The 115343-nt window shown below is 72.6% G+C and carries 89 protein-coding genes and 1 pseudogene (1 of these 90 running past the window's edge); 54 read left to right on the forward strand and 36 right to left on the reverse strand.

All coding sequences use genetic code 11. The annotated features are described in order from the left end of the window. The first annotated feature begins 221 nt into the window (after positions 1 to 221). The 5 genes and pseudogenes from ACIGFK_RS24010 (at position 222) to ACIGFK_RS24030 (ending at position 6007) form a co-directional block, all read left to right on the forward strand. Positions 222 to 978, forward strand: a pseudogene (locus ACIGFK_RS24010) (ABC transporter ATP-binding protein). A gap of 24 nt (positions 979 to 1002) precedes the next feature. Beyond that, entirely contained in the window at positions 1003 to 3744 is a 2742-nt protein-coding gene (locus tag ACIGFK_RS24015; RefSeq protein ID WP_400053517.1) for a fumarate reductase/succinate dehydrogenase flavoprotein subunit, read from the forward strand. Positions 3745 to 3882: 138 nt separating this feature from the next. Then, complete coding sequence (locus ACIGFK_RS24020; RefSeq protein WP_376658268.1) at positions 3883 to 4644, forward strand: hypothetical protein; 762 nt, start codon at positions 3883 to 3885, stop codon at positions 4642 to 4644. A 101-nt stretch (positions 4645 to 4745) separates the two neighbouring features. Beyond that, positions 4746 to 5177 carry a tyrosinase family oxidase copper chaperone gene (locus ACIGFK_RS24025; RefSeq protein ID WP_376658269.1) on the forward strand — a complete coding sequence of 144 codons (432 nt, stop codon included), beginning with the start codon at positions 4746 to 4748 and terminating at the stop codon, positions 5175 to 5177. Continuing rightward, the gene (locus ACIGFK_RS24030; RefSeq protein ID WP_376658270.1) at positions 5174 to 6007 is read left to right on the forward strand and encodes a tyrosinase family protein; all 834 of its coding nucleotides are present in this window, start codon (positions 5174 to 5176) and stop codon (positions 6005 to 6007) included. The genes ACIGFK_RS24025 and ACIGFK_RS24030 overlap by 4 nt, the downstream gene beginning before the upstream one ends. A gap of 71 nt (positions 6008 to 6078) precedes the next feature. Here ACIGFK_RS24030 and ACIGFK_RS24035 read toward each other — a convergent pair whose 3' ends face one another. Continuing rightward, positions 6079 to 7245, reverse strand: coding sequence for an agmatine deiminase family protein (locus ACIGFK_RS24035; protein ID WP_400053519.1), 1167 nt, complete (start codon positions 7243 to 7245; stop codon positions 6079 to 6081). A 194-nt stretch (positions 7246 to 7439) separates the two neighbouring features. Beyond that, positions 7440 to 8603 (reverse strand): agmatine/peptidylarginine deiminase, encoded by a 1164-nt coding sequence (locus ACIGFK_RS24040; RefSeq protein WP_400053521.1) that lies wholly within the window; start codon positions 8601 to 8603, stop codon positions 7440 to 7442. Between the two features lie 184 nt (positions 8604 to 8787). Between ACIGFK_RS24040 and ACIGFK_RS24045 the strand changes: the two genes are divergently transcribed. Continuing rightward, positions 8788 to 9420, forward strand: a complete 633-nt coding sequence (locus ACIGFK_RS24045; RefSeq protein ID WP_400053523.1) for a TetR/AcrR family transcriptional regulator — start codon at positions 8788 to 8790, stop codon at positions 9418 to 9420. Positions 9421 to 9440: 20 nt separating this feature from the next. Here the strand turns inward: ACIGFK_RS24045 and ACIGFK_RS24050 are convergent, their stop codons facing one another. The 10 genes from ACIGFK_RS24050 to ACIGFK_RS24095 all read right to left on the reverse strand — a co-directional run bounded on the left by ACIGFK_RS24050 (position 9441) and on the right by ACIGFK_RS24095 (position 21024). Next, a complete protein-coding gene (locus tag ACIGFK_RS24050) occupies positions 9441 to 10241 on the reverse strand; it encodes an ABC transporter ATP-binding protein (RefSeq protein WP_386470405.1) in 801 nt (266 codons plus the stop codon). Continuing rightward, on the reverse strand, positions 10234 to 11247 hold the full coding sequence (locus ACIGFK_RS24055; RefSeq protein WP_386470402.1) for an ABC transporter ATP-binding protein: 1014 nt from the start codon (positions 11245 to 11247) through the stop codon (positions 10234 to 10236). Before ACIGFK_RS24055 ends, ACIGFK_RS24050 begins: the two co-directional genes overlap by 8 nt. After that, entirely contained in the window at positions 11244 to 12098 is an 855-nt protein-coding gene (locus ACIGFK_RS24060) for an ABC transporter permease (RefSeq protein ID WP_376658276.1), read from the reverse strand. The genes ACIGFK_RS24055 and ACIGFK_RS24060 overlap by 4 nt, the downstream gene beginning before the upstream one ends. Further along, positions 12095 to 13054 carry an ABC transporter permease gene (locus ACIGFK_RS24065; RefSeq protein ID WP_386470398.1) on the reverse strand — a complete coding sequence of 320 codons (960 nt, stop codon included), beginning with the start codon at positions 13052 to 13054 and terminating at the stop codon, positions 12095 to 12097. The genes ACIGFK_RS24060 and ACIGFK_RS24065 overlap by 4 nt, the downstream gene beginning before the upstream one ends. Then, positions 13051 to 14712, reverse strand: coding sequence for an ABC transporter substrate-binding protein (locus ACIGFK_RS24070; protein WP_386470395.1), 1662 nt, complete (start codon positions 14710 to 14712; stop codon positions 13051 to 13053). Before ACIGFK_RS24070 ends, ACIGFK_RS24065 begins: the two co-directional genes overlap by 4 nt. An 82-nt stretch (positions 14713 to 14794) precedes the next feature. Further along, positions 14795 to 15808 (reverse strand): agmatine/peptidylarginine deiminase, encoded by a 1014-nt coding sequence (locus ACIGFK_RS24075; RefSeq protein ID WP_400053526.1) that lies wholly within the window; start codon positions 15806 to 15808, stop codon positions 14795 to 14797. A gap of 198 nt (positions 15809 to 16006) precedes the next feature. Next, the gene (locus tag ACIGFK_RS24080; RefSeq protein ID WP_400053528.1) at positions 16007 to 17755 is read right to left on the reverse strand and encodes an urease subunit alpha; all 1749 of its coding nucleotides are present in this window, start codon (positions 17753 to 17755) and stop codon (positions 16007 to 16009) included. After that, positions 17752 to 18525, reverse strand: coding sequence for an urease subunit gamma (ureA, locus tag ACIGFK_RS24085; RefSeq protein WP_400053530.1), 774 nt, complete (start codon positions 18523 to 18525; stop codon positions 17752 to 17754). The genes ACIGFK_RS24080 and ureA overlap by 4 nt, the downstream gene beginning before the upstream one ends. A 255-nt stretch (positions 18526 to 18780) precedes the next feature. Continuing rightward, positions 18781 to 19359 carry a TetR/AcrR family transcriptional regulator gene (locus tag ACIGFK_RS24090; protein WP_386470385.1) on the reverse strand — a complete coding sequence of 193 codons (579 nt, stop codon included), beginning with the start codon at positions 19357 to 19359 and terminating at the stop codon, positions 18781 to 18783. 57 nt (positions 19360 to 19416) lie between these two features. Next, positions 19417 to 21024, reverse strand: coding sequence for a serine/threonine-protein kinase (locus tag ACIGFK_RS24095; protein WP_400053532.1), 1608 nt, complete (start codon positions 21022 to 21024; stop codon positions 19417 to 19419). 176 nt (positions 21025 to 21200) lie between these two features. Between ACIGFK_RS24095 and ACIGFK_RS24100 the strand changes: the two genes are divergently transcribed. The 6 genes from ACIGFK_RS24100 to katG (ACIGFK_RS24125) all read left to right on the forward strand — a co-directional run bounded on the left by ACIGFK_RS24100 (position 21201) and on the right by katG (ACIGFK_RS24125) (position 30246). Then, on the forward strand, positions 21201 to 21794 hold the full coding sequence (locus tag ACIGFK_RS24100; RefSeq protein WP_376658284.1) for a TetR/AcrR family transcriptional regulator: 594 nt from the start codon (positions 21201 to 21203) through the stop codon (positions 21792 to 21794). A gap of 245 nt (positions 21795 to 22039) precedes the next feature. After that, positions 22040 to 23203: an agmatine deiminase family protein gene (locus ACIGFK_RS24105; protein ID WP_386470380.1), complete on the forward strand. Its 1164-nt coding sequence runs from the start codon at positions 22040 to 22042 to the stop codon at positions 23201 to 23203. A 116-nt stretch (positions 23204 to 23319) separates the two neighbouring features. Continuing rightward, complete coding sequence (locus ACIGFK_RS24110; RefSeq protein ID WP_400053535.1) at positions 23320 to 24120, forward strand: VOC family protein; 801 nt, start codon at positions 23320 to 23322, stop codon at positions 24118 to 24120. 70 nt (positions 24121 to 24190) lie between these two features. Further along, positions 24191 to 26296: a DUF4139 domain-containing protein gene (locus ACIGFK_RS24115; protein WP_400053640.1), complete on the forward strand. Its 2106-nt coding sequence runs from the start codon at positions 24191 to 24193 to the stop codon at positions 26294 to 26296. An 8-nt stretch (positions 26297 to 26304) separates the two neighbouring features. Further along, complete coding sequence (locus tag ACIGFK_RS24120) at positions 26305 to 27867, forward strand: DUF4139 domain-containing protein (RefSeq protein ID WP_386470377.1); 1563 nt, start codon at positions 26305 to 26307, stop codon at positions 27865 to 27867. Positions 27868 to 28062: 195 nt separating this feature from the next. Further along, positions 28063 to 30246 carry a catalase/peroxidase HPI gene (gene katG, locus ACIGFK_RS24125; protein WP_376658288.1) on the forward strand — a complete coding sequence of 728 codons (2184 nt, stop codon included), beginning with the start codon at positions 28063 to 28065 and terminating at the stop codon, positions 30244 to 30246. Positions 30247 to 30306: 60 nt separating this feature from the next. Here the strand turns inward: katG (ACIGFK_RS24125) and ACIGFK_RS24130 are convergent, their stop codons facing one another. Both ACIGFK_RS24130 and ACIGFK_RS24135 read right to left on the reverse strand, forming a co-directional pair. Next, on the reverse strand, positions 30307 to 31110 hold the full coding sequence (locus ACIGFK_RS24130; RefSeq protein ID WP_400053537.1) for an N-formylglutamate amidohydrolase: 804 nt from the start codon (positions 31108 to 31110) through the stop codon (positions 30307 to 30309). 192 nt (positions 31111 to 31302) lie between these two features. Then, positions 31303 to 32208, reverse strand: a complete 906-nt coding sequence (locus ACIGFK_RS24135; RefSeq protein WP_376658290.1) for a helix-turn-helix domain-containing protein — start codon at positions 32206 to 32208, stop codon at positions 31303 to 31305. Positions 32209 to 32309: 101 nt separating this feature from the next. On the opposite strand from ACIGFK_RS24135, the gene ACIGFK_RS24140 reads away from it, so the two are divergent. Then, positions 32310 to 33230, forward strand: coding sequence for an MBL fold metallo-hydrolase (locus tag ACIGFK_RS24140; protein WP_400053538.1), 921 nt, complete (start codon positions 32310 to 32312; stop codon positions 33228 to 33230). 89 nt (positions 33231 to 33319) lie between these two features. On the opposite strand, the gene ACIGFK_RS24145 is transcribed toward ACIGFK_RS24140, so the two are convergent. Together ACIGFK_RS24145 and ACIGFK_RS24150 are read right to left on the reverse strand one after the other, a co-directional pair. Then, complete coding sequence (locus ACIGFK_RS24145) at positions 33320 to 34141, reverse strand: ABC transporter permease subunit (protein WP_376658292.1); 822 nt, start codon at positions 34139 to 34141, stop codon at positions 33320 to 33322. Then, the gene (locus ACIGFK_RS24150) at positions 34138 to 35058 is read right to left on the reverse strand and encodes an ABC transporter ATP-binding protein (RefSeq protein WP_376658293.1); all 921 of its coding nucleotides are present in this window, start codon (positions 35056 to 35058) and stop codon (positions 34138 to 34140) included. Before ACIGFK_RS24150 ends, ACIGFK_RS24145 begins: the two co-directional genes overlap by 4 nt. A gap of 132 nt (positions 35059 to 35190) precedes the next feature. Here ACIGFK_RS24150 and ACIGFK_RS24155 point away from each other — a divergent pair, with 132 nt between their 5' ends. Further along, on the forward strand, positions 35191 to 36012 hold the full coding sequence (locus tag ACIGFK_RS24155) for a dienelactone hydrolase family protein (protein ID WP_376658294.1): 822 nt from the start codon (positions 35191 to 35193) through the stop codon (positions 36010 to 36012). A 19-nt stretch (positions 36013 to 36031) separates the two neighbouring features. Here ACIGFK_RS24155 and recQ read toward each other — a convergent pair whose 3' ends face one another. Continuing rightward, a complete protein-coding gene (recQ, locus tag ACIGFK_RS24160) occupies positions 36032 to 38026 on the reverse strand; it encodes a DNA helicase RecQ (RefSeq protein ID WP_400053540.1) in 1995 nt (664 codons plus the stop codon). A 219-nt stretch (positions 38027 to 38245) separates the two neighbouring features. Between recQ and ACIGFK_RS24165 the strand changes: the two genes are divergently transcribed. From ACIGFK_RS24165 to ACIGFK_RS24185, 5 genes are all read left to right on the forward strand, one after another. Continuing rightward, positions 38246 to 40450: an MMPL family transporter gene (locus ACIGFK_RS24165; protein ID WP_400053542.1), complete on the forward strand. Its 2205-nt coding sequence runs from the start codon at positions 38246 to 38248 to the stop codon at positions 40448 to 40450. A 76-nt stretch (positions 40451 to 40526) separates the two neighbouring features. Then, complete coding sequence (locus ACIGFK_RS24170; RefSeq protein WP_400053544.1) at positions 40527 to 45437, forward strand: aminotransferase class I/II-fold pyridoxal phosphate-dependent enzyme; 4911 nt, start codon at positions 40527 to 40529, stop codon at positions 45435 to 45437. After that, entirely contained in the window at positions 45434 to 46105 is a 672-nt protein-coding gene (locus ACIGFK_RS24175) for a 4'-phosphopantetheinyl transferase family protein (RefSeq protein WP_376659647.1), read from the forward strand. The genes ACIGFK_RS24170 and ACIGFK_RS24175 overlap by 4 nt, the downstream gene beginning before the upstream one ends. A 116-nt stretch (positions 46106 to 46221) precedes the next feature. Then, positions 46222 to 48324: a SpoIIE family protein phosphatase gene (locus ACIGFK_RS24180; RefSeq protein ID WP_376659648.1), complete on the forward strand. Its 2103-nt coding sequence runs from the start codon at positions 46222 to 46224 to the stop codon at positions 48322 to 48324. Positions 48325 to 48468: 144 nt separating this feature from the next. After that, on the forward strand, positions 48469 to 48699 hold the full coding sequence (locus ACIGFK_RS24185; RefSeq protein ID WP_386470352.1) for a response regulator transcription factor: 231 nt from the start codon (positions 48469 to 48471) through the stop codon (positions 48697 to 48699). Positions 48700 to 48726: 27 nt separating this feature from the next. Here ACIGFK_RS24185 and ACIGFK_RS24190 read toward each other — a convergent pair whose 3' ends face one another. The 4 genes from ACIGFK_RS24190 to ACIGFK_RS24205 all read right to left on the reverse strand — a co-directional run bounded on the left by ACIGFK_RS24190 (position 48727) and on the right by ACIGFK_RS24205 (position 51727). Continuing rightward, positions 48727 to 49716, reverse strand: a complete 990-nt coding sequence (locus tag ACIGFK_RS24190; protein WP_376659650.1) for a serine/threonine-protein kinase — start codon at positions 49714 to 49716, stop codon at positions 48727 to 48729. A 197-nt stretch (positions 49717 to 49913) separates the two neighbouring features. Continuing rightward, entirely contained in the window at positions 49914 to 50483 is a 570-nt protein-coding gene (locus tag ACIGFK_RS24195) for a hypothetical protein (protein ID WP_376659651.1), read from the reverse strand. A gap of 83 nt (positions 50484 to 50566) precedes the next feature. Continuing rightward, the gene (locus ACIGFK_RS24200; protein ID WP_376659652.1) at positions 50567 to 51028 is read right to left on the reverse strand and encodes a hypothetical protein; all 462 of its coding nucleotides are present in this window, start codon (positions 51026 to 51028) and stop codon (positions 50567 to 50569) included. A gap of 102 nt (positions 51029 to 51130) precedes the next feature. Beyond that, positions 51131 to 51727 (reverse strand): hypothetical protein, encoded by a 597-nt coding sequence (locus tag ACIGFK_RS24205; RefSeq protein ID WP_376659653.1) that lies wholly within the window; start codon positions 51725 to 51727, stop codon positions 51131 to 51133. Between the two features lie 335 nt (positions 51728 to 52062). Here ACIGFK_RS24205 and ACIGFK_RS24210 point away from each other — a divergent pair, with 335 nt between their 5' ends. Together ACIGFK_RS24210 and ACIGFK_RS24215 are read left to right on the forward strand one after the other, a co-directional pair. Further along, complete coding sequence (locus ACIGFK_RS24210; RefSeq protein ID WP_376659654.1) at positions 52063 to 52797, forward strand: WHG domain-containing protein; 735 nt, start codon at positions 52063 to 52065, stop codon at positions 52795 to 52797. 242 nt (positions 52798 to 53039) lie between these two features. Continuing rightward, the gene (locus ACIGFK_RS24215; RefSeq protein ID WP_400053548.1) at positions 53040 to 55553 is read left to right on the forward strand and encodes a discoidin domain-containing protein; all 2514 of its coding nucleotides are present in this window, start codon (positions 53040 to 53042) and stop codon (positions 55551 to 55553) included. Here ACIGFK_RS24215 and ACIGFK_RS24220 read toward each other — a convergent pair. Both ACIGFK_RS24220 and ACIGFK_RS24225 read right to left on the reverse strand, forming a co-directional pair. Continuing rightward, positions 55519 to 57717 (reverse strand): FUSC family protein, encoded by a 2199-nt coding sequence (locus tag ACIGFK_RS24220; RefSeq protein ID WP_400053550.1) that lies wholly within the window; start codon positions 57715 to 57717, stop codon positions 55519 to 55521. The genes ACIGFK_RS24215 and ACIGFK_RS24220 overlap by 35 nt on opposite strands. A 95-nt stretch (positions 57718 to 57812) precedes the next feature. Beyond that, positions 57813 to 58235: a Fur family transcriptional regulator gene (locus ACIGFK_RS24225; RefSeq protein ID WP_376659657.1), complete on the reverse strand. Its 423-nt coding sequence runs from the start codon at positions 58233 to 58235 to the stop codon at positions 57813 to 57815. Positions 58236 to 58486: 251 nt separating this feature from the next. On the opposite strand from ACIGFK_RS24225, the gene katG (ACIGFK_RS24230) reads away from it, so the two are divergent. Together katG (ACIGFK_RS24230) and ACIGFK_RS24235 are read left to right on the forward strand one after the other, a co-directional pair. Then, positions 58487 to 60694: a catalase/peroxidase HPI gene (gene katG / locus ACIGFK_RS24230; protein WP_386470337.1), complete on the forward strand. Its 2208-nt coding sequence runs from the start codon at positions 58487 to 58489 to the stop codon at positions 60692 to 60694. 213 nt (positions 60695 to 60907) lie between these two features. Next, on the forward strand, positions 60908 to 62824 hold the full coding sequence (locus tag ACIGFK_RS24235) for an NAD-binding lipoprotein (RefSeq protein ID WP_386466995.1): 1917 nt from the start codon (positions 60908 to 60910) through the stop codon (positions 62822 to 62824). Positions 62825 to 62877: 53 nt separating this feature from the next. Here ACIGFK_RS24235 and ACIGFK_RS24240 read toward each other — a convergent pair whose 3' ends face one another. Then, positions 62878 to 64836: an FAD-dependent oxidoreductase gene (locus ACIGFK_RS24240; protein WP_386466993.1), complete on the reverse strand. Its 1959-nt coding sequence runs from the start codon at positions 64834 to 64836 to the stop codon at positions 62878 to 62880. Between the two features lie 302 nt (positions 64837 to 65138). Further along, on the reverse strand, positions 65139 to 67766 hold the full coding sequence (locus ACIGFK_RS24245; RefSeq protein WP_400053554.1) for a SpoIIE family protein phosphatase: 2628 nt from the start codon (positions 67764 to 67766) through the stop codon (positions 65139 to 65141). Positions 67767 to 68058: 292 nt separating this feature from the next. Between ACIGFK_RS24245 and ACIGFK_RS24250 the strand changes: the two genes are divergently transcribed. Further along, positions 68059 to 68868, forward strand: coding sequence for a tRNA-dependent cyclodipeptide synthase (locus ACIGFK_RS24250; RefSeq protein WP_376656999.1), 810 nt, complete (start codon positions 68059 to 68061; stop codon positions 68866 to 68868). Continuing rightward, positions 68858 to 70042, forward strand: a complete 1185-nt coding sequence (locus ACIGFK_RS24255) for a cytochrome P450 (protein WP_400053556.1) — start codon at positions 68858 to 68860, stop codon at positions 70040 to 70042. The genes ACIGFK_RS24250 and ACIGFK_RS24255 overlap by 11 nt, the downstream gene beginning before the upstream one ends. Positions 70043 to 70152: 110 nt before the next feature. Here ACIGFK_RS24255 and ACIGFK_RS24260 read toward each other — a convergent pair whose 3' ends face one another. Further along, positions 70153 to 71607, reverse strand: a complete 1455-nt coding sequence (locus ACIGFK_RS24260; protein WP_386466989.1) for a glyceraldehyde-3-phosphate dehydrogenase — start codon at positions 71605 to 71607, stop codon at positions 70153 to 70155. A 120-nt stretch (positions 71608 to 71727) separates the two neighbouring features. Between ACIGFK_RS24260 and ACIGFK_RS24265 the strand changes: the two genes are divergently transcribed. Further along, positions 71728 to 73062, forward strand: coding sequence for a radical SAM protein (locus ACIGFK_RS24265; RefSeq protein WP_400053642.1), 1335 nt, complete (start codon positions 71728 to 71730; stop codon positions 73060 to 73062). Between the two features lie 10 nt (positions 73063 to 73072). Here the strand turns inward: ACIGFK_RS24265 and ACIGFK_RS24270 are convergent, their stop codons facing one another. After that, positions 73073 to 73693: a sigma-70 family RNA polymerase sigma factor gene (locus ACIGFK_RS24270; RefSeq protein ID WP_376656996.1), complete on the reverse strand. Its 621-nt coding sequence runs from the start codon at positions 73691 to 73693 to the stop codon at positions 73073 to 73075. Between the two features lie 77 nt (positions 73694 to 73770). Here ACIGFK_RS24270 and ACIGFK_RS24275 point away from each other — a divergent pair, with 77 nt between their 5' ends. The 4 genes from ACIGFK_RS24275 (at position 73771) to ACIGFK_RS24290 (ending at position 78746) form a co-directional block, all read left to right on the forward strand. Then, the gene (locus tag ACIGFK_RS24275) at positions 73771 to 74661 is read left to right on the forward strand and encodes an alpha/beta fold hydrolase (RefSeq protein ID WP_376656995.1); all 891 of its coding nucleotides are present in this window, start codon (positions 73771 to 73773) and stop codon (positions 74659 to 74661) included. Positions 74662 to 74700: 39 nt separating this feature from the next. Next, positions 74701 to 75645, forward strand: coding sequence for a hypothetical protein (locus tag ACIGFK_RS24280; RefSeq protein WP_376656994.1), 945 nt, complete (start codon positions 74701 to 74703; stop codon positions 75643 to 75645). 352 nt (positions 75646 to 75997) lie between these two features. Further along, positions 75998 to 78055: a discoidin domain-containing protein gene (locus ACIGFK_RS24285; RefSeq protein ID WP_376656993.1), complete on the forward strand. Its 2058-nt coding sequence runs from the start codon at positions 75998 to 76000 to the stop codon at positions 78053 to 78055. Between the two features lie 91 nt (positions 78056 to 78146). After that, the gene (locus ACIGFK_RS24290) at positions 78147 to 78746 is read left to right on the forward strand and encodes a TetR/AcrR family transcriptional regulator (RefSeq protein WP_376656992.1); all 600 of its coding nucleotides are present in this window, start codon (positions 78147 to 78149) and stop codon (positions 78744 to 78746) included. A 22-nt stretch (positions 78747 to 78768) separates the two neighbouring features. Here ACIGFK_RS24290 and ACIGFK_RS24295 read toward each other — a convergent pair whose 3' ends face one another. Continuing rightward, positions 78769 to 80424: an FAD-dependent oxidoreductase gene (locus tag ACIGFK_RS24295; RefSeq protein WP_400053560.1), complete on the reverse strand. Its 1656-nt coding sequence runs from the start codon at positions 80422 to 80424 to the stop codon at positions 78769 to 78771. 150 nt (positions 80425 to 80574) lie between these two features. Here ACIGFK_RS24295 and ACIGFK_RS24300 point away from each other — a divergent pair, with 150 nt between their 5' ends. Both ACIGFK_RS24300 and ACIGFK_RS24305 read left to right on the forward strand, forming a co-directional pair. Then, complete coding sequence (locus ACIGFK_RS24300; RefSeq protein ID WP_376656990.1) at positions 80575 to 81678, forward strand: SchA/CurD-like domain-containing protein; 1104 nt, start codon at positions 80575 to 80577, stop codon at positions 81676 to 81678. 13 nt (positions 81679 to 81691) lie between these two features. Continuing rightward, positions 81692 to 81949, forward strand: a complete 258-nt coding sequence (locus ACIGFK_RS24305) for an acyl carrier protein (protein ID WP_376656989.1) — start codon at positions 81692 to 81694, stop codon at positions 81947 to 81949. Positions 81950 to 82062: 113 nt separating this feature from the next. Here the strand turns inward: ACIGFK_RS24305 and ACIGFK_RS24310 are convergent, their stop codons facing one another. Together ACIGFK_RS24310 and ACIGFK_RS24315 are read right to left on the reverse strand one after the other, a co-directional pair. After that, the gene (locus ACIGFK_RS24310; RefSeq protein ID WP_376656988.1) at positions 82063 to 83127 is read right to left on the reverse strand and encodes a methyltransferase; all 1065 of its coding nucleotides are present in this window, start codon (positions 83125 to 83127) and stop codon (positions 82063 to 82065) included. 34 nt (positions 83128 to 83161) lie between these two features. Further along, positions 83162 to 84196: a nitrous oxide reductase family maturation protein NosD gene (locus ACIGFK_RS24315; RefSeq protein ID WP_376656987.1), complete on the reverse strand. Its 1035-nt coding sequence runs from the start codon at positions 84194 to 84196 to the stop codon at positions 83162 to 83164. A gap of 384 nt (positions 84197 to 84580) precedes the next feature. On the opposite strand from ACIGFK_RS24315, the gene ACIGFK_RS24320 reads away from it, so the two are divergent. Both ACIGFK_RS24320 and ACIGFK_RS24325 read left to right on the forward strand, forming a co-directional pair. Further along, positions 84581 to 84943, forward strand: coding sequence for a hypothetical protein (locus tag ACIGFK_RS24320; RefSeq protein ID WP_376656986.1), 363 nt, complete (start codon positions 84581 to 84583; stop codon positions 84941 to 84943). 150 nt (positions 84944 to 85093) lie between these two features. After that, positions 85094 to 88939: an NACHT and WD repeat domain-containing protein gene (locus ACIGFK_RS24325; RefSeq protein ID WP_400053563.1), complete on the forward strand. Its 3846-nt coding sequence runs from the start codon at positions 85094 to 85096 to the stop codon at positions 88937 to 88939. Between the two features lie 27 nt (positions 88940 to 88966). Here the strand turns inward: ACIGFK_RS24325 and ACIGFK_RS24330 are convergent, their stop codons facing one another. Next, on the reverse strand, positions 88967 to 89536 hold the full coding sequence (locus ACIGFK_RS24330) for a helix-turn-helix domain-containing protein (RefSeq protein WP_376656984.1): 570 nt from the start codon (positions 89534 to 89536) through the stop codon (positions 88967 to 88969). A gap of 161 nt (positions 89537 to 89697) precedes the next feature. On the opposite strand from ACIGFK_RS24330, the gene ACIGFK_RS24335 reads away from it, so the two are divergent. From ACIGFK_RS24335 to ACIGFK_RS24390, 12 genes are all read left to right on the forward strand, one after another. Beyond that, the gene (locus tag ACIGFK_RS24335) at positions 89698 to 90486 is read left to right on the forward strand and encodes an ABC transporter permease (RefSeq protein WP_400053565.1); all 789 of its coding nucleotides are present in this window, start codon (positions 89698 to 89700) and stop codon (positions 90484 to 90486) included. Continuing rightward, positions 90483 to 91199, forward strand: coding sequence for an ABC transporter ATP-binding protein (locus ACIGFK_RS24340; protein ID WP_376656982.1), 717 nt, complete (start codon positions 90483 to 90485; stop codon positions 91197 to 91199). The genes ACIGFK_RS24335 and ACIGFK_RS24340 overlap by 4 nt, the downstream gene beginning before the upstream one ends. 47 nt (positions 91200 to 91246) lie before the next feature. Next, entirely contained in the window at positions 91247 to 92248 is a 1002-nt protein-coding gene (locus ACIGFK_RS24345; protein ID WP_376656981.1) for an ABC transporter substrate-binding protein, read from the forward strand. 80 nt (positions 92249 to 92328) lie between these two features. Beyond that, a complete protein-coding gene (locus tag ACIGFK_RS24350) occupies positions 92329 to 93438 on the forward strand; it encodes an aryl-sulfate sulfotransferase (RefSeq protein ID WP_400053568.1) in 1110 nt (369 codons plus the stop codon). Positions 93439 to 93655: 217 nt separating this feature from the next. Then, positions 93656 to 94621 carry an amino acid ABC transporter permease gene (locus ACIGFK_RS24355; protein ID WP_400053570.1) on the forward strand — a complete coding sequence of 322 codons (966 nt, stop codon included), beginning with the start codon at positions 93656 to 93658 and terminating at the stop codon, positions 94619 to 94621. Next, positions 94618 to 95412, forward strand: coding sequence for an amino acid ABC transporter ATP-binding protein (locus ACIGFK_RS24360; protein ID WP_400053572.1), 795 nt, complete (start codon positions 94618 to 94620; stop codon positions 95410 to 95412). Before ACIGFK_RS24355 ends, ACIGFK_RS24360 begins: the two co-directional genes overlap by 4 nt. Positions 95413 to 95459: 47 nt before the next feature. Continuing rightward, positions 95460 to 96476 (forward strand): transporter substrate-binding domain-containing protein, encoded by a 1017-nt coding sequence (locus ACIGFK_RS24365; protein WP_400053573.1) that lies wholly within the window; start codon positions 95460 to 95462, stop codon positions 96474 to 96476. Next, positions 96473 to 97204, forward strand: a complete 732-nt coding sequence (locus tag ACIGFK_RS24370) for a GNAT family N-acetyltransferase (RefSeq protein WP_376656976.1) — start codon at positions 96473 to 96475, stop codon at positions 97202 to 97204. Before ACIGFK_RS24365 ends, ACIGFK_RS24370 begins: the two co-directional genes overlap by 4 nt. 117 nt (positions 97205 to 97321) lie before the next feature. After that, on the forward strand, positions 97322 to 98467 hold the full coding sequence (locus ACIGFK_RS24375; RefSeq protein WP_400053574.1) for an LLM class flavin-dependent oxidoreductase: 1146 nt from the start codon (positions 97322 to 97324) through the stop codon (positions 98465 to 98467). Positions 98468 to 98504: 37 nt separating this feature from the next. Beyond that, positions 98505 to 99893: an NtaA/DmoA family FMN-dependent monooxygenase gene (locus ACIGFK_RS24380; RefSeq protein ID WP_400053575.1), complete on the forward strand. Its 1389-nt coding sequence runs from the start codon at positions 98505 to 98507 to the stop codon at positions 99891 to 99893. Next, a complete protein-coding gene (locus ACIGFK_RS24385; RefSeq protein WP_376656973.1) occupies positions 99890 to 100936 on the forward strand; it encodes an LLM class flavin-dependent oxidoreductase in 1047 nt (348 codons plus the stop codon). Before ACIGFK_RS24380 ends, ACIGFK_RS24385 begins: the two co-directional genes overlap by 4 nt. Positions 100937 to 100945: 9 nt before the next feature. Then, positions 100946 to 102073, forward strand: coding sequence for an LLM class flavin-dependent oxidoreductase (locus tag ACIGFK_RS24390; protein WP_376656972.1), 1128 nt, complete (start codon positions 100946 to 100948; stop codon positions 102071 to 102073). Positions 102074 to 102168: 95 nt separating this feature from the next. Here ACIGFK_RS24390 and ACIGFK_RS24395 read toward each other — a convergent pair whose 3' ends face one another. Both ACIGFK_RS24395 and ACIGFK_RS24400 read right to left on the reverse strand, forming a co-directional pair. Beyond that, positions 102169 to 103737 (reverse strand): hypothetical protein, encoded by a 1569-nt coding sequence (locus ACIGFK_RS24395; RefSeq protein ID WP_376656971.1) that lies wholly within the window; start codon positions 103735 to 103737, stop codon positions 102169 to 102171. Between the two features lie 145 nt (positions 103738 to 103882). Next, positions 103883 to 104077 carry a hypothetical protein gene (locus ACIGFK_RS24400; protein ID WP_376656970.1) on the reverse strand — a complete coding sequence of 65 codons (195 nt, stop codon included), beginning with the start codon at positions 104075 to 104077 and terminating at the stop codon, positions 103883 to 103885. Between the two features lie 222 nt (positions 104078 to 104299). Here ACIGFK_RS24400 and ACIGFK_RS24405 point away from each other — a divergent pair, with 222 nt between their 5' ends. Together ACIGFK_RS24405 and ACIGFK_RS24410 are read left to right on the forward strand one after the other, a co-directional pair. Beyond that, positions 104300 to 105250: a fibronectin type III domain-containing protein gene (locus tag ACIGFK_RS24405; protein WP_400053578.1), complete on the forward strand. Its 951-nt coding sequence runs from the start codon at positions 104300 to 104302 to the stop codon at positions 105248 to 105250. Positions 105251 to 105313: 63 nt separating this feature from the next. Continuing rightward, a complete protein-coding gene (locus ACIGFK_RS24410; RefSeq protein ID WP_376656968.1) occupies positions 105314 to 107425 on the forward strand; it encodes an NB-ARC domain-containing protein in 2112 nt (703 codons plus the stop codon). A 143-nt stretch (positions 107426 to 107568) separates the two neighbouring features. Here ACIGFK_RS24410 and ACIGFK_RS24415 read toward each other — a convergent pair whose 3' ends face one another. Beyond that, a complete protein-coding gene (locus ACIGFK_RS24415; protein ID WP_365170754.1) occupies positions 107569 to 107754 on the reverse strand; it encodes a DUF5999 family protein in 186 nt (61 codons plus the stop codon). Between the two features lie 321 nt (positions 107755 to 108075). Between ACIGFK_RS24415 and ACIGFK_RS24420 the strand changes: the two genes are divergently transcribed. Then, positions 108076 to 108357 carry a hypothetical protein gene (locus ACIGFK_RS24420; RefSeq protein WP_376656967.1) on the forward strand — a complete coding sequence of 94 codons (282 nt, stop codon included), beginning with the start codon at positions 108076 to 108078 and terminating at the stop codon, positions 108355 to 108357. 47 nt (positions 108358 to 108404) lie between these two features. Here ACIGFK_RS24420 and ACIGFK_RS24425 read toward each other — a convergent pair whose 3' ends face one another. Further along, positions 108405 to 109634, reverse strand: coding sequence for an acyl-CoA dehydrogenase family protein (locus ACIGFK_RS24425; RefSeq protein ID WP_376656966.1), 1230 nt, complete (start codon positions 109632 to 109634; stop codon positions 108405 to 108407). 197 nt (positions 109635 to 109831) lie between these two features. On the opposite strand from ACIGFK_RS24425, the gene ACIGFK_RS24430 reads away from it, so the two are divergent. Continuing rightward, positions 109832 to 110476 (forward strand): TetR family transcriptional regulator, encoded by a 645-nt coding sequence (locus ACIGFK_RS24430; RefSeq protein WP_376656965.1) that lies wholly within the window; start codon positions 109832 to 109834, stop codon positions 110474 to 110476. Between the two features lie 308 nt (positions 110477 to 110784). Here ACIGFK_RS24430 and def read toward each other — a convergent pair whose 3' ends face one another. Then, positions 110785 to 111339, reverse strand: coding sequence for a peptide deformylase (gene def / locus ACIGFK_RS24435; RefSeq protein WP_400053582.1), 555 nt, complete (start codon positions 111337 to 111339; stop codon positions 110785 to 110787). Between the two features lie 122 nt (positions 111340 to 111461). Here def and ACIGFK_RS24440 point away from each other — a divergent pair, with 122 nt between their 5' ends. The 4 genes from ACIGFK_RS24440 to ACIGFK_RS24455 form a co-directional block, all read left to right on the forward strand. After that, positions 111462 to 112700: a MurT ligase domain-containing protein gene (locus ACIGFK_RS24440; RefSeq protein ID WP_376662412.1), complete on the forward strand. Its 1239-nt coding sequence runs from the start codon at positions 111462 to 111464 to the stop codon at positions 112698 to 112700. Positions 112701 to 112720: 20 nt separating this feature from the next. Continuing rightward, a complete protein-coding gene (locus ACIGFK_RS24445) occupies positions 112721 to 113449 on the forward strand; it encodes a type 1 glutamine amidotransferase (RefSeq protein ID WP_386466959.1) in 729 nt (242 codons plus the stop codon). Positions 113450 to 113639: 190 nt separating this feature from the next. Then, positions 113640 to 114665, forward strand: a complete 1026-nt coding sequence (locus tag ACIGFK_RS24450; protein WP_376657133.1) for a 6-phosphofructokinase — start codon at positions 113640 to 113642, stop codon at positions 114663 to 114665. Between the two features lie 103 nt (positions 114666 to 114768). Next, positions 114769 to 115343: the 5' portion of a cytochrome c oxidase assembly protein gene (locus ACIGFK_RS24455; protein ID WP_376657132.1), read on the forward strand. It continues 382 nt past the right edge of the window; only the first 575 of its 957 coding nucleotides appear in the window; its start codon is at positions 114769 to 114771; its stop codon lies beyond the right edge, outside the window.

Here is a 115343-nt window from a genome sequence, read left to right on the forward strand (position 1 = left end):
ACAGCGTCGCACCGATCAGCCGGACGGGGGGCGGAATCGTCTCGGAGACGTAGGCGACGGAGCGGCTGCCCGCGCCGTCGAACATCCACGGCTGGTAGGGGAACCGCCGGGGCGAGGCGTGCCGCGTTCCCCGGGGCCGGCCGCGCCCCCGTGAGCCGGGGCTCCGACCCCGCCGCCCCGCACACGGCTGTCACCGCCGTCCCCCGGAAGGAACCGGTCTCATGAGCACCGCCACCCTGCCCGCCGCACCCGCGCAGACCGGGGCCGCGCTCGCGCTGGAGGACGTACGGCTCGGCCACCCGGACGGCGTCGCCCTGCCGGGCACCGTCACACTGCGGATCGCCCCCCGGGGAGCTGCTGGCCGTGGTCGGGCCCTCCGGCTGCGGGAAGTCCACGCTGCTGCGCACCCTCGCCGGCCTGCTGCCCCCGCTGGACGGGGAGGTCACCCAGGACGGCGAACCGCTCGCCGGGCCCGCCGCCGACCGGGCGCTGGTCTTCCAGCACGACGCGCTGCTGCCCTGGCGCACCGTCCGCGCGAACGTGGAACTGCCGCTCGCGATCCGCCGGGTCCCCCGGGCCGAGCGGCGGCGGTCCGCGGACGACTGGCTGGAGCGGGTCGGTCTGGCCGGGCACGCCGGAAAGCTGCCGCACCAGCTGTCGGGCGGGCAGCGGCAGCGCGTCCAGCTGGCCCGCGCGCTGGCCGGCCGGCCCCGCGCCCTCCTCATGGACGAACCCTTCGGCGCGCTCGACGCGCACACCCGCGCCGGGATGCAGGACCTGCTGGTGGACATCCTGCGGGGCACGGGCGCGACCGTCGTCTTCGTCACCCACGACGTGGACGAGGCCCTCCACCTCGGCGACCGGATCGCCCTGCTCGGCTCCGGCCAGGTGCTGGACGCACCGCATCCGCGCGAACGCGCCGCGCAGCACGCCCCGGACTCGGCCGAACTGCGCCGCCGCATCCTCGACACCCTCTGAAAGGCACCTCCCGTGGAGACCCTGGTGGACACTCCCCTTCGCGTTCCCGCACTCGCCGATGCGACCGAACTCTCCTGCGACGTCCTCGTCATCGGCGGCGGGACCGCCGGCACCATGGCCGCACTGACCGCGGCCGGACGCGGTGCGCGGGTGCTGCTGCTGGAGAAGGCGCACGTACGGCACTCCGGCGCGCTCGCCATGGGCATGGACGGGGTCAACAACGCGGTGATCCCGGGCCGGGCCGAACCCGACGACTACGTCGCCGAGATCACCCGTGCCAACGACGGCGTCGTCGACCAGTCCACGGTCCGGCAGACGGCGACCCGCGGTTTCGCGATGGTGCGGCGCCTGGAGTCGTACGGCGTGAAGTTCGAGAAGGACGAGCACGGCGACTACGCGGTCCGCCAGGTGCACCGGTCCGGTTCGTACGTGCTGCCGATGCCGGAGGGCAAGGACGTCAAGAAGGTGCTCTACCGGCAGCTGAGGCGGCGCGAGATGCGGGAGCGGATCCGCATCGAGAACCGGGTCATGCCGGTGCGGGTGCTCACCCACCCGGAGGACGGCCGGGCCATCGGCGCCGCCGGGTTCAACACCCGCACCGGGGAGTTCGTGATCGTCCGGGCGGGCGCGGTGATCCTGGCCACCGGGCCGTGCGGGCGGCTGGGACTCCCGGCCTCCGGCTATCTGTACGGGACGTACGAGAACCCGACGAACGCGGGTGACGGCTACTCCATGGCCTACCACGCGGGGGCCGCGCTCACCGGGATCGAGTGCTTCCAGATCAACCCGCTGATCAAGGACTACAACGGGCCGGCGTGCGCGTACGTCGCCAACCCGTTCGGCGGCTACCAGGTGAACCGGCACGGCGAGCGGTTCGTGGAGTCGGACTACTGGTCGGGGCAGATGATGGCCGAGTTCGCCGCCGAACTCGCCTCCGACCGGGCCCCTGTGTACCTCAAGCTCAGCCACCTGCCCGAGGAGACCGTCGCCGCCGTCGAATCGATCCTGCACACCACGGAGCGGCCGACCCGCGGCACGTTCCACGCGGGCCGCGGCCACGACTACCGCACCCACGACATCGAGATGCACATCTCGGAGATCGGACTGTGCGGCGGCCACTCCGCCTCGGGCGTACGGGTGGACGCGCACGCCCGCACGACCGTGCCGCGGCTGTACGCCGCCGGGGACCTGGCCTGCGTACCGCACAACTACATGATCGGCGCGTTCGTCTACGGAGACCTGGCCGGGGAGGACGCGGCGCGCTACCGGGCGTACGAGGGCGAGCTGCCCGGCGACCAGCTGGCCGCGGCCCACGAGCTCGTCTACCGGCCGCTGCGCAATCCGGACGGGCCGCCGCAGCCGCAGGTGGAGTACAAGCTGCGGCGGTTCGTCAACGACTACGTGGCGCCGCCCAAGTCGGGTGCGAAGCTGTCCCTCGCCGTGGAGGCGTTCACGCGGATGTCGCAGGAGATCGCCGGGATGGGGGCCCGTACGGCGCACGAACTGATGCGGTGCGCCGAGGTCGGCTTCATCCGGGACTGCGCGGAGATGGCCGCCCGGGCCTCGCTGGCCCGCACCGAGTCCCGGTGGGGCCTGTACCACGAACGCCTCGACCATCCGGAACGCGACGACACGGGCTGGCTGCACCACCTCGACCTGCGCAAGTCGACCACCGGCGCCATGGAGTTCACGGCGCGGCCGGTGGAGCCGTACGTGGTTCCGGTGCCCGGGTTCGAGCCGACGGCGGGTCCGGAGCGGCTGCTGGGCGAGGTCGCGCTGGTGCCGGTGGCCACGGCCGGCCCGAGGGATGCCGCCCCTGCGGCGCGGCCCGCCGGGGACGGCCCCGCCGCACTCCGGGAAGAGGAGTCCCCGGCCGCGGACTCCGCCGCCCCGAGCCCCGCCCTGCTGCGCCTGCTCTCCCTCGCCGAGGAGTCACCCGACCTGGACGCCTTCCGTCCCTACCTGGAGGACGCCGACCCCGGGGTGCGGGCGGCGGCCGTGGCCGCCCTCGGCGAGACCGTTCCGGCCGGCGCCGGGCCCGCGCTGGCCGACCGCCTGCGGGACGACGCGCCCCGGGTCCGCGCCGCCTCGGCGGCGGCGCTGCGCGAGCTCGTCGAGGTCCTCCCGGCCGAGCCGGGGCTGGGGGCCGGGCTGCGGGCGGCACTGGCCGTCGCCGACCCGGTGGTCCGGGCGGCCGCGCTCGATGTGCTGCGCACCCTGCGGCTGGGCGGTGCCGGGGTGTACGCCTCCGCGCTCTCGGACACCGACATCGAGGTCCGTACCACCGCTGTCCGCGCCCTGGTCTCGGTGGACGCGGTGGCGGAGCTGGCGGTGGCGGCCGGCGACCCGGCCCGTGAGGTCCGGGTCGCGGTGGCACGCGGGCTCTCGGCCGTGCACGCCCCCGCCCCGGAGCCGCTCGACGCGCTGCTGGACGACGCGGACCCACTGGTGCGGGGCGCCGCGCTGCGGGCGCTGGCCGCGACCGGGTGCCCGCCCCCGTACGCCGTACGGGCCTCGGCGGCGCTGCAGCACCCCGCGTGGCAGGTCCGGGCCGGTGCGGCGGCCGCCCTCCGGTCGGCGGCGCCCTCCGGGGCGGTTCCCGCTCTCGCCGGGGCCCTGGCCGACCCGAACGCGGACGTCCGCAAGGCCGCGGTGCTCTCGCTCCTCGCCCACGGCGCCGTTCCCGAGGCCCGTACCGCCCTCGCCACGGCCACCGCCGACCCCGACGCCGATGTCCGCGCCTACGCGTCCCGCGCGCCCTCCTGACCAGGGCTCTCGTCGGCGGCAGCCGCCTGGACTGCGGCTACCGCCGCACGGAACTACGCTGATCGGGTGACCGGCTGCACCGGAGGCCATGGCGGTGACCGATGCCATCCGGAGGCGGCCAGAGGGAGGTGATGCCCGATGTCCGCACCTCGGGCACCCCGGGCAGCCGCGGCCCGCCGGAAGGCCGCCACCACTGTCTGCTTGCTGATCTTCGCCGGTACGGCCGCGGGCGCGGGCGCCGCCCGGGCCGATGACAACGGCATCGCCGACCAGAGCGCCCAGGCCATCGCGGACGCCGCGCGCAAGGCCATGTCCGGGGCCACCTCGATGCGCATGGCGGCGAAGGTGACCGAGACGTCGGGCACGACCTCCCTGGACCTCCAGTTCGACGAGAGCGGCAACTGCGTCGGCACGGTCACCCCGCCCGGCAAGGTGGGATCGGCCGAGATCATCAAAAGCGGCAAGGACGTGTGGCTGAAGCTCGACGACGCCCTTCTGCGGTCCCAGGTGCCCGCCGCTGCGGCCGATGACGCGATCGCGCTCATCAACGGCCGCTATCTGCACGGGACCACGAACAGCCTCCTGCTGCGCGACTTCGCCGACTTCTGCGACCTGGACTTCTTCAGGAGGGAACTCTCCTCGAAGCCGGTGGACGAACAGCTGACCAAGGGTCCGCGGACCACCGTCGACGGGCAGCCGGCCATCACGGTCACGAGCAGGCAGGGCGGCCGGACGGGCGTCTACCAGGTCTCCACCGAGGACGAGCCGTACCTCCTGCACATCCGGGGCACCGACGCCTCCGGCGAGAAGCTCGACGCCTCCTTCTCCGATTTCAACGAGACGGTTCCGGCCAAGGCTCCCGCACCGTCCGACTCGGTCGACCTGTCTCAGCTCCAGTAGCCCGCAACCCGGTCCGGGATGCGGGATGTTGCGCTCCGCATGCCGTCGAATGCAAGGGGCACTGATCGGCCACGCGCGGCCTTCTGATAATTCTTCAAGACATGAACATGATCACCCGTCGGCACGCCCTGGCCATCGCTGCCGGCACAGTCACCGCTGCCGGTCTGACCAGCGCCTGCGACTCCTCGGCCAAGGGGGGCACATCGGCCAACGGCGCGTCCGGCGCCCCGGGCCCCTCCGGCAAGCCCCTCGCCATGCCCACCGGCACCATCGACGAGACCTTCGAAGGCCGCCGCATCCAGATCAGCTTCGACGGGGGCGGGGGCGGCCACCACTCCCCCGGCCTGCCCACGATCAAGATCGACGGCAAAGAGCTGCACCTGATGCGCAACGCCGACAACACGTGGGTCACCCTCGTCAACCACTACGAGACGTTCCCCGACCCCATCTCGGCCGCGCGAGCGGCCGTCCGCGAACTCCAAGGTGCCGGTCTGGTCGCCTTCGCTCCGAAGAAGGCAGGACCGATCAAGTGACCGTCCGCAAGAGCGCGTCCACCCTGACCGCAGAAGAGAAGCGCGCCTTCACCAACGCGGTGCTGGAACTGAAGCGCAACGGCATCTACGACCAGTTCGTCGAGGTCCACAACTGGTTCCTCTCGGAGGACAACGACTTCGGCGACCGGGTCGCCCACCGGGGCCCTTCCTTCCTGCCCTGGCACCGCCGCTTCCTGCTCGACTTCGAACTGCACCTGCAGCGGGTGGACCCGAAGGTCACCCTCCCCTACTGGGACTGGACCGTGGACCGCTCCCCCACGTCCTCGCTGTGGGCCGCGGACTTCATGGGCGGCCTCACCCGGGCCCGTGACGGGCAGGTCCTCGACGGTCCCTTCGCCGCCTCGGGGGGCAAGTGGCCCATCACCGTGGGGGTGGACAACCGCCAGTACCTGCGGCGCAACCTCGGCGCGGGCACGCCCCAGCTGCCGACCAAGGCCGAGGTCAACTCCGTGCTCTCCATGCCCGAGTACGACGTGGCGCCCTTCAACAGCGCCTCGAACGGCTTCCGCAACAACCTCGAGGGCTGGCGCGGGATCAACATCCACAACCGGGTCCACATGTGGGTGGGCGGCCAGATGACCAGCGCGGCCTCCCCCAACGACCCGGTGTTCTGGCTGCACCACGCCTTCATCGACATGCTGTGGGCGGAGTGGCAGGTCCGGAACCCGAAGTCGGCGTACGTGCCGGCCACTCCGACGGCCAACGTCGTCGACCTGCACGGCGTCATGAGCCCGTGGACCGACGTGACGCCGGCCGACATGCTCGACCACCGCAAGTTCTACACCTTCGACACCGAGGGCAAGCGGTAGGAAACGGCTTCACCGGACAGGGCGCCCGCACGCGCCCGGTCCGGTGAACCGTTCCCCCTACCGGCGGCTGATCAGACCGCCGGTGGTACCACCGGCTGCGACTGGGTGCCGCAGTGGATGCCGCCGCCGCCGCGCGCGATCTCGTCGATGTTCAGCTGGACGACGTTCCGGCCGGGGTAGGCGGCCTGCAGGATGGCGTAGGCCACGCCGTCGGCGTAGGTGTCGCCGAACTGGGGGGCGATGACCGCGCCGTTGACGGTGTAGTAGTTGGTGTAGCTGGACAGGAACTCCGGCTCGTCCTTCACACGGATGTTCTTGCGGTCCGGGCCGGGGAGTTCGGTGATGGCCAGCGGGCGCCCCTTGGCATCGGTGGCGCTCTGCAGGGCCCGCTTGGTCTCCTCGTAGACCGCGACCCACTTGGCGTCGGTCCGGGGGCCGGGCTTGTCCAGCATGACCTGGCCGGGCGCGATGAAGCGGGCGAGGCAGTCGATGTGGCAGTCGGTGATGTCCTGGCCGGCGATGCCCGGTACCCAGATCACCTTCTCGATGCCGAGCGAGGACTTCAGGTCCTGCTCGACCTGGTCCTGGCTCTTGCCGGGGTTGCGGTTGGGGTTGACCAGCGAACTGACCGTGGCCAGCAGCGTCCCCTCGCCGTCGGTCTCCAGCGAACCGCCCTCGCCCACGAAGGACGCCTGGATGCGGCTGACGCCGTAGTCGTACAGCAGCGTCGCGGCGGCCGCGGCGTCGTTGGCGAAGGGCTGGGCGTACTTCGTACCGGCCTTGCCCCAGCCGTTGAAGTTGGTGTCCACGCCCGCGACCGCACCGGGCGCGACGACGAAGGTGGGGCCGAAGTCGCGGATCCACAGGTCGTCGTTGGGGATCTCGACGACCGTGATGCCGTAGTAGGCACCGGCCCCGCACTCGTACCGGGCGTCGGCGGCCTGTCCGGGCCGGGCCAGCATCACGACCGGCTCGTACCGCGAGATCGCGTCCGCGACGGTCGCAATGTGCCTGCGCACCCCTCCGAGCCGCGTCGACCAGACCGAGGAGAGCGCCGGCCAGGCCATGAACGTACGGACGTGGCGACCGGCCTCGTCGGGCATCCGCAGCGTGGCGGAGCCGCCGGGGGCCGTGGCGGCCCGGGCGACCGAGGGAAGAGCGGAACCGAGGGCCGCGAGCGGCAGCGCGGCCGCGCCGAACTGGAGCAACCTGCGTCGGGACGTGCCTTGCGTGTCCATGGGACTCCTCAAAAAGAAATGAGAGAGAGGCAGGGGATGCACTTCGCATCCTGACGTGAACTGAAAATTCAGTCAATACAACTGGAACAATGGACTCCGGATTTTGCGGCCGGAGTGACGGTGGGCAGAGGTGGGACCGACCGCGGTTCGGCCGCCCCTGCCCACCCGGAGATGCCCGGAGCGTGCGGCAGCCGTTACGGGACCGGCTGCTGCTGGGTGACGCAGTGGATGCCGCCGCCGCCGGCGCCCAGGTAGTCGGTGTTCAGCTGGACGACGGTCCGGCCCGGGAAGAGCCGGACGAGTGCGGACTTCGCCGCGGTGTCGGCGGAGGTGTCGCCGAACTGGGAGGAGATCACCGCCCCGTTGCAGACGTAGTAGTTGGCGTAGGCCGCGACGAAGTTCGGGTCGGCCGAGCGGATCTTGTAGTAGTCCGGTCCCTGGAGCGTGGTGACGGCCATGGGCGTACCGGTCGCCGTCGTGGACGCGGACAGGATCTGGTACTGCTGGCGCGCGTCCTTGGCGTAGGCGTCGGTGTCCGTCGCCAGCGGCATCTGGACCACCGCACGGCCCGGCGCGAGGAACCGGGACGTGGCGTCGACGTGGTCGTCGGTGATGTCCTGGCCGACCACCCCGTCGAACCAGATGACCTTGGACGCGCCGTACGCCGAGCACATCGCGGACTCGATCTGCGCCTGCGACATCCCGGGGTTCCGGTTGCGGTTGATGATGCTGCTCCGCGTCGCCATGAGGGTGCCGGCGCCGTCCTGCTCGATGGCCCCGCCCTCACCCACCAGGTCGGCGTAGGTGATCGGGACGCCCGCATAGGCGGCGATCTTCCCTGCCACCAGGGAGTCCTTGGCGTGCGTCTGCCGGTTGCCCCAGCCGTTGAAGTTCAGGCCAACGGCGTCCAGGCCTCCCGCGCCGTTCGTCCGGAAGACGGGTCCGGTGTCGCGCATCCAGCAGTCGTCGACCGGGATGGACGTGATCACCGTGACCGTCGACCCGCACATCGAGCGCGCCGTGGCGGCGCTCGCGGGGTTGGCACACATGATCACCGGCTCGTACTTCGCGATCGTCTTGGCGATCAGTGCGATGTTGCCCTGGACGCCACTGAGCTTGCTCCGCCAGATCGAGGTGCTGTCCGGCCAGGCCATCCAGGTGCGGGTGTGGCGTACGTCCTCGGCGGGGACCGCGAAGGCGCCCGCCGATGCGGCCGGGCCGATGCGGGACGCCGCCCGCGCCGCCCCTTCGGACGCCCCCAGTGCGGCGCCGGCCGCGGCGAGTGCCGCCGCCGTCAGGAACCCGCGTCGACCGAGGGCTCCGCCGCCCGGCGGCCTCCCTGCTACGTGCTCGTTCATTCACGCCTCCTGCGTCAACTCCCCACGGGATCCCCGCGGTTGGCCGGAAAGCTATTCCTGACCGAGCGCTCGGTCAATATTCTTGGCAGTATTTCTCGCAGCCGCCCGGCCCCTTGGCGAGGGCGATCTTGCGGGGTGCGGGGAAACGCCCAGGTGGCGCTCCGTCACTCGTTAGAGTTGCGCCATGGCAGCGCCTCCGAAGCAGTCCCAGACCCCCGTGTCCGTACCCGTCAGGGCGGGACGGCCCCGCGTCTCGGCCAAGGGGGAACAGACGCGTACACGGCTGATCGCAGCCGCGCGGACGCTGCTGGCCGGCGAGATGAGCGCGCGTTTCACGACGCGCAACGTGGCTGCCCTGTGCGGGGTTTCGCACGGCATGTGCCACTACCACTTCGAGGACCGGACGGACCTCATCCTGGCGGTGATCGACGACATCCGGCCGGAGTGGATCTCCCCGATGGAGGAGGCCGTGGACGCCCCGGGCACCTTCGCGGAGCGCGCGGAACGGGTCGTCCAGATGCTGACCCGGGGCGAGAGCCCGGACCTGTCCCACCTCCATTCCGCGCTGCACTGGCACGCACTGAACGACGAGCGGGTACGGCTGAGCCTGGAGGCGGAGTACCGGAGCTGGCGGGCCTGTTTCGTCCGCCTCTTCCAGGTGCTGGCGGACGAACGCGGCGGCATCGACCCGCGCCCCCTCGGCGAGGCGGTGGCCGCCGCCGTGGACGGACTGGCCGCCATCCAGTCCCTCGACGCCGAGGTCGACGCCGAGTCCGTCTTCCGTACGCTGATCCTCACGCTCGCCGCGGGGGCCTGAGGCGGCCGCTCCGCCCCCGGTCACCTCAGGGCGCGCCGCGCCGCCGCGATCCGGTCCGGGTCCCAGCCCGGCCGGGGAACCGACTCCAGGAGCAGCCGCGTGTAGGGGTGCGCCGGGGCCGCGAGCACCTCGGCGGTGGATCCCGATTCGACGATCGCGCCCTTGCGCATGACGATCACGTCGTCCGTGACGCAGCGGACCACGCCCAGGTCGTGCGTGATGAACAGGTAGCCGATCGCCGTCTGTTCCCGGATGTCGGCCAGCAGGTTGAGGATCTGCGCCTGTACGGACACGTCGAGGGCCGCGACGGCCTCGTCGAGGACGAGGACCGCCGGTTCCACGGCCAGTGCGCGGGCGATGGCGACGCGCTGGCGCTGCCCGCCGGAGAGCTGGCGGGGCAGGGCGTCGGCGGCGCGGGTTCCCAGCCCGACCTGGTCCAGCAGTTCACGGATGCGCGCCGCGTGGTCCCGGCCGGGGAAGTGCAGGCGCAGGGTTTCGCGCAGCACCGCCTCGACGCTGGTGCGCGGGTCCAGGGAGAGGTACGGGTCCTGGAAGACCATCTGCACCTCGCGGGCGCGGGCCAGGCGCTGTGCCCGGCCGCGTCCGGCAGCGGTGCGGTCGCGGCCGTGTACCAGGACCTCGCCGGCGTCGGCCCGCTCCAGGCCCACGACGATCCGGGCCGTGGTGGTCTTGCCGGATCCGGATTCACCCACGATGCCGAGGGAGCCGCCGGCCGGGAGGGTGAACGACACGTCGTCCACGGCCCGTACGTCTCCGTAGGTGCGGTGCAGGCCCACGACTTCCAGCACGTTGTCAGGCATCGACGGCGCTCCCTTCGAGCCGGTCGCTGTGGTGGCACGCCGCCTGGTGTCCGGGGGTTCCGGGTGCGGGCAGCGGCTGGGGGGCCTGGGTGTCGCAGACCTCCGTCGCGAGGGGGCACCGGGCGGCGAAGGGGCAGCCGTGCAGTGCCTGGCGCAGGTCCGGGGGCTGGCCGTCGATGGCGGTGAGCCTGCCGCGCGGTGCCTCCAGACGGGGCGTGGAGGCGAGCAGGGCCGCCGTGTAGGGGTGGCGGGGCCGCGCGAAGAGGACCTCCGCGGGGCCGGTCTCGACGATGCGCCCCGCGTACATGACGCAGACGCGGTCGCTGATGGCCGCGGCGAGGTCCAGGTCGTGGGTGACGAAGAGCAGGCCGGTGCCGAAGCGTTCGCGCAGTGCGGCCAGCAGGGAGATGACCTCGGCCTGGGTGGTGACGTCGAGGGCGGTGGTGGGCTCGTCGGCGAGCAGGAGGGCGGGGTCGCCCATCAGGGCCGCTGCGATCATGACGCGTTGCAGCATGCCGCCGGAGACCTGGCTCGGGTACTTCTTCAGGGCCGAGCGGTCCAGGCCGACCGCCTCGATGAGCTCGGCGGCGCGGGCGTCCGCGTCCGCCTGGCTCATGGCCTTGGTCAGCCGCACGCTCTCGGTGAGGAAGTCCCCGATGCGGCGCAGCGGGTTGATGGCGGCGCGGGGGTCCTGGAAGATCATGGCCACCGTGCCGGTGCGCAGGTCCCGCAGCCGGCCGTCGTCCATGGTGAGCACGTCCTGGCCGCCGACGCGGACGGTGCCCTCGACCGTGGCGCCCGGCGGCAGCAGCCGCAGGGCGCTGCGGGAGGTGAGGCTCTTCCCGGAGCCGGATTCGCCGACGAGGGCGACGGTCTCCCCGGCGCCGACGGTGAGGTCGACGCCGTCGAGGACGGGGCGGGCGGTGCCGGGCAGGCTGAGCCGGAGCCCCCGGATCTCGAGGGTGTACTGCGGCTTGATCGGGTCCGTCGGGTTGATTGGGGTCATCGGTCTCTCCTGGCGACGCGGTCGGCCCAGCGTTCTCCGACCACGTTGAAGGCGACCACGGTCAGCACGATGACGGCGCAGGGCAGGACCGCCGAGAGCGGGTAGCCGAGCTGGATCGCGGTCTGGCCGTCGAAGACCATGCGGCCCCAGTCGGGGGTGAGGGCGGGCACGCCGAGTCCGAGGAAGGACAGTGCCGCGAGGTCCATGAGGGCGTATCCGAAGTTGATCGTGGACTGGGCGAGCACGACGGGGGCGATGTTCGGCAGGACGTGGCGCAGGCAGATCTGCAGTGCGGAGTGCCCCTGCACCTGGTAGGCGCTGACGTAGGGGCGCTCGCGTTCGGCCAGCACCAGGGAGCGGGTGAGGCGGCTGACGTAGGGCAGGTAGGCGACGGCGAGCGCGATGACCGGTGCGGTCAGCCCTTCGCCGTAGACCGAGATGATCAGGATGGCCAGCAGCATGCCGGGGAAGGCGAAGACCAGCTCCGTGCTGCGGGAGAGGAGCGAGTCGAGCCAGCCGCCCTTCCAGGCCGCGGCCATGCCGACGGCGACGCCGGCGACGGTGGAGAAGGCGACCACGCCGAGGGGGCCCAGCAGGGAGGTGCGGGCGCCGAGGAGCAGGCGGGAGAGGGTGTCGCGGCCGGCCGCGTCCACCCCGAGCGGATGCGCGGCGGAGGGGGCGGCGAGCGCGTTGCCCAGGTCGATGACGTTGGGGTCGTACGGCACCACCCAGGAGGCGACCAGTGCCGCCACCACGACGAGGGCGACGAAGCCCAGGCAGACCAGGTACAGCGGTGACCCGGTCACCCGGATCCGGGACAGGCCGGGCCTGCGGGTCAGGACGGCGGTCATGCGGAGGACCTCCTCGATCCGAGGGTGATCCGCGGGTCGACCAGCGGCAGTATCAGGTCGACGATGAGGTTCACGATCATGAACAGGGCGACGATGATCAGGGAGATGGCCTGGACGGTGGGGAAGTCCTTGGTCGTGGTGGACAGTTCGAGGAGCTGGCCGATCCCGCCGATGCTGAAGGCGGTCTCCACGAGGATCGTGCAGACCAGCAGGGTGGAGACGATGAGTCCGCCGGTGGTGAGCACGGTGCCCAGCGCGTTGCGGAACACGTGGCGGCGGATGACCTGGTGTTCGGGGACGCCCCGGCTGCGGGCCACGGTGACGTGTTCGCTGTCGAGGGCTTCGAGCATGGCGGAGCGGGTGACCCGGGCGAGCATGCCGATCAGGTACAGCGCGAGCGCGAGGGCCGGGAGGGTCAGGTGCCAGATCATGTCGCCGAAGCCGTCGCCCGCTCCGCTGCTGGGGAACCAGCCGAGCTTGACGGCGAACAGGCCCTGGAGCATCACGGCCGCGACGAACGAGGGGGTGCCCACGGCGAACGTGGTGGTCACGAGGATGGCGGAGTCGGTGGCGCCGCCCTTGACCGAGCCGATCCAGCCGAGCAGCAGTCCGGCGACCACGACGGCCACCAGGGCCATCGCGACCAGCATCAGGGTGCTGGGCAGCCGGTCGGACAGGAGCCGGGAGACATCGGTGCGGTAGGTGATGGACCGCCCGAAGTCCCCCTGTACGACGTCACCGAGCCAGCGGCCGTACCGGACGAGGAACGGGTCGTTCAGGTGGTACTGGGCGTTGATCGCCTCGAGGGCCTCCGGGGAGGCCGAGCGGCCCGCGAGCAGGAAGCTCGCCGGGCTGCCCGGGGCCAGGTACATGGCGCCGAAGACCACGAACGAGGCGGCGAGCAGGGTGGCCGCCATCTCCCCCAGCCGTCGCGCCGCGAATCTCAGGAAGTTCACTGGGCGGCACCCACATCGGCGGCCCACGGGTAGTACATGTAGGAGATCGTCGTCGGGGCGCCGGTGATCCGCTTGTTCTGGAAGAGGGCGGTGGGCCACTCGGCGACGGGGATCCACAGGAGCTGCTCGGAGGCCTGCTTCTGGAGCTTGGCCTCGATCTCCAGGCGCTGTCCCGGCTCGTAGGTGCCGACGGCCTGGTCGACGAGCGCGTCGTACTGCTTGTCGCTGTAGCCGGCGAAGTTCATGTAGGCGCCGGTCTTGAAGTTCGTCAGCAGGTCGAGCGGGTCGGTGATCGAGTCGTAGTAGGTGAGCGGGAACATGTCTATGCCCTCGCGCGCCGCGGGATCGGTGAACAGCGCGGTGAACGCGTTCGGTGCGATCGTCTTGAGCTGGATGTCCAGGCCGATCTGGGTGCCGGCCGCCTGGACGGCGGTGGCCAGGAGGGAGACGTCCTGGCCGATGGAGCTGGTGGCCACGGTCAGGGTCTTGCCCGTGGCTCCGGCTTCCTTGATCAGCGCCTTGGCCTGCTCGATGTCGCGGTCGGGGCGCGGCAGGCTGTCGAGGGCGGTCTTCAGGGTGCTCTCGGGGGCCGCGGCCCAGGCGGCGCGGGTGGTGAGGGAGTGGGTGACGGTTCCGGCGCCGCCGAGACCGGCCTTGACGAACCCGGCCCGGTCCAGGGCGAGGGACAGGGCGCGGCGTACGCGGACGTCGCCCAGCGGGCCCTGCATGTTGGTGATGTTGACGTTGACCGTGCTCAGGCCCTCGCCGAAGTACAGCTTGCCGACGCCGCTGTCGCGCAGCCGGGCATAGCTCTCGGTGGGGATCAGGTATCCGCCGTCGGCCTCGCCGCTGAGCATGGCGTTGGTGCGGGCGGAGGGGTCGGTCAGGACCCGGAAGACGGCCTTCTTGGACTTGGCCTTGGTGCCCCAGTAGCCGTCGAACCGGTCCAGCTCGATCGACTGGCCCTTGTTCCACGTGCCGAGCTTGAAGGGTCCGGTGCAGGCGAGGCTGCCGGTGGTGCCGTAGTCCTTGCCCGCCGCCTCGATCCCGGCCTTGGACGCGACGACGCCGGCGGCGGTCGCCATGTACTGGGGGAACTGGGAGTCGGGCTTCTTCAGCTTGACGGTGACCTGGAGCGGGCCGGTCTTGGTCACGGAGTCGACGTTCTGGAAGTTCTGGGCCCAGGCCGCCGCGTTGTCCGGATCCATCTGCCGGCCCAGGCTGTAGACCACGTCGTCCGCGCTCATCACACCGCCGTCGTGGAAGCGCACGTTCGGGCGGAGGTCGTAGACCCAGGTGGTGGGGTCGGTGTTCGTCGCCTTCTGGGCCAGCCCGGGCTCGAGGGTGAGTCCCGGCGTCCACCGCATGAGGCTCTCGCAGACGTTCGAGAGGATCGTGTTCTGCGGGTAGTCGAACGCCACCGTGTAGTCGAGCGTGGGCGGCTCGGCGTACACGGCCCAGGTGAAGGAGTCGATCTCGCCCTTCGCCGTGGGCGTGGTCTTCGAGAGGGTGACCTCGCTGATGGGGGCCCCTCCGCTCTTGGGCGGGCCGGAGCAGGCCGCGACCAGGGCGAAGGACGCCAGGACCGCCGTCGTGGCGGCGAGCCGGCCGAGCGGGCCGTCGGTGCGTCTGGCGCTGCGGGGCTGGGGTGTGGTCATCGTCGCGCTCTCTTTCCGTACGTGAGGCGGGTGGCTGACGGGCCGCGGGGCCGGCCCGTCAGGAGCGGTCGGTCTGCGGTGGTCAGCCGTCGGCGCGCACCGAGGGGATCTGCTGCGTGATGCAGTGGACCCCGCCGCCGCCGAAGGCGATCGCGAGCGCCCGTACCCCGACGACCTTGCGGCCGGGGTGGGCCGACGCGATCACGGCGAGGGCCTCCTCGTCCTGGGGCAGGCCCGCCACCGGGACGACGACGCCGTCGTTGGCCACGTAGTAGTTCAGGTAGGACACCTCGATCTCGCCGCCGGCCAGGTCGGCGAAGGCCGACTGGGTGACCTCGACGATCTCCAGGCTGCGGCCGTGGGCGTCGGTGCTGGCCTCCAGCACCGCGCGGTTCGCGCGCATCCGGGCGTAGTCGGGGTGCGCGGGATCGGCGGGCAGGGAGATGACGACCTTGCCGGGGGCCGCGAAGGCGCAGACGCCGTCGACGTGGCCGTTGGTCTCCGTGTCGAGGAGACCGCCGTACGGAAGCCAGACGACCTTGACGACGCCGAGGCGGGATTTCAGTTCGGCTTCGATCTCGTCCCGGTTCATGCCGGGGTTGCGGTTGGGGTGGAGCAGGCACTGCTCCGTGGTGATCAGGGTGCCCTCGCCGTCGACCGTGATCGCGCCGCCCTCGAGGATCATGTCGGAGTGGATGCGCTCGACCCCGAGGTGCTCCAGCAGCAGTCCGCTGATCCGGTCGTCGGAGTCCCACGGGTGGTGCTTCTCGCCCCAGGCGTTGAAGCGGAAGTCCACGCCGGCGCGGCGGCCGTCCCCGTCGAGCACGAACAGCGGTGCGGAGTCGCGGAACCAGGAGTCGTCCAGCGGCATCTCCACGACGGTGACGTCCGGCCCGCAGCAGGCGCGGGCGTCGTCGCCGTAGCCGGGCGGGGCGACCATCGTCACCGGCTCGAACTCGGAGATGGCACGGGCGACGTTCGCGTACTCCTCCTTGACGTCGTCCAGAACGCTGCCCCAGAGGTCCGTGCGGGTGGGCCATGCCATCAGGCACCCGTCGTGGGCGGACCACTCGGCAGGCATACGGAAGGCAGTCATCACGTGTCTCTCTTCTATCTCGCCAGAAGTACCGGTCAGCGGCAGTCGGTGTGGCGCCGGGCCAATTCGAGCCAGAGGCTGGTACGCGGTGGTTGGAATCTTCCTCTCGACTGAAAATTCAGTCAAGAGCCTGGACGGCACATCCAACAGGATTCTGAAATTCCTGTCAGGTCTTTGTCCAGGACAGCAGTCGTTCGGTCAGAGGAAGTAGAGGCGGCTCAGGGGGACCTCCTGGGCCGGTTCCGAGCGCAGGGGCGTCCCGTCGAGGGTGACCAGCCCGCTGCGGGGGTCCACCTGGACCTCTCCCAGGCGGGCGTTGTCGACCATGTCCGCGGGGCCGATGCCCCGCGTGCCCCGTACGGCGACCCGCCGGCGGCGGGTCTTCATCGCGTCGTACGGACTGCGCGGGGACCCCGCCTCGGCCGCGGCACGGCTGACGAAGGCCACCGACAGGTCCGCCGGCGCCGCTCCGTGGCCTCCGAACAGCGGGCCGAGCACGAGGGGCTCGCAGCAGTCCGTGGCCGCGTTGGGGTCGCCGGTGACCCCGTACGCCGGGAAGCCCGCCTTGAGCACCATCTGCGGCTTGGCCCCGAAGAAGGGCGGGCGCCACAGCACGATGTCGGCGAGCTTGCCGACCTCGATGGAGCCGACCTCGTGGGCCAGACCGTGGGCGATGGCCGGGTTGATCGTGAGTTTCGCGATGTACCGGAGCACGCGGGCGTTGTCGTCGCCCTCGCCGTCGCCCTCCAGGGGACCCAGTTCGCCCTTCATCTTCGCCGCCATGGCGAAGGTGCGCCGGACGGTCTCTCCGGCCCGTCCCATGCCCTGGGCGTCGGAGGAGGTGATGGCGATCGCGCCCAGGTCGTGCAGCACGCCTTCGGCGCCCATGGTGCCCGCGCGGATCCGGTCGCGGGCCATGGCCGCGTCGCCGGGCAGGTCCGGCTTCAGGGCGTGGACCGAGACGATCATGCCGTAGTGCTCGTCGATGGCGTCCCGGCCGAAGGGCAGGGTGGGATTGGTGGAGGAGCCGATGACGTTCGGCACGCCCGCCATCTTGAGCACGTTCGGGACGTGCCCGCCGCCGCAGCCCTCGATGTGGAAGGCGTGGATCGTCCGGCCCTCCAGCACCCGCAGGGTGTCCTCCACCGCGAGGCATTCGTTCAGGCCGTCGCTGTGCAGGGCGACCTGTACGTCGTGCTCCTCGGCCACCCGCAGCGCGGTGTCCAGGGCCCGGGTGTGGGCGCCCATGTCCTCGTGGACCTTGAAGCCGCAGGCACCGCCCTCGGCCAGCGCCTCGACCATCGGCGCCTCGTCGGAGGAGGAGCCGCGCGCCAGGAAGCCGATGTTGACGGGCCAGGCGTCGAAGGCGCCGAACCCGCGCTTCAGCGCCCACGGGGAGTTGACCCCGACCCCCCAGGTCGGCCCGATCTCCTGGCCGATGATCGTCGTGACGCCCGAGGCGAGCGAGGCCTCCATGATCCGCGGCGAGAGGAGGTGGACGTGGGTGTCCACCGCTCCGGCCGTCGCGATCAGGCCCTCGCCGGAGACCATCGTGGTCCCCGTGCCGACCACGACGTCGACGCCGTCGAGGGTGTCGGGGTTGCCGGCCCGGCCGATCGCGTGGATCCGGCCCTCGCGGATGCCGATCGAGACCTTGCGGATGCCGAGGACCGCGTCGATCACCAGCACGTTGGTGATGACCATGTCGCAGGTCCCGCGGACCGTGGCGGCCTTCAGGTGCATGCCGTCACGGGCGGTCTTGCCGAAGCCGGCCAGGAACTCGTCCCCGGGCTTCTGCGCGTCCGACTCCACGCGCACCACGAGTCCCGAGTCGCCGAGTCGTACCCGGTCGCCGGCACGGGGGCCGTGCACGGTGGCGTATTCCTGCGGGTCGATGTGCCTGCTGCCGGGGGCGCAGTGGTCGCTGTGGCGGGTCTGGCGGCTCATGCCCGGGTTCCTTCCTGAACGGTGGCGTCGCCGCCCGGGGCCTGGTCGGCACCCCGCACGGCAGCCGGTGCGCCGTCGGCGGGCTCCCGAGCCGCGCCCAGGTACCCGCATGCCGCGGCCCTGCTCAGTGCCAGCTCCTTGGCTCCGGGCGCGTCCAGGGGGCCGTCCACCAGCCCCGCGAAGCCGATCGCGATGCGGTCGCCGCCGATCGGCAGCAGTTCGACCTCCGCGGACCCGCCGGGATCGAAGCGGGTGGAGGATCCCGCCGGGACGGCCAGCCGCATGCCGTAGGCGGCGGCGCGGTCGAAGTCGAGGCGGGGGTTGGCCTCGAAGAAGTGGAAGTGGGAGGTGACGCTCACCGGCACCGCGGCGGTGTTGCGCACCGTGAGGACCGTCGTGGGCCTGGGCCCTTCCACGGTGTCCGAGGCCGGTATGACGGCGCCGGGGGCGGCGGCGTCCCAGGGCACGTCCCCGAACGGGGAGCCGATCACGGCCAGGCGCGTGCCGTCGTCGAAGACGGCCTCGACCATGATCTCGGTGACCACGTCGACGACGCCGGGCAGGACGTCGTCCGGGCCCAGCACGCTGCGGCCGCGGGCGATCGCGTCGGCGAGGCGCAGCCCGTCGCGGGCGGCCTCGCAGACCGTGTCCGCGATGAGTGCGGTCGCTTCGGGGACGTTCAGACGAAGCCCCCGGGCACGACGGGACCGGGCGAGCTCGGCAGCGGTGAACAGCAGGAGCCGGTCACGCTCGGTGGGGGTCAGCGCCATGGGTTCATTCCTTCCTCCGGAAGGTGGGCAGGGGGGCCGCGGCCGCGGGATCGTCACGGGGCCGGGGCGACGGGGAGCGCACTGCGGCCCGGCGGCTCCACGGCCGCGGCTCGCATCGGGTGCGATGCTGTCACTGACTGAAAAATCAGTCAATACAGGAGGCGTGCGGAAGGCAACGCGTTCGGATCACGACGCGTCAGGGCGTACGGGCGCACGTGGCGGCGGCCCCGGCCCCTTCGGGGGCGGGGCGGGGGGCTACTTCTGGCGCAGCCGGGCCAGCTCGACGTCGATGGCGCCTTCCATCAGCGCACGCGCGTGCCCGATCTGGAGTCCGCCGCTGAGCCAGCGCATGCTCAGGCCCTCCAGGAGGGCGGTGAGCCGCTCACCGGCCGCGGCCAGTGCCGCCGCCGGGGCCATCGGCTCCACCTGGCCCAGCAGGGCGGCCACCTCCTGGACCCACACCAGGGTCGCCCTGGCCAGGTCCTCGCGCAGCACCTCGTCGAAGACGGCGCTCGCCCGCAGCTCGCCCCAGGCGGTGCTGTTCTCCCGGACCTCCGCGGTGTCCTGGAGTTCCAGGAGGAGGGTCTCCGTGAGTTCCTCGCGGGGCCCGAGCGGTTCGGCGTCCTCGCCGCGTTCGGTGGTGTAGCGCTCGGCCCGGTCGTTGATGAACTCCAGCGTCGAGCGCAGGAGACCGGTGCGGTCCTTGAAGTGGTAGTAGAGCAGCGAGGTGGACACGCCCGCTTCCGCGGCGACTTCCTCCACGCGCAGGCCTCGGACGCCGCTCCTGGCAATCACCCGGGCGGCCGCTTCGAGAATGGATGTGCGTCGGGCCATGCGCCGAACCTTACCCGGATGATCGTGACCGCGGGGAGCGGGTCCGCCCGTCGGCCGTCACCCCGTTCTGCGGTGGTGGCTCACCGCCACCGTGACGGGTCCGCCGCCCGGTGCGGCCGAGACCAGGCGCACGACGGCGATCTCCTTCTGGTCGGCGCTGCGGATGCAGAACGGGCGCCCGCCGCTCAGGGCGGTGAACGCGATCGTGGTCACCGGCCCCGTCTCGACCCCTCGTACGCAGTCGGCGGGGCTCAGCTCGTTCCCGGCCGCGATGAAGGCGTCGCTGTCCTCGGGGGCGACGAACTCGGTCTGGGTGCGGGCCAGGTACCAGGCGGCGCTCTCCGCCGGGACCACCTTCCCCGTCCTGAGGTCGAATTCGTAGCCGGCGTCCGGCGACGTCAGCTCGGCATCGGCGTAGCCGGCCTTGAAGCCGGCCGACGACGACGCCGAGGGGGACGGGCCGGCCGGCCGGGAGACGGGCGGCGAGGTGCGGCTCGCGGAGGCGGAGGGCGATTCGGCCTCCGCCTCCTCCGGGGCGTCGAGGTAGTAGGCCGCGGCGCCGACGAGCACCAGTGCGGTGGCCGCCGCGAGGGCGGTGGCCGGCAGTCGGCGCCCGCGCCGGCGGGCACGGCGGGCGGCGGGCGGATCGGGCCGGACGCCGGTCGCGGGGTGCGCGGACGGGGCCGCGGGGGCGGCGAGCGTCTGCTGGTGGTGGGTGGGGGTGGGGACCGGGGCGGGGCCGGGCGCGGGCTGCTGGACGCGCCCCGATATCTCGCTGCTGACCTGGTGCGGGAGCCAGCCGTCGGTGAACTCCAGGCGGTGGCCGACCGCGGGGTGGGCCTGCACGGCCGAGATCAGCTCGTCCGGTGCGGGCCGGTCGCCGGGCTGCTTGGCCAGACACCACGACAGGAGGTCGCGCAGGTCGTAGGGCACCCGGTCGAGGTCCGGCTGCTCGTGGACCACCTTGTACAGGGCGGCCGACTCCGCGCCGGCTCCGAACGGGGGCACTCCCCCGGCCACGAACGCCGCCAGCGACCCGAGCGCGAAGACGTCGCTCGCCGGGGTGACCGGCAGGCCCATCGCCTGCTCCGGCGCCATGAACGCGGCAGTGCCGATCCGCAGTCCGACACCGGTCAGCGCGGTGGCGTCGGCCGCGCGCGCGATCCCGAAGTCGATCACGCGCGGACCGTCCTCGGCGATCAGCACGTTGGCGGGCTTGAGGTCCCGGTGGACCACCCCGGCCCGGTGGATCGCCTGGAGCGCCTCGGCGATCCCCGCCACGAGCAGCAGCACCGTGCGGACCGGCAGCGGACCGTGCCGCTGCACCACCTCGTGCAGCGACGGGCCGGGCACGTAGGCGGTGGCCAGCCACGGGGTGGGGGCGTCCACCCCCGAATCGACCACCTGGGCGGTGAACAGCCCGTGGATGCGCCGGGCGCTGGCGACCTCCTGGGCGAACCGCTGGCGGAATTCGGGGTCGCCGGCGAAGTCCGCACGCACCGCCTTCAGCGCGATCGGGCGGCCCCCCGGGGTGTAGGCCAGGTACACCACCCCCATGCCGCCGGAACCGAGCCGGGCGTGGAGGCGGTAGCCGCCGATCTCGTGGGGGTCGTCGGCGGACAGGGCCTTGTGGGCGTGTTGCACACCGGGAAGCTGAGCGGACATGCGGTGGCTCTTTCGGCGATATGTACGAAGCGCAGGACGCGGCCCGCCCCGGCGCCTCCACGGTCACGAGCGGCACCGTGCAGGGCAGAGCCGACTGCCCCCGCATCGTGCCGCTAACTAAAGATTCAGTCAATGTGAGACGATGGCGGCCGAGACGGTGAGGAGGGGATCAGGCAGTGACGGACCGCAGAACGGCAATCTTGGAAGCGGCCGCCCGGCTCATAGCCCGGCGGGGGGTCCGCGGGCTGCGGGTGGAGGAACTGGCGGCCGAAGCCGGGGTGTCCACGGCGCTCGTCTACTACCACTTCAAGGACCGGGCCGGCATACTCCGCCGCACCCTGGAGTTCATCAACGACCGCGCGGAACGATACACGGGCAGCCTCGACGACACGGACCCGTTCCCGGAGGATCCGCGCGAGGCCCTGGAGCAGTCCCTCCTGCTCGAGTTCCAGGACGAGGCCGCGGTACGCGAGAACAGCACGGCCTGGGGCGAACTGCGCGCCAGCGCGATCTTCGAGCCCGATCTGCGGGAGGACCTGGCCAAGGCCGGCCTGAGCTGGGTCCAGGAGGTCGCCTATCTGCTTGCGTGCGCGCTGCCGCTGACACCGGCCCCCGCGCTCACGTCCTCGGCGGAACGGCTGACGGCACTGCTGGAAGGGCTCAGCATGCGCTGGCTCAGCGGCGTGCTGCAGGTGTCGCACGCCCGCGAGCTGATGCTCGACGCCGTCGAAGTGGAACTGGGCCACCTGCGCCGGCTGGGCGGGGACTGACCGCACCGTCCGCCCCGCACTCCCCCATCCGCGCACCGCGCACCCAAGGATTTGACTGAAATTTCAGTCAGTGTCAGAGTGTCGTTCCGGCGGCTCGCCCGCCCTGGCGGACCGACCCCACGTACGGTGAAGCTGACGCGCCGTGCTCCAAGCAGGCCCCGATCGTCGCCCCTGCGCCACGCGTCCCCGCGATGCCCGGCATCCACGGCTAGCTTCATCCCGCCAGTTCACGATCGGAGTCAACCGTGTCCGCGTTCTCAGCATCCCGCCGTGCGGTCCTCCGCACGTTCGCCGGCCTCGGCGCGTTCGCCCTCGGCGCCGCGGCGTGCGGCCCCGGCGAAACCGGACGGCCCGGCACCCAGGCCACCCCTTCCGGCCAGGCCCCCGCGCCGACCGGCCCCCGGCACCTGGGCGCCGAGTGGGAGAGCCACACGCGCACCTTCATGTCCTGGCCCGCCCTGGCCTCCGTATGGGAGCAGGACCTGCCGTACGTACGGGAGGACATCGCCCGGGTGGCGCGCGCGATCGCGCAGTACGAGTACGTGGTGATGATGGCCAGGCCCGACCAGCAGGCCGCGGCCCAGAAGGCGTGCGGCTCCGGCGTCGAGGTCATCCCCGTGGAGGTCGACGACCTGTGGGCCCGTGACACCGTCCCCGTCTTCATCGAGGACGGCGGCAAGCCGGCCGGCGTCGACTTCAACTTCAACGGCTGGGGCAACAAGCAGGAGCACACGAACGACGCCCAGGTCGGCCGCAAGCTGCTCGAGAAGTACAAGATCCCGCGCATCCAGGCGCCGCTGGTCGCCGAAGGGGGCTCCTTCGAGACGGACGGCGAGGGCACCCTCCTGATCACGGAGAGCTCGATCGTCAACGACAACCGCAACCCCGGCAAGAGCCGGGACCGGATCGAGGCGGAACTCAAGCAGACCCTCGGCGTCCAGAAGGTGATCTGGCTGGCCGGCGTGCGCGGCGAGGACATCACCGACGCGCACGTCGACAGCCTCGTGCGCTTCGCGGCCCCGGGCGTCGTCCTCCTGGACAAGGCCTTCCCGGGCACGCCCCCCGATTCCTGGTCCCGCTCCTCCGACCAGGCGAGGTCCGTCCTCTCCAAGGCGACCGACGCCCGCGGGCGACGCCTGCAGATCGTCGACCTGCCGCAGCCCGACCTGGACAGGATCACGGGCCACGGCGACGACTTCGTGTCGACGTACGCCAACTTCTACGTCGCCAACGGCTCGGTGTTCATGCCCCGCTTCGGCGACGCGAAGGCCGACGACCGGGCGCGGGGGATCCTCCAGGAGCACTTCCCCAAGCGGGACATCGTGCCGGTCAGGATCGACACCATCGCCTCGGGCGGCGGCGGCATCCACTGCTCCACCCACGAACAGCCGGGCAAGCCCGCCGACTAGGGCGTCCCTTCGAGGACACGGCTCCCGACACCGCCGCCCGCCCCGGTCCGCCGACGCGCGGGCGGCGGTGTCCGGTGCCAGGCTGGGGTCGTACTCGATCCCGAAAGGCACGCGCCATGATCACCACCGACTTCGTCCCCGGCTCCCCCTGCTGGCTCGACCTGGGTGCTCCCGACGTCCGTGCCACCGCCGCGTTCTACGGCGCCGTACTCGGCTGGGAGTACGAGCCCATGGGCGGGGGCGAGGGAGAGGGCGGGGACATGGAAGGCGGGATGTTCCGGAAGGACGGCAAGCTGGTCGCAGGCCTCGGCAAGCTCACCGAGGAGGGTGCGCGCTCGGCCTGGATGATCTACTTCAGCGTCTCCGACGCGGACGCCACGACCCGGCTCGTCGAGCGCGCGGGCGGGAAGGTGCGGGTGGCGCCGCGGGACCTCGGCGAGTGGGGCCGGATGGCGCAGTACGACGACCCGTCGGGGGGTCAGTTCGCCGTGTGGCAGCCGGGGAAGGACAGCGGCGTCCAACTGGTCGACGAACCGGGCTCGCTGTCCTGGACGGAGCTGTACACGAGCGACGCCGCGGCCGCGCGGGAGTTCTACGGCGGTGTCTTCGGCTGGCGGTTCAGCGACATGGAGCTGCCGGGCGGCGGAGGCACGTACACCCTCATCACCCCCGCCGGACTCCCCGAGGAGCGCATGCAGGGCGGCCTGATGCAGCTTCCCGCGGAACACCTCTCCCTGGCGGGCGGACGGCCGTACTGGCACCCGGTCTTCAACGTCACCGACTGCGACGCCGCGGTCACCGGGAACGGCGGCAGCGTGCAGATGGGTCCGGACGACGCCGAGGGCGTCGGCCGGCTGGCCGTCTGCCTCGACCCGTCGAACGCCGACTTCGTGGTGCTCACCCCCAGCCCGAGCTAGTGCTGTTGACGTGCTCCCACCCGTTCGGGCGTAGGCTTCGCTCAGCATGGACGCGGTGGGGGCGGAGCACATGGCGGCAGAGGCAGAACAGAGGTGGGGGGCGACCCTCGATTCGGTCGTGGTGTACGCGCAGGGCGCGCTCTGCCGCCGCCTGGCCCGGGGCACCGTGCCCTCCGACGGCCGGGTGCGGGTGACGGGACTGCCCCGCTCGCTGGACCCGGGCTCGCTGCGGGCCCGTGTCCTCGGCACCCCGGGGGTCCGCGTCACCGAGGCCCGGCTGGAAGTGGAGGCGGAGCCGCTCGGTACGGGCACGCCCGACGCGCTGCGGCGTGACGTCGAGCGGCTGCGCGACGCATTCGCGGCGGCGCAGGGGCGCCGGGACCGGCAGCTGAGCCGGATCGAAGAGGTCAGGTCCCTCCACCCGGTCCCGCCCGCCCGCGAGCCCGAGGACCCGCACCGGCGCACCCCGGTGGACGCGTGGCTGGAGCTCGCCGAGTTCGTCGACGAGCGGCTGGACGGACTCCACACCCGCCTCGTCGAGCTGGAGGAGGCGCTGCGCGGCCTCGGGCACGAGCTCGCCGTCGCCACCGACCGGCTCTCCCGCGCCTCCACCGACGTTCCGTCCGCGCACGTGGAGACCACCGTGTGCGCGGTCCTGACCTTCGACGGCACCTGTGACGACGAGGTGGAGGTCGAGGTCGAGTACGGGGTGCCGGGCGCGGTCTGGGTGCCGGGCTACCGGCTCACCCACCGTCAGGGCGAGGGCGCCGGCCGCCTGGTGCTGCGCGCGTCGGTCGCCCAGCGGACCGGCGAGGACTGGACCGGCGTCCGCATCGCCCTGGCCACCGCGGACCTGCGGCGCCGCACGGATCTGCCGAAACTCCGCTCGGTCCGGATCGGACGCCGTCAGCCCGCCCCCGCGCCGTCCGGCTGGCGCGAGCCGCCTGCGGGCCTCGCCGGCCTGTTCACCGGCTACCAGGCCGCCGGCCCCCGCCCCGGCACGGCGACGGCTCCCGTTCCGCCGCCGCCTCCCCCGCCGCCGCCTACTCCGCTACCGGCAGCGGCACCCGTGCCGCAGGCCTACGGCGGCCCGCCGGCCCCTGCCCCGGTGCCCGGGGCCGTGGGCGGGGCGATGCCCGACTTCGCCGCCCAGCCCGTCCCCCGGCCGGCCGCCTCCAGGCAGCGTGCCGGAGGCAGGCCGCATGGTGGTGCCGGGTCGTTCGCCGGTGCCCCCGCCCGGACGGCTGCGCCTGCTCCCGCGGCGCCCGCTGCTCCGGCGGCGCCCGGCATGGCCGCGCCGCCGCCCACTCCCGCTCCCGCCCCGGACCCGGTCTCCGGTCCGCCGCGGCCGAGCGGTGCCGAGCTCGACTACGCGGCCCTCGTCCTGTGCGGTCCGGAGGAGCCGGGCGCCCGCCGGGGCCGGCTGTTCCCCGGCCCGGCCGCCGACCCGGGGGCGGACGAGTGCCGCCGCCGTGCCGAAGCCGTGGCCTCGCTGCCGCTGCCCGGGCAGGCGGTACGGCCCCGCGAGTCGGCCGGTTCCTTCGACCACCGCTTCGACGCCGCCGCCCGCGCCGACATCCCGTCGGACGGCACCTGGCACACCGTCACCGTGGGCGAGATCCCGGTCGGCCTGCGCACCGAGTACCTCTGCGTGCCGTCCGTCGAGGAGACGGTGTACGCGACGCTGGTGCTCTCCAACGCCACGGAACAGGCGCTGCTGGCCGGTCCGGTGGAGGTCGTCGTCGACGGGGACTTCCTGCTGACCGCCGCCCTGCCCACGCTCGCGCCCGGCGGTGTCCGCCGGGTGGGGCTCGGGCCGGCCGAGGGCATCCGGGTCACCCGCCGTACGAACCTCAACGAGTCGACCTCGGGCCTGCGGGGCAACACCACCGTGCTCGACCACCGCGTCCACGTGGAGCTGGCCAACCGGCTCGCGGGGCCCGTCACCGTCGAAGTCCGCGAGCGGGTGCCGGTCACCTCCGAACCGGACGTCCGGATCGAGGAACGGGCCGACTGGACGAAGCCCGGGGAAGGCGAGGGGCCCGAGCACCACGCCCGGGGCACCCGCATCTGGCGCCTCGACCTCCCCGCAGGCGCCACTGCCGCCCTCGACGGCGGCTACGAGATCCGCATCCCGACCGGCAAGGCCCTGGTCGGCGGCAACCGCAGGAGCTGACCACCGCCATGTCCACGGTCCCGGAGCCGATCCCCCTTCCCGTCACCGCCGTCACGTGCCTCGAGGACCGAGCCCATGTGGAGCGCACCGCCGTCCTCGATCTGGAGGCGGGCGTCCAGCGCCTGCGTCTGGGGCCGGTCAGCGCGCTGGCCGTCGACCGGACCCTCCACGCGGAGCTGACCGCCGAGCATGCGGCGACCGTGCTCGACGTACGGATCGTGCGCAGCTGGACGCCCCGCGGGCCGGTGCCGTCCGCCGAGGACGACTCGGCCCTGCGCCACCGCGTCCACGCCCTCGAGGAGGAGCAGCGGGATCTGGAGCGGCAGCGCGAGCGGCTGCTGGCCCGCCTCGGGCTGCTCGCCCGCCTCGCCGCCGACCTGCTGCGCGAGATCGGCGAAGGCGCGGGCTCCGGGGAGACCGAGCGCGCCCGCTGGGACCGCGAACTGGACCGGGTCGACGAGGAGCGCGACACGTACGGGGAGCGGCTGCGCGCCGTGGAGGCCCGGCTGGCAGCTCTCGCCGCCGAGCTCGGGGAGACCCGGCGGGCGCTGCTGCTCTCCGAGGAGGAGCCCGCCGAGCTGGTCGGCCATGTGGAGCTGACCGTGGAGACCGCGGCCGCCGGGCCGGTCGGGCTGCGCCTGGGCCACCTCACCCCGTGTGCGCTGTGGCGGCCCTCCTACCGGGCCGTGCTCGACGGGGACGCCCTGACGCTGGAGACCGACGCGGTGGTCTGGCAGCGCACCGGCGAGGACTGGTCGGACGTACGGCTGACGCTGTCGACCGCCCGCTCGGCGCTGGCCGGCGATCCGCCGCGGCTGGGCGAGGACGTGCTGACGCTCAAGGACCGCTCCGCGGCGGAGCGACGCACGGTCGACGTCGAGCTGCGCGAGGAGGAGATCGGTGCCCTCGGCCCGGCCCCGGTGCTCGGTCTGCCGGGGGTGGACGACGGCGGCGAGGCGCGCGTGCTGAACTCCCCCGTGCCGGTCTCCGTACCCGGGGACGGCCGGGCCCACCGGGTGCCGGTCTCCGTCTTCACCGCGGCCGCGAGCAGCGAGTACGCCTGTTCGCCCGAGCTGTCGCCGCTGGTCACGCAGGTGGTGCGGTGCGACAACCGGTCCGGCCACGCGCTGCTCGCGGGGCCCGTGGACCTGGTGCGCGGGAGCGGTTTCAGCGGCCGGGGAACGCTGGACTTCACCGCGCCCGGCGCGGCCGTGGAGCTCGCCTTCGGCAGCTGCGACGACCACGGCGTGGTCCGGGAGACCGAGGAGGCCCGGGACACCGCCGGAATCATGCAGCGGACCGTGGTCACCCGCACGGTCCGGCTGCACCTGTCGCGGTTCTCGGCCCCCGGTGAGCGCGGGGACCGGGTGGTCGTCCTCCGGGAGCGGATTCCGGTCTCCGAGGTGTCGGCGGTGGAGGTGCGTCTGCGGAAGGACGCGTGTTCCCCGGCTCCCGGAGCGGTCGACGCCGAAGGCATCGCCCGCTGGGACGTCCCGCTCCCCCCGGGCGGGCGCCGCACGGTCACGCTCGTGTACGAGGTGTCGGCGAGTTCGAAGGTCGCCGGTCTCTGATCCCGGCCGGAGCAATGAGCCCGGCGGCATTTCCACGAAAAGACCATCCTATTTTCCACGCTTACCCCGGACGGACTGCGGCTGAATGCCGTAGCCGACGCCCTGCGTGTTCTCGTGGCTGTGCGGTCTGCGGTGCGCGACCATACGGACGCCGAACCAGCAGATGGAAACAGCGCGACAGGAAGAAGGACGGACGTGTCCGGCAGCGAAAGCGAGAACCCCGCAATCTCCTCCCCGACCCCCACCCCGACTCCCCCGAGGACGAACCGGGACTGGTGGCCGAACCAGCTGGACCTCCAGGTCCTCCACCGGCAGTCGCCCCAGTCCAATCCGATGGGCGAGGAATTCGACTACGCCAAGGAATTCGCGACCCTGGACGTCGACGCCCTGAAGCGGGACGTCATCGCGGTGATGACGGACTCGCAGGATTGGTGGCCCGCCGATTACGGCCACTACGGGCCGCTCTTCATCCGCATGAGCTGGCACGCGGCGGGAACGTACCGGATCGCCGACGGCCGGGGCGGCGGCGGTTCCGGCGCGCAGCGTTTCGCACCCCTGAACAGCTGGCCGGACAATGCGAGCCTCGACAAGGCACGCCGTCTGCTCTGGCCCGTGAAGCAGAAGTACGGGCAGAAGATCTCGTGGGCCGATCTTCTGGTGTTCGCCGGAAACTGCGCCATGGAATCCATGGGGTTCAAGACCTTCGGGTTCGGTTTCGGGCGGGAGGACATCTGGGAGGCCGAGGAGATCTTCTGGGGGCCCGAGGACACCTGGCTCGGAGACGAGCGCTACACCGGCGACAGGGAACTCACCGGTCCGTTCGGCGCCGTGCAGATGGGGCTGATCTACGTCAATCCGGAAGGCCCCAACGGGAACCCGGATCCGATCGCCGCGGCCCGGGACATCCGCGAGACGTTCGGGCGCATGGCGATGAACGACGAGGAGACGGTCGCGCTCATCGTCGGGGGCCACACGTTCGGCAAGTGCCACGGCGCCGTCGGTCCCGAGTACGTCGGCCCGGAACCCGAGGCCTGCCCCATCGAGCAGCAGGCCCTCGGCTGGAAGAACAGCCACGGCAGCGGCGTGGGCGTCGACACGATCACCAGCGGCCTCGAGGGCGCCTGGACCACCGAGCCGACGAAGTGGGACAACGGCTACCTGGACAACCTGTTCAAGTACGACTGGGAGCTGACGACGAGTCCCGCCGGTGCGCACCAGTGGACCCCCACCGACGCCTCCGCCCAGGGCACGGTGCCCGATGCGCACGATCCGTCGAAGCGGCACGCTCCGATGATGCTGACGACGGACCTCTCGCTGAAGCTGGATCCGGTCTACGGGCCGATCTCGAAGGGCTTCCACGAGAACCCGGACCGGCTCGCGGATGCGTTCGCCAGGGCCTGGTACAAGCTGCTGCACCGCGACATGGGCCCCCTCTCGCGCTACCTCGGCCCCTGGGTCCCCGAGCCGCAGCTGTGGCAGGACCCGGTCCCCGCGGTCGATCACGCTCTGGTCGGGGACCAGGACGTCGCCGACCTCAAGGCCCGCGTGCTGGCCTCGGGGCTGTCCGTCTCCCAGCTGGCCGCCACCGCGTGGGCGTCGGCGGCGAGCTTCCGCGGCACCGACAACCGGGGCGGCGCCAACGGGGCCCGGATCCGGCTCGCGCCGCAGAAGGACTGGGAGGTCAACGCCCGGCCCGAGGTGGCCGAGACGGTGCGGACCCTCGACGGGATCCGGCAGGACTTCAACGCGCAGAACGGCGCGAAGATCTCGCTCGCCGACCTGATCGTCCTGGGCGGCTGCGCGGCGGTCGAGCAGGCGGCGAAGAACGCCGGGCACGACCTCACGGTCCCGTTCGCCCCCGGACGCACGGACGCCTCGCAGGAGCAGACCGACGTGGAGTCGTTCGCCGTACTGGAGCCCAGGGCGGACGGGTTCCGCAACTACCTCCGGGCCGGGGAGAAGCTCTCGCCGGAGACGCTCCTGCTGGACCGCGCCAGCCTGCTGACGCTGACGGCACCGGAGATGACGGTCCTGATCGGCGGCATGCGGGCCCTGAACGCCGGCTTCGGGCAGTCCTCGCACGGCGTGTTCACCGACCGGCCCGAGACACTGACCAACGACTTCTTCGTCAACCTGCTGGACATGGCTACGGAGTGGAAGGCGTCGGCCGCGGACGAGAACGTCTTCGAGGGCCGGGACCGCGCGACCGGCAAGGCCAAGTGGACCGCCACGGCGGTCGACCTCGTCCTCGGTTCGCACTCCGAGCTCCGGGCGCTGTCGGAGGTGTACGCGTCCGCGGACGCCGGAGCGAAGTTCGTGCGCGATTTCGTGGCGGCGTGGGTCAAGGTGATGAACCTGGACCGTTTCGACCTCGTCTGAGCCCCGGTGTCCCGGTCGGCCGGCTCCGCGCCGGACGGCCGGGACGTCCCGGCGGCGCCGTCAGCCCTCCTGCCCGGCGGCGTCGGCGAGTTCCGCCAGGGCTGCGGCCAGTGCGACGAGGCCGGGGCCTGCCGGTCCGCCCGGTTCGGACATGTAGACGTCGCGGCGGATCTCGACCATCAGCGCGCTGACCCGGTCGTCCTTGCCGTAGTGCTCCAGCGGCACGTACGTACCGGCGAAGGGGCTGTCGAGCCCGGTGCCGCCGAAGCCCGCGAACGCCTTCTCGGCCGCGGCGAGGAGCCGGGCCGGAGTGTGGAAGGGGTCCGTGCCCAGGCAGATCGGCGGGCGGCTGCCGTCGCCGTGCAGCTCGTACGGGAGGGGCTCCGTGGGATAGGAGTGCACGTCGATGATCACGGCCCGCCCGGCAGCCTCCAGCCGGTCCTCCACGGCCCGCGTCATCGCCTCCGCGTACGGACGGAACCAGCGCTCGACCAGCGGCCGGCCGTCGAAGCCGTCCGGGCGCAGGCGCTCCCGGTGGGTGGTGCGCGTGTAGACCGCTCCCATGCCCACCGCCAGCATCTCCTCGCGCTCGTCGGGGAACCGCTCGGGGTCGATGACGAGCCGGGACAGCCCGTTGACGAACTGCCACGGCGTGACCGCGCATCCGGCCGCGGCGGCTGCGGCGATGTCGGCGGTGTGGGAGTCCGTGATGTGGTCCAGCTCCCGTTCGAGCGCCCCGTCGTCCAGCACGATGCCGGCGCGGACGGACTCCGGAACGGTGCGTGAGGAGTGCGGCACGTGCAGGATGACCGGCGACGTTCCGGCGCCGGGGAGGAGGCGGAAGGGCTCGGGCGAGTGGTTCATGGGCGTTTCCTCGGTGGGGCGGGACCGTGCCCGCCGACGGGCGCCCGGCAGGGCCTGACGTGCCACATCCTCCCCCGCGGGCGTGCGGAGTACGGCCGAACGGGCGAACGACCCCGCAGAAGGGCCGGATGACGCCGGGTCGTCGCCGCCCGGCCGGCGTCACGTGCGGGCGATGCGGGCCGAGGCGTCCCGTCAGGGCTGCCGGATCGTTTCAGCGCCCTCCTCCCGGAGCGCCGGGGCCGCTGCCGGGCCGGGCCGCGTGGCCTGGGCCAGCAGGCGGAGGGCCGTGTGGCCCGGTGAGCCGGCCGGGGCGGTCGCCACCACCAGGAGCTGGTCCTCGGAGATCGTCAGCGCCTGCTGCGTGACCGTGAACTCCCCGACCAGCGGGTGCCGCAGCCTGTGTTCGGCGATGGTGCAGGGCCGTACCCGGTGGTCGGCCCACATCGTCGCGAACTCGGGGCTCCGCATGCTGAGTTCCCCGACGAGGGCGGCGAGGGCCGAGTCGTCGGGGTGGCGGCCGGCCGCGTAGCGCAGGGAGGCCACGACGGCCCGGGCCTTCTCCTCCCAGGTGGCGTACAGGTCCCGGGTGTGGGCGTCGAGGAACATGAGCGCGGCGTTGTTGGGGCGGTCCGCGGGCCGCTCCGGTGCGCCGGGGTCCAGATGGCCGCCGAACAGGGCGTGGCCCAGCGGGTTCCAGGCCAGGACGTCGGTCCGCCGCCCCGTGACCACGGCCGGCACGTCGGGCATGGAGTCCAGCAGGGCACGCGTCGCCGGTGCGATCCGCTCCGCCGGCGGGCGGCGGGCCGGACGCCGCCGGACCGCGGCGCCCGCCAGGTCGTGCAGGTGGCGGCGCTCGATCTCCTCCAGCCTCAGGGCGCGGGCGATCGCGTCGAGCACCTCCGGTGACGCGTTGTGCGCGTGCCCCTGCTCCAGGCGGGCGTAGTACGAGGCGCTGACCCCGGCGAGCAGGGCCAGTTCCTCACGGCGCAGCCCCCGGACGCGGCGCCGTTCCCCGTACGTGTCGAGGCCGATGTCCTGGGGCCGCAGCCGGGAGCGGCGGGCCTGCAGGAACGCGCCGAGAGAGCTCTGTCCGTCCATGCGCCCAGTATCCGCGGGAACCCGGCCGCCAGCCGCTCCCTGCCGGGGATAGGCAGCGAAGGGTGTGGCTGCCCGCGGCGGCGGCGCCGAGTGTGGGGGCCATGGACACCATCGAATTGGGCGAGGTCGGCGTCAGCCGGGTCCGCGAGTACTACGGACCCCTCGGCCTCGCCCCCCACGGCTTCATCCCCGACAGCAGCACGGACGTCTGGAAGGAGGAATCGGCCTGGCTGCAGCCGGAGTTCGTCGACGGCGAGCCGCCCGTCGCCAACGCGGCCCTGCAGACCTGGGTGCTGCGCAGCGAGGGCCGCACCATCCTGGTCGACACGGGCGGCGGCAACCACAAGGCGCGCCCCGGCATGCCCTGGGACCGGCAGGAGACCGGCTTCCTGGACGACCTCGCCCGGGCCGGGGTACGGCCCGAGGACGTCGACCTCGTCGTCAACACCCATCTGCACGCGGACCACGTGGGCTGGAACACCCGGCTGGACGGCGACGACTGGGTTCCCGCCTTCCCGAACGCCACCTACCTGATCCACCGCAACGACTTCGACTTCTGGAACCCGGCGAACGGTCACGCCTCCGTGCTCGGCGACGGCAACGTCCAGGCCTTCGAGGACAGCGTCGCCCCCGTCCACGAGGCGGGCCGCACCCTGCTGTGGGAGGGCGACAGCCACCGGATCGACGCGAACCTGCGGCTGGAGCTGGCCGCGGGCCACACGCCCGGATCCTCCGTGCTCGCCCTCGCCTCGGGCGGCGACCGGGCCCTGTTCGTCGGGGACCTGCTGCACAGCCCGGTGCAGATCCTGGAGCCGGACGCGAACAGCTGCTTCTGCGAGGACGCGGGGCAGGCGCGGGCCACCCGCCGCAGGCTGCTCGGCCGGGCCGCCGACCAGGGAGCGCTGCTGGTCCCCGCGCACTTCGGCGGCCACGGCGCCGCCGAGGTCGTCCGGGACGGCGGCGGCTTCGCCATCAAGGGCTGGGCGCCGTTCGCCTCGTACACGCCGGGCGGCGAGGGCTGACGGCAGGGCCGCCGGGCCCGTGCCCGGGCGGGCGCCCGTACACCGCGGCGCCTCCCGGGCCGGGCCCTGCCCTGGCTCCGGCCGCAGCGCTACGGCGCGAGGTCCCGCCGGTTCAGCAGTGCGTACGCGCACACCAGGCCCAGTACGCCGACTCCGACGAGGACGCCCAGCTGCGGCCACAGCACCTGGCCCCGGGCCAGCGCATCGCCCGGCGTGTAGTAGTGGAACGGGCTGACGAACCGCAGCGGGGCCGCCTTCGACCAGGCCAGGGCGATGAAGTTCAGGGCGAAGCCGACGGCCCCGATCGCGATCGTCACGCCGACCACCTGGGCGCGCCGCCGGCCCCCGGCCGATACCGCCAGCGCCGGGCCGGCCACGCACAGCGCGAAGCCGCACCCCATCACCCCGGCGGCGAGGACCCCGCTCAGGGGCACATCCCGGTGGATGCCGGGCGACAGCCGGACCCCCACCGCGACCGCGGCCGTGGCCGCCGCGTTCAGCGCGAGGACGGCCAGGCCCAGCGCCGCCGCACGTTCGGTCAGCAGCCGGTTGCGGCTGACCGGGCGCACCATGACGAGTTCGATCGTCCCGGACTCCACGTCCGCTGCGACCGCGGCGGCGGCCAGCGAACCGATCGCGGTCAGCTGCATGGCGATCCAGAACGGGTGGATCAGACCCGCCCCGAGCAGCCCGGGGTAGCTCGCGATCGACACGTCGCCACCGGACCCGCTGAACGCCCTGTACACCGACGGCGGTTGCCTGCCGCCCGCCGCGAACAGCTGCCCCGGCGCGATCGCGTTGGCCACGACCACGATGAGCGTCTCGAAGACGGCCATCCCCACCACCAGGGCGATCAGCATCCGGCGGCGCCGGTGCAGCGCCAGCCAGAACAACGGCCACCGGGTCCTCACGGCCCCTCCTGCGCGGCGCCGTTGCGGTAGAGGTCGAGGAAGGCCTCGTCCAGCCCGGCTTCTTCGACGGTCACGTCGGCGACGCCCATGGCGAGCAGGCTCCGCAGGGCGCTCACCACTTCGGCCGGGGGCACGAGCAGTTCCACCCGGTCCCCTTCCCACCGCGGCGCCCACCGGTCCGCGCGCCCCAGGGGGCGCGCCCCCTTCCCGTCGCCGAAGTGCAGGCGGATCCGGCGCGCCCGCGCCTCCCGGAGGGCCGCGACGCTCTCCACCGTCACCAGCCGCCCCTCACGGACGATGGCCACCCGCCCGCAGGCCCGCTGCACCTCGGGCAGCACGTGGCTCGACAGCAGCACCGTCCGCCCGGCGCCCGCCGTCTCCGCCATCAGCTCGAAGAACGTCTCCTGGACCAGCGGGTCCAGCCCTTCCGTCGGCTCGTCGAGGACGACGAGCCGGGGATCGTGCTGCAGCGCCTGTACGAGCCCCAGCTTCTGCTTCATGCCGCGCGAGTACCCGCCCACCGTGCGGCGCAGGACCGGGGCGGTCAGCCCCAGCCGTTCGCACAGCTCGCCGCGGCGCGGGGCGGGCACCCCCTGCAGGGAGCGGAGCAGGTCCAGGGTCTGTGCGCCCGTGAGCTCCGGGTAGAGCCGCAGCTCGCCCGGGAGGTAGCCGAGCGCCCCGGCGAGCCGGCGGTGTTCGCGGACGGGGTCCAGGCCGAGCACCCTGACCTGCCCGGCCGTGGGCCGCAGCAGACCGGTCAGGCAGCGCAGGGTGGTCGTCTTGCCCGCTCCGTTGGGGCCGAGGAACCCGAACACCTCCCCCTCGTCCACGGTCAGGCTCAGGGCCTCGATCCCGACGACCGGCCCGTACGCCTTGGTCAGGCCGCCGAGCTCGATGGCACGCGAATCCATCCGCATACCCCCAGTCTCCGCCCGCGCCCCCGGGCACGCCCCCGCGCGTGCCAGACTCCCCCGGGGCCGGCGAAGTCCTCCCGGCACGATCAGCCACGATCCGGCACGACCCGGTGCGCGCAGGGGACGAGGAGAGTCATGACGGACCACGACCTGTCCGGCTACGAGAAGAGCACGTTCACCCACGGGGGCACCGAACGCCGGATCCTGCGGCGCGGCACCGGCCCCGCCGTGATCGTGATGGCCGAGATACCGGGCATCACGCCGAAGGTGCTGGAGTTCGCGGACCGGGTCGCCGCGATCGGCTGCACGGCGGTGCTCCCGGTGCTGTTCGGCGAGCCCGGCCGCGACCCCCACCCCGATGCGCACGGCCGGCTCGGCGCCGCCCGGTACGGCGCCTCGTCGATCCTCAAGGTGTGCGTCAGCCGGGAGTTCACCCTGCTGGCCACGGGCCGCAGCTCCCGGGTGGTGGCCTGGCTGCGGGCCCTGGCCGCCCACGAGCACGAGCGGTGCGGCGGCCCGGGCGTCGGCGCCGTGGGCATGTGCCTGACCGGCGGGTTCGCCCTGGCCATGGCCACCGACCCCCGGCTGGTCGCCCCGGTGCTGTCGCAGCCCTCGCTGCCGGTGGCCGTCTCGGCGGGCCGGTCGGGGGTGATCGACATCAGCCCGGCGGAGCTGGCCGTCGTACGGGGGCGGTGCGAGCGGGAGGGGCTGCAGGTCCTGGGGCTGCGGTTCAAGGGCGACAAGTTCGTCCCCGGGGACCGGTTCGCGTTCCTGCGGCGCGAGCTGGGGGATGCCTTCGTCGCCGTGGAGCTGGACGACGGCAGCGCCAACCCCGAGGCCGTGCTGCCGCCGCACTCCGTCCTGACCGAGCATCTGATCGACGCCCCCGGGGAACCCACCCGGGCGGCGCTGGACCAGGTGCTCGGCCTGTTCCGCACCCGCCTGCTCGGCGATTAGCCAAGCCCCCGGCGGCGGGTCACTCCCAGTCGTCCCACGGCGGGTCCGTCTCGTCGAAGTCGAACGGCGGAGGCTCCTCCTCCTCGTGCGGGGCCGCAGGACGAGAGGCGGCCGCCGCCGGGACGGACTCGGCCGCCGGCGGGGCGGCCGGGGCCGGGACCGCGGCGTGGGCCTCGGCCAGGGTGTCGAGCACGCCTTCGGCGTACTTCGCGAGCTTGGCCTCGCCGACGCCGCCGATCGTGCCCAGCTCCTCCGCCGTACCGGGGACCCGCGTCGCGATCTCCCGCAGCGTCGCGTCGTGGAAGACGACGTAGGCCGGTACGCCCTGTTCCTTCGCCGTCGCGGCCCGCCAGGCGCGCAGCGCCTCGAAGACCGGTACCGCCGCCGACGGCAGGTCGACCGGTACGCGAGAGCCTTTCTCCTTGCGCGACCCGGACTCCTTGCGGGCGGGAGCCGCCGCCGTCTCCTTGCGCATCGTGACCTTGCGGCGCCCGCCCAGTACCTCGCCGCTGTCGTCCGTGAGGACGAGCGTGCCGTAGTCGCCTTCCACCGCCAGCAGCCGCAGCGCCAGCAGCTGGCGCACGACCCCGCGCCATTCCGCGGTGCCCAGGTCGGCCCCGACTCCGAACACGGACAGCGCGTCGTGGTCGAACTGGATGACCTTGGCCGTCTTCTTGCCCTGCAGGATGTCGATGATCTGGCCCGCGCCGAACTTCTGGCGCCGTTCCTTCGCCAGCCGCCACACGGTGGAGAGCAGCTTCTGCGCGGCGACCGTCCCGTCCCAGGACTCGGCCGGCGTCAGGCAGGTGTCGCAGTTGCCGCAGGGCCCGCCCAGCTGCCCGAAGTACTCCAGCAGCCGCTCCCGGCGGCAGTCGACCGTCTCGCACAGCGCGAGCATCGCGTCCAGGTGCATGGCCAGCGACCGGCGGTGCGCCTCGTTGCCCTCGGAGCCGTCGATCATCTTGCGCTGCTGGACCACGTCCTGGAGGCCGTACGCCAGCCATGCCGTGGCCGGTTCGCCGTCGCGGCCGGCGCGGCCGGTCTCCTGGTAGTAGCCCTCGACGGATTTCGGCAGGTCGAGGTGGGCCACGAAGCGCACGTCCGGCTTGTCGATGCCCATGCCGAAGGCGATCGTGGCCACCACCACGACCCCGTCCTCCCTCAGGAAGCGCGACTGGTTCGCCGAGCGGGCGCGGGCGTCCATTCCCGCGTGGTACGGCACGGCGTCGATGCCCTGCTCGACCAGGAAGGCCGCCGTCTTCTCCACAGAGGCCCGCGAGAGGCAGTAGACGACCCCGGCGTCCCCCTCGTGCTCGGTCCGGATCAGCTCCAGCAGCTGTTTGAGCGGATTGTTCTTCGCGACGATGCGGTACTGGATGTTCGGCCGGTCGAAGCTGGCGACGAAGTGCTTGGCGTCCTCCAGTCCGAGCCGCTTCGCGATCTCGGCGTGCGTGGCCTCGGTGGCCGTCGCCGTCAGTGCGATCCTCGGCACCTTCGGCCAGCGCTCGTGCAGCATGGACAGCGCGAGGTAGTCCGGCCGGAAGTCGTGGCCCCACTGGGCCACGCAGTGCGCCTCGTCGATCGCGAAGAGCGACACCTTGCCGCGGTCCAGCAGCCGCTGCGTGCCTTCCATCCGCAGCCGCTCGGGCGCCAGGTAGAGCAGGTCCAGCTCGTCGGCGAGGAAGGCCTGCTCGACGGCCTGCCGCTCGTACGGGTCCTGCGTCGAGTTGAGGAATCCGGCCCGCACGCCGAGGGCGGTGAGCGCGTCCACCTGGTCCTGCATCAGCGCGATCAGCGGCGACACCACGATGCCCGTGCCCTCTCTGACGAGCGCCGGGATCTGGTAGCACAGCGACTTGCCGCCGCCGGTCGGCATGAGCACGAGGGCGTCGCCGCCGCCGGTCACCTGCTCGATGATCTGCTGCTGCTCACCGCGGAAGGAGTCGTAACCGAAGACGCGGTGGAGCACACGCAGAGCATCGGAGATCTCGGGGGACGCGTCCGGAAGGGCCATTCGAGAAGCCTAGCGGCACCCGCCGACACACCCGTCCCTTCCGTCCGGGCCTGTGGACGGAGCCGTCCACAGGCCCGGACACCGCCCGTCGGCTCCTGTCAAGTGACGAATTGCCGGGGCTACGGCTCCGCCCCTTCCCCCGGGCACGGTGGAAACCGGCTCTCCCGCGCACCGCGGGAGGAGCGCAGCCAGCGAGATCGGGATGGGATCGGAGGCATCATGTACCCCCGTGCAGGGGTCTTCGTGACCCGCCGCCCCCGGCTCGTCCTCCTCGCCGCGCTCGTCTTCCTGGTGCTGTCCGCCGTGTTCGGCGCCTCGTCGGCCGGCCGGCTGAAGACGCAGGGCTACGACGATCCGCGCTCCGAGTCCAGCCGGGCCGCCCGGGTGGCCGCCGAGCACCTGGGGGCCTCCCCCAACCTGGTCGTCGTCGCGCAGACGCGCGGCGGCTACGTGGACGACCCGGCGGAGCGGCGCGCGGGCGAGGCGCTGGTGAAGCGCCTGGCCGCCCGGCCGCACGTGAGCGCGGTGAGCTCGTACTGGACGACCGGCGATGCGGCCGAGCTGCGCAGCCGGGACGGCCACTCGGCCATGATCGTCGCGCACGTGGACGGCGACGGGGAACGGCTGGCGGAGCGGGTCGAGGGCCTGCGCGACGAACTGGCCACCCCGGCTGCGCCCGCGACGGGCCTGGCCGTGCACGTGGGCGGGCCCGCGCTGGTCGACGCCGAGCTCCAGGACGTCGCGGAGTCCGATCTGAAGCGGGCCGAGTCCGTCGTCCTGCCGGGCACCCTCGTCCTGCTCGTCCTGGTGTTCGGCAGCGTGGTGGCCGCGGCGCTGCCCCTGCTGATCGGGGTCCTGGCCATCGCGGGGACGCTGCTGGTCCTGAGCGTCCTCGCCGCCGTCACCGACGTGTCCGTGTTCGCGCTGAACCTCACCACCGCGCTCGGCCTGGGGCTGGGCATCGACTACGGGCTGCTGATCGTCTCGCGGTTCCGTGAGGAGCTCGCAGCCGGATACCGGCCCCGCAACGCCGCCGTGCGCACCGTGCGCACCGCGGGCCACACGATCCTCTTCAGCGCGGCGACGGTCTCCGCCGCGCTCGCGACGCTGCTGGTGTTCCCTCCGTACTTCCTGCGTTCCTTCGCCTACGCGGGCATCGCCGTGGTGGCGATCGCGGCCGTCAGCGCCGTGACCGTCCTGCCGGCCCTGCTCACCCTGCTCGGGAAGCGGGTGAACGCCTGGCCCGTGCCGTGGCGCCGCCGGGTGCACGCGGGCTCGCGCTCGCGCTTCTGGGAGGGGCTGGCGCGGATCGTCGTACGCCGCCCGATGGCCGCGGCGCTGCCGGTGATCGGTCTGCTCGTGCTGCTGGCCGCCCCGTTCGCACACGCCGGATTCGCCACCCCGGACGACCGGGCGCTGCCGACGAGCGCGGACGTCCGCCGGACCGGGGACCTGGTGCGCGAGGCGTTCGACATGAAGGGCCCCGACGCGCTGACCGTCGTCATGACGGGCGGGTCGTCCCCGCAGGCCCGTGCGGAGTACGCCCGCCGGCTGGCCGCCCTCCCGCAGGTCGCGCAGGTCAAGGGACCCTTCGGCGAGGGCCCGGCCCGCCTCTCGGTGGTGCCGCTGGCCGACCCGCGGTCGCAGGCCGCCCAGCAGCTCGTGCACGCGGTCCGCAGGGCTCCGGCCCCGGCGGGCACCGAGGTGCTGGTCGGCGGACCGAGCGCCGTGCTCGTCGACGCCAAGGCCACCGTGGGAGACCGGCTGCCGCCGGCGCTCTGCGTGATCACCCTCACCACGTTCGCGCTGCTGCTCGGATTCACCCGCAGCGTGCTCCTGCCCCTGAAGGCCATCGCGTTGAACGCCCTCAGCCTCACGGCCGTCCTCGGGGCCATGGTGTGGATCTTCCAGACGGGCCATCTGCAGGGGCTGCTCGGCTTCACGCCCGGACCCCTCAGCACGACCATGCCGGTGCTGCTGTTCTGCATCGTCTTCGGACTGTCGGTGGACTACGAGGTGTTCGTCCTCGCGCGCATCAAGGAGGCGCACGACGCAGGGCAGGACGACGCCCACGCGATCGTCTCGGGCATCGCCCGCACGGGCGGCATCGTCACGACCGCCGGCGCGCTGCTCGCCTTCACCCTGCTGGGCTTCGGCGCCTCCCGGGTCTCCCTCCTCCAGTTCTTCGGGATCGGCGCGGCCCTGGGCGTCCTGCTCGACGCGACGCTCGTACGGGGCGTCCTCGTACCGGCGCTCATGCGCCTGGCGGGCGGCCTGAACTGGTGGGCGCCGCGGCCGCTGCGCAGGGGGCCGCCGCGGCCGGCGCCCCGGCCTCCCCCGGGAGCCTCCGGGAGGTGCCCCCCGGCCCGCAAGCGGGCCCCGGTCCGCACCCCCCTCTGCACCCGGACCCCCGCGCGCCGGTGACCGGCCGGCCGCCCCCTCCGACTCCCCCCTCGTCACGCATCCCGCAGGCATCCCACACAGCGAAGGAAGAACCGTCATGAGCGACATCGCCATCACCGGACTCGGCTGCCGCTTCCCCGGAGCCGCCGACGTCAACGGCTACTGGAAGCTCCTGATGAGCGGGGAGCGGCAGTTCTCCGCCGTCCCGTCGGACCGCTGGAACCACGAGACCTTCCACCAGCCGGGCGACCGGTCGGCCCCCAACGCGGCGTACACCGACCAGGTGGCCTTCCTGACCGGCGTGGACCGCTTCGACGCCGTACACTACGGGGTGCCTCCCGCTCGCGCCCGGGCCATGGACCCGCAGCACCGGCTGATGCTCGACGTCACCCGCGAGGCCCTCGACGACGCGGGGCTGGGCCGCGGGGACTTCGACCGGGAGAACACCGGGGTCTTCTTCGCGGTGTCGGTGTCCGACTACAAGGACCTGATGACGGCCCCGATCCGGGCCATCACCCTGGCCGAGGAAGCCCTCTGCGCGGACGACCCCGACGGCATCGACGCCGTGAAGGAGCAGGCGGGCCTGCTCGGCTCCATCCAGAGCTTCACCCTGCCGGGGAGCCTCCTCAACATGGCGGCCGGCACCGTCAGCCGCCACTTCGACCTGGGCGGCCCCAGCTTCGCGGTCGACGCCGCCTGCTCCGGCTCGCTCGTCGCCCTCGACCAGGCCGTCGCCCAGCTGCGGCAGGGCGCCTGCCGGATCGCCGTGGTCGGCGGGGTGTACCTCAACCTCACCCCCGACAGCCTGGTCGGCTTCTCCAGGCTCCGCGCACTGTCCGCGACCGGGGTGTGCCGCCCGTTCGACGAGGGTGCCGACGGGTTCGTCCTCGGCGAGGGGGCCGGGGTCGTCGTCCTACGGCCGCTGGCCGACGCGCTCGCCGACGGCGACCGCGTGTACGCGGTGGTCAAGGGCATCGGCTCGGCCAACGACGGCGCCTCCCCCGGACCGCTGGTCCCCACCGCCGAGGGCCAGCTGCGCGCCATGCACCGCGCCTACGACGACGCCGGTGCCGCCCCCTCCTCCGTGGGCTTCCTGGAGGCCCACGGCACCGGCACCGCCGCGGGCGACCGCGCCGAGACGGAGGCGCTGCGCCGGCTGCGCACGGAGTGGCCCGACGACGACCCCTCGCTGTGCTACCTCGGGGCGGGCAAGGCCCTCATCGGGCACTCCCTGTCCGCGGCGGGCGTCGCGGGGCTGATCAAGGCGGCCCTGGTCGTCCACCGCCGCACGATCGTGCCGCAGCCGGACACCACCCCCCACCCGGACCTGGCCATCTCCGCCGCGGGCCTGCGCATCGCCGGCACCGCGCGGCCCTGGCCGGACCAGGGCGCCCCGCGGCGGGCCGCGGTCAGCTCGTTCGGCTTCGGCGGCACGAACGTCCACGTGGTGCTGGAGGAGGCGCCGCCCGCCCCGGCCGTGGCCGGTCCCCCGGTACGGGACGAGAGCCCCGCGCCCCTGCTCGTACTGCTCTCGGCCGGCAGCCCCCGGCTGCTGGACCGGCACATCGGCGAGGTGCTCGACGACCTGGACGCCCTCGACCCGGCGGACCGCCCGCCGCTCGCGGCACTGGCCCACACCCTGGGCTCGCGCCTGCCGATGAAGTCCCGGCTCGCGATCGTGGCCACCGGCACGGAGGAGTTCACCGAGCGGCTCCGCGAAGCCCGCGAGCAGCTCCTCGACGGCGCCAGGGGCGACCTCGGGGACGGCGCCTTCGCGGCCGACGCCCCGCTGCCGGCCGACCGGCGCAAGATCGCGTTCCTGTTCCCCGGCCAGGGCAGCCAGGCGCCGGGCATGATGGCGGACCTCCACGAGCGGTTCACCGGCTTCCGGGCGACCGTCGGCGTCCTCAGCGCGGTGGCGCGCCGGGACACCGGCCTCGACCTCGCCGATCTGCTGTACGGCGAGGGCGCGGCGGGCGCCGACGCCGACACCGGGGAGCTCCGGCAGCGGATCACCGCCACCGAGGTGTGCCAGCCGCTGCTCGGCACCGTCCAGATCGCCACCACCCGTCTGCTCGCCGACTGCGGGGTCGCTCCCGACGTCACCCTCGGCCACAGCGTCGGCGAGTTCGCCGCGGCCGCGGCCGCCGGAGCGCTCACCGACGAGGACACGGTCCGGCTGCTGGTCCACCGCGGGGCCGCCCTGCGCCTGGCCGAGACGGGCCTGCGGGGCGGGATGCTCGCCGTGCAGAGCGACAAGGAGACCTGCCGCCGGCTGATCGACGGCATCGACGACGTGTGGCTCGCCTGCTTCAACCAGCCCCGGCAGGTCGTGGTCAGCGGCACGCCCGAAGGGCTCGCCGCCGTGCGGAAGGCCTGCGCGGGTGCCGGGATCGTCACGGCGATGCTCGCCGTGACCAACGCCTTCCACTCGCCGCGGCTGGCGTCCGCCGAAGAGAGCATGCGCGCGGACCTCGCCCGCCGCCCCGTCAGCAGCCCCGTGCTGCCGTTCGTCTCGTCGGTGAACGCCGCGGTCTGCACGGACACCGGGCAGCTGCGCGAGCTGTGGGCCCGGCACGCGTCCACGCCGGTGCACTTCTGCGACGCGGTCGCCGCGGCGTACGAGGCGGGGGCCCGGGTCTTCGTCCAGGTGACGGGCGGCAGCTCGCTGCTCACCTCGGTCCACCGCAACCTCGCCGGCCACGGGGACCTCCACCTCGTCCCCGCCGCGGCGGCGGAGCCGGACGGCGGCCGCGCCTTCGTCCTGGCCCTGGCCCGGCTCGCGGTCCTGGGCGCCCCGGTCGACCCCCGCGCCCTGGTCCCCCAGGAGGACCGCCGGCTGCTGGACCTGCCGGTGGCGAAGCTGGACACGCAGTCGTACTGGGTGACGGACCGGCGCCCCGCCGAATCGACCGCCCCGGAGGCCCCGGCCCGGCCGGAGCCGACGGCTCCGCCGCAGGCCCAACCGCAGCCGAAGCCCGAGCCGATGACTCCGTCCCAGGCCAAAGCCCACGCCCACACTCCGGCTCCGGCCCGGGCACAGGCCCAGGCGCAGGCACACGCCCAGGTGCGGGTGCAGGCCCAGGCTCCGGCCCAGGCCCAGGCGCAGGCCCAGGCACCGGCCCAGGCCCCGGCTCCAGCTCCGGCACCGGCCCCGGGCCGGACTCAGGCTCCGGCGCAGACCCAGGCCCCGGCCCGGCTCCAGGCGAGGGCCGAGGCCCAGGCGCAGCCCCAGGCGCAGACCCAGGCCCCGGCCCGGCTCCAGGCGAGGGCCGAGGCCCAGGCGCAGCCCCAGGCGCAGGCCCAGGCAATGGCCCCGGCCCCGGCTCCAGCTCCGGCACCGGCACAGGCGCGGCCGCAGGCCGGATCGGCACCGGCCGCGCCGGCCGCGGAGGTCTCCGTACCGGCCGCCGAGCAGCCTTCGCTGATCGGGGACATTGACGAGGTCACCGGGACCGTGCTCGGCCACGTGGCCCGGATCAGCGCGTACCCGGTGGGCCACCTGCGGCCCGACCAGCTGCTGATCGACGACCTCGGCTTCGACTCGCTGATGCTGACCGACCTGTTCACCTCCCTCAAGCGGCAGTGGCCCCGGTGGAGGTTCGACGAGCGGGTGGCCGACCGGCCGACCGCCGGCCGGATCGCCGCGCTGCTCGCGACCGGCTCCCCCGGCACGGCCGATGCCGCACCGGCCCCCGCATTGGCCCCCGCACCGGCCCCCGCACCGGTCCCCGGTCAGCGTGCCGAGCACGAGGAGGAGGCTCCTCCCGCGCAGCCCGAGGAGCACACCCGGATCGAGTGCTTCCCGGAGGTCACCGAGCACAGCCGGCGCGTCGCCGCCCTCGGCGGGCTCGGGCTCGCCAATCCGTACTTCCTCGTGCACGAGGGCGGCCTGACGGACACCACCGTCGTCGACGGCCGGGAACTCCTCTCCTACTCCGGCTACAACTACCTGGGCCTGGCCACGCACCCCCGGGTGAACGCGGCGGCCAAGGAGGCGATCGGGCGGTACGGCACCTCGGTGTCCGCGAGCCGGCTGCTGTCCGGCAGCCGTCCGCTCCACCTGGAGCTCGACTCGGAACTCGCCGACCTGCTCGGGTGCGAGGACGCCCTCTCGCTCGCCAACGGGCACGCCACCAACGTCACCGTGATCGGGCACCTGGTCGGACCGGGCGACCTGGTCGTCCACGACTCCCTCGCCCACGACAGCATCCTGCAGGGCTGCAAGCTCTCCGGTGCGACCCGGCGGCCGTTCCCGCACAACGACGCGGCCGCCCTCGACGCCATCCTCACGCAGGTCCGCGACCAGTACCGACGGGTCCTCGTCGTCGTGGAGGGCGTGTACAGCATGGACGGGGACATCGCCGACCTGCCCGCGATCGTGAGGGTCAAGCAGCGGCACGGTGCGCTGCTGATGATCGACGAGGCGCACAGCATCGGGACGACCGGTGCCACGGGGCGCGGCATCGGCGAGCACTTCGGCATCGACCGCCGGGCCGTGGAGCTGTGGTCGGGCACCCTGTCGAAGGCCCTCGCCGGGTGCGGCGGCTACGTCGCCGGGAGCCGGGCGGTCGTCGAGTACCTGCGCTACACCGCTCCGGGCTTCGTCTACAGCGCCGGCATGACCCCGGCCGACACCGCCGCCTCGCTGACGGCCCTGCGGGTGCTGCGCGCCGAACCGGAGCGGGTGGCCCGGCTCGCGGAGAACGCCGCGCTGTTCGCGGGCCTCGCGCGCGACGAGGGAATCGACATCGGGGAGAGCCGCGGCACGGCGATCGTCCCGTGCATCGTCGGTGACTCGCCGAAGACCCTGCGGCTCGCGGAGGCCCTGTTCGGGCAGGGCGTCAGCGTGAACCCGATCCTGTACCCGGCCGTCCCCGAGTCGATGGCCCGGCTGCGCTTCTTCGTCACCAGCGAGCACACGCCCGGCCAGATCCGTCGTACGGTCGCCGCGCTGGCGCAGGAGCTGCGGCACCTGGATCCGGCCCCGGCCGCGGCCGCCGCATGAGCCCCGCAGCCGTGGCCGCCGCCTTCCCGCCGATCGCGCCGGGCAGCGTCCACCGATGGGGCGGCGCCGCCCTCGTCCTGGCCCGGCGCACCGGCCCCGGCGGGGAGCCGCTCCCCTGCCCCGTCCTCTCGCCGGCCGAACGGCGGCTGGCCGGCGCACTCCCGGCCCGGCGGCGGGCCGAGTGGCTGGCGGGCCGGCTGCTCGCCAAGCGCCTGGTGGGCGAGGCCGTCGCCGCACCGGAGCGCGAGGTGGAGATCCTCCCGCGGGAGGACGGCAGCCCGTACGCGGCCGTCGGCGGCAGCCCGGTCGTCGGCCTCCACGTCTCCATCAGCCACACCGCGGGCCACGTGGCCGCCGCCCTCGCCCCGGAACCGGTCGGAGTGGATCTCTGCGAGACCGGCTCGGCCGCGGCGGTACGCCGTGTCGCGGACCACGTCTTCTCGCCCGGGGAGCTCTCCCTCGTCGGTACGGACCGGGCCGAGGCCATGGCCGGCGCGTGGGCGCTGAAGGAGGCCGCGGTGAAGGCCGACCGGAGCGGCGTCTTCGGCTCCGCTCCGCGCGGCGTCGCGATCCTCGGCCTGGCGCCGCCCGTGCTCGGGGGCAGGCGCCGCGCGAGGGTGTGGCGGGCGGGCGGCGTACTGCTCGCCCTCGTCCTCGTACGGCCGTGAGCGCACTGCGTTGGTGCTCCCTGCCCGGCTGGATCATGCTTGTCAGTGGAGCCCCTCGCCGTGCGGGGTGCCGTCGGACATCGGCCAGGGAACTAGCGAGGGCGAGATGAGCGGCGATGGAGCAACTTCCCACCTCCCCCGGTGAGCGGCCGCAGGTGGCGCTGGACGCGTGGGCCTTCGACCAGTCGCCCTGCTTCCTCGCGATCTTCGATGCCGATCTGAGGCTGCTGCGCGCGAACCGCGGAATGGAACGCACGCTGTCCCTCACGGAGGCCGAGATGCGCGGGCGGAGGCTGCCGGAGATCGCGCCGGATCCCGTGAGCGACGAGACCGAGCGGAAGATGCGACTGGTGCTGGAGACCGGTGAGCCGCAGCACCTCGATGCCTTCGTCCGCCCGCCGGGGACGAGCCCGGAGCCCGGCTGGGCGACCTCGCTGTCCCCGGTGCGGGATCCGGGCGGCCGGGTGCGCGCGGTGGGGCTGTCCGCGCACGACAAGACCGCGATGGAGGGCGAGCACCGGCAGCACCTGCTGATGCCCGACGTGGCCGGCGCCCCCATCGGCACCACCCTGGACAGCACCCGTACCGCTCAGGAGCTGGTCGACGTGGCCGTCCCCCGGCTCGCCGACCTCGCCGTCGTCGATCTGCTGGAGCCGCCCCCGCGCGGTGACGAGGCCTCCCGCGGGCGCCCGGCGGGGCCGGTCACCGTGTCGCGCACCGCTGTCCGGTCGGTCCTGGCGGGGAGCCCGGAGGCGCGCATCGCGGTCGGGGCGGCGACCGTGTACCCGCCGCTGTCACCGCCCGCCGAGTGTCTGGCCACGGGCCGCGGCGCCGTGTACGCGGGCACCGACCCGGCGGTGGCCCGGTGGCTGGCCCAGGACACGTCGGCCGCCTGGATCGGCGAGTACGGGGCCCGTGCGCTGATGCTGGTGCCGCTGCGCACCGACGGCGTGACGATCGGCCTGGCCGTCTTCAGCCGTCACGAGCGGCAGGAGCCCTTCCAGCAGGCGGACCTGCTGCTGGCCGAGGAGCTCACGGCGAAGGCCGCCGTCAGCATCCACAAGGCGCGCCGGTACACCCGCGAGCACACCAGCACCATGACCCTGCAGCGCAGCCTGCTGCCCCACACGCTGCCCGACCAGGCGGCGCTGGAGATCGCCTCCCGCTACCTGCCTGCAGGCGCCGAGGCGGGTGTGGGCGGCGACTGGTTCGACGTGATCCCGCTGTCCGGCGCCCGGGTGGCGCTGGTCGTGGGCGACGTCGTCGGCCACGGCATCCGCGCCTCCGCCACGATGGGCCGGGTGCGCACGGCGGTGCGCACCCTGGCCGACGTCGACCTGCCGCCCGACGAGCTGCTCACGCACCTCGACGACCTGATCATCCACCTGTCCGCAGACGAGGCCGATCAGGAGGGCAACGGGGAGGCCGCGGGGGGCATCGGCACCACCTGCCTGTACGTGGTCTACGACCCTGTCACCCGGGGCTGCACCGTCGCGCGGGCCGGTCACCCGCCGCCGGCCGTGGTCGCCCCGGACGGCTCCGCGTACCTGCTGGACGTGCCGGCCGGGCCGCCGCTGGGCCTGGGCGGCCTGCCCTTCGAGACCGTCGAGGTCGAGCTTCCCGAGGGCAGCATCCTCGCCCTGTACACCGACGGCCTGCTCCAGGCCCGCGACCACGACATCGACGAGGCCCTGAACACCATGCTGGCGGCGCTCGTCCGCCCGGCCTCCACCCTGGACACGGTCTGCGACCGGGTGCTGACGGCCCTGCTGACCCACCGCCCCGATGACGACGTCGCCCTGCTCGTCGCCCGGACCCGGGCCCTGCACGCCGACCAGGTGGTCGTCTGGGACCTGTCCTCCGACCCGTCCGTCGTGTCCGAGGCCCGGCGCAAGACCACCGAGCAGCTGACGGCCTGGGGGCTGGAGGAGGCCTCCTTCGTCACCGAGCTCGTCGTCAGCGAACTGGTCACCAATGCCATCCGCTACGGCGCGCCGCCGGTCCAGCTCCGGCTGATCCACGACAAGTCCACCCTGATCTGCGAGGTCTCCGACACGAGCAGTACCGCCCCGCACATGCGGCGGGCGCGGATCTTCGACGAGGGAGGGCGGGGTCTGCTGCTGGTGGCCCAGCTCGCCCAGCGCTGGGGCACGCGGCACACGCCGGTCGGCAAGACCATCTGGGCGGAGCAGTCCCTCGTCGACTTCGGGTCCCTGTGACACCGCTGTGACAGTCGGCGGACACCGCCATGAACTCCGACGAACAAGCTCTTTAACAGGGACATACAGCGACATTCGGGATATGTCCCCTGCTGACAAGGGTGTGAGCAGTGATGACCGAACCGATTCGTCGGAGGAAATCCCATGAGCCTCACACTCGTCGCGCCGCACGTCGAAGCCACCGCCACCGCGCTGGCCCCGCGTGAGCAGGAGGCCCTGCGCCACATCGCCTCCGGGTGCACCTACCTGCAGACGGCCCGCCTGATGGGCCTCTCCAAGCACACGGTCGACGCCTACCTGCGCCGCATCCGGGCCAAGCTGGGCATCAACACCACGGCGGAGATGACCCGCCTGGCCATCGCCCTGGGGCTCTGAGCCCCGGACAGCATCGGCGGGAACCGCCTACCAGCGCCGGGCGTACGGGTCGGGGAAGACCGGCCGGGCCCAGGCGGGAGGCTCCGGGGGCGGCGCCGGGTTCCCCACGACGGTGCGCTTGACGACCATGTTCGAGGCCCCGGTGGCAGCACGCAGGGCCGCCACGAATTCCAGGCAGGAGCCGTACCGGTCCTCGGGGATCTTCGCGAGGGCCTTCGCCAGTACTTCATCGGCAGCGGGCGCGATGTCCGGCCGCCTCTCGGTCACGGGAGGCGGCTGGTCGTATTGGTGTGCCCACAGCAGGGCCACGTCCTCGTCGCGCACGAACGGGGGCCCGCCGGCGAGGGATTCGTACACCACGCAGGCAAGACTGTAGAGATCGCACCGGCCGTCCACGGGACGGCCGGTGATCTGTTCCGGGGCCATGTAGTCGAGCGTGCCGACGAACTCGCCCGCGGTGGTGAACCCGGTGAGCGAGAGCGCCTTCTTCGTCAGCCCGAAGTCCGTGAGGTAGATGTGCTCGGGGTGCTCGGCGTCGGTACCCGCGGCGACCAGGATGTTGGCGGGCTTGACGTCCCGGTGGACCAGATCGTGCTCGTGGGCCGCGTCCAGTGCGGATGCCACCTGGGCGGCGATGCGCAGGGCGGTCGCGACGGGCAGCGGGCCCTCGCGGTCCAGCAGGCCCCGCAGGTCCAGGCCGGAGACGTACCGCATGGCGATGTACAGGACGCCTTCGGTCTCACCGGCTTCGAAGATCGGCACGATGTGCGGGTGGTCGATCTTCGCGGCCACCCTCGATTCGTGGGTGAAGCGGCGCCGGAAGGTCTCGTCGCGGGCGCGCTCCGGGGCGATCAGCTTGAGCGCGACCATCCGGTCGAGGCGCAGGTCCTTGGCGCAGTAGACGACGGCCATGCCGCCCCGGCCGATCATGCGCTCGACCCGGTAGCCCGCGATCTGCCGGCCGATCAGGCCCGAGGCCCGGCCGGTGTACTCGCTCAGGTTCGCTGCCGTGCCCATCGGGGTCCGCCCCCTTCACCGGGCCGGCCCGGCGACGGATGCCGCGGGCCACCTTTCCCTACCGTGAATTCTATCGAGCGATGCATGCGAGTGCCCCTGTGAGACGGCTCCAGGGGTCCCGGTGTGGAGGAGGTCGGGACCCCTGGAGCAGTGGATGTGGCTATGGAATGTGAATGCGGGTGCGGGTTGCGGGTGGGTCAGCCTTCGCCGCCGTTGCCGCCGCGGCCGCCGAAGCCGCTGGTCTCGCAGCCGACGCCGACGCACAGTCCGCCGTCGCCGCCCCAGCCGCCCTTGCCGCCGTCGCCGCCGGCCGGCGCGGCCCCGCCGTTGCCGCCGTTGCCCCCGTTGACGCTGCTGCTGCACAGACCGACGCAGACGCCGCCCTTGCCGCCGTTGGTGCCGTCGGCCCCGATGCCTCCGGTGGTGCCGTTGCCGCCGTTGGCGCTGCCGTTGCAGAGCCCGGCGCAGACCCCGCCGTTGCTGCCGCTGGTGCCGTTGACCGTGCCGTTGCAACTGCCTGCGCACACCTTGTCACCGACGCGGACGCTGCCGTTGCCCAGCTTGACTCCGCCGAGCGCCGCGGCGCCGCTGCCGAGCCGGCTCCCGCTCGTCCGGCCGTCTCCGCTGCCGGATGCGGGGGTGTGGTGCTCGACGACGACGGCCGTGGACGTCGGTGCCGCCGTGGCGGCCGGCACCATCGCCCCTGCGCCCATGAGAGTCGCCGAGACGACGAGACCGAGGCGGAGCTTCCAAGTGCGCACACGCATGACCTTCTCCTTTTCGAGAGACTGAATTCCGTGGCGCGGTTCCGCTCGTCCGCTTTCCGCGCCGATTGCCGAATGGGGATCGATCAGAGGCAGAAGGGGAGTCCGCCGGCCATCAGGGAGCACCAGTCACCGGCGAGGTAGTCCTTCTTCCAGTCGTCGAGCTCGTCGGTCGAGATCTTGTACTTCTTGGCGACCTTCTCCTTCATCTCGTCCGAGTCGTCGGCCACCAGCAGCATCACGATGCGTACCTTGTCGACCGCGTTCAGCTCCGACTTCGACTTGTCGGGCAGGTCCTCGAACCGGAAGCAGCCCACGCTGCCGGGCTTGCCGGGCTCACCCGGCTGACCGGGCTGACCGCCCCTGCCGCCTTCTCCACCCTTGCCGCCCTCTCCGCCCTGGCCGCCCAGAACGCAGTGGGAGGGCGAGGAGCTGATGTCTGCGGTGGTGTGGGTCTGCGACGCTTGCGCGGCGCACGCCGTACCGGTGACGAGAGCCAGAGAGGCCGCCGCCAGGATGAGCGGGCGCTGCCAGGGACTCGTGAACATGGGGGTTCTCCTCTTGCGGATGTCGTGCTGTGTGGGGGGTGAGGGGGGTGGAGGCCCGAAGGCCCCCACCCCGTGGATCAGCTGCTCAGGTCAGGCGCGGGGTCAGAAGATGCTGCCGCCGCCGGCCCCACCGGCTCCGCCGAGGCCGCCGAAGATGCCGCCGAAGCCGCCTGCTCCGCCCTTGCCGCCGTTGCCGCCCTGCAGGATGCCGAAGCCGCCCTTGCCGCCGTTGCCGCCGTCGCCGCCCTTGAGGAGGCCGCTGCCGCCGCCGCCACCGTTGCCGGCGTTGCCGCCGAAGATGCCGGAGCCGCCGTTGCCGCCGTTGCCGCCCTTGCCGCCGATCACGCCGTCGCCGCCGCCACCGCCGCCACCGCCGCCGCCACCGGCGAGGACCCCGTCGCCGCCCTTGCCGCCGTTACCGCCGGCGCCGCCGACACCGAGAACGCTGCCGCCGCCGGAGCCACCGGAGCCACCACCGCCGCCGACCAGGCCGCCGCCGCCGGCGCCGCCGTCCCCTCCGGCGCCTCCGCCGTTCGGGAGGGCTGTGACCGTATGGGTCGGCAGGGGAGCCGCGCTCGCCATGGAGGCCGGGAGCAGGACCGCTCCGGAGGCCATTGCGGCCGAGGCGATCAGCGTCGCGAACCGGAAGCCCTTGCGGTGGGGGCGGACGACGTTGTTGGTCTGAATCTTGCGGTTCATGACTTTCTCCTACTTGTTCGGTGCGGTGACTCATTTCGTTTCCGGGTTTCTGTTCCGGTGAGGCCCGCACCACAAGTAAGCCGTGATCGGCACATCCGGGTCATGTTCCGGAAAGTCGGGACTTGACACACCCGGAGACACCCGGTAAAAACGCGGCCCGCGCTGACGCCGGACGCGGCCACGGGCGGGAGGCTCGACTCCCTGGCGGGGTTCGGCCTCTACGGCGCGCTCCTGTTCGGCGCCCTGGCCGACGCCACGGCCCTGTGGGCACTGGTGCGCGTCATCGTGCGCCGCAGGCGGGCCGTATGACCGCGGCCGGCCGGTACGGTGCCGTTATGGATCTTTCCTCAGCAATTTCGACCGACGGACATCCGGCGCCGGCGGCTGCGATCAAGGCCGCCGCGCGCCGACAGCTGGTGAAGACGGGGGCCGCCGCGCTGACCCTGGACGGCGTCGCCCAGGAGGCGGGTCTCGCCGTCACCGAGGTGGAGGCCGCCTTCCCGCACCGGGACGACCTGCTGACCGCGCTCGTCATCGACGCGTACGACGCCTCCGGCGCCGCGATGGAGCAGGCCGACCTCGCCGCCGCGAAGGCGGGCGCAACGGCGGGTGCGCGGCTCCTCGCGGTCATGCGCGCCCTGCGGCAGTGGTCCTTCGACAACACCGGCGAGTTCAGCCTGATATACGGCTCGCCGGTGCCGGACTACCACGCCCCGCAGGACACGGTCCCGTCCGCCTCGCGCACCCCCGCGGTACTGGCCGGGATCGTGCGGTCGGCGCTCGAAGGCGGTGAACTGGCCCCGCCCCGGCGGGCGGTGCCCGGCCCGCCGCTGCTCCTGCCCGCGGCCGTCGAGCTGTTCGGGGGTACGCCCGGGGCTCCGTTCCCGGACATCATCGAGCGCGGCATCGTCCTGTGGAGCAACCTCATCGGGCTCCTGGTCTTCCAGGTGTTCAGCCGTACCCACGACAGTGTCCGCGACGAGGCCGCCTTCTTCGACTACGCCGTGGCCGTGGCGGCCGAGAGCGTCGGCCTCGTGGTGTCCCCGGGCGAGGACTCCGCCGCCCGCTGATCCGGCAGCCCCGGCGGGACGGTGCGGTTCCGGAACGGACCCGCACCGCCCCGCACCGGCCCGCCTCAGCCAACTCCCCTGATTCCCGGGCAAGTTCGCATCTGTCTGACCTATGTTCGAGGGCGCCGATTTGTTCGCCCCTGGAGGTCAGATTGCAGTTCCGACGACGCCCGGCCCGTCCTCCTCTCATACGCCGCTCCCACTTGCTGGTGGGAGCGGGCCTCGGGTCGCTCCTGATCGGGATGACGCCCTGGCTCGGGGTCGCGAGCCAGACCCCGGCGCCCCGCCCGCCGTCCCCGGGGGCCACGGCCTTCGACCAGCAGGGGGCGAAGCAGTCGCCGCACCACGGCATCGCGCCCGCGAACGCGATGGAGCCCTCGGCCCCCGTCCTCGACCGGACCGGCTGGACGGCCACCGCGAGCGACGAGGAGACCACCGGCGAGAACGGCCGCGCGGCCAACGTCCTCGACGGGGACTCCGCCACCCTCTGGCACAGCAAGTGGACCGGCACCCCCGCCCCGCTCCCGCACACCCTCACCATCGACATGCACCGCACGGCGGTGGTGTCCGCACTCGTCTACCGCCCCCGCGCCGACGGGGCCAACGGGCGGGTCGGCGAGTACGGCATCAGCCTCAGTACGGACGGCCAGAACTGGGGGAACCCCGTCGCCACCGGCACGCTCGCCGACGACGCGACCGCCAAGACCCTCGGGTTCGCACCGCAAGGAGCCCGTTTCGTACGGCTCACCGCGCTCACCGAGGCCGGCGGCCGCGGCCCCTGGACCTCCGCCGCGGAACTCAACCTGCTGGGCGACCCGGGCACCCCCGCCGCCACCGTCGACCTGGCCCGCACCGGCTGGACGGCCACCGCGAGCGACGAGGAGACCACCGGCGAGAACGGCCGCGCGGCCAACGTCCTCGACGGGGACTCCGCCACCCTCTGGCACAGCAAGTGGACCGGCACCCCCGCCCCGCTCCCGCACACCCTCACCATCGACATGCACCGCACGCAGACCGTCGCGGCCCTCACCTACCAGCCGCGCCGGGACGGGCCCAACGGCAGGGCGGGCGCGTACTCCATCACCACCAGCACCGACGGCAGCTCCTTCGGCGCACCGGTGGCCGCGGGCACCTGGCGGGACGACGACACCGTCAAGACCGCCACCTTCACCCGCGCCGCGAACGCCCGCTTCGTACGTCTGACGGTGACCTCCGAGGCCGGCGGCCGCGGCCCGTGGTCCTCGGCCGCCGAGATCCGCCTCAGCGGACCGGCGAGCGCCGCCGTCCACGGCTCCTGGGACCGGATCACCGGCTTCCCCCTGGTGCCGGTCGCCACCGCCGTGCTGCCGGGCGACAAGCTGCTGGCCTGGTCGGCGTACGCGACGGACCGCTTCGGCGGCAGCAACGGCTACACCCAGACGGCGATCCTCGACCTGAAGACCGGCAAGGTCACCCAGCGCCGGATCGACAACACCGGGCACGACATGTTCTGCCCGGGCATAGCGATACTCGCCGACGGCCGGGTCCTCGTCACCGGGGGCAGCAACGCCGAGAGGGCGAGCATCTACGACCCGGCCACCGACGCCTGGTCCGCCACCACCGACATGAACATCGCCCGCGGCTACCAGGCCATGACGCTGATTTCCACCGGTGAGGCCTTCGTCCTCGGCGGTTCCTGGAGCGGGACCGCCGACACCGACAAGGCCGGCGAGGTCTGGTCGCCCGCCACCGGCACCTGGCGCAAGCTCTCCGGCGTCCCCGCCGCCCCGGCGCTGACGGCCGACCCGGCCGGCCGCTACCGCGCCGACAACCACATGTGGCTGTACGCCACGTCGGGCGGGAAGGTGCTGCAGCTCGGGCCGAGCAGGCAGATGAACTGGATCTCGACGACCGGCACGGGAAGCATCACGGCCGCCGGCCCCCGCGCCGACAGCCAGGACGCGATGACCGGCAACGCCGTCTCCTACGACATCGGCAAGCTGCTCACGCTGGGCGGCTCGCCCGCCTACCAGGACTCCCCCGCCACCCGGCGCGCCTACACCGTGAACGTGTCGGGCAACCAGGTCCAGGCCGCCCGTACGGGCGACATGGAGCACGCCCGCGCCTTCAGCAACAGCGTCGTCCTCCCGGACGGCAAGGTGGCCGTCTTCGGCGGGCAGGCCTACCCGGTCCCGTTCAGCGACGCGACCTCCGTCCTGGCCCCCGAGCTGTGGGACCCGGCGACGGGCGCCTTCACCCCGCTGGCCACGATGGCCATCCCGCGCAACTACCACAGCGTGGCGAACCTGCTGCCGGACGGGCGGATCTTCTCGGGCGGCGGCGGCCTGTGCGGTGACTGCGCGACCAACCACGCCGACGGAGCCGTGTTCACGCCGCCGTACCTGCTGAACGCGGACGGCTCGCCGAAGCCGCGACCCGTCATCACCAGCGCCGTGCCCTCGCGGATCGCGCCCGGCGCGACGCTCACGGTGAGCACCCAGAGCCCGGTGGCGTCCTTCGTGCTGATGCGGGCCGCGGCGGCGACCCACTCCACCGACAACGACCAGCGCCGGGTCCCGCTGGAGTCCACCGCCACGGGATCCGGCACGTACACGGTGTCCGTCCCCTCCGACACCGGGGCGGTCCTGCCGGGCACCTACATGCTCTTCGCCCTCGACGCGCAGGGGGTGCCGAGCACCGCCAAGTTCCTGACCGTCTCCGCGCCCGAGCCGGGCGGTGTCGTCAGCGGCCGCCCCGCCCCGGGTTCCCGCCCGTGACGCCGGCGGCCTCCGTGGCGTCCGCACCTGCGGGGCCGGCCGTGCTGTCCGCGATCCGGTCCAGGTCCGCCAGCAGCGACGCCAGCCAGGCGTCCGCCGCGTAGTAGCCGCTGGGCTCCCCTGCCGGTACGGTCCCCGCCGCGCCGCCGTCTGCGTACGGTGCGGCGGGGGCCTGCCGGGCGTCCTCGATCGGGTCAAGGACCGCGGACAGCATCAGCATCCGCCCCGCCACCCGGTCCCCGAGCCTGGTCAGCTCGGCGGCCGCCGTCTGCTCCAGCGGCAGTGCGTGCAGGTCGGCCGGGCCCCGCCCCGGCGCGGGCGGCGCCAGCACCCGGCCCGCGCCCCACAGGGTGTGGTGCCCGGCCAGGAGCACCGCCTGCCAGTCGACCGGGTGCGGCCCCGGCCTGGGGCCCGGCTCGCTCTGGAGCTGCGCGAACGCCGATTCCGCCAGGACGAGCGAATGCCGCAGCGACTTGTGCTCCGGCGGCACGTCCGCGTCCCGTACCCCTTCGGCCGTGAGCGCCGCGGCCGTGGTGACCACGGCCTCGGCCGCGGACCGCAGCAGCGCCGCGCCGGCGCGCCGCACCTCCTGCCGCGCGCCGCGCGGCCAGGCCAGCAGCCCGAAGACGGCGCCGATCGCGCTGCCGATCAGCACGTCCAGCAGCCGCACCTCGGCGAGCCGCCAGGTGGCCGGCGCCAGCTGGGCGAAGACCAGGGCGACCGTCATGGTGAACAGCGCCTGGGACCAGCCGATGCCCTTCACCGGCCCCACCGTGAAGGTGAACAGCATCAGCGGAAGCAGTACGACGGCGTACACGGCGGTATGGGTCCCGACCAGGGCGAGCACCCCGGCCGTGCACAGGGCCCCGATCAGGGTTCCGGCCAGCGCCTGGCGGATGCTGCTGCGCGTGGCCTCCATGGTGGTGCGGGTCAGCGTCAGCGTCGCCAGCATCGCCCAGAAGCCGTGCGGCAGCGTGTCCAGGCCCGCCACGGCCCGGGCGGCCGCCAGCGCCAGGCTGGTCCGTACGGCGTTCTGGAAGAAGACCGACCGGCTGCCCGCATTGCCCATCAGCCGCACCCACCACAGCCGCGGCGCCGGCATCCCGGCGTACCAGAACCGGCCGGACGGCACGTCGGGCGCGGCCTCCCGCCCCCTGACGGCCAGTGCCGCGGCCGCCGCGAGCACCAGTGCGGCGTCGGCCACCTCCAGCAGGTCCGCCCTGCGGCGCAGCGCCGCCGGGCCGGCCCCGTCCGTCGGGGCGGCTGCGAGCGCCGCGCGCTCCGGGCCCGGGCCCGGGCCCGGCGGCTTCCCGGCTCCCGGGGCCCCGCGCAGCAGTGCGGCGGTGTCCGCCGCGGACCGTCCGACGGCCCCCAGCAGGGCGAGCGCGGCCTCGCGGTCCGGGTCGGGCTGCGCGCCGGACGGCGGGGCGGGCAGCCGTCCCAGCCGGTTCAGCAGGGTGCGGGCCGCCAGCCCGGTGTGGCCCAGGCCGCGCGAGCGGACCCCGGCCCCGGCCGGGCGTTCCGCCTCCGGGACGTTCGAGGGCCGCAGCGCCTCGCCCGCGGTCCTGGCCTCGGCCGCGGTCGCCGGGGACAGGGCGTACGGCGCCCGGGCCAGCTCCCCGGCGCAGCGCTCGGCGGTGACCGCGGCCCGGGCGGCGAGCTCCCGGTAGGGCACGGTCGGCGGCTCGGGCAGTACGAAGGCCTCGGCGAGGACCAGCAGCACGAGCCCGGTGGTGGTGCCGATGAGCCGCTCCCTCAGGGTGTCCGGGGCGTACGGCGGGAAGGACGGCAGGATGTACAGCAGCTGGAGCCCCGGCGCCGCACCGGCCGGGCGCGGTCCGCCCACGGCGACGAAGGCCAGCGCGAAGCCGATGACCAGCATCCCGGCCACCGCGGTCCAGGTCCGTACGGCCAGGAAGGTGCCGACGACCACCAGCAGCCAGGCCGCCGGGATCAGCCGGAGCACCATGCCGGCCCGCTGCCGCCCGGTGCCCGGGATGCGCGACAGTCCGGCCAGCGACACCGCGGAGAACAGTGCGTAGGTGGCGGCGACGGTCTGCCCGAAGCCGTACAGGAACAGGAAGAACCCGGCCCCCGCCGCGAGGGTGACCCGCAGCGATCTCCGGGCCGCGCCCGCGTAGGCGGCGGCACCGTTCGTACCCATGGCACCAGCATCGGGCACCCGCCCCGCCCCGGCACTTCCGCCCGCGCGCAAACGCGCCGAAGGGGTGGAAGCGGGCCCCGCGCGGTCGGGACCGGCTAGACGACCTGGGAGGAGCAGGCGGGGCAGAGCCCTCGGTAGGTGACGTCGGCCCCGGAGACCTCGAACCCGAAGCGCCCCTCGGCCGGGAGGACGGCCAGCGGGTCGCCGGTGGGGTGGACGTCGCGGATGAGGCCGCAGCCGGAGCAGACCAGGTGCTGGTGGGGGCGGTGCGCGTTGGGGTCGTACCGCTTGGCGCGGCCGTCGGTGGAGACCTCCACCACTTCGCCCAGCGAGACCAGCTCGCCCAGCGCGTTGTAGACGGTCGCCCGGGAGATCTCGGGCAGCAGCTGCGCCGCACGGGCGTGCACCTCGTCCGCCGTGAGGTGGACGTGGTCCCCGTCGAGGACCTCCGCCACGACACGCCGCTGGGAGGTCAGCCGCCAGCCACGCTCGCGCAGCCGCTCCAGCAGGTCACTCATACCGCTCCACCTTTCAGGCCCGGCGTCATCCCCGAAGGTTCACCCGACGGCTATCCGGGATCCGATTGGATATGGCTTTGGCGCGCTTCTTGACTTGGACTCTGTCCATCGTAGGATCGGTTCCGTTGATAACCAAGTGACTAGAAGGCTCCAGTACGGCTCGAGACCAAGCCGTGACGGACATGCACGGACCGCTCCACCGCATGTAGCTCCTCGCAGCACCATGACCCCCCGGGTCCGGAAGGATTCCCATGTCTGAGAACAACGCGCCCGCCGTAGACGCGAACGCCGAGGCCGGCGGCTGCCCCGTCGCGCACGGGCGGGCCTCGCACCCCACCCAGGGCGGCGGCAACCGCCAGTGGTGGCCGGAGCGGCTCAACCTCAAGATCCTCGCGAAGAACCCCGCCGTGGCCAACCCGCTCGGCGAGGAGTTCGACTACGCCGAGGCGTTCGCCGCCCTGGACCTCGCCGCGATAAAGCAGGACATCGCCGAGGTCCTCACGAACTCGCAGGAGTGGTGGCCGGCCGACTTCGGCAACTACGGCCCGCTCATGATCCGTATGGCCTGGCACAGCGCCGGCACCTACCGCATCAGCGACGGCCGCGGCGGCGCGGGCGCGGGCCAGCAGCGCTTCGCCCCCCTGAACTCCTGGCCGGACAACGGCAACCTGGACAAGGCCCGCCGCCTGCTGTGGCCCGTCAAGAAGAAGTACGGCCAGTCCATCTCCTGGGCCGACCTCATGATCCTGACCGGCAACGTCGCCCTGGAGACGATGGGCTTCAAGACCTTCGGCTTCGCCGGCGGCCGCGCCGACGTCTGGGAAGCCGACGAGGACGTCTACTGGGGCCCCGAGACCACCTGGCTCGGCGACGAGCGCTACACGGGCGACCGTGAGCTGGAGAGCCCGCTCGGTGCGGTCCAGATGGGCCTCATCTACGTGAACCCCGAGGGCCCCAACGGCAACCCGGACCCGATCGCCGCCGCGCGCGACATCCGCGAGACCTTCCGCCGGATGGCGATGAACGACGAGGAGACCGTCGCCCTCATCGCCGGCGGCCACACCTTCGGCAAGGCCCACGGTGCGGGCCCGGCGGACAACGTCGGCGCCGACCCCGAGGCCGCCCCGCTGGAGGCCCAGGGCTTCGGCTGGTCGAGCACGTACGGCTCCGGCAAGGGCGCCGACTCGATCACCAGTGGGCTCGAGGTCACCTGGACCACCACGCCCGCCAAGTGGGGCCACGACTTCTTCAAGCACCTCTTCGAGTACGAGTACGAGCTCACCCAGAGCCCGGCCGGCGCGAACCAGTGGGTGGCGAAGAACGCCGAGGCGATCATCCCCGACGCCTTCGACCCGTCGAAGAAGCACCTCCCGACGATGCTCACCACCGACCTGTCGCTGCGCTTCGACCCGGTCTACGAGCAGATCTCGCGCCGCTTCTACGAGAACCCCGACCAGTTCGCGGACGCCTTCGCCCGTGCCTGGTACAAGCTGACCCACCGCGACCTCGGTCCGGTCGTCCGCTACCTCGGCCCGGAGGTCCCCGCCGAGACCCTGCTGTGGCAGGACCCGCTGCCGGCCCGCGACGGCGAGCTGATCGACGACGCGGACATCGCCTCCCTCAAGGAGCAGATCCTCGGCTCGGACCTCACGGTCTCCCAGCTGGTCTCCGCGGCCTGGGCCGCGGCCTCCTCCTTCCGCGGCAGCGACAAGCGCGGCGGCGCCAACGGCGGTCGCATCCGCCTGGAGCCGCAGCGCAACTGGGAGGTCAACAACCCGGACGACCTCGCGCAGGTGCTCCGCACCCTCGAGGGCATCCAGGCCTCCTTCAACTCCGGCGCCAAGAAGGTCTCGCTGGCCGACCTGGTCGTGCTCGCGGGCTCCGCGGCCGTCGAGAAGGCCGCGCAGGACGGTGGCGTCGCGGTCGAGGTCCCGTTCACGCCGGGCCGTGTCGACGCGACGCAGGAGCAGACGGACGTCGAGTCCTTCGCCGCCCTGGAGCCCTCCTCCGACGGCTTCCGCAACTACGTGGGCAAGGGCAACCGCCTGCCGGCCGAGTTCCTGCTGGTCGACAAGGCGAACCTGCTGACCGTCTCCGCTCCCGAGATGACGGTCCTCGTCGGCGGTCTGCGCGTCCTGGGCGCCAACCACGCCGGTTCGAAGCACGGCGTCTTCACGGACCGTCCGGGCACCCTGACCAACGACTACTTCGCGAACCTGCTCGACATGGGCACGACGTGGAAGTCGACGTCCGCGGCGCAGGACGAGTTCGAGGGCCGTGACGCCTCGGGCGCGGTCAAGTGGACCGGTACCCGTGCCGACCTCGTCTTCGGCTCGAACTCCGAGCTGCGCGCGCTCGCGGAGGTCTACGCGAGCGACGACGCCAAGGAGAAGTTCGTGAAGGACTTCGTCTCGGCGTGGGTCAAGGTCATGAACCTCGACCGGTTCGACCTGGTCTGATCGCCCGCGTCGGGGCCGGCCCGCACGGGCCGGCCCCGACGCGCGTCCGCCGCACGGGACCGCCGTCGATGACGGCGGTCCCGTGCGGCGGATCCTTCACACCTCTGAGTGAGCCGCGGGCCGTACGGCGCAATGCCCTGCGGCGATTCCCTAAGGTGAGGCCGAGGGCGGCGGGCAGCCGCCGACCGGCACGTCTCATGCTCGGGAGCCCGCGTGGCGCAGCACCGCACGACGTCACTGCGCTCGCGCCTCCGGTACCGGTTCGACAACCTGGTGGCCGGGGGAACGGCCGGGCTCGTCGGCTGGCTCGCCCTCGGCTGCCTGGCCGTCGTGGTCCCGGCGAGCGCGGTGCTCGTCTGGTCCGGCCGGACGCCCCCGACGACCCTCGCCGGACGGCTCACGGCGGTGTGGGTCAGCGTCGGCCAGACCCTCAAGATCGGGGGTGCGGTCGGCTCCCCGCTCCACGTGCTGGCCTCCGTCACGCTCGCGCTCGTGGCCCTGCTCTTCGTGTCGACCCTGGTCAGCCTGATCACCACGGGCATCGACCAGCGCCTCATGTCCCTGCGCCGCGGCCACTCCACCGTGCTGGAGGCCGGGCACACCGTGGTCCTCGGCTGGTCCGACCAGGTCTTCCCCGTGGTCGGCGAACTGGTGGCCGCCAACGCCAACCGGCGCCGCGCCGCCGTGGCCGTCCTCGCCCCGAAGGACAAGGTGGAGATGGAGGACGAGATCTCCGCCCGCCTCGCCGACAGCGGTACGACGCGGATCATCTGCCGCAACGGCAGCACCACCGACCCCGCCGAGCTCTGCCGGGTGAGTCCGCGGACGGCGAAGGCCGTCCTGGTCCTGCCGCCCGTCGGGGACGGGGGTGACACCCACGTGGTGAAGACCCTGCTCGCCCTCGACGCGGCCGTGCCGGGGGACGGCGGGCCGGTGGTGGTCGCAGCGGTCCGTGAGACCCGCAACCGCGTGACCGCGGGGCTCGCCGCCGGCCGGGGCGGACACGTCCTGTGCGTGGACGACATCGTCGCCCGGCTCCTCGTCCAGACCGCCCGCCAGCCCGGCCTCTCCCTCGTGTACCAGGAGCTGCTGGACTTCGAGGGCGACGAGTTCTACGCCACCCCCGCCGGGACGCTCGCGGGCCGCACCTTCGGCGAGGCCCTGCTGTCCTTCGCCACCTCCTCGGTGGTCGGCCTGCTGCATCCCGACGGCCGGGTGGCGCTCAACCCGGATCCGGACACGCCGATCGGCGCGGCGGACTCGGTCCTCGTCGTCTCGGAGGACGACGACACGGCCGTCCCCTCGGACGTGGCCTCCTGGGTCGACGAGGAGGCCATCGTCGCGCCCCTCCCCCGGCCCGCCCTGCCCGAACGCCTGCTCCTGCTCGGCTGGAACCGGCGCGCCCCGATCGTCGTCGACCAGCTGGACCAGTACGTGGCCCCCGGGAGCACCCTGGACGTCGTGGCCCTCGACGCCGCCGGCTCCGCCGCGCCCCGGGAGCGGCTCGAAGTGGCCTTCCATCGCGGGGACACCACCGATCCCCTGGCCCTGGCCAAGCTGGACGTGCCGTCGTACGACGGCGTGATCGTCCTCGGCGAGGAGACGGGGACGGCGACGGCGAGCGGGACGGGGACCGAGTGGGTCACGGCCCCGGGCGCGGAGTCCCGGACCGACGACAGGACGCTGGTCACGCTGCTGCACCTGCGGGCCATCGGGGAGGCCGCGCACCGCCGGCTGACGCTCACCACCGAGATGTCCGACGACGGCAACCGGCTCCTCGCGCCCGCCCGGGAGGGCGCCGACTTCATCGTGAGCGGCCGGCTGATCAGCCTCCTGATGACCCAGATCTCGGAGGGCCCCCACCTGGCCCAGGTGTTCGCCGAGCTGTTCCGGGCTGAGGGGAACGAGCTCTACCTGAAGCCGGCCGCGGACTACGTCCGGACCGGCTCCGAGGTCTCCTTCGCCACCGTCGTCGAGGCCGCGCGCCGCCGCCGTGAATGCGCGGTCGGCTACCGCCTGCGGGCGCAGGCGGCGACCGGCCCCGGCTTCGGTGTGCGGATCAACCCGGACAAGCGGCAGCGGGTCCGCTTCGCCGAGGGCGACTGGCTGATCGTCCTCGCCGAGGAGTGACGGGCCGCGGAGCGACCGGCCGGAAGCGGCCGGCCGGGGAGCCGCGGAGCGGCCTACGGGGCCAGGTGGACCTCCAGGGCGGTCCGCACCCCCGACTCCAGGGCGCCTTCGATCCACGCGGGCTTGACGGAGGTGTGGCAGCCGGCGAAGTGGAGGGGGCCCTCCGCCGTGCGGACGTGCGGGAAGAGCTCGGTGTGCTGGCCGGGCAGCAGGACGGACGCCTCGCCGTACGCGTACGGGTCGCGCATCCAGGACTGGGTGCGGCCGACACCGGTGTAGAACACCTCGATCCGCTGCCCGAACACCTCCTGGACCCCGGCGAGCGCGCGCGGGTAGCGCTCCTCGTCGTCCAGGGAGTCCCACTTCAGCGCGTCGTCGGACCAGCTGTACGAGGCGAGGACGACCCCGCCGGGGCTGCCTTCGACGGGGTACGAGGGCTGGAACATGAAACGGTTCGGGTTGTCGGTGGCCGAACCGCCGCCGATGACCCCGGCCGCCTCGGGCTGGTCGCGGGTGACCACCCGGCAGGCGGCGTAGTGGGCGCGCTGGGCCTCGGAGATGTGTCCCCTGGGCACGGAGGGGTGGGCACCCAGGAGACCGCCGTCCGCCGGGGTCTTCGCGACCTGGTAGCTGCGGTACAGGCCCGGCTTCACGGCCTCCAGTTCGCGCTTCCAGTCGGCTTCGTCGAACTCCCACCAGCGGCGGCTGAACTCCAGCAGCACCTTGGTGGCGGCGTCGTAGTGCAGTTCCGTGACCGCGCGCCGCTTGCCGTACGAGAGCGGGGGCGCGACCGGGATGTGGCGCAGCCCGGAGAAGGGGACGGTGATGATCGCGGTGTCGGCCGTGAAGGTCTCGCGCCGCACGGTGCCGTCGCGGCCCTCGGAGACGGTGTCGATGCTCACCCTGCCGTCGCCGTGCGTGATCCGGGTGGCACGGCGGTCGAGCCGTACGAGGTCCTTGACGCGGGCGTAGAGCGCGTCGGCCAGCGTGGCGGTGCCGCCGGGCAGTTCGAAGAAGGCGGTGTCGGGGCTGATCAGCGAGGCCCCGATGAAGCTGTGGATGAAGGCGAGGTGCAGGCGGGAGGTGAGGTTCTCGACGGTGCCGATCAGGTCGATGGTCCGTTCGTCGAGCTTCGCCTCCTCGGTGAGGTAGCGGTACATCGACATGTGGCCGTAGCGCTGCACGACGCGCGCCCAGCCCTCGACGAGTGCCTTGTCCTTCTTGCCCTCGATCTCCTTGCGTACGGGGGCGAAGGCGTTCCGGACGATCTGCGCGGCGGGCACGGACTCGTAGGCCGCCGGAACCCCGAAGGAGCGGTTGAGGACCTTCGGATCGCGGGCGTAATCGGCCCGGCGGACCCGGATTCCGTTGACGTGGATCCACGTCCGGTGGGCGGGGCGGCCGGCTCCGTCGACGTCGACCAGGTGGAAGCGCCGGCGCTTCAGGCCCAGGCCGTCGATCAGCCCGGTGACCAGCGGGTGGCTGTCGGGGATGCGCATGGCCCCGGCCTCCGCGTACTGCTTCGGGTCCGCGAAGGGTGCTTGGGCCTTCTCGTGGCCGCCCGCGCGGAAGGTCTTGATCCGGCCGCCCACCCGGTTCGCGTTGGCTTCGATGACCGTGACCTCGTGTCCGGCCTCGTGCAGCAGGTGGGCCGCGGTGAGCCCGGCGGGCCCGGCGCCGACGATCAGCACCTTCCTGCCGGGGCGCCCGGTGCCGCGCTGCCTGGGCAGGCCGCTCTTCAGCAGGACGTCCGCGTAGTGCGGTACCAGCGGCTGGTCGTTCTCGTCCCGTACGAGGATGGCCCGCGCGATGGTGAGGCAGGTGTCCCAGTCGGGCCGGGCCGAACCCGTGGGGACCTGCGGGGTCTCGGCCGAGGCGGCGGCGACCGTCAGCGTGGCGGCGCCCGCGACGGCGGCCGCGCCAGCGATGACGGTACGGCGGGAGGGCCGGCGTGCGGGCTCCGGGGCGGGCTCTGCGGAGGGTCCGGGAGTGGGGAGCGGGTCCGTGATCATGGAGCAACTCTTGCGGCCGCCCGGATGCCCGGATGCCCAAAAGCCCCTCCGAGGGTGCACAACCACCCGGACGTGCGGCGCGGTCAACCAGGGGCTGACGCACAGGATTTCGTACGGCCGACCCCCGTCGGCAGGGGCCGGCCGTGCGGGTGCGCGGGCTGCTGCCGCGCCGACGCGGTCAGCGCCGTCGCGAATCCGAGCACGCCCAGGTACGTCCACGGGCTGACGCCCGGGTCCCAGGTGCGGGTCAGGCCCTCGGTGGACGCACCCTGCGCCGGGCGCCAGGAGGTCCGGCAAGAGCGTCAGAGGGGGTCCGCCTCCAGGAAGTCCCAGAGGTCCGGTTCCGTGCGGCCCGGGCCGCCGGGCAGGGCCTGCTGCGCCCAGATGACCTTCCCCTCCGAGGTGTACCGCGTGCCCCAGTGCTCGCTGAGCTGCGCCACCAGGAAGAGGCCCCGGCCGCCCTCGTCGGTGGTGGCGGCGTACCGCAGGTGCGGGGCGGTGCTGCTGCCGTCCCACACCTCGCAGGTCAGGGTGTGGTCGTACAGGAGCCGTACGCGTACCGGCGCGCGGCCGTGCCGCACGGCGTTGGTGATCAGCTCGCTGAGGATCAGCTCCGTGGCGAAGGCGAGGTCCGGCAGACCCCACTCCTCGAGCTTCCTCGCCGCCGCGTTGCGCACCGCGCCGACCGCGCTGGGCTGGAACGCGACGTCCCACTGTGCGACCCGGTCCGGGCCCAGGGTCCGGGTGCGCGCGATGAGCAGCGCCACGTCGTCGGTGGGCCGGGCCGGCAGCAGCATGTCGAGTACGGCCCGGCAGCTCTCCTCGGGGGTGCGGTCGGGCCTGCTGAGGGCCGTGCGGAGCAGTTCCAGCCCTTCGCCGATGTCCCGGTTGCGTTCCTCGACGAGACCGTCCGTGTACAGGACGAGCTGGCTGTCCTCCGCCAGTTCCAGTTCGGCGGTCTCGAAGGGCATGCCGCCCAGGCCCAGCGGAGGCCCTGCGGGCAGGTCGACGACGGTGGTCGTCCCGTCGGGGGCGACGAGCATGGGCGGCAGGTGCCCGGCCCGGGCCGCCGTGCAGATGCGGGAGACGGGGTCGTAGACGGCGTAGAGGCAGGTCGCGCCGAGGATCCCGCCGGCGCCGTCGCCGGCCTCCCCGTCGTGGTCGATGCGCTGGACGAGGTCGTCCAGGCGGGCGAGGATCTCGTCGGGCGGCAGGTCGAGGGAGGCGAAGTTGTGCACCGCCGTGCGCAGCCGTCCCATGGTGGCGGCGGCGTGCAGGCCGTGGCCGACGACGTCGCCGACGACGAGGGCGACCCGGCTGCCCGGCAGCGGGATCACGTCGAACCAGTCGCCTCCGACACCGGACTGCGCGGGCAGGTAGAAGTGGGCGACGTCGACGGCGCTCTGCTCGGGCAGGGCCCGGGGCAGCAGGCTGCGCTGGAGCGTCACGGCGAGGGCGTGCTCCCGCGTGTAGCGGCGGGCGTTGTCCATGCTGACCGCGGCCCGGGCGACGAGCTCCTCGGCCAGTGACAGGTCGTCCTCGTCGAAGGGTTCGGGCTTGCGCGACCGCCAGAAGTTGACCACGCCGAGTACGACGCCCCGGGCCTTCAGCGGGGCCGCGATCAGCGAGTGGATCCCGTAGTCGACGATGGCCCGGGCCCGCGGCGGGTCCTGGGCCTCCCAGCCCGGCGCATCGCTCAGGTCGGGCACCAGCTCCGCTTCGCCGGTGCCGTAGCCGATGGCCTGCGGGGTGGACGGCAGGAAGTCGATCAGGCGGCCGCGGGGGTAGAGCGGGTGGTCGGTGCGGATGCCGTTGACGGCGGTGCGCCGCATGTCGGCGTCGGGGCCGGGCTCGTCCCCGTCGAGCACCGCGGCGGCCAGGTCGACGGTGACGAAGTCCGCGAAGCGGGGGACGGCGACCCTGGCGAGCTCCTCGGATGTCCGCACGACGTCGAGGGTGGTGCCGATGTCCCCGCCCGCGTCGTAGAGCAGTTTCAGCCGCCTGCGGGCGGTGTCCGCGCGGCCGGACAGCACGCGCATCTCGGTGGAGTCGCGGATGGTGGCCACGGTGCCCTCGGGCTTGCCTCCGGGGTGCGTGAGCCGCTGGTTGACCACGAGGAGCCGCTCGCCGCTCTCCAGCACCTCGTCGGTGGCGACCCGGCCGGAGAGCAGGAGGTCCGCCATCCGGCGGTCGAGTCCCGGCGCCTCCTCGATCCGGCGCCCCTCGGCGTCGTCCGGCAGCCCGAGGAGGCGTTTGGCCTCGTCGTTCGCCAGCAGGAGCCGCCCTTCGCCGTCCGTGATGACCACCCCTTCGCGGACGGCGTGGAGCACCGCGTCGTGGTGCTCGTACATGCGGGTCATCTCCTGCGTGCCCAGCCCGTGGGTCTGGCGGCGCAGTCTGCGGCTGATCAGGGCCGTGCCGACGGTGGCCAGGGCCAGGCCGCCGGCGATGGCCAGGAGGATCACCGGGAGCTGGCGGTCGACGGCGCCGCTCACGTTCTTCACGGTGAGGCCGGCCGAGACCAGCGCGACGACCTTGCCGTCGGCGTCGGTGACGGGCACCACCGCCTGGATCTCCTTGCCGAGCGGGCCCTTCACGCTCTCGGTGTGGACCTTGCCCGCCAGAGAGGGCTCGATCGTGCCGACGAAGCGTTTTCCGATGCGGTCCGGTTTGGGATGGCTGTAGCGGATGCCGTTGGTGTCCATCACGACGATGAAGTCCACCTTGGCGGCCTTGCGGGTGCCCTCGGCGAGGGGCTGCAGGACGGCGGACGGGTTGCCCGTCTTCAGGGCGTCCTGGAGGCCCAGGGAGTGCGCGAAGGTCTGGGCGACGGAGACCGACCGGTTGCGTGCCTCGCGGTCGATGTCGTGCCGCGACTGGAGCAGGAGGGCCAGCAGCGCCCCGGCTGCGAGCAACACCACGATCGTCACCTGGAGGACGAATACCTGGCCGGCGACGCTCCTGAACCGGTTGCCTAGAGGTGACCGCACCGACGTACCCGGCACGGGTGGCGAGGAATGGTCACGCCCCCAGTTGTAGCACCTCTGGGCGGCGATGGCTCACGACAGGCCCGGCACGCGTCCGATAAGTCACCAGGAGTGACGAAAAAAGAACGGCCCCGCCCTTCCATTCCCTGAATTCCAATCTTTGACGATCGGGCGACCGATAGAAATAGGAAGATGCAACCACGATGACCGGCAACGGAGTTACCGACCAGAAGCCGTGGAACGTCGCACTCAAATTCGGGTACCTTCTGTCACGTCGCCGCTACACCTCGGGCACAAGGCCCTCTTGGGACTCGCGGCGCGAAGGACCAGACACCCGTTGACGACAGCGACCGAAGTCTTCATTGTCCGGCCGTACACTCCTCATTGCGAAGTCATTAACAACGAGGGCGATCATGCGGTCATCGGCATCTCTCCCGGTAATAGTTATTTCTCGGCCCAGCGCGTTCTCGATCTCGCGCAGTGGGGCATGCGCAACTTCGACCAGGTCGACATCATCTACACCGACCTCTACGTCGCCGAGATGTACGAAGCCCTCGGCTACGACGAGATCGAGGCACGGCGCAAGGCGGTGAAGAACCTGCGCGGGGTGCGCGCCAAGGTCAACAACGCCGCCGCCGAGGCCGACCCCTCGGGCGAGCGGCTGCGCGCCCGCCCGATGTCGGCGCTGACCGACATCCCCGCCTACAAGGCGCTCCACGCCGACCTGACCAGCCGGCTGGAGAACGACCCCGAGTTCCTGGCCACCTGCGGCGAACTCGTGGACTCGTTCCTCTCCTCCAAGGTCCTGAACGGGGAGACCGCCACCACCCGGCAGCGCGAGGTCTGCCTGCAGTACGTCTGCGCCGAGGCGCCGCTCTTCCTCGACACGCCCGCGATCATGGGCGTGCCTTCTTCGCTCAACTGCTACCACCAGCTCCTGCCGATGGCGGAATTGCTGTACTCGCGCGGCTCGGGCCTGCGCGCCTCCCGCAACCAGGGTCACGCCGTCATCACCCCCGCCGAAGGAACCTTCGATGAGCACTGACACCATTCTCGACTTCCCGTTCGACGCCCGCGGCGACAGGATCCCCGCCGAGGTCGAGCAGCTCCGCTCCGAGCCCGTCAAGAAGGTCCGGACGATAGCCGGGGACGAAGCCTGGCTCGTTTGCTCGTATCAGCTGTGCAAGCAGGTCCTCGAAGACCCCCGCTTCAGCCTCAAGGACACCTCGGCCCCGGGCGTGCCCCGTCAGTACGCGCTGACGATCCCGCCCGAGGTCGTCAACAACATGGGCAACATCACCGGCGCCGGCCTGCGCAAGGCCGTGCTCAAGGCGATCAACCCCAAGGCCCCCGGCCTGAACGACTGGATGCGGGCCGAGGCCAACGCGCTGGTCGACAGCATGCTGGCCTACGGTGCGCCGGTCGACCTGCGCGGCCAGTTCACCAACCCGTACTCCGAGAACCTGCACTGCCGCATCCTCGGCATCCCGCAGGCGGACGCCCCGAAGCTGGCGAACAGCCTCGACATCGCGTTCATGAACTCGGCCTGCCCCGTCACCGGTGCCAAGCTCAACTGGGACCGCGACATGGCGTACATGGTCGAGCGCCTGGACGACCCGGCCACGACCGGTCTGATGGCCGAGCTCGCGGCCCTGCGCGACGACCCGGACTACGCGCACCTGACGGACGAGATGCTGGCCACGGTCGGCGTCACCTTCTTCGGTGCCGGCGTCATCTCCACCATGGGCTTCCTGACCATGGCGATCTTCTCGCTCCTGCAGAACCCCGACGTGTGGGAGCAGCTGCGCGAGAACCCGGAGAAGATCCCGACGGCGGTCGACGAGCTGCTGCGCGTCAACCTCTCCATCGCCGACGGCCTGCCCCGGCTGGCCACGGAGGACGTCCAGCTCGGCGACGTCCTGGTGAAGAAGGGCGAGCTGTGCCTCGTCCTGGTCGAGGGCGCCAACACCGACCCGTCGGTGTTCCCGGACCCGCACACGTTCGACATCGACCGGGAGAACGCCAACCAGCACCTCTCCTTCGGCGGCGGCGGCCACTACTGCCCCGCCACGGCCCTCGGCAAGCGGCACACCGAGATCGCCATCGAGGTCCTCCTGGAGAAGATGCCCAACCTGGCGCTGGCCGTGCCGGTGGACCAGCTCGTGTGGCGCACCCGTTTCATGAAGCGCATCCCGGAGCGCCTGTCCGTGCTCTGGTAACAGCGCGCCGACGCCGTCCTCGGCGCGAGGTACGAGGCGTGAGGTATGACGATGGCCCCGGCCGGGTTTCCCCGGCCGGGGCCGTCGTGCTACCGCTCAGTGGGTCCGGATCAGACGCCCGGGACCGGGTAGGTGGGGTACTCGACCCCGGAGACGTGCTGGACGACCCGGATGACCTGGCACGAGTAGCCGAACTCGTTGTCGTACCAGAGGTAGAGGATCGCGTTGTCGCCGTCGACCTTGGTGGCGCCCGCGTCGACGATCGAGGAGTGGCGCGAGCCGACGAAGTCCATGGAGACGGCGTCGGGGGCCGTGGTGAAGTCGATCTGGCGCTTCAGCGGCGAGTGCAGCGAGACGTCGCGGAGGTAGTCCAGGACCTCCTCGCGCGTGGTCTCACGGCCCAGGCGCAGGCTCAGGATGGCGATCGAGACGTCCGGGACGGGGACGCGGATCGAGCTGCCGGTGATCGGGGCCTTGAGGTCGGGCAGCGCCTTGGCGACGGCCGAGGCGGCACCGGTCTCGGTGATCACCATGTTGAGCGGTGCGGAGCGGCCGCGGCGGTCGGCCTTGTGGTAGTTGTCCAGCAGGTTCTGGTCGTTCGTGAACGAGTGGACGGTCTCCACGTGACCGCGCAGCACGCCGTACTCGTCGTCCATGGCCTTGAGCGGCGGGACGATGGCGTTGGTGGTGCAGGAGGCGCAGGACAGGATCTGCTCGTCCGGCTTGATCGTGTCGTGGTTGACGCCGTGGACGATGTTCGGGACGTCGCCCTTGCCCGGGGCCGTCAGGACGACCTTGTCGATACCGGGGCGCAGGTGCTTCGACAGACCCTCGCGGTCGCGCCACTTGCCCGTGTTGTCGATGAGGATGGCGTCCTTGATGCCGTACGCCGTGTAGTCGACCTCGGACGGGTCGTTGGCGTAGATCACCTTGATCGCGTTGCCGTTGGCGATGATCGTGCTGTTCGCCTCGTCGACGGTGATGGTGCCGTTGAACTGGCCGTGGATCGAGTCGCGGCGCAGCAGCGAGGCGCGCTTGACGATGTCTTCGGCGGCCCGGTCGCCGCCACCGCGGACGACGATGGCGCGCAGGCGCAGGCCGTTGCCGGAGCCGGCCTTCTCGATGAGCAGGCGGGCGACGAGTCGGCCGATGCGGCCGAAGCCGTAGAGGACGACGTCACGGCCGGTGGAGCGCTCGAGCTTGTTCTCGCCGGTGGCACCGGCGACGGCCCCGGCGGTGAACTCCGCCACCGAGAGGCCGCGGCTGTCGCTCTTGTAGTCGGCGGCGAGCATGCCGATGTCGATCTGCGAAGGGCCGAGATCGAGCGTGGTGAGCACCTGCAGGAACGGCATGGTCTCGGTGACCGAGAGCTCCTCACCGTCGATCTGCCGGGCGAATCGGTGGGTCTTGAGGATGCTGACCACCGACTTGTTCACCAGCGAGCGGCTGTGAAGCAGGACCGTGACGTCCCGCTCCCGGTGCAGCTTCCCGATGATCGGAATCATCGACTCCGCGATCTCTTCGCGGTTTTTCCAGCTGCTGAACGAGTCCTCAATGACAGTCACAGGTTTATCTTTCGAGCTAGGCGGTGCTCATATGCTAACCACCTTATCCCCTGCCCTTTCACGCGCCCCCCTCGGGCTACGCTGCGAGTGATCCTCTAGGAGTCAGGGATGGAGCAGCACATGGAGACGCAGAGCCGCACCGCGCTGGTGGAAGGCCTGATGGAGCGCTTCCCGCACGTGCCCCGGGAGGCCGTGATCAAGGAGGATCTGCTCCGGGGAGGCATGGCCTTCGACGAGTCGGCGCTCAGCGGTACGGCCGACGGGGGCAGCGGGGACGTGAAGCCGAAGTCGTACTTCATCTTCTCCTTCGACCACCGGACCCTGCCCGAGCTCGGCGCCGCAGCCCTGAACCGCCCGCCGGAGGAGATCGTCCTCACCGGCGGCCCCTACGGCCTGCGCCGCACGGTCGTGTCGGTACGGGTCAACCCGGACTCCCCCTACGTCGTGCGCGGCGGCGAGGACGGCTCGCTCGGCCTCTACCTGGACGGCGTACGGATCTCGGACGTCGGCCTGCCGCCGATGCCGGAGTACTACCGGCACAAGCTGTCGAACGGGAAGTCGGTCATGGAGGTCGCGCCGACCATCCAGTGGGGCTACCTGATCTACCTGACGGTCTTCCGGGTGTGCCAGTACTTCGGCGCCAAGGAGGAGTGCCAGTTCTGCGACATCAACCACAACTGGCGCCAGCACAAGGCGGCGGGCCGCCCCTACACCGGCGTGAAGCCGGTCGAGGAGGTGCTGGAGGCCCTGGAGATCATCGACCGGTACGACACGGCGGGCACCTCGCGGGCGTACACCCTGACCGGCGGTTCGATCACCTCGCAGGTCGGCGGCCGTGACGAGGCCGACTTCTACGGCCACTACGCGAAGGCCATCGAGGAGCGCTTCCCCGGTCGCTGGACGGGCAAGGTCGTCGCCCAGGCCCTCCCCCGCGACGCGGTGCAGCGCTTCCACGACTACGGCATCAAGATCTACCACCCGAACTTCGAGGTGTGGGACCGCCGGCTGTTCGAGCTGCACTGCCCGGGCAAGGAGCGCTACGTCGGCCGCGACGAGTGGCACCGCAGGATCCTGGACTCCGCCGAGGTCTTCGGCCCGCGCAACGTGATCCCGAACTTCGTGGCGGGCATCGAGATGGCCGAGCCCTTCGGCTTCACCAAGGTCAGCGAGGCCATCGAGTCGACCACCGAGGGCCTGCGGTTCTTCATGTCGAACGGCGTCGTGCCCCGCTTCACCACCTGGTGCCCGGAGCCGACGACCCCGCTGGGCAAGGCCAACCCGCTGGGCGCGCCGCTGGAGTACCACATCCGGCTGCTGGAGGCCTACCGGGCGACACTGGAGGAGTTCGGGCTGAGCTCCCCGCCCGGCTACGGTCCGGCCGGTCCGGGGCGCGCGGTGTTCTCCGTGAGCTCGTTCATGGACAGCCTGGAGGGGCTCGAAGCCGCCGACGCCTGACCCGGGGCCCTCACCCTTCGGCGCCGCCCCCGAGCCGGTCCCGCTGGATGCGGCGGGCCAGGGTGCGGCGCACGGAGGCCGATGCGGGTGCGGGTGGGGCCGCGGTCTTCGGCGGGACGTCGAGGCCACGGCTGATCTCGTCGTAGGCGGACCGGTGGCCGCCCGGCAGCGCCTCCCGGTGCAGCCTCAGGTCCTCTTCCACGAGGCGCCGCAGCTCGTCGACGCCCGCCGGCGTGAAGCGCCCCCGCCCCCGGGCGAGGGCGTCGACGCGGCGTGCGCAGCGGGCGGTCCCGCCGCAGCGCTCGGAGATGTCCTCGGCCAGACCCCACAGGCGCCCTTCGAGCCACGGTACGTCGTACTGGTCGAGGGAGAGCGCCATCGGCGCCGGGGCGCCCTCGCCGTCCCTGCCCTTCGCCACCTGCTTCGAGACGGCGGGCTGGCTCATGCCGGTGAGCCTGGCGATCCTGTCCTGGGTCCAGCCCAGACCCGCCAGCACGGTGATCATTTCGGCGCGGAGCCCGCGCATCTCCTCGCCCGCGCGGATGACCTCGTTCATCTCGGCGAGCATCCGCCCGGCCTGTTCCTCGGTCAGCGCCCCGAGGTCCCGCCCCGTTCCTTCTCCACCTGCCATGGCTCCCTTATACACCGGCCGGGGCCTCCTCCATAACCGGGTTGTATAACTTGGTTATGACGTGCGAGCATCCCGCCATGCCCACTTTCCCCGCACCCGACGGAACCCTCCTCGCCTACCGCGTGACCGGAGACGGCGATCCCGTCCTCTGCATCCCGGGCGGCCCCGCCGACGCCGCCTACCTCGGCGATCTCGGCGGCCTGTCCGCGCACCGCCGGCTGATCGTCCCGGACCTGCGCGGCACCGGCCGGTCCGCGGTCCCCGAGGACCCGTCCTCGTACCGCTGCGACCGGCTCGTCGAGGACGTCGAGGCCCTGCGCGCCCACCTCGGACTCCCCCGGACGGACCTGCTGGCCCACTCCGCCGGCACGAACATCGCCGTCCAGTACGCGGCCCGCCACCCGGAGCGCGTCGGCCGGCTCGCCCTGATCGGCCCCAGCAGCCGGGCCGTCGGCCTGGAGGTGAGCGGGGAGACACGGCGGGCGTGCGCGCGGCTGCGCGGGGACGAGCCGTGGTTCCCGGAGGCGTACGCCGCCCTGGTGGCGCTCACCGAGGGCCGGGGCGGTGACCCGGCGGCCATCGCCCCCTTCTTCTGGGGCCGTTGGGACGCCGCCGCCCGGGAGCACGACGCGGCCGCCCGGCCGGAGAACCAGGAGGCCGTCGCCGGCTTCGGGGCCGAGGGGGCCTTCGACCCGGAGGGCACGCGCGCGGCGCTCGCCGAATTCGGGCACCCGGTGCTGGTGCTCACCGGGGAGTTCGACCTGAACAGCCCTCCCCCGATGGCCGACGAGTTCGCCGGGCTGTTCCCCGACGCCGCGTTCGCGGTGCAGCCGGGGGCGGGACACTATCCGTGGATCGACGACGCCGACCGGTTCGCGGACGCCGTCGGGGCCTTTCTGACGGCAACCGTCTCGCAATACGAGACGGTAGGGTTTCGAATTCCCTCCGCAGATAACAATCCTTCGTGAACGGGGTTTGAACTCCGGACGATCTCCTATCCTCCCGGCATGCCGATCTTCGGAACCCGCCGCCGCAAGCCGCGCCTCGCACCTGAGCTCGACGACGTCCCACTCGGCCGGGTCCTGAAGGCTTTGGAGGGCAGCCCGTCCCCGGGCCTGGCAGATCTTCAGATCGCGCAGGTGGAGCAGCTGCTGGCGGACGCCGGCACGGACTGGGACCGGCGTTCGCACCGCATCGGCGTCCTGGCCCACGCCGCGGCCGACTCCAACTTCGTACGGACATGGCCCGCCCGGCGCCCCGGCAGCGGCGACGCACTGCTGCTGCAGGCCTGGGCGGACCTCGTACGGGGGACCCGCCGGGGCGACATGGACGATGCCCAGGCGACGGTCGACGCCTGCTACGACGCGGCGGACCTGCAGCCCGCCGACCCCGCTCCGTGGGTGGTGCTGCTGGGGATCCTGCGCCTGCTGCAGCGCCCCTCCCAGGAGGTGTTCCGGATATGGCAGGAGGTGCTGTCCCGCGACACCTGGAACCGCGAGGCGCACCTGCAGATGCTCGGCTACCTCTCGCCCGACGAGTGCGGCTCGCACATGCAGGTGCTCGAATTCATCGACGCCTCGCGCTCCCGCATGCCGGCCAACGCGCCCACCTCCGGCATAGAGCTGACGGCGACCGTCCGGCGGCACCACACCGGCGCCGCCGCCGAGGACGACCTGAGCACGCTCATGGCGCGCAGGCACTGGGCGAGCGCTCCCGCCGCGCCGGTCCTGGACCGGGCGTACGCCAACTGGCGCAGCCCCGGCTTCCTGCACCACGCGGCGGCCAAGGCCGATCTGAACCTGCTGGCCTTCGCGCTGGTGCAGGCGAACCGCATCCGGGACGCGGGTGAGGTCTTCCAGCTGATCGACGGCACGGTGACCGAGTGGCCGTGGCGGCTCAGCGGCGACCCGATGCAGCAGTACGCGTACTGGCGGGACCGCGCACAGCGCTGACCCGCGCAGTCCGCGTGCGCGCGGGCCGCATCCGCGCGGGCCGCATCCGCGCGGGCCGCACGCGCGCCGCCCGAAGGCGGACCGCCCCTACACACACGCCGCCCCCATCCGCCGCGCCCGCCTGGGGCCCGTGGCGAGTCCCGCCGTGCGCCTCCCCGGAGGGGGCCTCTCCCGACCCGGCGTCAGCGTGCTCCGGTCACACGGCTTTCCGCGGCCGCCGGCTCGGCCACCGTTCTGACAAATCATCAGGTCATCTGTCCCGGACTATTGACTCTGATGTCAGCAGCCGAGATTCTCGGCAGGATCCCCCACCGTGCCATCTGCCGAGCGAAGACGTGATGATGACATGCACATGACTGCTCTTCCGCGCTTCAGGCGCCGACCGCTAGCGGTCCTCTCGATCCTCCTCACCGTGGTCGCCATGGTGATCGGCCCCGCAGCCAGCTCCTCCGCCGACCCCGGCTGGTGGAACCCGGTCGCGCGGCCCGCGCCGGACTCCGAGATCAACGTCACCGGCGAGCCCTTCAAGGGCACCGACGCCCAGGGGCGGGTCCGCGGCTTCGTCGACGCCCACGACCACCTGATGTCCAACGAGGGCTTCGGCGGCCGCCTCATCTGCGGCAAGCCGTTCTCCGAGCAGGGCGTCGCCGACGCGCTCAAGGACTGCCCCGAGCACTACCCCGACGGCACGCTCGCCATCTTCGACTTCATCACCAAGGGCGGCGACGGCAAGCACGACCCGGACGGCTGGCCCACCTTCAAGGACTGGCCCGCCCACGACTCGCTCACCCACCAGCAGAACTACTACGCCTGGGTGGAGCGTGCCTGGCGCGGCGGCCAGCGGGTGCTCGTCAACGACCTCGTCACCAACGGGGTCATCTGCTCGGTCTACTTCTTCAAGGACCGCGGCTGCGACGAGATGACCGCCATCCGCCTGGAGGCGCAGAAGACCTACGACATGCAGGCGTACATCGACAAGATGTACGGCGGCCCGGGCAAGGGCTGGTTCCGCATCGTCACCGACTCCGGCCAGGCCCGCGAGGTGATCAAGCAGGGCAAGCTCGCCGTCGTCCTCGGGGTCGAGACCTCCGAGCCCTTCGGCTGCAAGCAGATCCTGGACATCGCCCAGTGCTCCAAGGAGGACATCGACCGCGGCCTCGACGAGCTGCACAAGCTCGGCGTGCGCAGCATGTTCCTCTGCCACAAGTTCGACAACGCGCTCTGCGGGGTCCGCTTCGACGAGGGCGCCCTGGGCACCGCGATCAACGTCGGCCAGTTCCTGTCGACCGGCACCTTCTGGAAGACGGAGCAGTGCGCCGGCCCCCAGCACGACAACCCCATCGGGCTCGCGGCGGCCCCCGAGGCGCAGAAGCAGCTCCCGGCGGGCGTGGCCGTGCCCTCGTACGCGTCGAACGCGCAGTGCAACAGCCGCGGTCTGACCGATCTGGGCGAGTACGCGGTGCGCGGGATGATGAAGCGCAAGATGATGCTCGAGGTCGACCACATGAGCGTGAAGGCCGCCGGCCGGGCCTTCGACATCCTGGAGACCGAGTCCTACCCCGGCGTGATCTCCTCGCACAGCTGGATGGACTCGGAGTGGAGCGAGCGGGTCTACAAGCTCGGCGGCTTCATCGCCCAGTACATGGGCGGCTCCGAGGGCTTCAGCGGGGAGGCCAAGAGCAAGGACGCCCTGCGCGACAAGTACAACGTCGGCCTCGGGTACGGCACCGACATGAACGGCGTCGGCGGCTGGCCCGGCCCCCGGGGCGCGAACACCCCCAACCCGGTGAAGTACCCCTTCCGCAGCACCGACGGCGGCTCGGTCATCGACAAGCAGACGACCGGGCAGCGCACGTGGGACCTGAACACCGACGGCGCCTCGCACTACGGCCTGGTCCCGGACTGGATCGAGGACATCCGGCTCGTCGGCGGCCAGGACGTGGTGGACGACCTCTTCAAGGGCGCCGAGTCCTACCTCGGCACCTGGGGCGCCTCCGAGCGTCACAAGGCCGGCGTGAACCTCGCCGCGGGCGCTCCCACCTCGGCCAGCTCGGCGGAGTGGAACCCGTTCACCAGCTACGCGTCCGGCCGGGCCGTGGACGGGGACACGGGCTCGCGCTGGGCGAGCGACTGGAGCGACGACCAGTGGCTCCAGATCGATCTCGGGAGCACGAACCTCGTCAAGCGCGTCACGCTCAACTGGGAGCGCGCGTACGGTAAGGGCTACCGCATCGAGGTGTCGTCCGACGGCACGAACTGGCAGTCCGTCTGGTCCACGACGACCGGTGACGGCGGCCTGGACACGGCCCAGTTCGACGGGGTCTCGGCCCGCTACGTACGCGTCCACGGGGTGCAGCGCGGCACCAAGTGGGGCTACTCCCTGTACGAGGTCGGCGTCTACAGCAGCTGACCCGCGGGGAAGCACGGAACACCCCGGGGCCGGCCGGATCAGGACTCGTTCCCGATCCGGCCGGCCCCGGCACGAGAACGGGAGGGACCCGATGGCACGGATGCCGTCCGCCGAGCGCCGCCGCCAGTTGACCGAGGCCGCGATCCGCGCCATGACCCGCGACGGCGTCGCGCGGACGACGACGCGGTCCATCGCCGCCGAGGCGGGCGTGTCGCTGAGCGTCTTCCACTACTGCTTCGACTCCAAGCAGGCCCTGCTCGAATCCGTCATCACCGCGATCACCGGCGAGTACATCACCGTGGTGCGGGAGGCGATCCGGCCGAAGGCCACGCTCCGGGAGACCGTACGGGCCGGGTTCCGGGCGTACTGGGACCACGTGGCCGCCCATCCGGGCACGCACATGCTCACCTACGAGCTGACCCAGTACGCGATGCGCCAGCCCGGCTTCGAGCACCTGGCGCGCCGGCAGTACGAGGTGTACTCCGAGACCTACACCGAGCTCCTCGAAGAGCTCCGGGGCAGTGTGGAGTTCGAGCTGCGCATCCCGCTGCCCGCGCTGGCCCGCTACCTGGTGGCCATGACCGACGGGCTGACGCTGAACCTCCTCGTACTCGGCGACGACAAGGCCGCCGCGGAGATCCTCGACACGATGACGGAGCACGTGGCCGCCCTCGTCACCCACGACGGCTGACCGCCCCGGCGGGGCGGCCGGCTCAGGCCCGGTGGAGCAGGGTGGTCAGCACCTCGTGGAGGACGCCTTCCGGGTCCTCCGCGCCCTGCGGCCACCGCCAGGCCACGAACCCGTCGGGGCGTACGAGCACCGCTCCGGCCGGCGTCGTGCCGTGCGCCCCGGCCCAGTCGGCGCCCTCCTCCGGTTCGAGGTCGGCCCCGGGGCCGGTGCCGACCGCGTACGCGACCAGGTCCACGCCCAGTTCCCCGGCGACGGACCGGGCCGCGTCCCGCCAGGGCGTGCCCTCGGAGCTGAGCAGCACGAACGACCGCTCGTAGAGGTCCACGGTCGACACCCGCTCCCCGGGCCCCGGCTCCCCGCAGAAGCGCAGCCACAGGTGCGGGGCCCGGGTACCCGGATCGCCGGACGGGCGCATCCGCTCGGGGACGACGGGCTGCTCGTGGTCGGCGCCGAGGACCGCGCCCTGGTGGTAGCGGTAGCCCATGGCCACGGACAGGACCCCGCCCGGCCGTCCTCCGCCGGGTGCGGCGGACTCGGGGTCGGGCTCGTAGCCCGGGTGGCTGTGCTCGGCCGAGCGGGCCGAGGCGCGCGCGCTCGTCGCCCGCGCCACCGGCAGCCGTTCGGCCTCGTAGCTCTCCAGCAGCCGCGGGCCCGCCGAGCCCTTCAGCACCGCGGCGAGCTTCCAGGCCAGGTTGTGGGCGTCCTGGATGCCGGTGTTCGAGCCGAACGCGCCGGTGGGGGACATCTCGTGGGCGGAGTCGCCGGCGAGGAAGACCCGCCCGGACCCGTACCGCTCGGCGACCCGTTCCGCGGCGTGCCACGGTGCCTTCCCGGTGATCTCCACGTCCAGGCCGGGCGCGCCGACGGCCCGCCGGATGTGCTCGGCGCAGCGCTCGTCGGTGAAGTCCTCCATCGTCTCGCCCCGGTCGGGGTGCCAGGGCGCGTGGAAGACCCACCGTTCGGCGTTGTCCACGGGCAGCAGGGCCCCGTCCGCACCGGGTTTGGTCAGGTAGCAGACGATGAAGCGCCGGTCGCCGACCACGCCCGCCAGGCCGCGGGAGCGGAAGGTGATGCTGACGTTGTGGAAGAGGTCGCCGGGGCCGGTCTGCCCGATGCGGAGCTCCTCCCGGACGGGGCTGCGCGGCCCGTCGGCGGCGACGAGGTAGTCCGCGCGCACCTTGAGGTGTTCCCCGGTCTCCAGGCCCTTCATGACGGCGGTCACCCCCGTGGCGTCCTGGTCGAAGGAGAGCAGCTCGGTGGAGAACCGCAGGTCGGCGCCGAGCCCCGGGGTCACGGACATCAGCACCGGCTCGATGTCGTTCTGGCTGCACAGGCACCACGTCGCCGGGCTGAAGCGGGCCAGGCCGCCGCCGGGGTCGATCTCCTCGAACAGCCACTCCTGGTCGTCGCCGGTCAGCGAGCCGCCCTGCAGGATGCCGTGGTTGTCCGACAGGACGCTCGCGGCGGCACGGATGCGGTCCTCGACACCCGCGACCCGGAACAGCTCCATGGTCCGCACGTTGATCCCGCGCCCGCGCGGGTGCAGCGAGGTGCCCGCGTGCTTCTCGACGAGCATGTGCCCGATGCCGTGCCGCCCGAGGAACAGCGAGGTGCACAGGCCCACGAGTGAGCCGCCCACGATGAGGACCGGGACGCGGAGGTCGACGTTTTCCTTCATGGCTCTTCCATGCCCTGTGCGAGGGCCGTTCCCTCGCGCCTTCACCCGCTTGGTTCTCCCCTCTCGCGCCGGGCGGTCCAGGGGACAACGATCGGTTGCGGGTGGCGCCGCCGCCCGTGGCGACCGCGACGTCCCGAAGGAGTGTGAAAGATGACAACCTTGTCGGAACGGATATCCCAGTCCGCCTTCGACGGCTCGAGACTTCGGGTCGTGCTGCTGCTGGACCTGTACGACGGCGCTCAGAACCGGTTCCTGGAGGTGTACGAGCATCTGCGCAAGCAGGTGTCCTCCGTGCCCGGCCACATCAGCGACGAGCTGTGCCAGTCCATCGAGAACCCGTCGCAGTGGCTGATCACCAGCGAATGGGAGAGCGCACCGCGCTTCCTCGCCTGGGTGAACAGCGAGGACCACGTCGCTTCGGTGCAGCCGCTCCACGGCTGCGTACGGGACACGCGCTCGCTGCGGTTCAGCGTCATGCGGGAGGCCGGCAAGGACACCGCCGCTCCCCTGGTCTCCCCCGCGCCGCGGCGCGGGGACGGGGTGGTGCGCCACGCACTCACCTTCACCGTCAAGCCGGGCACCGAGGCCGTGGTCGCGGGGCTGCTGGCCTCGTACGTCTCCCCGCAGGCCCGGGTCGACGAGAGCACCCGGCTGCGCCGCACCTCCCTCTTCATGCACGGCAACCGCGTCGTGCGGGCGATCGAGGTGGAGGGCGACCTGCAGGCGGCCCTGAGCCATGTGGCCCGGCAGCCCGAGGTCAGGGCACTGGAGGAGGCCATCAACCCGTACCTGGAGATGGACCGCGACCTCGCCGACCCGGGATCGGCCCGGACGTTCTTCACCCGGGCGGCCCTCCCGGCCGTGCACCACGTGGCGGCGGCGCGGCCCGAGAGCGCGGACCTCGGGCGGCACGCGCTCTTCTATCCCGCGAAGGACGGGTGCGGCATGGCGCTCGCCCGGCTGCTGGCACGGCAGGACGAGATGGCGGTGGACGATCCGACGAGCCCCGTCGAGGCCAGCACCGTCTTCCAGCGCGACGACTTCGTCGTCCGGGTCCTGGACGTCCGCGGGCCGCTCGACGCCCGGCCCGCCCTGGCGCTCGGCGTGGAGGGCGTCCACAAGGCGGCCGTCCTCGCCCGGCTGCTCGACAGCGCCAAGGACGGCGTGCCCACCACCGACCAGGAGATCTCGCGCTTCCTCGCGCGCTCCGAAATGCGCCTGATCACCGACCGGCGTTCGCCGGCGCGAGTCTGAGGAGTAGTCCGTCATGACCGATCGACTGACCATCGAAGAACTGGCCGCCCTGATGAAGAAGGGCGCGGGCGTCACCGTCGACGCCCGCGACATGGCGAGCCGCCCCGATGCGGGGTTCGACGAGTGGGGCCTGGACTCCCTGGGCCTGCTCGGCATCGTCGGCGAACTGGAGAACCGGCACAGCCGGCCCCTGCCGCCCGATGCGGAGCGGTGCAAGTCGCCGCAGGAGTTCCTCGACCTCGTCAACGGCGCCCTGATGACGGGCACCTGAACGGGCACCTGAACGGGTACCGGACCGGCGCACGCGTGCCGACGCCCCCGGGACCGGCCCCGCGCCGGTGCCGGGGGCGTTTGCGCGGCGGCTGCGCGCCGGGCGTCCCGGGGTCATCCGGGCACGGTGGACTCGAACGCGTGCAGGTACGGATTGACCGGGCGGACCGAGGTGACCACCAGACCCGCGTCCGCCATCCGGGTGCGCATGCTCTCCTCGGTGTGCTTCGCACCTCCGACGTTGAGCAGCAGGAGCAGGTCCATGGCCGTGGTGAACTTCATCGACGGGGTGTCGTCGACGAGGTTCTCGATGACGACGACCCGGGCGCCGGGGCGGGCCGCCGCGATCACGTTCCGCAGGGTCCTGCGGGTGCTGTCGTCGTCCCACTCGAGGATGTTCTTGATGATGTAGAGGTCGGCCTCGACCGGGACGGCCTCGCGGCAGTCCCCGGGGACGATCTCGGCGCGCGCCGCGAGCGGGCCGCCGTCCCGCAGCCGGGGGTCCGCCTTCGCCGCCACGCCCGGCAGGTCGAGCAGGGCTCCCCGTACGGCCGGGTGCTTCTCCAGCAGGCTCGCCAGCACGTGGCCCTGGCCGCCGCCGACGTCGGCGACCGTCGAGACGCCGGTGAGGTCGAGGAGCTCCGCGACGTCCAGCGCCGACTGCATGCTGGAGGTGGTCATGGCCCGGTTGAAGACGTGGGCCGACTCGTGGGCGTCCTCGTGGAGGTAGTCGAAGAACCCCTTGCCGTAGAGGTCCTGGAAGACGCTGCCGCCGGTGCGCACCGCGTCGTCCAGGCGCGGCCAGGCCTGCCAGGTCCAGGGCTCGGTGCACCACAGGGAGATGTAGCGCAGGCTGTGCGGATCGTCCTCGCGCAGCAGCCGCGACATGTCCGTGTGGACGTAGGCGCCCTGCTCGGTCTCGGCGAACATCCCGTAGCAGGACAGGGCCCGCAGCAGTCTGCGGAGCGGCCGGGGCTCGCATCCGACGGCCGTCGCGAGTTCCTCGGCGGTGGCGGGCCGGTCCCCGAGCGCGTCGGCCACGCCGAGGCGGGCGGCGGCCCGGACGGCCGCGGCGCAGGCCGCACCGAAGACGAGCTCGCGCAGCCGCATGGCGGGCTGCGGCGTGTGGGGCTGGGTGGGGGGCGAGAGGGGGTTCGGCTTCGGACTCACCGTGGTCATGGGGCCTCGTCTCTCCTGGTGGCGGGGAACACGGTCAGCACATCCCGGCGGGCTGGGACGTCCGGCAGCGGTTGCCGGTGAACTTGTTGCCGGTTCCGGTGCCCTGGTTGGCGAGGTCGGCCGGCATGTTGCCCCGCACCACGTTGTCCTTGATGACGTTGTCGTTGTTCTTGGCGCCCACGAAGCTCTTGAACAGCAGGATCCCGCCCGAGAGCGGCGAGGAGCCGACGTTGTCGCGGACGGAGTTCGAACGGATGACCGTGTCCTCGGCTCCGGTGAGGACGATGCCCACGCCCTGGATGTCGGGGAGGCGGGTGTTGCCCTTGCAGAACTTGTTGTTCGCGTGGATGCGGTTGCCGCGGATGGTCATGTCGCCGGCGCCGGGGATGCCCTCGTCGCCGACGACGAACACGCCGCCGCAGTTCCCGGTGGCGTTGTTGTCGTTGACGGTGAGGTTGCGGACGCGCCTGACCGTCACTCCGATCCGGTTCCCGGTCAGGGTGTTGTCCCGGACCACGGCTCCCAGGGTGTCGGTGGCCCCGCCCTCCCGGTCGACGGTGTTGGCGATGAAGATGCCGGACTCCGCGTTGTCCCGGGCGGTGTTGCCGCGGAACAGCCCACGGGTGGACCTCTCCTGGGCGATGCCCCAGGTCCCGTTCTTCTCGGAGATCACCTGCTCGACGGCGAGCCGGTCGGTGCGGGAGGCCCAGATGCCGTTCCGCTTGAAGCCGGAGACGGTCAGCGAGCGGATGTTCACCCGGTCGACGGTCTTCTCCGCCGTGCCCATGACGCAGATGCCGGTGTCGGCCTGCGAGCAGGCGGTTCCGGCCGCGCGGGCGGGCGGTGCCGCGGCAGCGGCCGCCGGCGGCATGATCACGGTCTGGCGCCCCCACCCGCGCAGGGTCAGCCGCTTGGTGATCAGCACGTTCTCCCGATAGGTGCCGGGCAGCACGGTGATGCTGTCCCCCGGCTTCGCGGCGTCCACGGCCGCCTGGATCGATTCTCCCGGATGCACCATGTGTCCGGCCGCGGCGGCGGGTGGCGCGGCGACGCCGAGACCTGCGGCCATGACGACTGAGATGCATGTGAGGCACTTGAGCTGTCGGTTCGTCACCTTGCCGAAGCTAGGGGCGTTCCCGGCCGCCCGCCACACCGGGTAAGCGGATGGATACATCCCGTCGGCAAACGGATTCATTTTGGGATCCACCGGCGTGGCGGCTTCCCCCTTGTTGACCACGGTTCGGGAACCGGGCTGGTCGGCGGGGGTTTCCCGGCCCCGCCGGGGACGGGCAACGGGAAACCCGTCGACCCCGGCCCGGGGGCGGGCACAGCCTTGAGGGGTCCGCAGGAAGCCGGACCCGGAGCAGGACCCGGAGTCAGGACCGGAGCAGGAACCGGCGCCGGCCCCGGAGCAGGACCGCACCGACACCGCAGCACGACCCGAGGGGAAACCATGTTCAAGCTGTTCCGCGGCGCCGCCGCGCTCGCGACCGCCACCGTCGCCGTCATCGCGCTCAGCGGCACGGTTCAGGCCAAGCCCGCCGACACCTGGGCCGGATGCCCGGACGGAGCGGTCTGCATCTACCCGCAGAACCAGAACCCCGCCGTCAAGCCGACCCACGTCTTCTACAGCTACGGGGCCCACAACCTGGACGGCCAGTACGGGAACCACTGGGTCCTCAACAACCAGTACGGCGGTGCGACCGCAAACCTGTGCACGGGCTACAACGGAGCGGGCTGCGGCAACCCCATCGCGGCCAAGACGGGCGTGTACGCCAACCTGACGCCCATCAACTCGATCCGCCTCAACCCGTAGCACCGAACCCCCACGCAGGAGCGTCCGGAGCCGTACCCGAAACGGCTCCGGACGCTCCCGTTCCGGTCATGTACGTGCGAAGACCCGGCTCCCCGTCAGACCCCCGCGGTAGCCTGGGCGGTGCCGTCTCGCTGCCTCGCACGCACTGCCATGGGGGATGTTGTGGGCGATCCGGACCACCGCCGGAAGACCGGTCACCAGATCGATTCCGACCTTGCCGAAGACTCCGAGCCGCCCTTCCCCGTTCGATTGCGGCGTCTGCGTCTGCAACGCGGGCTGTCACTGGCCGACCTGGCGCGGCAGACCCATTACAGCAAGGGCTACCTGAGCAAGATCGAGACCGGCGCGAAGCGCGCGACCCCCGATGTCGCGCGCCGCTGCGACGAGGTACTGCGAGCGGAGGGCGAACTCCTGCGGATGGTGCGGGAAAACGAACCCCCGTCGGCACCGGATCACCCCGCCGACCCCGGCGAGTGCCCCTACCGCGGCCTGCCGGCGTTCACCGTGCGGGAGGCGGGCTGGTTCTTCGGCCGGGAGCGGGCCACCGCCGAACTGGTGGAGCGGCTCTTCGAGCGGGCCGGCAGCGGTCCGCTGCTGCTTGTCGCCCCGTCCGGCGCCGGCAAGTCGTCCCTGCTGAACGCGGGCCTCGTACCGGCCCTGAAGCGTCCGGGCGGCTTCCCGATGGCGGGCGCCGACTCCTGGCCGGTGGTGCGGCTCACTCCCACGGCGCATCCCCTGGACGAGCTGCTGGACCGTACCGCGAAGGTGCTCGGCAGCGACCTCGGCCTCGGCCCGCAGGAGTTGGCGGCCGAGCCGACGCTCCTGCTCGGGGCCGTCCGCCGGCTGTGCGGCGACTCCCCCGACGGCGCGCGGGACCGGCCGGCTCCGCCGCCGCGGCCGGTGCTGATCGTCGATCAGTTCGAGGAACTGTTCACCCTCTGCTCCGACGAGGACGAGCGGCGCGCCTTCGTTCGGGTCCTGCGGGCCCTGGCCGCCGCCCGTCCGGCGGGGGCCGGGCACGACCCGGCCCTCGTGGTGCTCGGCGTACGGGCCGACTTCTCGGGGAACTGCCTGGACCTCCCGGAGCTGGCACCGGTCTTCGCCCGGGGACTGTTCGTGCTCCCGCCGATGTCCGTGGCGGAGCTGCGGGAGTCGGTCACGCGCCCGGCGGAGTGCGCCGGCCTCTCCCTCGAGCCGGGGCTCGTCCCCCTGCTGCTGCGCGATGCCGGTCTGCAGGACGATCCCGCGGAGCGGATCCCCTCCGGTGCGCTCCCCCTGGTGTCCCACGCGCTGATGGCCACCTGGCGCCAGCGGGAGGGGGACACGCTGACCGTCGCGGGATACGAGCGGACCGGCGGGATCCGGGGGGCGGTGGCGCGGACCGCCGAGGACGTCTTCGCCCGGCTGTACCCGGCCGAGCAGCGGACCGTGCGCCGGATGCTCGTACGGCTCGTCCACGTGGTCGACGGCGCCGACGGCTCGGGGGTGACGCGGCGCCGGATGAGCCGGAGCGAGCTGATGGCGGCGCAGCCGGCCGGGCCCGGCCGTGCGGCGGCCGCGCTCGACAGCTTCGTACGGGCCCGCCTGGTCACCATGGACAGCGACACCGTGGAGATCACCCACGAGGCACTGCTGGACGCCTGGCCGCGGCTGCGCGGCTGGATCCGGGCCGACCGCGCGGGGCTGCTGATCCACCAGCAACTGGCCCTCGCCGCCGCGGAATGGGAGCGCGAGGGGCGCGATCCTTCGGCGCTGCACCGCGGCACCCGGCTGGACAACGCCCTCGCCTGGGCCGACGAGCTCGACGGCCGCAGCCGCCTCGGCCCCCTGGAGGAGGCCTTCCTGCGGGCCGGTCAGGCCGCCGAGGAGGCCCGGCAGCGGCAGGCCGGGCGCCAGGTGCGGCTGCGGCAGCGGATGCTGGCCACGCTCGTGGTCCTGCTGGTCCTCGCCGTGGGCGCGGGCGGGCTGGCGTACCAGCAGCGGGCGGGCGCGCTGGGCCAGGAGCGCGTGGCCCGGTCGCGGGCGCTCGCCCTGCAGTCCGCGGCGCTCGCGGCGGGCCAGCCCGAGGCCTCGATGCGGCTCGCCGGGGAGGCCTACCGCGCCGCGCCGACGAACGAGGCCCGGGGCGCCCTGCTGAGCACCCAGTCGCAGCCGTTCATCGCCCGGCTCGGCGGGCACGCCGGGCCGGTCAACGCGGTGGCGTTCGCCCCCGACGGCCGGACCCTGGCCTCGGCCGGCGCCGACGGCACGGTGCGCGTGCGGGAGACGGCCGGGCAGCGGACCCTGGCGTCCTTCACCCTGCCGGGCCGGGTCCGCGCGGTGGCGTTCAGCCCCGACGGCCGCACCCTCGCGGCCACGTCCACGGACGGGCCGGCCCGGCTGTGGGACGTCGCCGGGCGCCGCATCGCGGCGGTGCTGCCGGCGAGCACGGCCGGTGCCCGGGCCCTCGCCTTCGCTCCGGACGGCCGGACCCTGGCGGTGGCGGGCCCGGACGGGACGATCCGGCTCTGGGACGCGACGGTCGGGGCGGGGGGCTCGGCCGGGGAAGCGGCGGCGGGCTCGGCCGGGGAGGACGGCGCCGTGGCCTCCCTGGCGGGGCACACCGGACGGGTCAACGCCCTCGCCTACGCCCCGGACGGCCGGACGCTCGTCTCGGCCGGCGCGGACCGGACCGTACGGCTGTGGGACCCGGTGGAGGCCCGCCCGCTGGCCGTCCTCGCCGGGCACACCGACGAGGTGCTGGGCGCGGCCTTCGCCCCGGACGGCCGTACGGTCGCCAGCGGGGGCGTCGACCGGACGGTACGGCTGTGGGACGTGGCGGGCCGCCGGACGACCGCGACGCTGACCGGCAACAGCGACGACGTCAACGGGGTGGCGTACACCCCGGACGGGACGACGGTGATCAGCGCGGGCGGCGACGGCGCGACCCGGCTGTGGGACGTGGACAGCGGCCGGCTGACGGCGACCCTCTCCGGACACACCGACTACGTCCTCGGGGTGGCCGTGGACGCCGGCGGCGCCGTGCTGGCCACCGCCGGGTTCGACCAGTCGGTGGTGCTGTGGGACCTGCGCGGGGCGGTGCTGGCCTCGCGGCCGTTCTCGGAGATCTGGCACGCGGCGTACAGCCCCGACGGGAAGCTCCTGGCCACGGCGGAGGCCGATCACGCAGTGCGGCTGTGGGACGTGGCGGGTCGCAAGGTCCTGGCCGTCCTCGAGGGGCACGGCGAGACGGTGTTCTCGGTGGCCTTCTCACCCGACGGCCGCACGCTCGCCTCGGCCGGGTCCGACGGCACGATCCGGCTGTGGGACGTGCCGGCGCGCCGCGCCTCGGCCGTCCTGCCGGGCCGGGCGGGAACGGTGTTCTCGGTGGCCTTCTCGCCCGACGGCCGCACCCTGGCCTCCGCCGGGTCCGACGGTGCCGTCCGCCTGTGGGACACCGCGGCGCGCACCGAGTCGGCCGTCCTCAGCGGTCACACGGACTTCGCGAACGACGTGGAGTTCAGCCCGGACGGGCGCACCCTGGCGAGCGCCGGCGACGATCTGACGGTGCGCCTGTGGGACGTGGCCGGCCGCCGCGCGCTCGCCACGCTCTCCGGCCACACGGGTGCGGTGCGCGGGGTGGCCTTCAGCCCGGACGGGGCCACCCTGGCCAGCAGCGGCAACGACGGGACCGTCCGGCTCTGGGACGCCCGGCGCCACCGCTTCGAGGCCGCGCTGACCGGCCACACCGGTTCGGCCCGCGGCATCGCCTTCTCCCCCGACGGCCGTACCCTCGCCAGCAGCGGCAACGACCGTACGGTGCGCCTGTGGGACGTGGCCGGGCGCCGGCCGGTGGCCGCGCTGACGGGGCACACGAACGCGGTCTGGGGCGTGGTGTTCTCCCCGGACGGGCGGACGGTGGCCTCCAGCAGTACCGACGGCACGGTCCGGTTGTGGGACCCGGACGTCGGGGCGCGGCTGGCGGCGATCGACCGGACGCTGCGCGCGGGCGACTGAGGCGGATCCCGAAGGGCCCGGGCGCGCCTACGCGTTGGCGATGACCAGCAGGGTGCGCGCGGGCTCCGTGCCCGACAGGCGGCAGCGGTGCGGGACTTCGCCGCGGTGGTGGGCGCTCTGGCCCGCGCGCAGGGTGAGGGGGTCCTCGCCCTCGACCTCCAGGACGATCTCGCCCGCCAGGACGTACAGGAAGTCCTCGCCGGGGTGTTCGAACCAGCCGCGCTCGCCTTGGCCGGGCTCGAAGTGGTGCTCGTACGCCTCCATGAGGGTGCTGCGCCCGCCGGGGATGAGCACCTGCGCGACCTGCCCCGCGGCCTCGTCGACCCGGATCACCTGGGGGTCCGCCTCGTGGCTGACCGTGCCGGGCCGGCCGGGCGGCCGCAGGAAGGTGCCGGGGGTGACGTCGAGGGCCTCGGCGATCCGGTAGATGGAGCTGAGGCTGGGCGTGGCGAGTCCGCGTTCCAGCTGGCTGAGGAAGGGCTGCGAGAGCCCGGACCGGGCGGCGAGCACGGCCATGGAGACGCCGCGTTGCTTGCGGCAGCCGCGGATCACCTGTCCGACCTCGATGGCTTCGGGCGTGGGTTCTGGGCGAGACACGCTGGTGAACGTACCCCATGGCGTATCCCGGGCCGGGCGGCTCCGGAAGGTTTCGTACTGCCGCAACACTCCCTTAATAAGCGTCGTCAATTATTGACCTCACTTATCCCGCCTTGAGCGAACGCCCGCCCCGGGCGAACGAACGACCCAGGAGCCGCCCCGTGCACGCCACCCCCTCACCGCCCGGCCGGACCCTCGGCCGACTCGGCCGACTCGGCCCGGCCCTGGGCGCGGCCGGTGCCGTGCTCGCCCTCTGGTACCTGCTCGCCGGGTCCGGGGCGGTGGCTCCCGGGCTGCTTCCCACACCCGGCCAGACCCTCGCCGCCCTCGCGGACAGCGCCTCCAGCGGAACCCTGGCCACGGACCTCGGCGCCAGCCTGACCCGGGCGGGACAGGGCTTCGCCCTGGGCGCGGCGTTCGGCAGTGCGCTCGGCTTCGCCACCGGCAGCCTGCCCTGGCTGTCCGCCGCCGTGTCCCCGGTGGTCTCCTTCCTCCGCCCGATCCCGGCGATCGCGCTGGTGCCGCTGGCCACCGCCTGGTTCGGCATCGGCGAGAGCGCGAAGCGCCTGCTCATCGCGTACGCCGTGCTCCTCGCGGTGTGGCTGTACGTGCACGACGGGGTCTCCCGGGTGCCCGTCTCGCACCTGCGGGCGGCCCGGTCGCTCGGGGCGCCCCTGCACCGCCGGATCACCGAGGTCCTGCTGCCCGCCGCGGCCCCGGCCCTGCTCGCGGCGCTGCGCTACGGGGCCTCGGTGGCGCTGCTCGCCCTGGTCGCGGCCGAACTGGGCGGCGCCGACAGCGGACTGGCGTACCGGCTCCAGGTGGACGGCCAGTTCCTGCGGGTGGACCGGATGTTCGCGGGCCTGCTCGTCCTCGGACTGCTCGGGGTGGCCGTCGACCTCGTACTGGCGGCGGCGGGCCGCCGGTTCGCGCACTGGAGCGAGTCATGAGCCTCGACGTACGCCTGGAGGGGCTGTCGGTCGGCTACGGCACGGCCCCGGTCCTGGAGCACACCGATCTTGAGTTCCCGGCGGGCTCGTTCACGGCCCTGCTGGGCCCCAGCGGCTGCGGCAAGTCCACCGTGCTGAACACGATCGCGGGGTTCGTACGGCCCGCCGCCGGGCGGGTGACCGCCGGCTCGGCGCAGGTGCTCGGGCCGGGCCCGGAGCGGGGCGTGGTCTTCCAGCACTACGCGCTCTTCCCCTGGCGCACGGCCCGCGGGAACGTCGAGTTCGCCCTCAAGCGGCTCGGCCTGCCCCGCGCGGAACGCCGGCGGCGGGCGCTGGCGGCACTCGCCGAAGTCGGGCTCGCGGACGGCGCGGAGAAGTACCCGGCGGAGCTTTCGGGCGGGATGCGCCAGCGCGTGGCACTGGCCCGAGCCCTGGCCGCCGAGCCGGAAGTCCTGCTGATGGACGAGCCGTTCGGGGCGCTCGACGCCCTGACCCGGACCCGGATGCAGGAGCTGCTGCGGGAGCTGTGGCGGCGCACCGGCACGACCGTCCTCTTCGTCACGCACGACATCGACGAGGCCCTGGCCCTCGCCGAACGGGTGATCGTCCTCGGCGGCTCCCCCGGACGCGTGCTCGCCGACCACCCCGTGCCGGCCGGGCCGCCCGACCCGGACCTCCGCTCCTTGATCGCCCGCCATCTCGGCTCCGAATGACCCCCTTGCCCCACCCTTCGAACCCCGCCCCCGGAAGGACCTCCCCCATGCTCAGATCCCGCACAGTGGCCGCCGTACTCCTCACGGCCCTGCTCGGCACCGTCGCCACCGCCTGCGCCGGTTCCTCCTCCGACGAGGCGGGCGGCGGCGCCCGTCCCGCCGTCTCCATCGCGGCGAGCGACCACCTCGGCGGCGCCCCCGTCCATGTGGCCCAGGAGCGCGGCCTCTGGTCCGCGGAGGGCCTCGACGCCACCGTCACCACCCATCCCACGGGCCGCGACGCGCTGAACGCCGTGCTCGGCGGCCAGGCTCAGCTCGGCGTCGTCGGCGACCTGCCCGCCGTGACCGCCGCGCTGGGCGGGCGCGAGCTGCGGATCGTCGCCGACCTGTCCCGGTTCTCGGACTGGCGGCTGCTGACCCGGGCCGACCGGTCGATCACCGGTTTCGCCGCGCTGAAGGGCCGCAAGGTGGGCGTCCCGCAGGGCACGAACGTCGAGTACGCGCTGTCGCGCATGCTCGCCTCGGCGCAGCTGACGGCCTCCGACGTGACGGTGGTCAACCTGGCCCCGAACCAGGTCCCCGCCGCGCTGGCCCGCGGTGACGTCGACGCGGGGGTCACCTTCCCCGGGTTCTACGACGCCACCCGCACCGCCCTGGGCGGCGACTACGCCGAGCTCCGCTTCACCGGGTACACCGCGAGGACCCTCCTCGTCGCCGGCCCCAAGGCCGACAAGGAGACCACGGCCGCGGTGCTCCGTACGGTGCTGAGCGCGCAGCGCGAGATCGCCGCCGACCCGGCGGGCGCGCGCAAGGCCGTGGTCACCCAGTCCAAGGGCACCCTCCAGGCCGGATACGTCGACGTCTTCCAGCCCCGCTACACCTACGGCGCCGCCCTCTCTCCCGAGCTGCTCGCGCAACTGGAGGAGGAGGCCGGTTGGGCGAAGGCCGCCCAGAGCCTGCCGGGAGCCGCGGACCGTGCCTCGTTGCAGCGGTACCTGGACCCCGCACCCCTGACGGCCGCCGACGCCTCCGCCGTCACCGTCCACTGACGCCCCCCGAGCCCACGTACTCCGACCCGACATCCCCCGATCCGGTTTCCATCGAGCCGGCTTCCCCCGAGGAGATCCCCATGACCGTCGACCAGAACACCCTGCGCCGCCGCGGCGTCGGACTGATCGCCCACGACCCCGAGCGCAGCTACGGCGGCTACACCCTCTACACGCCGATCACCAGCGCCGGCGAGATCCACCTCGTCGACATCGAGGGACGCACCGCCCACACCTGGAACTCCCCCCACCCGCCCGGCCGCCAGGCGCAGCTCCTCCCCAACGGGAACCTCTTCTACGCGGCCAAGGACACCAGCGGCCCGGTCCTCTTCCCCATCTGGGAGGTCTACCACGGCGGCATCTTCCAGGAACTGGCCCCGGACTCCTCCGTCGTGCGCGAGGTCCGCCACCCCTTCCACCACCACGACGCCTCGATCCTGCGCAACGGCAACCTCCTCATCGGTGCCGTGGAACCCCTCGACCCCACCGACGCGGCCCGTATCCGGGGCGGCATCCCCGGCTCCGAGGCGGAGGGCGGGGTGATCTACGGGGACGTGGTGTACGAACTGACCTGGGACGGCGAGATCGTGTGGCGCTGGGCCGCCATCGAGCACCTCGACCCCGAGGAGGTGCCGCTCGACCCGCACTTCGACCGCAACCACTGGCCGATGGCCAACACCGTCAACGAGAGCGCGGACGGTTCCATCGTGGTGGGCTTCCGCAGCGCCTCCACCGCCGTGTCGATCGACCGTGCCGACGGGTCCGTCCAGTGGTCGTTCGGCCCCGACGTGCTCGCCCAGCAGCACCACCCGCACGAGCTGCCCGGCGGGAACATCCTGGTCTTCGACAACGGCAGTTACCGCGACACCACCTCCGTGCCGTACTCGCGGGTGCTGGAGCTCGACCCGCGCACGGGCAAGGAGGTGTGGTCGTACGAGGACAACCCGCCGCAGAACTTCTACAGCCCGTACATGTCCAGCGCTCAGCGCCTGCCGAACGGCAACACCTTCATCGCCGAGGGCTCCTTCGGCCGGCTCTTCGAGGTGACCCCGGACCGGGAGGTGGTGTGGGAGTTCGTGGTCCCGCAGTTCCGGTCCTTCGGCGACGGCGTGGGTCTGGAGTCCTCGGCCGGTGCCCAGAACTCCGTCTTCCGCGCCTACCGTTACAGCGCCGACGAGCTGCCCTGGCTGTAAACGGAAACCCCGTTTTATTTCGCCAAAGGGCGTTCTGTGTACGGCGGATGAAATCGCCGTGCGCTCGACAGGACATCGATATCGGAGACGTTGACAGCCCTTCCGAGGGCTGCCTAGCTTACGCCGCAGACAAACACATCAGCGGCCTCTTTCTGTCCGGCATGACGGCTGCTTTTCGAGAATTCACCTTGTCGAAGCCGAAACCGCTGGAGCGTCCGTGCCCGAATCGCTCACCCTCGCCGCACCCACCGGCCGGTCCGGGGAACCCCCCGGGCCGGCCGAGCGCGTCCTCCCGCTCCGCCGCCCGGGGCGGTGGATCGCCACCGCCCTCGTACTGGTCCTGGTCGCCCAGGCCGTACACGGGCTGCTCACCAACCCCTTCTACCAATGGGACCGGTTCGCCTACTGGTTCGCGCGGCCCGTCGTCCTCGACGGCCTGCTCATCACCCTCCAGGTGACCGCGTACAGCGCGGTCCTGGGACTGATCGGCGGGGTACTCCTCGCCCTGGCCAGGCTCTCGGCCAATCCGGTGCTGCGGTCCGTGAGCTGGACGTACGTCTGGCTGTTCCGGTCCGTGCCGCTGATCGTGGTCCTGCTCTTCCTCTACAACTTCAGTGCGCTCTACCCGAAGCTGAGCATCGGGGTGCCCTTCGGCCCCGCCTTCCTCACCTTCGACGAGTCCCGTCTCGCCACCGACATGGCGCTGGCGGTGGTGGGGCTGAGCCTGGCCGAGGCGGCCTACGCGGCCGAGGTGGTGCGGGCGGGCCTGCTCTCCGTGGACCACGGCCAGCACGAGGCGGCGTCCGCGCTGGGCCTGCCCAAGCGGTACCAGTTCACCCGGATCGTCTTCCCGCAGGCGCTGCGCGCGATCGTCCCCGCGTACGTGAACCTGCTGCTGGGGCTGGTCAAGGCCACGTCGCTGGTCTTCTACGTGTCCCTGCTCGACCTCTTCGGCACGGTGCAGAGCCTCGGCAGCACCTACTCCGGCGACGTGGTGCCGCTCCTGCTGGTGGCCACCGCCTGGTACGTGCTCCTCACCAGCGTGATCTCCGTCGTCCAGTTCTACGTGGAGCGGTACTACGCGCGCGGCGCCCTGCGCACCCTGCCACCCACCCCCCTGGAGCGGGCCCGGGCGGGCTTGCGTGACCTGGGGGTCCGCTTCCGGAAGGAGACGGCACGATGACCGCGACCACCGCCACGGACACCGCCGCGCGGCCCGCCGCGATCGAGGTCCACGACGTGCACAAGTGGTTCGGCGGCCGCCGCGTCCTGGACGGGGTGAACCTGACGGTCCGGCCGGGCACGGTCACCGTGGTCCTGGGGCGGTCCGGCTCCGGCAAGTCCACGCTCCTGCGGGTCGTCAACCACCTTGAGAAGCCCGAGGCCGGACACGTCAGCGTGGGCGGCGAGCTGATCGGCGTACAGCGGCACGGGAAGCGGCTGAAGGAACTCGCCGAGCGGGAGATCCTCGCCCAGCGCGGCCGGATCGGCTTCGTCTTCCAGAACTTCAACCTCTTCCCGCACCTGACCGTCCTGGACAACGTCGCCGCCGCCCCCGTGGCCGCCGGCAGGCTCCCCCGGGCCGAGGCCGAGTCGCTGGCGCGCCGGCTGCTGGAGCGGGTCGGGCTCGGGGACCGGACCGGCGCCTACCCCCGACAGCTCTCCGGTGGCCAGCAGCAGCGGGTGGCCATCGCCCGCGCGCTCGCCCTGCGCCCCGGGGTCATCCTCTTCGACGAACCGACCTCGGCGCTCGACCCCGAGCTCGTCGGCGAGGTGCTCTCCGTCATCAAGGACCTGGCCACCGGCGGCACCACGCTGCTGATCGTGACGCACGAGATCGGCTTCGCCCGTGAGGTCGCCGACGAGGTCGTCTTCCTCGACGAGGGCCGCATCGTCGAACAGGGGCCGCCCGAGCAGGTGCTCGACCGACCGGCCCACCCCCGTACCCGAGAGTTCCTGAGCAAGGTCCTGTGACTCCCCCGCATTCCGCCCCGCCCTGCCCACTCCCGTAAAGGAACGTCATGCACCACCAGTCCTCCCTGCGCACACGGCTCATACGCGGACTCGGCGCCGCCACCGCCACCGTGACCCTCGCCTCCGGTCTCACCGCCTGCGGCGGCGACGCCGGGGCCGACGGACCGGCCTCCGACGTGGTCACCATCGGCGGGGTGTCCAACGGCGCCGCCCAGCAGGCCGAGCTGTCCGTCCCGGTCGTCGAGTCGCTGCGCGGCCGGCTCCCCGCGTCCGTCCGCGAACGCGGGGAGCTGGTGATCGGGGTCGGCGCGCTGCCCGCGGGCTTCCCGCCGCTGGCGTACGTCGGCACCGACCAGCAGACCCTGACCGGCGCGGAGCCCGACCTCGGCAGGCTGGTGGCGGCCACCCTCGGGCTCAAGCCCGTGGTGAAGAACTCCACCTGGGAGAACCTCTTCGTCGGCGTCGACAGCAGCAAGGTCGACGTCGCCTTCAGCAACGTCACGGTCACCGAGGAACGCAAGAAGAAGTACGAGTTCGCCTCGTACCGCAAGGACAACCTGGGCTTCGAGGTGCTGAAGGACAGCACCTGGAACTTCGGCGGCGACTTCCGCAACCTCGCCGGCCGCCACGTCGCGGTCGCCAAGGGCACCAACCAGGAGAAGATCCTGCTGGAGTGGCAGACGAAGGCCAAGGCCGAGGGCAAGGACTTCGAAATCAAGTACTTCCCGGACTCCAACAGCACCGCCCTGGCCCTGAGCGGCAAGAAGATCGACGTCAATTTCGGCCCGAACCCGTCCATCGCCTACCACATCACCCAGACGGCGGGCACCAGCACGCCCACGCGCAACGCCGGCTCCTACTCCGGCGCCGGCGAGACCCTCCAGGGCCTGATCGCGGCGACCGCCAAGAAGGACAGCGGGCTGGCCGAGCCGGTGGCGGCGGCGATCGACCACCTGATCGAGACCGGCCAGTACGGCAAGCTGCTGGCCGCGTGGAACCTCTCCGACGAGGCCGTCGCGAAGTCGGAGGTCAACCCGCCCGGCCTGCCGCTGACCAACTCATGAGCACGGGCACGCGCGCACCGCTCTCCCCGCACGTGCTCGACAACCCGGCCTGGGCATCGCTCTCCGGTGCGCACGCCGCCCTCGCCGAGCACCCGGCGGGCGGCGGGCGTGCCGCCCGGTACCCCGCCGACGTGTCGCCCTTCACCGCCCTCGCCGACCCGGACGACCCCCGCTCCTGGGCCGACCTGCGCACCCTGGTGGGCGACGGCGAGATCGCCGGGCTGTCCGGGGTACTGACGCCGCCCGAAGGCTGGGAGACGGTCTCCGCGATCCCGGGTGTCCAGCTGGTCGACACCTCGCTGCGCGCGGAACCGGCGCCCGAGGCGGTCCGGCTGGGCCCAGCCGATGTTCCGGAGGTCCTCGCCCTGATCGAGCTGACGCAGCCCGGGCCGTTCCGGTCCCGTACCGTCGAGCTGGGCACGTACCTCGGCATCCGCCACCGGGGCCGGCTCGTCGCGATGGCCGGGGAACGGCTGCGGCCGCCCGGCTGGACCGAGATCAGCGCGGTGTGCACCCATCCCGACCACCGGGGCCGGGGGCTCGCGACACGGCTGGTCCGCGCGGTGGCGGCGGGCATCCGCGAGCGCGGCGAGGTCCCCTTCCTGCACACCGCCGCGAGCAACACCGAGGCGATCCGGCTCTACGAGTCGATCGGGTTCACCCTGCGCCACCGGCCCTTCTTCATGGCGGTCCGCGCGCCGGGAAACACCGCCGCCACATCCTCTTAACACCGTCAAATTCTTTTCGCACCGGGGCCATTGAACGGGCCGGGGAGCGCGCTTTAGCGTTTTCGAAAGGATCTCCTGAACTCGCCTTTCACGGCCGGTCCGTTTCCGTTGTTCCCCATGCCGATCAGGAAGGCTCGATTCGACGTGTCCACACTGCATCTCGCCGTCGCCCTCGACGGCGCGGGCCGGCACCCCGCCGCCTGGCGGGAGCCGGGCGCCCGGCCCGGCGAGCTGTTCACCGCCCGGTACTGGGCCGACGTCACCGCCGAGGCCGAGGCCGGGCTGCTGGACTTCGTCACCTTCGCCGACGCCCTCTCCCTCCAGTCCTCCTCCCCGGCCGCGCCCGACGAGCGTACGGACCAGGTGCGCGGGCGGCTCGACGCGGTGCTCACCGCCGCCCGGATCGCACCCCTCACCCGGCACATCGGCCTGGTGCCCGGGGTGACCGTCACCCACACCGAGCCCTTCCACATCTCCAAGGCCATAGCGACGCTCGACCACGTCAGCCGCGGCCGCGCCGGCCTCGGCATCCAGGTGAGCGGAGTGCCCCACGAGGCGCGCCACTTCGGGCGCCGCGAGTTCCCGGTGGACGAGACCGAGCTGTACGGGGAGGCCGCCGACCACGCCGAGGTGGTCCGGCGGCTGTGGGACAGCTGGGAGGACGACGCGGAGATCCGGGACGTGGCGACCGGCCGCTTCGTGGACCGCCACAAGCTCCACTACATCGACTTCGAGGGCCGGCACTTCACGGTACGGGGCCCGTCGATCACCCCGCGCCCGCCGCAGGGGCAGCCCCTGGTAGCGGCGGAGTCCGGGATCCTGGACGGCTCGGCCGACCTCGTGTACGTCGGTGCGGGCGACGCCGACGGGGCCCGCGCCGCCGTGTCCCGGATCACGGGCGACCCCGCGCACGTCTTCGGCGACCTCACGGTGTTCCTGGACGCGGACGGCCCGGCCGCCGCGAGCCGCCGGGCCCGTCTCGACGCACTCGACCCCACCCCGTACGCCGACGGCACGGCGGCCTTCACCGGCACCCCGGCACAGCTCGCGGACCTGCTCGAGGACTGGCGGTCGGCGGGCCTGACCGGGTTCCGGCTGCGACCCGGCGTGATCGCCCACGACCTGCCCGCCATCACCCGGTCCCTGGTGCCCGAGCTCCAGCGGCGCGGGGTCTTCCGCCGTGCGTACGAGGCGGACACCCTGCGCGGCCTGCTGGGGCTGGAGCGCCCCGCCAGCCGCTACGCCCGCCCGCCCGCCGCCTGACCCCCGCGACCGATCGACCGACCGGAAAGGACGATCCATGAGCACCAAGCCGCTCAAGCGGATCCATCTCGCCGCCCATTTCCCGGGCGTCAACAACACCACCGTGTGGAGCGACCCGGCGGCCGGCAGCCACATCGACTTCGACTCGTTCGTCCATTTCGCGCGGACCGCCGAGCGCGCCAAGTTCGACTTCCTCTTCCTCGCCGAGGGGCTGCGCCTGCGCGAACAGGGCGGCGAGATCTACGACCTGGACGTCGTCGGCCGGCCCGACACCTTCACGGTGCTCGCCGCGCTGGCGGCGGTCACCGAGCGCCTCGGCCTGACCGGCACCATCAACTCCACCTTCAACGAACCGTACGAGGTGGCCCGTCAGTTCGCCTCGCTCGACCACCTCTCCGACGGCCGGTCCGCCTGGAACGTCGTCACCTCCTGGGACGCCTTCACCGGGGAGAACTTCCGCCGCGGGGGCTTCCTGCCCCGCGAGGACCGCTACTCCCGCGCCCAGGAGTTCCTGGCCACGGCCACCGAGCTGTTCGACTCCTGGGACGGCACCGAGATCGTCGCCGACGCCGGATCGGGCACCTTCCTGCGCGACGCCCGCGCCGGGGCGTTCCGCCACCAGGGACGGCACTTCGGCATCGAGGGCCGGTTCAACGTCCCGCGGAGCCCGCAGGGGCGTCCGGTGATCTTCCAGGCGGGCGATTCCGACGAGGGCCGCGAGTTCGCCGCCTCGAGCGCCGACGCGATCTTCGGCCGGTACGGGACCCTCGACGAGGGCCGCGCGTTCTACGCGGACGTCAAGGGCCGTCTCGCCAAGTACGGCCGTACGCAGGACCAGTTGAAGATCCTGCCCGCGGCCACCTTCGTCCTCGGCGACACCGACGCCGAGGCGCAGGAGCTCGCCCACGAGGTGCGCCGGCTCCAGGTCAGCGGGCAGACCGCGATCAAGTACCTGGAGCACGTCTGGAACCGGGACCTTTCGGCCTACGACCCGGACGGCCCGCTGCCCGGCATCGACCCGGAACCCGGGGAGAACACCGTCGCCCTCGGGCGGGCGAGCGTACGCCAGTTCTCCGACCCGCTCGCCACGGCGCGGCAGTGGCGCGAGCTCGCCGCGGCCAAGAACCTGTCCATCCGGGAGCTCGTCATCGCCACCACCTCCCGGCAGACCTTCGTCGGCTCGGCCGCCACCGTCGCCGACAGGATCGACACCCTGGTGCAGGCGGACGCCGCCGACGGCTTCATCCTGGTCCCGCACATCACCCCGGGCGGCCTGGACGTCTTCGCCGACACCGTGGTCCCGCTGCTCCAGGAGCGCGGTGTCTTCCGCACCGACTACGAAGGGACCACGCTGCGCGACCACCTCGGCCTCGCCGTGCCGGAGCCGGCCGCCGGCCGGGCCGCGGGTGGGGCCGCCGCCTCGTGAAGTTCCTCGCCATCACCCTGATCACGGATTCCGCCGATCCGGTGACCGGCTCCCCCACCCCGACCCGCGAACGGTTCCGCGAGGTCGTCGACGCCGCGGTGTTCGCGGAGCAGCTCGGGTTCGACGGGTTCGGTGTGGGCGAGCGTCACGAACGGCCGTTCCTGTCGTCCTCGCCGCCCGTGGTCCTGTCGCACATCGCGGCCCTGACCCGCCGGATCCGGCTGTACACGGCCGTCACGACGCTGAGCCTGCTCGATCCGGTCCGGGCGTACGAGGACTACGCGACGCTCGACCACCTCAGCGACGGGCGCCTGGAGCTGATGATCGGCAAGGGCAACGGAACGGCCCAGCGCGAGCTGTTCCAGGTGGCCCCCGAGGACCAGTGGGAGCGCAACTCCGAGGGCTACGAGCTGTTCCGGCGGCTCTGGCGCGAGGACGAGGTGACCGCCCGGCCGCGGTTCCGCCCGGAGCTGACCGCGGCGGAGGCGCTGCCGAGGCCGTTCCAGCGGGAGCTTCGCGTCTGGCACGGCAGCGCCACCAGCCGGGAGTCCGTCGACCTCGCGGCGCGCCACGGCGATCCGCTGTTCTCGGCGAACGTCACCCATCCGATCGGCCCGTACGCCGAGCTCATCCGCCACTACCGGGAGCGCTGGGAGCACTACGGGCACGACCCGGCCCACGCGGTCGTCGGCGCGGGCACGGCCGGCTACCACGCGGCGCCCACCTCGCAGCAGGCGGTGGCGGCGTACCGGCCTGCTTTCGCCCGGTACCTGGGCTTCCACGAGCAGCTGGGCACCCCTCCCGTGTTCCCCACCCTGGAGGACTTCGTCGAGCGCAGTTCCGCGCTGATCGGCAGCCCGCAGCAGGTGATCGAGAAGGTCCACCGCTACCACGAGGAGTTCGGCCACACCGTCCTGCACCTACAGGCCGAGCCGGGCGGGCTCACCCGCGCGGAGCACCGGGACTCGCTCGAACTCTTCCAGTCCGAGATCGCGCCGGTGCTGCGCCGCGAGATCCCCGACCCGTCCTTCTCCGACCTTTAAGGAGCCGCCATGTCCGGCATCCCCCTCGGGGTCCTCGACCTGATCCCGGTCACGTCCGGTTCCACCGCCGCCGACGCCCTGCACCGCAGCATCGACCTGGCCCGGCGGGCGGAGGGCTTCGGCTACGCCCGCTACTGGTTCGCCGAGCACCACCTCAACCCGGGGGTCGCCGGGACCTCACCGGCGGTGGTCCTCGCACTGACCGCCTCGGCGACGAGCAGCATCCGGCTCGGCTCCGGTGCGGTGCAGCTCGGACACCGCACCGCACTGTCGACGGTCGAGGAGTTCGGCCTGATCGACGCGCTGCACCCGGGCCGCATCGACCTGGGGCTGGGCCGCTCGGCGGGCCGGCCACCGGCGCGCACCGGGGAGCCCGCGCCGCCCACCACCCCGGTCGTGGACGGGTACACGGCGAACGGGCTGCGCATCCCGGAACGGTTCTCCTTCGCGCACCTGATCGGCCACCCGCGCCTCCTGCTCCAGCAGAAGCTGCTGAACCTGCCCGGCGCCCAGCCTCAGGATTACGCCGAGCAGGTCGACGACGTCCTCGCGCTGCTGCGGGGCGAGTACCGCTCCCCGGAAGGGGTGGAGGCGCACGCCGTCCCAGGCGAGGGGGCCGACGTACAGGTGTGGATCCTGGGGAGCAGCGGTGGGGTCAGTGCGGAGGCGGCGGGGCGCAACGGGCTGCGGTTCGCCGCGAACTACCACGTCAGCCCCGCCTCGGTGCTCGAGGCCGCCGACGCCTACCGGGCCGCCTTCAAGCCGTCCGCCGAGCTGGACCGGCCGTACCTGACGGTCTCGGCCGACGTCGTCGTCGCCGGGGACGACGAGACGGCCCGGGAGCTGGCCACCGGGTACGCGCCCTGGGTGCGCAGCATCCGCAGCGGCGAGGGCGCCATCCCGTTCCCCACCCCCGCAGAAGCACGCGCCCTGCCCTGGACCGAAGCGGACCGGGCGCTGGTGGCCGACCGGGTGGAGACCCAGTTCGCGGGTTCGGCGCGGACCGTGGCCGATCAGCTGGAGCGGCTCCAGGAGGCCACCGGGGCGGACGAGTTGCTGATCACCACCATCACCCACGACCACGCGGCCCGGGTCGACTCGTACCGGCTGCTGGCCGAGGAGTGGGCGCGCCGCTGACCGCCGGCCGGGCTCGGCAGCGGTGCGGAACGGAACGGAACGGAGCCGGCCGGCGCGGGTCGCGGGCCGGCCGGCTACCCCGTGCGGGGGGGGTGTCAGTCCCCGTCGCGGACCGCGACGATGCCGTTGAAGACGCCGACGTAGGCCGTGCCGTCCGGGCCGAGGGTGATCGGGGCCCAGTTGTTGTCGTACAGCGGTCCGGTTCCGGTCAGCCGGCTCCAGCGCCGCTCACCGGTGCGGAAGTCCACGGCGGTGAGGTACCAGGCGTCGACGCCCCAGAAGTTGGGCTGCTTCTCGTAGAAGTAGAGCAGTCCGTTGGCGGTGGAGAGCTTGGGGACGACGGAGGGAGCACGGATCGCGCTCTCCCAGACCGTGTCGCAGCCGCTGCCGTCCGGGCGGACGTCGATGCGGCTGACGCCGCCGACGACCGACTTGCCCATGAGCAGCGTCGTCACGTTCTCGTAGCCGTAGTTGTTCTCGACGACGATGCTGTTGCCCCAGGTGATCAGGGAGTTGTCGGTGGTCGAGGCGCCGGAGCCGAACACGGGCACCTTGCAGACCAGCCTCTGGCCGGCGGGGACGTCCACGCCCCGCTTGTAGACCAGGACGTTCATCCGGTCGTCGGCGTTGTCGGTGATGGCGACGTAGCCGTTGCCGAAGAGGTCCGGGGTGGTGCCCGAACCCTGGTTCACGGAGCCGGGCTTGGTGCCGGTGCCGCGGTCGTACGCCTGGCGCCACTGCACCACGGGGGTTCCGTCGGCGGCGGCGCGGAAGCTGTAGAGCGCGTGGTCGGAGACGATGGAGACGCCGTCCTCGGCCACCGAGAAGGAGTTCTGGATCTCCTCGCCCGCCAGCTGTACGGAGCGGATCTGCGAGGTCGCCGGGTCCACGGTGCCGACGCGGCCCTGGCGGGTGACCCACCAGATGCGCCCGTTCCAGTCGGGCATCACGGAGGTGACGGGGTCACAGGTGCCACTGGGCCACAGGTTGGTCCAGCTGACGCAGTCGTGCGGTACCTGGCCGGTGAGGTCCCAGTCGTCGTCTATCGCGAACTTCCAGCTCCCGTCGGGGTTCTGGGAGTGGGACAGCCGCAGGATGTGCTGGCGGGAGTCGGCCAGTACGGCCCGGTCCTGGTTGTCCAGGTAGAAGTAGGCGCCGCCCGAGGTGTCCTTGAAGATCTTCGAGAAGTCGAGCTGGGTGATCGCCTCGACCGTCGAGGAACGCTGCGGGAGCTTGTACTCCGCGAGCGTGGCCAGCGTACGGGGCTCCAGGAGCTTGACCTTGAAGCCCGAGAAGGTCCCGCAGACGGTGACGAGCCGGCCCGCGGAGTCGAAGGTGGCGGTGGCGCACTCGCCGCCGAGGGCCGCGATGGCCTCGCTCTTGACCTGGAGGTTCTTGCCGAGCGGGCCCGACCAGGGCGAGGTGGCGCTGCCGCCCGCGTCGGAGTGCATGCCCGCGCGGCCGTTGGGCGCGAGGAACGGGTGCTGCGGCGGCGCTTCCCCGGGCAGCGGGGCCGCGGCGGCCGGGGCGCCCTCGTAGTGGCTGACCAGGCGGTGGCCGGGGGTCTTGGGTATCTCGTCGGCCCCCGCCGGCGTGATGGCGTTGATCGTCGCGAATACGGCGACCACCGGTATCACGGCGCAGTTCAGCGCTCTTCGGAACATGCGGGCCTCCTCCCTATTCTCTTCGGTTCTGTTGACAAGGTGTCTGACATCGCGCCGCGGCCAGACGCTAGATCGCCTTGCCCGAAGAGTCCATGGATGTTCCGTGCGATTCACGAACACGCAACAGTTGATCGACATCGCCGGTCTACGGCTTGAGGCTGCCGACCACGTCGGCCGTGGCGGCCAGGCCGTTGTGGATGGTCGCGGCCATGCTGCTGCTCGCCAGGTAGAACCCGAGCAGCACGCAGACGAGCGCGTGCGAGAACTTGAGGCCGCCGCTGCGCAGGAAGATCCACGCGAGGACGATCAGCAGGACGACCACGGAGAGGGAAATCACCATCGAAACCTCCTTGCTCGGCGCCATGTTGGCGCAGAGAGGGGTCCCACCGGGCGAACGAGGTGTCCGCCGAACGGGTGTTGACCGTCCGTGACGTTCATCCGGTCCTTGACGATCAGCCGGCGGGGAGCCGGAAAGGCCGGCGCCGGCCTCTTGCCCGGCCTGCGATCCGCGTGCCATATATGTCTAGACCTTTCCGGCCGAAGGAAGCGGAGGACGGCACCCGTGCGACGCACCGCCCCCACACTCGCCCTGTACCTGGCCCTCGCGGCCCCGGCGGCGGCCTGCACCGCGTCCGACACCACACCGCCCTCCGCCCCCGCCGGACTCACCGCCCAGGCCGGCAGCGCCACCAGCGTGCACGTCATGTGGAACGCCGCCGCCGAGGGCGAGGGGGTGAGCGGCTACCAGGTCTTCGAAGCCGGCGCCCTGGTGCGCGAACTCCCGGCCGGGAAGACCATGGTGGACGTCACCGGCCTCAGCCCGCAGACCGGGTACACCTTCACGGTCCGGGCCCGGGACGCCGCCGGGAACCTCTCCGAACCGGGCCCGCCCGTGAGCGTGACCACTCCGGCGGCCAAGGCCGAGGACCGGCAGCCGCCCACCGCCCCGGCCTCGGTCGCGGCCCGCGCGACGGGCCCCCGGGCGGCCCTGGTGTCCTGGACCCCGGCGAGCGACGACACGGGCGTGACCGCGTACGACGTCTACCAGGGCGGCGTGCGCATCCACACAGCGGGCCCGGGCGCGAGCGAAACCGCACTGACGGGCCTCCAGCCCGACACCGTCTACACCCTCACGGTCCGCGCCCGCGACGGGGCGGACAACTCCTCCCCCGACGGCCCCGCCGTGGACGTGACGACCCCGCCCGCCTCCGGCGACGGCCCGAACACCGCTCCCGCCGAGTTCACCGCGACCGCCTCCCCCGGCACGGTGGCCCTCGCCTGGACCGCCCCGGACACCGGACGCGCAACCAGCGAGTACGAGCTGTACGTCAACGGACGGGCCACCACCGTCATCCAGTTCGGCGCGGGCGCGGTCCCCAGCGGCCGGGCGGAGCACCGGCTCACGGTGACCGAGCCCGCCGGTACGGTGTGGGCCGTCAAACTGCGGGCCAGACTGCCCGACGGGAACTGGGGCGCCTTCTCCGCGGAACGGACCATCACCCTCGCGGGGTGAGTTTCGGCAACGATCTGGCCGGAACCGACTCTGTCGGATAAGAAGATCACGCACAATACATCCGTGTTCGGTGAGTACTCGGTCAATGACAATCAGGCAGGATCCGCCGACGGCGATCCCGCGCGCACCCCGGCGACCGCGGCGGGGAACCTGCCGCCGGCACCCTCCGGCTTCGTCGGCCGCGAACGCGAACTGGCGCTGCTGCGGGATCTGTTGAAGGACCGGCGGCTGATCACCCTCACCGGGGTGGGCGGTGTCGGCAAGTCCCGGCTCGCCCTGCGGGCCGTCTCCGAGGCCCGGGGGCCGAAACCCGACGGCGTGTGGTGGGTGGAGCTTTCGCCGCTGCGCGACCCCGGCCTGCTCACCACGACCATCTCCCACGCCGTCGGCCTCGCGGACCACTCGGCGCGGCCCCTGGACGAGGAGTTGTGCGCCTGGATGGCGGACAAGAAGCTCCTGCTCGTACTGGACACCTGCGAGCACCTGGTGACCGACTGCCGCCACCTGGTGGGCGAACTCCTGCAGTCCGCACCCGGGTTGACCGTCGTGGTCACCTCCCGCGAGCCGCTCGGCTCCCCCGGCGAGGAGGTCGTCGAGGTACGCCCGCTGCCCTGCGAGGGGCCCGACAGCGACGCCCTCGTCCTCTTCCGCGCCCGCGCCCTCGCCGCGACCCCTCAGGCGGCGGCCGTGTTCGCGGACCCCGCCCGTACGACGGTCGCCGCCGAGGTCTGCAGGCGGCTCGACGGCATCCCGCTCGCTCTCGAACTCGCGGGAGCCCGGATGCGGTTGTGGTCGCTGGAGCAGATGGCGGAACGGCTCGGCGAACGCTTCGACGTGCTGTCGACGTGCCACTCGTCGGATGGCCGGGCCTCGCGGGTGCCCCGGCACCAGACGATGCGCACCACGATCGGCTGGAGCCACGAGCTGTGCGAGCCGCTGGAGCGGCTGCTCTGGGCCCGCTTGTCCGTGTTCTCGGGGGACTTCGACATCGCCGCCGCCCGCGCGGTGTGCGCGGGCGGTCCGCTGGGCGCCTCACGCGTGGAGCGCGTACTGGCGGGCCTGGTCGCCAAGTCGGTCGTGCTGCGCAGCGAGGAGCGGGGTGCGGGGGCCCGCTACCGGATGCTGGACACGATCCGCGAGTACGGGCACGACTGGCTGGCCGAGCTCGGCGAGGTGCAGATCGTCTCCGACCGGCACGCACACTGGTACGCGGCGCTCTGCGAGGCCGCCGACCGGGGCTGGCTGGGCCCGGGCCAGGTCGACTGGTACCGCAGGATGACCGCCGAGCACGCACAGCTCCGCACGGCCCTGGAACACCTGCTGGGCACCGACCCGGAGGCGGCCCTGGGGATGGCCGGGGCGCTGTGGTTCTACTGGTTCTCCTGCGGGCACGTGCACGAGGGCCGGGGCTTCCTGGAACGGGCCCTGCGGGCCGACCCGCACCCGGGGCCGGCCCGCCAGCAGGCCCTGTGGGCGCTCGGGCTCACCGCGCTGCTCCAGGGCGACATGGAGGCGGCGGTCGGGCTCGGCGAGGAGTGCACGCGGGACGCCGCCGTGCTGGGGGACCCGGAGCGGGAGCTGCGCGCGGCCTATCTGCACGCGGTGGCGGTCATGATGCCGGGCGATCCGGCACGGGCCCTGGCGCTGGCCGGGCCGCGGGCCCGGGCGGGCCACGGCGGGCGTACCGACGGCGCGGGCTGGCTGCTGTGCAAACTGGCCACCGGCTACGCGCTGTGCGACCTGCGGAGGTTCGAGGAGGCGGCGGAAGAGGCGCGGTCACTGCGGGAGGCCTGCGCGGAGCTGGGGGAACGCTGGCTGCGGGCCTACGCGGACTACATCCTGGCGGTGGCGGCGCTGGGCCTCGGCGAACACGGCGAGGCGGCCCGGCACGTGCGGGCGATGCTGTCGGGGAAGCGGCTGCTCGGCGACCGCTTCGGGATCGCGCTGGGCCTCGACCTGCTGGCCGCGGCAGTGGCGGCGCTGGGCGACGGCGAACTGGCGGCGCGGCTGCTGGGCACCGGGCACGCCTGGTGGCGCACCGTGGGCCGGCCGCAGATGGGCTCCCCCTCGCTGACGGCCCTGCGGGACCAGGGCGAGCGGCAGGCCCGGGCGGCGATCGGCGACGCCGCGTACGAGACGGCCTTCCTGGGCGGCGCTGCCGCACCCACCGGCTGACCGGCGGCCGGTGGGCGGCGTAACTCGTGGGCTCCCGTCAGTACGGGAGGGGTCTGCCCGACGGTGTGCGCAGATCCAGGTCTCGGGGAGCGGGCTTGGGGACGGGCTTGCGGATCAGCTGCTGGCGCATGCTGCCTCCTGGCTCAGACCAGGGCCGGGCGGCGGGGTTCCACCGTCTGGCCTTCGGGGAGCAGTTCACCTGTGTCGTCGAAGACGACCACGCCGTTGCAGAGCAGACTCCATCCCTGTTCCGGATGGGAAGCCACGGTGCGGGCCGCGTCGTGATCGGCGCTGTCGGCGGACGGGCAGGGGGGCTGGTGGGAGCACATGGCGCACCTCCTCGCAAGTGTGGGGCGGGAAGGCCGGTGGTCACCCGGTCGAATCCGCGATCCACGGTGGCGGTGAGTATTACTGATCGCCACCCCCCGGCGGAACCCATATTCGGGGTCCAGTTCAAGGTGTGTATGCCCGATTACCATGCGCTCATGCCCGTTATCCGGATCGTTCACCAGACACACCTGCCCCCTTCCGAATCGTGGAAACGGCTGACGGACTGGGCGGGGCACGGCGCGCAGGTCCCTCTCACGCGGACGATCATCGAGACGCCCGGGCCCACGCGCGTCGGGACGATCTTCAGGGCTCGAACGGGCGTGGGCAGGGTCACATTCGACGACCCGATGGAAGTCGTCGTCTGGCACCCCCCGACGGAGACCGGGCCGGGCTTCGTCCGGCTGGAGAAGCTCGGCCGCGCGGTGACGGGCTGGGCGGAGATCGAGATCCGCCCCTCCCCCGGCGGGGGCAGCGAGATCCACTGGAACGAGTCCCTCCGCCTCACCCTCCTCCCCCGCCTCCTGGACCCGCTGGTGGCCAGGGCGGGCCACCGCCTCTTCGGCCGGGCCCTGACCCGCCTCCTGGCCCGGCCCGCCGCCTGACGAGCCGGACCGGGGGCGGGACGGGCCCGGGGACCGGGGGCGGCCCGCTAGCGGATCGGGAGGCCGGACAGGGTCCGGGCGATGACGAGCCGCTGGATCTCGCTCGTCCCCTCGAAGATCGTGTAGATCGCGCTGTCCCGGTGCATGCGCTCCACCGGGTACTCCCGGGTGAACCCGTTGCCGCCGAGGATCTGGACCGCCTGGGCGGTGACCTTCTTGGCCACCTCGCTCGCGAAGAGCTTCGACATCGAGCCCTCCGCCGAGGTGAACGGCCGGCCCGCGACCGCCATCCACGAGGCGCGCCACACCATCAGCCGGGCGGCGTCGATCTGCGTCCGCATGTCGGCGAGCTGGAAGGCCACGCCCTGGTTGTCGATGATCGGACGGCCGAACTGGGTGCGGGTCTTCGCGTAGTCCAGCGCCACCTCGTACGCCGCGCGCGCCGTGCCGACCGCCATCGCGCCGACGGCGGGCCGGGAGGCCTCGAAGGTGGCCATGGCGGCGTTCTTCACGCGCTCGCCGCCGCCGCTGCGGGCCCGCTCGTGCGCCCGCGCCAGCCGCTCGTCCAGCTTCTCCTTGCCGCCGAGCAGGCAGGACCCCGGGACCCGTACGTCCTCCAGCACCACCTCGGCGGTGTGCGAGGCCCGGATGCCGTGCTTCTTGAACTTCTGCCCCTGGGACAGCCCCGGGGTGTTCGGCGGGACGATGAAGGAGGCGTGCCCCTTGGTGCCCAGCTCCGGGTCGACCACGGCCACGACGATGTGGACGTTGGCGATGCCGCCGTTGGTCGCCCAGGTCTTGGTGCCGTTCAGCACCCACTCGTCCTTGGCCTGGTCGTAGACGGCCCGTGTCCGCATGGCCCCGACGTCCGAGCCGGCGTCCGGCTCGGAGGAGCAGAAGGCGGCCACCTTCACGTCGTCCGGGGTGCCGTACATCTGCGGGATCCAGGTGCCGATCTGCTCCTCGGTGCCGTTGGCGACGACGCCGATGGCCGCGAGTCCGGTGCCCACGATGGACAGGGCGATGCCCGCGTCGCCCCAGAACAGCTCCTCCATCGCCATCGGGATGCCGAGGCCCGTCGGGTCGAAGAACTGCTGGGCGTAGAAGTCGAGGGAGTAGATGCCGACCTTGGCGGCCTCCTGGATGACGGGCCAGGGAGTCTCCTCGCGCTCGTCCCATTCCGCGGCGGCGGGCCGGATCACATCGGCGGCGAAGCCGTGGATCCACTCCTGCACCTGCTTCTGGTCGTCGTTCAGCTCCATGGTGAACTCCGCCATGTCCCCTCCACCTGTCCGTACTCGTCCTAGCGCGGGTTACCAGCAGTAACCGCCACGATCGCCACAGTCTGTTACCGGCGAGTAAGCACTGTCAAGCACGGCCGGAGGAGGCAAGGCCGATGGGATCGGGAGGGTGTGCGGGGTGTTACGTTGCGTGGGCGTCACGCACATCGCAAGGGCGGGGAGAGAATCACGTCATGGAGACCACGCAGCAGGCCGGCGAGCCCGGAGCGGCCGACCGCCGGCGCCGGGAACTGCTCGAAGCGGCCGACCGGGTCGTGCTCAGGGACGGCCCCAAGGCCTCCATGAACGCCATCGCGGCCGAGGCCGGCATCACCAAGCCGATCCTCTACCGCCACTTCGGCGACAAGGCCGGCCTCTACCAGGCCCTCGCCGTCCGGCACACGGACGCCCTGCTGGACTCCCTGCGGGCCGCGCTCGACGCCCCGGCCGAGCGCCGGAGCCGGGTGGAGCACACGCTCGACACCTACCTCGCCGCCATCGAGGCCCGCCCGCAGGTCTACCGCTTCCTGATGCACCCGGCCGAGGACTCCCACAGCACCGAGCGCGGCTTCGACGTGGGCCTGCACTCGGCGCCGCTGCTGCGCAGGCTCGGCGAGGAGCTGGCCCAGGTGATCGGCGAACGGGTCGACCTCGGCCCCGGCGGTGAGCGCCTGGCCCGGGTGTGGGGCCACGGCATCGTCGGCATGATGCACGCGGCGGGCGACTGGTGGCTGGGCGAACGCCCCTGCGAGCGCGCGGAACTCGTGGCCGGTCTCACCGACCTCCTCTGGGGCCGCCTCTCCACCGCCGGCAACCGCCAGGACGGCCCGGGCTTCTGACCCCGCCGCCTCCCGGCTCCGCCGCACCTCTCCGGCCGGCTGCCCGGGCAAAGTCCAGCCCAGCCGCGGGCACATTCAGCCTCGCCGGCGTTTGAGGCGCGGGGTCTGGGGCGCGGGGTCTGGGGCGGAGCCCCAGGAAACCCGGCTCCGCCGGGCACCGGGCTCTGCCCGGACCCGCTCCTCGAACGCCGGAGGGGCTGGATGCGCCCCGGCGGAGCCCGGGGCGCACGGCAGCCGGCCGAACCGACAGCCGACGGCGCAGCCGCGGAGGCGGGCCGGGGCCGGGCGAGTTGCCCGGGGCCGCCGGGCTAGTCGCGGAAGGCCGCCGCGCCCCACGGGGTCTTGCGGATGGCACGCCGCAGGCGACGCGCGCGCAGACCCGTCACCCGGTCCGCGTACACCGCACCGGCAAGGTGATCGCACTCGTGCTGCAGGCACCGCGCGAAGAACCCCGTCCCCTCGATCCGCACGGCCGCGCCGTCCGAAGTGACCCCCTCCACGACCGCCCGGTCGAACCGCGGCGTGCCCGCTTCCAGCCCCGGCAGGGACAGGCACCCCTCGGGCCCGAGGAACTCGTCCCCGTCCGCGGAGACCAGCCGCGGGTTGACGATGTGCCCGACGTGCCGCACGTCCTCGTCGTCCGGGCAGTCGTACACGAACACCCGCTGCCCCACGCCGATCTGGTTCGCCGCGAGCCCGACGCCCTCCGCGGCGTACATCGTCGCGAACATGTCCTCGATGAGCCGGTCGAGGGCCGGACCGAATTCGGTGACCTCCGCACAAGCGGAATGCAGCACCGGATCGCCCAGGAGGCTCATGGTGCGGACGTGACCGGTGGTACCTGGGATGGGGCGCTGTCGCATGGCCGTAAGGGTACGACGGGCGAATATATGAGGAGATCTGCCGTGGCGTTGGGGCGCCGCGGTGAAGGCTCCTGCAGGTACTGGATAGGCTGGGGCGACCGACGCTAGGAGGACAAGGGACGATGGCAGGCAACACGGAGCCGCTTTCGCCGCGGGCCAAGCTGGCCGTGACGGCGGGCAAGGCCGCGGCGGCGGTGTCGCGGGCCGCGGGACGCGGAAGCGGATCGGTGATCGGAGGCAAGGTCGCGCTCAGACTCGACCCCGATCTCCTCGGAGCACTCGCGCAGCATCTCGATGTCGTCCTCGTCTCCGCGACGAACGGCAAGACCACGACGACCCGGCTGATCGCGGAGGCCCTGCGGGCCAGCGGTCCGGTCGTCTCCAACGCGCTGGGCGCGAACATGCCGGCCGGCATCACCTCGGCCCTCGCCGGCGGCTCGGACGCCAAGTACGGCGTCATCGAGGTGGACGAGAAGTACCTGGCGGGCGTGGCCCGGGACGTCACCCCCAAGGTGATCGCCCTGCTGAACCTCTCCCGCGACCAGCTGGACCGCGCTGCCGAGACCCGCATGCTCGCGGAGAAGTGGCGCGAGGGCCTCGAGGGTTCGAAGGCGGTCATCGTCGCGAACTGCGACGACCCGCTGATCGTGTGGTCCGCGTCCTCCTCGCAGAACGTGGTCTGGGTCGCCGCCGGCCAGGAGTGGAAGGACGACGCCTGGTCGTGCCCCTCCTGCGGTGGCGTCATGCAGCGCCCGGGCGACGACTGGTTCTGCGGCGAGTGCGGTTTCCGCCGCCCGACGCCGACCTGGGTCCTCTCGGGCGACCACGTGCTGGACCCGCACGGTTCGGCCTGGCCGATCCAGCTCCAGCTGCCCGGCCGCGCCAACAAGGCGAACGCCGCCACCTCGGCGGCCGTCGCCGCCGTCTTCGGCGTGCCGCCGCAGGTCGCGCTGGAGCGGATGTACCAGGTGCAGGCCGTCGCCGGCCGCTACGACGTGGTCAATTTCCAGGGCCGTGAGCTGCGGCTGCTGCTCGCGAAGAACCCGGCGGGCTGGCTCGAAACGTTTTCCCTGATCGACCCCCCGCCCACGCCGGTGATCCTCTCGGTGAACGCGCGCGGTGCCGACGGCACCGACACCTCCTGGCTGTGGGACGTGGACTACCCGCGCCTGGCCGGCCACCCGATCTTCGTGATCGGCGACCGCAAGCTGGACCTGGCGGTCCGCCTCGAGGTCGCGGGGCTGGACTTCCGGGTGTGCGAGACCCTCGACGAGGCCGTGCAGCTCGCGCCGCCCGGCCAGATCGAGCTGATCGCGAACTACACCGCCTTCCAGGACGTCCGCCGCCGCGTCGGCAACTAGCACCCTCAAGGACAGAGAGCATGAGCGACAACAGCCTGCGTCTGGTGTGGGTCTACCCCGACCTGCTGAGCACGTACGGAGACCAGGGCAACGCCCTCGTGGTGGAGCGCCGGGCGCGCCAGCGCGGTCTGGACGTGCAGCGCGTGGACGTGCGCAGCGACCAGCCGATCCCCACCTCGGGTGACATCTACCTGATCGGCGGCGGCGAGGACCGGCCGCAGCGGCTCGCCGCGGAGCGCCTGCTGCGCGACGGCGGTCTGGAGCGGGCCGTCTCGAACGGGGCGATCGTCTTCTCCGTCTGCGCCGGCTACCAGATCCTCGGCAAGGAGTTCGTCAACGACATGGGCCAGCGCCAGGAGGGGCTGGGCCTGCTGGACGTCGTCACCGTGCGCGGTGAGGGCGAGCGGTGCGTCGGCGACGTCCTCGCGGACATCGACCCGCGGCTCGGCCTGCCGCAGCTGACGGGCTTCGAGAACCACCAGGGCGTGACCCACCTCGGCCCCACGGCGAAACCGTTCGCCCGGGTGACGATGGGCCGCGGCAACGGCACCGGCGACGGGACCGAAGGCGCGTACAACGACACGGTGTTCGGCACGTACATGCACGGCCCCGTGATGGCCCGCAACCCGCAGATCGCGGACCTGCTGCTCAAGCTGGCCCTCGACGTGAACGCCCTGCCGCCCATAGACGACCGGTGGTACGAGGCGCTCCGCGCGGAGCGCATCGCGGCCGCGACGCAGCCCGCGTAGCACCCCCGTACCAGCCCTTCGGCCCGGTTCCCCCTGGTGGGAACCGGGCCGACGTGCATTCGTACGACCTTCAAGATCAGGATGTGGAGGATGGTTCAGTCCACCCTCCTTCCGCTTGTAGGGTGACGGGTAGTTCCAACCGGACGACGTGGTCCGGTCGTCGGCCCACGTTGCAAAGGTCTCTCCTGCCATGCGCATAGGTGTGCTCACTTCCGGTGGCGACTGCCCCGGCCTGAATGCCGTCATCCGTTCCGTCGTGCACCGCGCCGTCGTGGACCACGGCGACGAGGTGATCGGCTTCCTCGACGGCTGGAAGGGCCTGCTGGAGGCGGACTACCGCAAGCTCGACCTCGACGCCGTGGCGGGCATCCTCGCCCGCGGCGGCACGATCCTCGGCTCCTCCCGCGTCCAGCCCGCGCACCTGCGCGACGGCGTGGAGCGCGCCCGCGGCCACGTCGCGGACCTCGGCCTCGACGCGATCATCCCCATCGGCGGCGAAGGCACGCTGAAGGCCGCGAACCTGCTGTCCCAGGCCGGTCTGCCCATCGTGGGCGTCCCGAAGACCATCGACAACGACATCGCGTCGACCGACGTCACCTTCGGCTTCGACACCGCCGTCGGCGTCGCGACCGAGGCCCTGGACCGGCTGAAGACCACCGCCGAGTCCCACCAGCGCGTGATGGTCGTCGAGGTCATGGGCCGCCACACCGGCTGGATCGCCCTGCACTCGGGCATGGCGGCCGGCGCGCACGCGATCGTGGTGCCGGAGCGCCCCTTCGACATCGAGCAGCTGACGGAGATCGTCGGCGAGCGCTTCTCCGCGGGCAAGCGGTTCGCGATCGTCGTGGTCGCCGAGGGCGCCAAGCCGAAGCCCGGCTCGATGGAGCTGGAGCAGGGCGGTACCGACATCTACGGCCACGAGCGGTTCGCCGGCATCGGCAACCGGCTCGCGGTGGAGCTGGAGAACCGCCTGGGCAAGGAGGCCCGGCCGGTGATCCTCGGCCACGTCCAGCGCGGTGGCACGCCCACGGCCTACGACCGGGTCCTGGCCACCCGCTTCGGCTGGCACGCCGTGGAGGCGGCGCACCGGGGCGAGTTCGGCATGCTGACGGCGCTGCGCGGCACGGAGATCGAGATGGTGCCGCTCGCGGAGGCGACCTCGACCCTCAAGACGGTTCCGGCGCAGCGCTACGAAGAGGCGCAGAACGTTCTGTGACGCCCTTTCGGGCGCCCCTTTTGCCCTGATGCCGCCCCCGCGCGCAGTAGCGTCCGGGGGCGGCACTACTGTGGTGGGGCACCACGGTCAAGGGAGTGAACAGATGGATCACAGCGGGCACGGCATGGACATGAACATGGACCTGCCACCCTTCACCCTCGGCCGCGGGCTGGAGTTCTCCTTCGACGCCTTCTTCCTGTTCGGCTCGCTGCTCGGCCTCGCCCTGTACGGGTGGGGCGTGCTGCGGCTGCGCCGCCGCGGGGACTCGTGGTCGGCGGGCCGGACGATCGCGTTCACGATCGGCGTCCTGACCGTGGTCCTGGTGATGTGCACCAAGCTGAACGACTACGGCATGGTCATGTTCAGCGTGCACATGGTCCAGCACATGGTGATCAGCATGATCACCCCGATCCTGCTGCTGCTCGGGGCGCCGATGACGCTGGCGCTGCGCGCCCTGCCGCCCGCCGCGCGCGGCAGCAAGGGTCCGCGCGAGCTGCTCCTGATGCTGCTGCACAGCCGGTACATGCGGATCATCACGCACCCGGCGTTCACGATCCCGATGTTCATCGCGAGCCTGTACGCCCTGTACTTCACCCCGCTCTTCGACTTCCTGATGGAGAGCAGGACCGGGCACATCGCGATGATGGTCCACTTCCTCGCCGTGGGCATCGTGTTCTT

The sequence above is a fragment of the Streptomyces sp. NPDC085524 genome (genome assembly GCF_044541755.1).
Classification (GTDB): Bacteria; Actinomycetota; Actinomycetes; order Streptomycetales; family Streptomycetaceae; genus Streptomyces.

Bases quoted from the DNA above. Each gene is read 5' to 3' on its own strand.
- ACIGFK_RS24220 (WP_400053550.1), bottom strand. From the start codon at position 57,717: ATGGGTACGAACGGTGCCGCCGCCTACGCGGGCGCGGCCCGGAGATCG.
- ACIGFK_RS24290 (WP_376656992.1), top strand. From the start codon at position 78,147: ATGGCACGGATGCCGTCCGCCGAGCGCCGCCGCCAGTTGACCGAGGCC.
- ACIGFK_RS24150 (WP_376658293.1), bottom strand. From the start codon at position 35,058: ATGCGGATGGATTCGCGTGCCATCGAGCTCGGCGGCCTGACCAAGGCG.
- ACIGFK_RS24450 (WP_376657133.1), top strand. From the start codon at position 113,640: ATGCGCATAGGTGTGCTCACTTCCGGTGGCGACTGCCCCGGCCTGAAT.
- ACIGFK_RS24135 (WP_376658290.1), bottom strand. From the start codon at position 32,208: ATGGACGGACAGAGCTCTCTCGGCGCGTTCCTGCAGGCCCGCCGCTCC.
- ACIGFK_RS24425 (WP_376656966.1), bottom strand. From the start codon at position 109,634: ATGGCGGAGTTCACCATGGAGCTGAACGACGACCAGAAGCAGGTGCAG.
- ACIGFK_RS24295 (WP_400053560.1), bottom strand. From the start codon at position 80,424: ATGAAGGAAAACGTCGACCTCCGCGTCCCGGTCCTCATCGTGGGCGGC.
- ACIGFK_RS24115 (WP_400053640.1), top strand. From the start codon at position 24,191: ATGGCGGCAGAGGCAGAACAGAGGTGGGGGGCGACCCTCGATTCGGTC.
- ACIGFK_RS24070 (WP_386470395.1), bottom strand. From the start codon at position 14,712: ATGACCACACCCCAGCCCCGCAGCGCCAGACGCACCGACGGCCCGCTC.
- ACIGFK_RS24155 (WP_376658294.1), top strand. From the start codon at position 35,191: ATGACGGACCACGACCTGTCCGGCTACGAGAAGAGCACGTTCACCCAC.
- ACIGFK_RS24020 (WP_376658268.1), top strand. From the start codon at position 3,883: ATGTCCGCACCTCGGGCACCCCGGGCAGCCGCGGCCCGCCGGAAGGCC.
- ACIGFK_RS24275 (WP_376656995.1), top strand. From the start codon at position 73,771: ATGCCCACTTTCCCCGCACCCGACGGAACCCTCCTCGCCTACCGCGTG.
- ACIGFK_RS24395 (WP_376656971.1), bottom strand. From the start codon at position 103,737: ATGTTCCGAAGAGCGCTGAACTGCGCCGTGATACCGGTGGTCGCCGTA.
- ACIGFK_RS24060 (WP_376658276.1), bottom strand. From the start codon at position 12,098: ATGACCGCCGTCCTGACCCGCAGGCCCGGCCTGTCCCGGATCCGGGTG.
- ACIGFK_RS24195 (WP_376659651.1), bottom strand. From the start codon at position 50,483: ATGCGTGTGCGCACTTGGAAGCTCCGCCTCGGTCTCGTCGTCTCGGCG.
- ACIGFK_RS24305 (WP_376656989.1), top strand. From the start codon at position 81,692: ATGACCGATCGACTGACCATCGAAGAACTGGCCGCCCTGATGAAGAAG.
- ACIGFK_RS24430 (WP_376656965.1), top strand. From the start codon at position 109,832: ATGGAGACCACGCAGCAGGCCGGCGAGCCCGGAGCGGCCGACCGCCGG.
- ureA (WP_400053530.1), bottom strand. From the start codon at position 18,525: ATGGCGCTGACCCCCACCGAGCGTGACCGGCTCCTGCTGTTCACCGCT.
- ACIGFK_RS24095 (WP_400053532.1), bottom strand. From the start codon at position 21,024: ATGTCCGCTCAGCTTCCCGGTGTGCAACACGCCCACAAGGCCCTGTCC.
- ACIGFK_RS24190 (WP_376659650.1), bottom strand. From the start codon at position 49,716: ATGGGCACGGCAGCGAACCTGAGCGAGTACACCGGCCGGGCCTCGGGC.
- ACIGFK_RS24255 (WP_400053556.1), top strand. From the start codon at position 68,858: ATGAGCACTGACACCATTCTCGACTTCCCGTTCGACGCCCGCGGCGAC.
- ACIGFK_RS24285 (WP_376656993.1), top strand. From the start codon at position 75,998: ATGACTGCTCTTCCGCGCTTCAGGCGCCGACCGCTAGCGGTCCTCTCG.
- ACIGFK_RS24325 (WP_400053563.1), top strand. From the start codon at position 85,094: ATGGGGGATGTTGTGGGCGATCCGGACCACCGCCGGAAGACCGGTCAC.
- katG (WP_386470337.1), top strand. From the start codon at position 58,487: ATGTCTGAGAACAACGCGCCCGCCGTAGACGCGAACGCCGAGGCCGGC.
- ACIGFK_RS24200 (WP_376659652.1), bottom strand. From the start codon at position 51,028: ATGTTCACGAGTCCCTGGCAGCGCCCGCTCATCCTGGCGGCGGCCTCT.
- ACIGFK_RS24180 (WP_376659648.1), top strand. From the start codon at position 46,222: ATGGAGCAACTTCCCACCTCCCCCGGTGAGCGGCCGCAGGTGGCGCTG.
- ACIGFK_RS24035 (WP_400053519.1), bottom strand. From the start codon at position 7,245: ATGGACACGCAAGGCACGTCCCGACGCAGGTTGCTCCAGTTCGGCGCG.
- ACIGFK_RS24315 (WP_376656987.1), bottom strand. From the start codon at position 84,196: ATGGCCGCAGGTCTCGGCGTCGCCGCGCCACCCGCCGCCGCGGCCGGA.
- ACIGFK_RS24120 (WP_386470377.1), top strand. From the start codon at position 26,305: ATGTCCACGGTCCCGGAGCCGATCCCCCTTCCCGTCACCGCCGTCACG.
- ACIGFK_RS24170 (WP_400053544.1), top strand. From the start codon at position 40,527: ATGAGCGACATCGCCATCACCGGACTCGGCTGCCGCTTCCCCGGAGCC.
- ACIGFK_RS24165 (WP_400053542.1), top strand. From the start codon at position 38,246: ATGTACCCCCGTGCAGGGGTCTTCGTGACCCGCCGCCCCCGGCTCGTC.
- ACIGFK_RS24080 (WP_400053528.1), bottom strand. From the start codon at position 17,755: ATGAGCCGCCAGACCCGCCACAGCGACCACTGCGCCCCCGGCAGCAGG.
- ACIGFK_RS24440 (WP_376662412.1), top strand. From the start codon at position 111,462: ATGGCAGGCAACACGGAGCCGCTTTCGCCGCGGGCCAAGCTGGCCGTG.
- ACIGFK_RS24130 (WP_400053537.1), bottom strand. From the start codon at position 31,110: ATGAACCACTCGCCCGAGCCCTTCCGCCTCCTCCCCGGCGCCGGAACG.
- ACIGFK_RS24050 (WP_386470405.1), bottom strand. From the start codon at position 10,241: ATGCCTGACAACGTGCTGGAAGTCGTGGGCCTGCACCGCACCTACGGA.
- ACIGFK_RS24350 (WP_400053568.1), top strand. From the start codon at position 92,329: ATGACCGTCGACCAGAACACCCTGCGCCGCCGCGGCGTCGGACTGATC.
- ACIGFK_RS24445 (WP_386466959.1), top strand. From the start codon at position 112,721: ATGAGCGACAACAGCCTGCGTCTGGTGTGGGTCTACCCCGACCTGCTG.
- ACIGFK_RS24240 (WP_386466993.1), bottom strand. From the start codon at position 64,836: ATGATCACGGACCCGCTCCCCACTCCCGGACCCTCCGCAGAGCCCGCC.
- ACIGFK_RS24215 (WP_400053548.1), top strand. From the start codon at position 53,040: ATGACGCCCTGGCTCGGGGTCGCGAGCCAGACCCCGGCGCCCCGCCCG.
- ACIGFK_RS24175 (WP_376659647.1), top strand. From the start codon at position 45,434: ATGAGCCCCGCAGCCGTGGCCGCCGCCTTCCCGCCGATCGCGCCGGGC.
- ACIGFK_RS24040 (WP_400053521.1), bottom strand. From the start codon at position 8,603: ATGAACGAGCACGTAGCAGGGAGGCCGCCGGGCGGCGGAGCCCTCGGT.
- ACIGFK_RS24400 (WP_376656970.1), bottom strand. From the start codon at position 104,077: ATGGTGATTTCCCTCTCCGTGGTCGTCCTGCTGATCGTCCTCGCGTGG.
- ACIGFK_RS24025 (WP_376658269.1), top strand. From the start codon at position 4,746: ATGAACATGATCACCCGTCGGCACGCCCTGGCCATCGCTGCCGGCACA.
- ACIGFK_RS24075 (WP_400053526.1), bottom strand. From the start codon at position 15,808: ATGACTGCCTTCCGTATGCCTGCCGAGTGGTCCGCCCACGACGGGTGC.
- ACIGFK_RS24300 (WP_376656990.1), top strand. From the start codon at position 80,575: ATGACAACCTTGTCGGAACGGATATCCCAGTCCGCCTTCGACGGCTCG.
- recQ (WP_400053540.1), bottom strand. From the start codon at position 38,026: ATGGCCCTTCCGGACGCGTCCCCCGAGATCTCCGATGCTCTGCGTGTG.
- ACIGFK_RS24310 (WP_376656988.1), bottom strand. From the start codon at position 83,127: ATGACCACGGTGAGTCCGAAGCCGAACCCCCTCTCGCCCCCCACCCAG.
- ACIGFK_RS24055 (WP_386470402.1), bottom strand. From the start codon at position 11,247: ATGACCCCAATCAACCCGACGGACCCGATCAAGCCGCAGTACACCCTC.
- ACIGFK_RS24270 (WP_376656996.1), bottom strand. From the start codon at position 73,693: ATGGCAGGTGGAGAAGGAACGGGGCGGGACCTCGGGGCGCTGACCGAG.
- ACIGFK_RS24110 (WP_400053535.1), top strand. From the start codon at position 23,320: ATGATCACCACCGACTTCGTCCCCGGCTCCCCCTGCTGGCTCGACCTG.
- ACIGFK_RS24365 (WP_400053573.1), top strand. From the start codon at position 95,460: ATGCACCACCAGTCCTCCCTGCGCACACGGCTCATACGCGGACTCGGC.
- ACIGFK_RS24380 (WP_400053575.1), top strand. From the start codon at position 98,505: ATGAGCACCAAGCCGCTCAAGCGGATCCATCTCGCCGCCCATTTCCCG.
- ACIGFK_RS24320 (WP_376656986.1), top strand. From the start codon at position 84,581: ATGTTCAAGCTGTTCCGCGGCGCCGCCGCGCTCGCGACCGCCACCGTC.
- ACIGFK_RS24345 (WP_376656981.1), top strand. From the start codon at position 91,247: ATGCTCAGATCCCGCACAGTGGCCGCCGTACTCCTCACGGCCCTGCTC.
- ACIGFK_RS24415 (WP_365170754.1), bottom strand. From the start codon at position 107,754: ATGTGCTCCCACCAGCCCCCCTGCCCGTCCGCCGACAGCGCCGATCAC.
- ACIGFK_RS24360 (WP_400053572.1), top strand. From the start codon at position 94,618: ATGACCGCGACCACCGCCACGGACACCGCCGCGCGGCCCGCCGCGATC.
- def (WP_400053582.1), bottom strand. From the start codon at position 111,339: ATGCGACAGCGCCCCATCCCAGGTACCACCGGTCACGTCCGCACCATG.
- ACIGFK_RS24225 (WP_376659657.1), bottom strand. From the start codon at position 58,235: ATGAGTGACCTGCTGGAGCGGCTGCGCGAGCGTGGCTGGCGGCTGACC.
- ACIGFK_RS24375 (WP_400053574.1), top strand. From the start codon at position 97,322: ATGCCGATCAGGAAGGCTCGATTCGACGTGTCCACACTGCATCTCGCC.
- ACIGFK_RS24140 (WP_400053538.1), top strand. From the start codon at position 32,310: ATGGACACCATCGAATTGGGCGAGGTCGGCGTCAGCCGGGTCCGCGAG.
- ACIGFK_RS24340 (WP_376656982.1), top strand. From the start codon at position 90,483: ATGAGCCTCGACGTACGCCTGGAGGGGCTGTCGGTCGGCTACGGCACG.
- ACIGFK_RS24090 (WP_386470385.1), bottom strand. From the start codon at position 19,359: ATGGCCCGACGCACATCCATTCTCGAAGCGGCCGCCCGGGTGATTGCC.
- ACIGFK_RS24390 (WP_376656972.1), top strand. From the start codon at position 100,946: ATGTCCGGCATCCCCCTCGGGGTCCTCGACCTGATCCCGGTCACGTCC.
- ACIGFK_RS24265 (WP_400053642.1), top strand. From the start codon at position 71,728: ATGGAGACGCAGAGCCGCACCGCGCTGGTGGAAGGCCTGATGGAGCGC.
- ACIGFK_RS24370 (WP_376656976.1), top strand. From the start codon at position 96,473: ATGAGCACGGGCACGCGCGCACCGCTCTCCCCGCACGTGCTCGACAAC.
- ACIGFK_RS24045 (WP_400053523.1), top strand. From the start codon at position 8,788: ATGGCAGCGCCTCCGAAGCAGTCCCAGACCCCCGTGTCCGTACCCGTC.
- ACIGFK_RS24210 (WP_376659654.1), top strand. From the start codon at position 52,063: ATGGATCTTTCCTCAGCAATTTCGACCGACGGACATCCGGCGCCGGCG.
- ACIGFK_RS24280 (WP_376656994.1), top strand. From the start codon at position 74,701: ATGCCGATCTTCGGAACCCGCCGCCGCAAGCCGCGCCTCGCACCTGAG.
- ACIGFK_RS24185 (WP_386470352.1), top strand. From the start codon at position 48,469: ATGAGCCTCACACTCGTCGCGCCGCACGTCGAAGCCACCGCCACCGCG.
- ACIGFK_RS24205 (WP_376659653.1), bottom strand. From the start codon at position 51,727: ATGAACCGCAAGATTCAGACCAACAACGTCGTCCGCCCCCACCGCAAG.